Origin of the sequence: Mycolicibacterium rhodesiae (assembly GCF_002086695.1) — a bacterium.
GTDB lineage: Bacteria > Actinomycetota > Actinomycetes > Mycobacteriales > Mycobacteriaceae > Mycobacterium > Mycobacterium rhodesiae.
This window is the reverse complement of record NZ_MVIH01000019.1, coordinates 1-87,681: the sequence shown is the minus strand read 5'-3', so window position 1 is coordinate 87,681 and position 87,681 is coordinate 1. Positions and strand designations below refer to the sequence as shown.

At 66.9% G+C, this 87,681-nt stretch carries 80 protein-coding genes, 1 pseudogene and 1 riboswitch; of the genes and pseudogenes, 46 read left to right on the top strand and 35 right to left on the bottom strand.

Translation table 11 applies throughout. The features are described from left to right. Positions 1 to 89: 89 nt before the first annotated feature. Positions 90 to 905: a GntR family transcriptional regulator gene (locus BST42_RS25525; RefSeq protein ID WP_083122395.1), complete on the bottom strand. Its 816-nt coding sequence runs from the start codon at positions 903 to 905 to the stop codon at positions 90 to 92. A gap of 101 nt (positions 906 to 1,006) precedes the next feature. Here BST42_RS25525 and alr point away from each other — a divergent pair, with 101 nt between their 5' ends. From alr to BST42_RS25470, 11 genes are all read left to right on the top strand, one after another. Next, complete coding sequence (alr, locus tag BST42_RS25520; RefSeq protein ID WP_110918775.1) at positions 1,007 to 2,188, top strand: alanine racemase; 1,182 nt, start codon at positions 1,007 to 1,009, stop codon at positions 2,186 to 2,188. Then, positions 2,178 to 3,377: an alpha/beta fold hydrolase gene (locus tag BST42_RS25515; RefSeq protein WP_083122388.1), complete on the top strand. Its 1,200-nt coding sequence runs from the start codon at positions 2,178 to 2,180 to the stop codon at positions 3,375 to 3,377. Before alr ends, BST42_RS25515 begins: the two co-directional genes overlap by 11 nt. Beyond that, complete coding sequence (gene tsaE / locus BST42_RS25510; protein WP_083122384.1) at positions 3,370 to 3,843, top strand: tRNA (adenosine(37)-N6)-threonylcarbamoyltransferase complex ATPase subunit type 1 TsaE; 474 nt, start codon at positions 3,370 to 3,372, stop codon at positions 3,841 to 3,843. Before BST42_RS25515 ends, tsaE begins: the two co-directional genes overlap by 8 nt. Continuing rightward, positions 3,840 to 4,484, top strand: a complete 645-nt coding sequence (gene tsaB, locus BST42_RS25505; protein ID WP_083122430.1) for a tRNA (adenosine(37)-N6)-threonylcarbamoyltransferase complex dimerization subunit type 1 TsaB — start codon at positions 3,840 to 3,842, stop codon at positions 4,482 to 4,484. The genes tsaE and tsaB overlap by 4 nt, the downstream gene beginning before the upstream one ends. Beyond that, positions 4,481 to 4,942, top strand: coding sequence for a ribosomal protein S18-alanine N-acetyltransferase (gene rimI, locus BST42_RS25500; RefSeq protein WP_083122381.1), 462 nt, complete (start codon positions 4,481 to 4,483; stop codon positions 4,940 to 4,942). Before tsaB ends, rimI begins: the two co-directional genes overlap by 4 nt. A 28-nt stretch (positions 4,943 to 4,970) precedes the next feature. Further along, on the top strand, positions 4,971 to 5,993 hold the full coding sequence (gene tsaD, locus BST42_RS25495; RefSeq protein WP_083122377.1) for a tRNA (adenosine(37)-N6)-threonylcarbamoyltransferase complex transferase subunit TsaD: 1,023 nt from the start codon (positions 4,971 to 4,973) through the stop codon (positions 5,991 to 5,993). A gap of 16 nt (positions 5,994 to 6,009) precedes the next feature. Next, on the top strand, positions 6,010 to 7,029 hold the full coding sequence (locus BST42_RS25490; RefSeq protein WP_083122373.1) for an alpha/beta fold hydrolase: 1,020 nt from the start codon (positions 6,010 to 6,012) through the stop codon (positions 7,027 to 7,029). 184 nt (positions 7,030 to 7,213) lie between these two features. Continuing rightward, positions 7,214 to 7,516 (top strand): co-chaperone GroES, encoded by a 303-nt coding sequence (groES, locus tag BST42_RS25485; protein ID WP_036346100.1) that lies wholly within the window; start codon positions 7,214 to 7,216, stop codon positions 7,514 to 7,516. A gap of 84 nt (positions 7,517 to 7,600) precedes the next feature. Continuing rightward, on the top strand, positions 7,601 to 9,226 hold the full coding sequence (gene groL / locus BST42_RS25480; protein ID WP_083122369.1) for a chaperonin GroEL: 1,626 nt from the start codon (positions 7,601 to 7,603) through the stop codon (positions 9,224 to 9,226). 193 nt (positions 9,227 to 9,419) lie between these two features. Further along, positions 9,420 to 9,887 (top strand): cupin domain-containing protein, encoded by a 468-nt coding sequence (locus tag BST42_RS25475; protein ID WP_083122366.1) that lies wholly within the window; start codon positions 9,420 to 9,422, stop codon positions 9,885 to 9,887. A 260-nt stretch (positions 9,888 to 10,147) separates the two neighbouring features. Next, entirely contained in the window at positions 10,148 to 10,510 is a 363-nt protein-coding gene (locus tag BST42_RS25470) for an Rv1352/Rv1906c domain-containing protein (protein WP_083122363.1), read from the top strand. Here the strand turns inward: BST42_RS25470 and BST42_RS25465 are convergent. Next, positions 10,507 to 10,974, bottom strand: coding sequence for an OsmC family protein (locus tag BST42_RS25465; RefSeq protein ID WP_083122360.1), 468 nt, complete (start codon positions 10,972 to 10,974; stop codon positions 10,507 to 10,509). The two genes, BST42_RS25470 and BST42_RS25465, sit on opposite strands and share 4 nt — an antisense overlap. 45 nt (positions 10,975 to 11,019) lie before the next feature. Further along, entirely contained in the window at positions 11,020 to 11,538 is a 519-nt protein-coding gene (locus tag BST42_RS25460) for a hypothetical protein (RefSeq protein ID WP_083122356.1), read from the bottom strand. A gap of 230 nt (positions 11,539 to 11,768) precedes the next feature. Between BST42_RS25460 and BST42_RS25455 the strand changes: the two genes are divergently transcribed. From BST42_RS25455 to BST42_RS25430, 6 genes are all read left to right on the top strand, one after another. After that, positions 11,769 to 12,347: an HD domain-containing protein gene (locus tag BST42_RS25455; RefSeq protein WP_083122352.1), complete on the top strand. Its 579-nt coding sequence runs from the start codon at positions 11,769 to 11,771 to the stop codon at positions 12,345 to 12,347. 78 nt (positions 12,348 to 12,425) lie between these two features. Continuing rightward, positions 12,426 to 13,460, top strand: a complete 1,035-nt coding sequence (locus BST42_RS25450; RefSeq protein WP_083122349.1) for a zinc-binding dehydrogenase — start codon at positions 12,426 to 12,428, stop codon at positions 13,458 to 13,460. 130 nt (positions 13,461 to 13,590) lie between these two features. Next, a complete protein-coding gene (locus BST42_RS25445; protein ID WP_308207548.1) occupies positions 13,591 to 14,181 on the top strand; it encodes a VldE C-terminal domain-containing protein in 591 nt (196 codons plus the stop codon). A 33-nt stretch (positions 14,182 to 14,214) separates the two neighbouring features. After that, positions 14,215 to 15,111 (top strand): DUF4349 domain-containing protein, encoded by an 897-nt coding sequence (locus tag BST42_RS25440; protein ID WP_083122422.1) that lies wholly within the window; start codon positions 14,215 to 14,217, stop codon positions 15,109 to 15,111. Between the two features lies 1 nt (position 15,112). Beyond that, a complete protein-coding gene (locus tag BST42_RS25435; protein WP_110918772.1) occupies positions 15,113 to 16,750 on the top strand; it encodes a CocE/NonD family hydrolase in 1,638 nt (545 codons plus the stop codon). 61 nt (positions 16,751 to 16,811) lie between these two features. Continuing rightward, positions 16,812 to 17,561 (top strand): SDR family oxidoreductase, encoded by a 750-nt coding sequence (locus BST42_RS25430; protein ID WP_083122342.1) that lies wholly within the window; start codon positions 16,812 to 16,814, stop codon positions 17,559 to 17,561. Between the two features lie 52 nt (positions 17,562 to 17,613). On the opposite strand, the gene BST42_RS25425 is transcribed toward BST42_RS25430, so the two are convergent. Beyond that, positions 17,614 to 17,904 carry a WhiB family transcriptional regulator gene (locus BST42_RS25425; RefSeq protein WP_036340684.1) on the bottom strand — a complete coding sequence of 97 codons (291 nt, stop codon included), beginning with the start codon at positions 17,902 to 17,904 and terminating at the stop codon, positions 17,614 to 17,616. A 377-nt stretch (positions 17,905 to 18,281) separates the two neighbouring features. Between BST42_RS25425 and BST42_RS25420 the strand changes: the two genes are divergently transcribed. From BST42_RS25420 to BST42_RS25410, 3 genes are all read left to right on the top strand, one after another. Beyond that, on the top strand, positions 18,282 to 19,091 hold the full coding sequence (locus BST42_RS25420) for a tetratricopeptide repeat protein (RefSeq protein WP_083122338.1): 810 nt from the start codon (positions 18,282 to 18,284) through the stop codon (positions 19,089 to 19,091). Between the two features lie 87 nt (positions 19,092 to 19,178). Then, entirely contained in the window at positions 19,179 to 19,757 is a 579-nt protein-coding gene (locus BST42_RS25415) for a sigma-70 family RNA polymerase sigma factor (protein ID WP_083122335.1), read from the top strand. Beyond that, entirely contained in the window at positions 19,750 to 21,054 is a 1,305-nt protein-coding gene (locus BST42_RS25410) for an anti-sigma-D factor RsdA (protein WP_083122332.1), read from the top strand. Before BST42_RS25415 ends, BST42_RS25410 begins: the two co-directional genes overlap by 8 nt. A 16-nt stretch (positions 21,055 to 21,070) precedes the next feature. Here the strand turns inward: BST42_RS25410 and BST42_RS25405 are convergent, their stop codons facing one another. Continuing rightward, entirely contained in the window at positions 21,071 to 21,475 is a 405-nt protein-coding gene (locus BST42_RS25405) for a DUF5319 domain-containing protein (protein WP_036340680.1), read from the bottom strand. 99 nt (positions 21,476 to 21,574) lie between these two features. Between BST42_RS25405 and guaB the strand changes: the two genes are divergently transcribed. Both guaB and BST42_RS25395 read left to right on the top strand, forming a co-directional pair. Continuing rightward, the gene (gene guaB, locus BST42_RS25400; RefSeq protein ID WP_272818750.1) at positions 21,575 to 23,164 is read left to right on the top strand and encodes an IMP dehydrogenase; all 1,590 of its coding nucleotides are present in this window, start codon (positions 21,575 to 21,577) and stop codon (positions 23,162 to 23,164) included. Between the two features lie 19 nt (positions 23,165 to 23,183). Beyond that, positions 23,184 to 24,311: a GuaB3 family IMP dehydrogenase-related protein gene (locus BST42_RS25395; RefSeq protein ID WP_110918779.1), complete on the top strand. Its 1,128-nt coding sequence runs from the start codon at positions 23,184 to 23,186 to the stop codon at positions 24,309 to 24,311. A 75-nt stretch (positions 24,312 to 24,386) separates the two neighbouring features. Here BST42_RS25395 and BST42_RS25390 read toward each other — a convergent pair whose 3' ends face one another. Next, the gene (locus BST42_RS25390) at positions 24,387 to 25,253 is read right to left on the bottom strand and encodes a type IV toxin-antitoxin system AbiEi family antitoxin (RefSeq protein ID WP_435406067.1); all 867 of its coding nucleotides are present in this window, start codon (positions 25,251 to 25,253) and stop codon (positions 24,387 to 24,389) included. 194 nt (positions 25,254 to 25,447) lie between these two features. On the opposite strand from BST42_RS25390, the gene BST42_RS25385 reads away from it, so the two are divergent. Next, on the top strand, positions 25,448 to 27,184 hold the full coding sequence (locus tag BST42_RS25385) for a GMC family oxidoreductase (protein WP_083122324.1): 1,737 nt from the start codon (positions 25,448 to 25,450) through the stop codon (positions 27,182 to 27,184). A 4-nt stretch (positions 27,185 to 27,188) separates the two neighbouring features. Here BST42_RS25385 and BST42_RS25380 read toward each other — a convergent pair whose 3' ends face one another. From BST42_RS25380 to BST42_RS29725, 3 genes are read right to left on the bottom strand one after another with little or no spacing between them, the layout of a single operon-like run. After that, positions 27,189 to 29,543 (bottom strand): glycoside hydrolase family 65 protein, encoded by a 2,355-nt coding sequence (locus BST42_RS25380; RefSeq protein WP_083122321.1) that lies wholly within the window; start codon positions 29,541 to 29,543, stop codon positions 27,189 to 27,191. After that, on the bottom strand, positions 29,540 to 30,340 hold the full coding sequence (locus BST42_RS25375) for a beta-phosphoglucomutase family hydrolase (RefSeq protein WP_083122317.1): 801 nt from the start codon (positions 30,338 to 30,340) through the stop codon (positions 29,540 to 29,542). The genes BST42_RS25380 and BST42_RS25375 overlap by 4 nt, the downstream gene beginning before the upstream one ends. A 30-nt stretch (positions 30,341 to 30,370) precedes the next feature. After that, a complete protein-coding gene (locus BST42_RS29725; RefSeq protein ID WP_165760928.1) occupies positions 30,371 to 30,520 on the bottom strand; it encodes a hypothetical protein in 150 nt (49 codons plus the stop codon). A 63-nt stretch (positions 30,521 to 30,583) separates the two neighbouring features. On the opposite strand from BST42_RS29725, the gene guaA reads away from it, so the two are divergent. Next, positions 30,584 to 32,152: a glutamine-hydrolyzing GMP synthase gene (guaA, locus tag BST42_RS25370; RefSeq protein ID WP_083122314.1), complete on the top strand. Its 1,569-nt coding sequence runs from the start codon at positions 30,584 to 30,586 to the stop codon at positions 32,150 to 32,152. A 12-nt stretch (positions 32,153 to 32,164) separates the two neighbouring features. On the opposite strand, the gene BST42_RS25365 is transcribed toward guaA, so the two are convergent. Further along, a complete protein-coding gene (locus BST42_RS25365; protein ID WP_276010574.1) occupies positions 32,165 to 33,064 on the bottom strand; it encodes a fructose bisphosphate aldolase in 900 nt (299 codons plus the stop codon). A gap of 154 nt (positions 33,065 to 33,218) precedes the next feature. Between BST42_RS25365 and imuA' the strand changes: the two genes are divergently transcribed. Both imuA' and BST42_RS25355 read left to right on the top strand, forming a co-directional pair. Beyond that, positions 33,219 to 33,905, top strand: coding sequence for a DnaE2-dependent mutagenesis accessory factor ImuA' (gene imuA', locus BST42_RS25360; protein WP_083122310.1), 687 nt, complete (start codon positions 33,219 to 33,221; stop codon positions 33,903 to 33,905). A gap of 1 nt (position 33,906) precedes the next feature. Continuing rightward, complete coding sequence (locus BST42_RS25355; protein ID WP_083122306.1) at positions 33,907 to 35,484, top strand: DNA polymerase Y family protein; 1,578 nt, start codon at positions 33,907 to 33,909, stop codon at positions 35,482 to 35,484. Here BST42_RS25355 and BST42_RS25350 read toward each other — a convergent pair. The 5 genes from BST42_RS25350 to BST42_RS25330 are packed head-to-tail and all read right to left on the bottom strand — an operon-like array spanning position 35,475 to position 42,211. After that, positions 35,475 to 36,518: a nucleoside hydrolase gene (locus BST42_RS25350; protein WP_110918778.1), complete on the bottom strand. Its 1,044-nt coding sequence runs from the start codon at positions 36,516 to 36,518 to the stop codon at positions 35,475 to 35,477. The genes BST42_RS25355 and BST42_RS25350 overlap by 10 nt on opposite strands. Positions 36,519 to 36,573: 55 nt before the next feature. Then, positions 36,574 to 39,186, bottom strand: coding sequence for a LuxR family transcriptional regulator (locus BST42_RS25345; RefSeq protein WP_083122300.1), 2,613 nt, complete (start codon positions 39,184 to 39,186; stop codon positions 36,574 to 36,576). A 59-nt stretch (positions 39,187 to 39,245) separates the two neighbouring features. Beyond that, entirely contained in the window at positions 39,246 to 41,063 is a 1,818-nt protein-coding gene (locus BST42_RS25340) for an SDR family oxidoreductase (protein WP_083122297.1), read from the bottom strand. 31 nt (positions 41,064 to 41,094) lie between these two features. Beyond that, a complete protein-coding gene (locus BST42_RS25335; protein WP_083122294.1) occupies positions 41,095 to 41,502 on the bottom strand; it encodes an acyl-CoA thioesterase in 408 nt (135 codons plus the stop codon). A gap of 1 nt (position 41,503) precedes the next feature. Continuing rightward, positions 41,504 to 42,211, bottom strand: coding sequence for a histidine phosphatase family protein (locus tag BST42_RS25330; RefSeq protein ID WP_083122290.1), 708 nt, complete (start codon positions 42,209 to 42,211; stop codon positions 41,504 to 41,506). A gap of 93 nt (positions 42,212 to 42,304) precedes the next feature. Between BST42_RS25330 and BST42_RS25325 the strand changes: the two genes are divergently transcribed. Next, positions 42,305 to 43,174: a MaoC family dehydratase gene (locus tag BST42_RS25325; protein WP_083122287.1), complete on the top strand. Its 870-nt coding sequence runs from the start codon at positions 42,305 to 42,307 to the stop codon at positions 43,172 to 43,174. A gap of 24 nt (positions 43,175 to 43,198) precedes the next feature. On the opposite strand, the gene BST42_RS25320 is transcribed toward BST42_RS25325, so the two are convergent. The 6 genes from BST42_RS25320 to helR all read right to left on the bottom strand — a co-directional run bounded on the left by BST42_RS25320 (position 43,199) and on the right by helR (position 49,868). Then, positions 43,199 to 43,924: a VIT1/CCC1 transporter family protein gene (locus BST42_RS25320; RefSeq protein WP_083122283.1), complete on the bottom strand. Its 726-nt coding sequence runs from the start codon at positions 43,922 to 43,924 to the stop codon at positions 43,199 to 43,201. Next, entirely contained in the window at positions 43,921 to 44,613 is a 693-nt protein-coding gene (locus BST42_RS25315) for a DUF899 domain-containing protein (RefSeq protein ID WP_083122279.1), read from the bottom strand. The genes BST42_RS25320 and BST42_RS25315 overlap by 4 nt, the downstream gene beginning before the upstream one ends. Positions 44,614 to 44,682: 69 nt before the next feature. Then, the gene (locus BST42_RS25310) at positions 44,683 to 45,504 is read right to left on the bottom strand and encodes a hypothetical protein (RefSeq protein WP_083122275.1); all 822 of its coding nucleotides are present in this window, start codon (positions 45,502 to 45,504) and stop codon (positions 44,683 to 44,685) included. A 58-nt stretch (positions 45,505 to 45,562) separates the two neighbouring features. Next, on the bottom strand, positions 45,563 to 46,417 hold the full coding sequence (locus tag BST42_RS25305) for a hypothetical protein (protein WP_083122272.1): 855 nt from the start codon (positions 46,415 to 46,417) through the stop codon (positions 45,563 to 45,565). 234 nt (positions 46,418 to 46,651) lie between these two features. Continuing rightward, entirely contained in the window at positions 46,652 to 47,488 is an 837-nt protein-coding gene (locus BST42_RS25300) for a hypothetical protein (protein WP_083122269.1), read from the bottom strand. 178 nt (positions 47,489 to 47,666) lie between these two features. Further along, positions 47,667 to 49,868, bottom strand: coding sequence for an RNA polymerase recycling motor ATPase HelR (gene helR, locus BST42_RS25295; RefSeq protein ID WP_165760927.1), 2,202 nt, complete (start codon positions 49,866 to 49,868; stop codon positions 47,667 to 47,669). Positions 49,869 to 49,955: 87 nt separating this feature from the next. Between helR and BST42_RS25290 the strand changes: the two genes are divergently transcribed. Next, a complete protein-coding gene (locus BST42_RS25290; protein WP_083122262.1) occupies positions 49,956 to 53,249 on the top strand; it encodes an error-prone DNA polymerase in 3,294 nt (1,097 codons plus the stop codon). A 1-nt stretch (position 53,250) separates the two neighbouring features. On the opposite strand, the gene BST42_RS25285 is transcribed toward BST42_RS25290, so the two are convergent. Beyond that, positions 53,251 to 54,534, bottom strand: coding sequence for an HNH endonuclease signature motif containing protein (locus BST42_RS25285; RefSeq protein WP_083122259.1), 1,284 nt, complete (start codon positions 54,532 to 54,534; stop codon positions 53,251 to 53,253). Positions 54,535 to 54,637: 103 nt separating this feature from the next. Beyond that, positions 54,638 to 55,048, bottom strand: coding sequence for a TIGR03667 family PPOX class F420-dependent oxidoreductase (locus BST42_RS25280; protein ID WP_083122257.1), 411 nt, complete (start codon positions 55,046 to 55,048; stop codon positions 54,638 to 54,640). Between the two features lie 23 nt (positions 55,049 to 55,071). Here BST42_RS25280 and BST42_RS25275 point away from each other — a divergent pair, with 23 nt between their 5' ends. Then, the gene (locus tag BST42_RS25275; RefSeq protein WP_083122254.1) at positions 55,072 to 55,713 is read left to right on the top strand and encodes a nitroreductase family protein; all 642 of its coding nucleotides are present in this window, start codon (positions 55,072 to 55,074) and stop codon (positions 55,711 to 55,713) included. Between the two features lie 10 nt (positions 55,714 to 55,723). On the opposite strand, the gene BST42_RS25270 is transcribed toward BST42_RS25275, so the two are convergent. Continuing rightward, a complete protein-coding gene (locus BST42_RS25270) occupies positions 55,724 to 56,188 on the bottom strand; it encodes a tRNA (cytidine(34)-2'-O)-methyltransferase (RefSeq protein WP_083122412.1) in 465 nt (154 codons plus the stop codon). Positions 56,189 to 56,220: 32 nt separating this feature from the next. Between BST42_RS25270 and BST42_RS25265 the strand changes: the two genes are divergently transcribed. From BST42_RS25265 to BST42_RS25240, 6 genes are all read left to right on the top strand, one after another. After that, a complete protein-coding gene (locus tag BST42_RS25265) occupies positions 56,221 to 56,826 on the top strand; it encodes a class I SAM-dependent methyltransferase (protein WP_083122251.1) in 606 nt (201 codons plus the stop codon). A 210-nt stretch (positions 56,827 to 57,036) separates the two neighbouring features. After that, positions 57,037 to 59,616 (top strand): sensor histidine kinase, encoded by a 2,580-nt coding sequence (locus tag BST42_RS25260; RefSeq protein ID WP_083122247.1) that lies wholly within the window; start codon positions 57,037 to 57,039, stop codon positions 59,614 to 59,616. Beyond that, positions 59,613 to 60,026, top strand: coding sequence for a roadblock/LC7 domain-containing protein (locus BST42_RS25255; RefSeq protein WP_083122243.1), 414 nt, complete (start codon positions 59,613 to 59,615; stop codon positions 60,024 to 60,026). Before BST42_RS25260 ends, BST42_RS25255 begins: the two co-directional genes overlap by 4 nt. After that, on the top strand, positions 60,023 to 60,379 hold the full coding sequence (locus BST42_RS25250; protein WP_083122239.1) for a DUF742 domain-containing protein: 357 nt from the start codon (positions 60,023 to 60,025) through the stop codon (positions 60,377 to 60,379). Before BST42_RS25255 ends, BST42_RS25250 begins: the two co-directional genes overlap by 4 nt. Beyond that, complete coding sequence (locus BST42_RS25245; protein ID WP_083122236.1) at positions 60,360 to 60,935, top strand: GTP-binding protein; 576 nt, start codon at positions 60,360 to 60,362, stop codon at positions 60,933 to 60,935. Before BST42_RS25250 ends, BST42_RS25245 begins: the two co-directional genes overlap by 20 nt. Next, on the top strand, positions 60,935 to 61,495 hold the full coding sequence (locus BST42_RS25240) for a pentapeptide repeat-containing protein (protein WP_110918770.1): 561 nt from the start codon (positions 60,935 to 60,937) through the stop codon (positions 61,493 to 61,495). Before BST42_RS25245 ends, BST42_RS25240 begins: the two co-directional genes overlap by 1 nt. Positions 61,496 to 61,776: 281 nt before the next feature. Here the strand turns inward: BST42_RS25240 and BST42_RS25235 are convergent, their stop codons facing one another. Continuing rightward, positions 61,777 to 63,039 carry a PucR family transcriptional regulator gene (locus BST42_RS25235; RefSeq protein ID WP_083122230.1) on the bottom strand — a complete coding sequence of 421 codons (1,263 nt, stop codon included), beginning with the start codon at positions 63,037 to 63,039 and terminating at the stop codon, positions 61,777 to 61,779. A gap of 202 nt (positions 63,040 to 63,241) precedes the next feature. Here BST42_RS25235 and BST42_RS25230 point away from each other — a divergent pair, with 202 nt between their 5' ends. The 4 genes from BST42_RS25230 to BST42_RS25215 all read left to right on the top strand — a co-directional run bounded on the left by BST42_RS25230 (position 63,242) and on the right by BST42_RS25215 (position 69,109). Beyond that, entirely contained in the window at positions 63,242 to 65,395 is a 2,154-nt protein-coding gene (locus BST42_RS25230) for a DUF1214 domain-containing protein (protein WP_110918769.1), read from the top strand. A gap of 19 nt (positions 65,396 to 65,414) precedes the next feature. Then, positions 65,415 to 66,668, top strand: coding sequence for a cytochrome P450 (locus tag BST42_RS25225; protein WP_083122222.1), 1,254 nt, complete (start codon positions 65,415 to 65,417; stop codon positions 66,666 to 66,668). Between the two features lie 16 nt (positions 66,669 to 66,684). Beyond that, on the top strand, positions 66,685 to 67,683 hold the full coding sequence (locus BST42_RS25220; protein WP_308207544.1) for a PDR/VanB family oxidoreductase: 999 nt from the start codon (positions 66,685 to 66,687) through the stop codon (positions 67,681 to 67,683). A gap of 88 nt (positions 67,684 to 67,771) precedes the next feature. Further along, positions 67,772 to 69,109, top strand: a complete 1,338-nt coding sequence (locus tag BST42_RS25215) for a DUF1254 domain-containing protein (RefSeq protein ID WP_435406069.1) — start codon at positions 67,772 to 67,774, stop codon at positions 69,107 to 69,109. On the opposite strand, the gene BST42_RS25210 is transcribed toward BST42_RS25215, so the two are convergent. From BST42_RS25210 to BST42_RS25200, 3 genes are all read right to left on the bottom strand, one after another. Continuing rightward, a complete protein-coding gene (locus tag BST42_RS25210; protein ID WP_083122215.1) occupies positions 69,110 to 69,565 on the bottom strand; it encodes an MPT63 family protein in 456 nt (151 codons plus the stop codon). 92 nt (positions 69,566 to 69,657) lie between these two features. Further along, a complete protein-coding gene (locus tag BST42_RS25205; RefSeq protein WP_083122211.1) occupies positions 69,658 to 72,234 on the bottom strand; it encodes an FHA domain-containing protein in 2,577 nt (858 codons plus the stop codon). A gap of 37 nt (positions 72,235 to 72,271) precedes the next feature. Then, positions 72,272 to 73,471, bottom strand: a complete 1,200-nt coding sequence (locus BST42_RS25200; protein WP_083122208.1) for an NADH:flavin oxidoreductase — start codon at positions 73,469 to 73,471, stop codon at positions 72,272 to 72,274. A 70-nt stretch (positions 73,472 to 73,541) separates the two neighbouring features. Between BST42_RS25200 and BST42_RS25195 the strand changes: the two genes are divergently transcribed. From BST42_RS25195 to BST42_RS25180, 4 genes are all read left to right on the top strand, one after another. Continuing rightward, positions 73,542 to 74,390, top strand: coding sequence for a bifunctional methylenetetrahydrofolate dehydrogenase/methenyltetrahydrofolate cyclohydrolase (locus tag BST42_RS25195; RefSeq protein WP_083122403.1), 849 nt, complete (start codon positions 73,542 to 73,544; stop codon positions 74,388 to 74,390). A gap of 50 nt (positions 74,391 to 74,440) precedes the next feature. Then, positions 74,441 to 74,716 (top strand): DUF3017 domain-containing protein, encoded by a 276-nt coding sequence (locus BST42_RS25190; protein WP_435406068.1) that lies wholly within the window; start codon positions 74,441 to 74,443, stop codon positions 74,714 to 74,716. A gap of 137 nt (positions 74,717 to 74,853) precedes the next feature. Then, entirely contained in the window at positions 74,854 to 75,462 is a 609-nt protein-coding gene (locus BST42_RS25185) for a TetR/AcrR family transcriptional regulator (RefSeq protein ID WP_083122205.1), read from the top strand. Next, positions 75,459 to 76,970, top strand: coding sequence for an FAD-dependent monooxygenase (locus BST42_RS25180; protein ID WP_083122202.1), 1,512 nt, complete (start codon positions 75,459 to 75,461; stop codon positions 76,968 to 76,970). The genes BST42_RS25185 and BST42_RS25180 overlap by 4 nt, the downstream gene beginning before the upstream one ends. 4 nt (positions 76,971 to 76,974) lie before the next feature. Here the strand turns inward: BST42_RS25180 and BST42_RS25175 are convergent, their stop codons facing one another. From BST42_RS25175 to BST42_RS25155, 5 genes are read right to left on the bottom strand one after another with little or no spacing between them, the layout of a single operon-like run. Further along, positions 76,975 to 78,147, bottom strand: coding sequence for a GGDEF domain-containing protein (locus BST42_RS25175; protein ID WP_083122198.1), 1,173 nt, complete (start codon positions 78,145 to 78,147; stop codon positions 76,975 to 76,977). 11 nt (positions 78,148 to 78,158) lie between these two features. After that, on the bottom strand, positions 78,159 to 79,346 hold the full coding sequence (locus BST42_RS25170; protein WP_165760926.1) for a sensor domain-containing diguanylate cyclase: 1,188 nt from the start codon (positions 79,344 to 79,346) through the stop codon (positions 78,159 to 78,161). A 7-nt stretch (positions 79,347 to 79,353) separates the two neighbouring features. Continuing rightward, positions 79,354 to 80,088, bottom strand: a complete 735-nt coding sequence (locus BST42_RS25165) for a class I SAM-dependent methyltransferase (RefSeq protein ID WP_083122191.1) — start codon at positions 80,086 to 80,088, stop codon at positions 79,354 to 79,356. Further along, positions 80,085 to 81,224 carry a homoserine O-acetyltransferase MetX gene (gene metX, locus BST42_RS25160; RefSeq protein WP_083122188.1) on the bottom strand — a complete coding sequence of 380 codons (1,140 nt, stop codon included), beginning with the start codon at positions 81,222 to 81,224 and terminating at the stop codon, positions 80,085 to 80,087. Before metX ends, BST42_RS25165 begins: the two co-directional genes overlap by 4 nt. A gap of 11 nt (positions 81,225 to 81,235) precedes the next feature. Continuing rightward, positions 81,236 to 82,588, bottom strand: coding sequence for a bifunctional o-acetylhomoserine/o-acetylserine sulfhydrylase (locus tag BST42_RS25155; RefSeq protein WP_083122185.1), 1,353 nt, complete (start codon positions 82,586 to 82,588; stop codon positions 81,236 to 81,238). Between the two features lie 44 nt (positions 82,589 to 82,632). Then, a riboswitch (SAM riboswitch) is annotated at positions 82,633 to 82,752 on the bottom strand. Positions 82,753 to 82,931: 179 nt separating this feature from the next. On the opposite strand from BST42_RS25155, the gene BST42_RS25150 reads away from it, so the two are divergent. Continuing rightward, positions 82,932 to 85,157: an NADP-dependent isocitrate dehydrogenase gene (locus BST42_RS25150; protein WP_083122182.1), complete on the top strand. Its 2,226-nt coding sequence runs from the start codon at positions 82,932 to 82,934 to the stop codon at positions 85,155 to 85,157. On the opposite strand, the gene BST42_RS25145 is transcribed toward BST42_RS25150, so the two are convergent. Then, entirely contained in the window at positions 85,150 to 85,992 is an 843-nt protein-coding gene (locus BST42_RS25145; RefSeq protein ID WP_110918776.1) for an epoxide hydrolase EphH, read from the bottom strand. The genes BST42_RS25150 and BST42_RS25145 overlap by 8 nt on opposite strands. A 51-nt stretch (positions 85,993 to 86,043) precedes the next feature. Here BST42_RS25145 and BST42_RS25140 point away from each other — a divergent pair, with 51 nt between their 5' ends. Beyond that, positions 86,044 to 86,847 carry an exodeoxyribonuclease III gene (locus BST42_RS25140; RefSeq protein WP_083122179.1) on the top strand — a complete coding sequence of 268 codons (804 nt, stop codon included), beginning with the start codon at positions 86,044 to 86,046 and terminating at the stop codon, positions 86,845 to 86,847. 62 nt (positions 86,848 to 86,909) lie between these two features. Here the strand turns inward: BST42_RS25140 and BST42_RS25135 are convergent, their stop codons facing one another. Then, on the bottom strand, positions 86,910 to 87,140 hold the full coding sequence (locus tag BST42_RS25135; RefSeq protein WP_083122176.1) for a hypothetical protein: 231 nt from the start codon (positions 87,138 to 87,140) through the stop codon (positions 86,910 to 86,912). Between the two features lie 216 nt (positions 87,141 to 87,356). Here BST42_RS25135 and BST42_RS29950 point away from each other — a divergent pair. Next, positions 87,357 to 87,681: pseudogene (locus tag BST42_RS29950) on the top strand (hypothetical protein); the annotation flags it as partial.

The window sequence follows — 87,681 nt, the reverse complement described above, 5'->3', positions numbered from 1 at the left end:
TACAACGAGACGACCAGTTCGCAGACACCTACAGAACCTGGCTCAAAGCCGCTTGACACCAATAGGAGCATCAAAAATTCGCTGCGACGTCAGGACGCGGGCGAGGTCTCCACTTCGGCGTCGGGTCCGCGATCGACGCCGGACTTGACCCGGATCCGGGTGCGGTCGGACCGGAAATAGTCGTAAGAGAATTCGACCGGAACATCGTTGCGGTCATATGCGGTTCGCGTCACCAGAAGCAGTGGGTCGCCGATCGCCACGCCCAGCAGCCCGGCGGACGACTCGCTGGCCGGCACCGCCTCGATGTGCTCGTCCGCCGAACGCAGCGGGGTGTCGAACTCGTCGGCCATCAGTGCATACATCGAGCCGGTCAGATCGGCGGACAGCAGTCCGGGAAACCGGGCGGCAGGAAGGTAGGTCTCCTCAATCAACACCGGTGTGTTGTTGGCCGAGCGCATCCGGACGATCTTGTGCACCTGGGCGCCCCGCTTGAGTCGCAGGGCCTGGCGCACCACGGCGGTCGCCGGGCGGGTCACCGCGCCGATCACCCGTGCGCCTGCGGCCATATCCAGCCTGCGCAATTGCTCGGTGAACCCGGGCAGGCCGATGTGGTCGAACTCCAGCCGCGGCGTCTCGACGAAGTTGCCCCCGAAGCGTCCCCGGCTGCGTCGGATCAGTCCCTTGGCTTCGATGGCAGCCAGTGCCTGGCGCAGCGTCATCCGGCTCACGCCGAGAGCGCCGGCGATCTCGACCTCGGCAGGCAACTTGTCGCCGGGCGCCAGCGCGCCGGACACGATCAGTTTCTCCAGCCAGGTGGCGATCCGGGCGTGGGCCGGCTGCTCGGACGGCCCGCTCAGGTCGGGACGTCCGGCCAGGACGGCGTCGTCCATCGACAGCACCCGCATTGGGCCGACTCTACCGCTCGTACCGGCACGAAATGACAGGTCAGCGCCCTATGCGGGCTCCCGTGTCGGTTTCTGGGACAATTGGCGACGGTGAGGAGACCATGCACACGACTTCGTTGACCCCGTCGACGCACACCCAGGTTTGGCGCCCCGGCGCCGAGGCGATCGTCGATCTGGGGGCGATCGCCCACAATGTGCGCGTTCTGCGCGAGCATGCGGGCTCCGCCCAGGTGATGGCCGTCGTCAAAGCCGACGCCTATGGCCACGGTGCTGTTGCGGCCGGCCGTGCGGCGGTGGACGCTGGTGCCGCCGAGCTCGGAGTGGCCACGATCGACGAGGCGCTGACGCTGCGCCAGGGTGGCATTACGGCGCCGGTTCTGGCGTGGCTGCACCCGCCGGGCACCGACTTCGCCCCGGCGCTGACCGCCGACGTCGGAGTCGCGGTGTCGTCAATGCATCAGGTGGATGCGGTGCTCGACGCCGTGGAACGCACCGGGCGCACGGCAGAGGTCACCGTCAAGGTCGACACCGGACTGAACCGCAACGGGGTCAGCGCCGCCGACTATCCCGCGCTGCTGGCCGAACTTCAGCGCGCTGCGGCCGCCGACGCGATCCGGCTGCGGGGCATCATGTCCCATCTCGCCAACGGCGATGTCCCCGACGACCCGCTCAACGACCTTCAGGCACAGCGCTTTACCGAGATGATCGCCGAAGCGCGTTCGCGTGGAATCGAATTCGATGTGGCCCACTTATCCAACTCGCCGTCCGCGATGACCCGACCGGACCTGGGTTTCGACATGGTCCGGCCCGGGATCGCGGTGTACGGTCTGAGCCCCATCCCGGAGCGCGGCGACATGGGCCTGCGCCCGGCGATGACGCTTCGATGCACTGTTGCAATGGTCAAGCCGGTCAAAGCCGGCGACGGTGTGTCGTACGGCCACACCTGGATCGCGGAGCGGGACACGAATCTGGCGTTGCTGCCCATCGGTTACGCCGACGGGCTGTATCGCACACTCGGCGGCCGCATCGACATCCTGATCAACGGTCGGCTGCGCCGCAGCGTCGGGCGGGTCTGCATGGACCAGTTCGTCGTCGATCTCGGTCCCGGCGATCCCGGAGCCGTCGCCGGGGACGAGGCGATCCTGTTCGGACCGGGCACATCCGGTGAACAGACCGCCCAGGACTGGGCCGACCTGCTCGGCACCATCCACTACGAGGTGGTCACCAGCCCGCGCGGACGCGTGGTGCGCACGTACCGGGAGTCCGGCGTCGATGGGCAGTGACGAGGAGAAGAGTCCCAAGCCGCGCAGCATCGATCAGCGGCTGGCCCGGCGCGCCGAGAAGAGTGCCGAGCGGCTGGCGCGCAAGGCAGACCGTCCGGGGTTCGGTGTCGGCAAGCGCGCCGGTCTGCTGGCCGGCGTAGCCGGCCTTGGCGCCGTCGGCACGGTCGCCGGCGTTTCGGCAGCCCGTTCGTTCGGGCAGCGGTCCGTTGTCGAAGACGTTTATCAGCGCGAGGATTTCGGGCTGCTCGACGCCGACCGCGGTTGTGTGGTGACCACTCCGGACGGCATCCCGCTGGTGGTGCGCGAGGTCGGACCCACCGCCGCCCCCTTGACCGTGGTGTTCGCGCACGGATTCTGCTTGCAGATGGGATCGTTCCATTTCCAGCGCGCCGCACTGGCGTCCCGGTGGGGCGATCAGGTCCGGATGGTGTTCTACGACCAGCGCGGCCACGGCCAGTCCAGCGCGGCGCCGGTCGACACCTACACGGTGGATCAACTCGGCAAGGACCTGGAAACCATTCTCCAGGTGATGGTTCCGCGCGGCCCGGTGGTACTCGTCGGGCACTCGATGGGCGGCATGACCGTGCTGTCGCACGCCCGCCAGTTTCCCAAGCACTACGGCAGCCGCATCGTCGGTGCGGCGCTGATCTCGTCGGCCGCCGAGGGGCTGTCCCGCTCACCGCTTGGCGAGATTCTGCAGAACCCAGCGCTGGAGGCGGTGCGCTTCGCCGCCCGGTATGCGCCCAAACTGGTCCACCGCACCCGCGGTGCGGCGCGTTCGATGCTGCGCCCCATCCTGCGGTCCGCCTCGTACGGCGACGAGCATATGAGCCCGAGCGTTGTCGCATTCTCCGAGAAGATGATTCACGACACACCGATCGCGACTCTGGTGGAATTCCTGCACGCCCTGGAAGTCCACGACGAGACCGCCGCGCTGCCCGTGCTGGCCCGAATCCCGACGTTGATCGCCTGCGGAGACCACGACGTACTCACGCCGATGGTGCATTCCGAGGAAATGGCAGCGGTGCTGCCCAACAGTGAACTGCTGATCGTGGCCGGTGCCGGACACCTCGTGCAGCTTGAGCAGCCAGAGCTGATCAACGACGCGCTGGTGGCCCTGGTCGAGCGTGCGACCCCGTCGAAGCTGGTGGCGTTCGCCCGACGACTCAAGGACCGGAACCGTGGATAGCACCAAGGTGCAGGACGGCACCCGTGAGTTGCCTACCGTCGAGGACACCATCGCCCTCGGCGAACAGTTCGGCCGGCAGCTGCGGGCCGGGGACGTCGTGGTCCTGTCGGGGCCGCTGGGTGCGGGAAAGACCGCTTTCACCAAGGGAATTGCGCTGGGCATGGATGTGGAGGGCCCGGTGACCTCGCCGACATTCGTACTGGCCCGCGTGCATCGGGCACGTCGGCCGGGAACCCCTGAACTCGTGCATGTCGATGTCTATCGGCTCCTCGAACACACCGGTGCCGATCTGCTGGCCGAACTCGATTCGTTGGATCTCGACGCCGACCTCGACGACGCCGTCGTGGTGGTCGAATGGGGTGAGGGTCTGGCCGAACGACTCTCGGAGAATCATCTCGACGTCAGGCTCGAGCGCAGCGCCGAGAACGACATGCGCACCGCGACATGGCGGTGGAACCACCGATGATTCGCACCATCCTCGTCATCGACACCGCGACGCCGGCCGTCACCGCGGCGGTGGTGGTGCGCGACGGCTCCGGGAGCGCCACAGTGGCCGCGGAGCGGATCACCCTCGACGCGCGCGCCCACGCCGAGACGCTGACCCCGAACGTGGTCGCGGCGGTGTCGGACGCCGGACTGGTCATGTCCGATCTCGACGCCGTCGTGGTGGGTTGCGGCCCAGGCCCTTTCACCGGTCTGCGGGTCGGGATGGCGACCGCCGCCGCCTACGGGCATGCGCTGGATCGCCCGGTGTTCGGGGTGTGCAGCCTCGACGGCATCGGCACACAGACTGCCGGCGCGGTCCTGGTGGTCACCGATGCCCGCCGCCGGGAGGTGTACTGGGCCCAGTATCGCGACGGGGTCCGCATCGACGGTCCCGACGTCGCCGCGGCCGCTGATGTGCCGGTCGGTGACGCCGAACGTGTGGCCGGGTCGCCGGATCACGCCGAGCTCTTCGGGCTGCCGGTAATCGGGCCCGCGTACCCGACTGCAACGGGATTGGTTGCTGCCGTTGCAGATTGGGATGGCGTGCCGGAGGCGTTGATCCCGCTGTATCTGCGTCGCCCCGACGCGAAGACGCTCGCCGAACGCGGGGTTGCGCGATGAACGTCCAGTACGGCCCGCTGCAGAAGGCCGACGCCGCACGCTGTGCCGAGTTGGAGAACCTGCTCTTCGACGGTGACGATCCGTGGCCGGATTTCGCGTTCGTTCGTGAACTGGCCGCGCCGCACAACCGGTACGTCGCGGCCCGAGTGGACGACAAGCTGGTCGGATACGCCGGCATCTCCCGGCTGGGCCGGATTCCGCCGTTCGAGTACGAAATCCACACCGTCGGAGTCGATCCCGCCTACCAGGGTCAAGGGATCGGCCGTCAGATGATGGTAGAGCTACTCAGCGAGGTCGGCCCGGAATCGACGGTGTTCCTGGAGGTGCGCACCGACAACGAGCCGGCGATCGCGCTGTACACCAGCCTCGGCTTCACAAAGGTCGGAGTGCGCAAGCGCTACTACCGGGTCAGCGGTGCCGACGCCTACACCATGCGACGGGATCCGCATCATGACTAACCCCGAGTCGCTTCGCTCCTGCCCGCCGATGAAAATCTTGGCGATCGAAAGCTCCTGTGACGAAACAGGAGTCGGCATCGCCCGGCTCGACGACGACGGCACCGTCACGCTGCTGGCGGACGAGGTGGCCTCCAGTGTCGACGAGCACGCCCGGTTCGGCGGAGTCGTCCCCGAGATCGCGTCCCGGGCCCACCTCGAAGCACTCGGGCCCACCATGCGCCGGGCCATGCAGACCGCCGGCATCGACAAGCCCGACGTCGTCGCGGCCACCATCGGGCCCGGGCTGGCCGGTGCGCTGTTGGTCGGGGTGGCCGCCGCGAAGGCCTACGCCGCCGCGTGGGGTGTGCCGTTCTACGCCGTGAACCACCTCGGCGGCCATCTCGCCGCCGACGTCTACGACCACGGCCCGCTGCCGGAATGCGTTGGGCTGCTGGTATCCGGTGGGCACACCCATCTCCTGCACGTGCGCTCGCTCGGTGAGCCGATCGTCGAGCTGGGCAGCACCGTCGACGATGCGGCGGGGGAGGCCTACGACAAGGTTGCTCGGCTGCTCGGTCTGGGCTATCCGGGCGGGCGCCCGCTGGACGAGCTGGCGCGCACCGGGGATCGCACCGCCATCGTCTTCCCGCGCGGCATGACCGGTCCCCGTGACGAGCCGTTCGCGTTCTCGTTCTCCGGGCTCAAGACCGCCGTCGCCCGCTACGTCGAAAACAATCCCGGCGCGCCGACCGCCGACGTCGCCGCCGGATTCCAGGAAGCCGTCGCCGATGTGCTCACCGCCAAGGCGGTACGCGCCGCTACCCAGCTCGGCGTGTCGACACTGCTGATCGCCGGCGGAGTAGCAGCCAACTCGCGGCTACGCGAGCTGGCCGAAGAACGTTGTGCGGAAGCCGGTTTGACGCTTCGGGTGCCCCGACCGCGGTTGTGCACCGACAATGGGGCGATGATCGCCTCGTTTGCCGCCCACCTGATCGCCGCCGGTGCGGCGCCGTCGCCGCTGGATGCGCGCAGCGACCCCGGTCTGCCGGTGCTGAACGGCCAGGTGGCGTGAGCCGAGCCGGCCGCTGATGCACTACGACATTCGGCTGCGGCCGGGACAACCCGCCGCCCCGGAACCCGACGCGTTCACGATCCACCGCGCCGAGGTGCCGCCGAGTCCAGGCCGCGACGGGCTGTCGCTGGCCTACGTTCGTGAAGGTATCGGTGGTTATCCGCTGCTTCTCCTCCACGGCTACCCCGAGACCAAACGCATCTGGTGGCGCAACATCGCCGCGCTCGCCTCGGCCGGCTACGAGGTGATCGCGCCGGATCTGCGCGGGCACGGTGACTCCGACATCTCGCAAGACGACGTGTACGACATCGCGGCCTACAGCAGAGACGTCTACCTGCTGGTGCATGACGTCCTGGGTCACGAACGCTGCGGGGTGGTCGGCGGCGACGTCGGTGGGGTGGTCGCGGTTGATCTGCTGCACCGCTATCCCGGCTTCGTCGACAAGCTGGTGTTCTTCGACACCGTGCCGCCGTTGGTGTTCGACGACTATGTCGCGGCGGGCCTGGATCCGATGAGCATCCTGAGTGACGGCCCCACCGGCGACTACCGCCGGCGTCAGGGCGCCACCCCGGACGAACTGGCCGCCGAACTCGACACGGTGGACAAGCGCCGGCGCTACATCGGTGAGATGTACGGCCACCGGCTGTGGGCCTCGCCGGGCACGTTCAGCACGCACGACGTCGACTTCATGACCGAGCCGTTCAGCAGCGAGGATCGGCTGCGGGCCGGGTGGGCCGTCTACCAGCTGGCGCATGGCCGCGCGGTCAGCGAGCCGCCGATCATGGATCGCAAGGTCGACGTGCCGACGCTCATCCTCTACGGCATGGACGACCACGTCGTCGGCCCGGAGTTCGTGCACTTCTGCGAAGTCGCGTTCACCGACCGCACCGGACCCGTCGTGTTGCCGGGCGCCGGCCACTTCCTGCAGTGGGAGCGTGCCGATCTGTTCAACGCCCTGGTCATCGCATTTTTTGGCGACTTACGCGTCCGTCACGAGCTGGCTGACCGACCTGCGGCGTCCGCTCTGGGCGAATAGGCAGCATGCCACCCTTGAGTGCTAGCACTCGCATGTATAGAGTGCTAGGTGGCTTACGGACAACACCCCTGCGTCGGCACCCGCGACGACGACGCGAGGACACGGACGTATGCCGAACACCTCGTAATTCCGACTGGTCCGGGCGCACTCGCCCCGGCAACAAGTTAACTAAGTGGAGGACTCCATCGTGGCCGTGAACATCAAGCCACTCGAGGACAAGATCCTCGTACAGGCCAATGAGGCCGAGACGACCACCGCGTCGGGTCTGGTCATCCCGGACACCGCCAAGGAGAAGCCGCAAGAAGGCACTGTCGTTGCCGTCGGCCCCGGCCGCTGGGACGAGGACGGCGAGAAGCGGATTCCGCTGGACGTCGCCGAGGGCGACACTGTCATCTACAGCAAGTACGGCGGCACCGAGATCAAGTACAACGGCGAGGAGTACCTGATCCTGTCGGCCCGCGACGTACTGGCGGTCGTCAACAAGTAGCAACCGTGAACCGCCCCGGAGATCCCCGCGTCATGCGGGTGGTGTCCGGGGCGGAACGCGCTTAAGCGAAATCAGGACTGACATATGAGCAAGCAGATTGAGTTCAACGAGACTGCGCGCCGGGCCATGGAGGTCGGCGTGGACAAGCTCGCCGACGCCGTCAAGGTGACCCTGGGTCCGCGCGGTCGCCACGTCGTGCTCGCCAAGTCGTTCGGCGGCCCGACGGTCACCAACGACGGCGTGACCATCGCGCGGGAGATCGAGCTGGAAGATCCGTTCCAGAATCTCGGCGCGCAGCTGGTGAAGTCGGTGGCCACCAAGACCAACGACGTCGCCGGTGACGGCACCACCACGGCCACCGTGCTGGCGCAGGCCATCATCAAGAACGGCCTGCGCAACGTGGCGGCGGGTGCCAATCCGATGGCGCTGGGCTCGGGTATCGGCCGCGCGGCCGACGCCGTGTCCGAGGCGCTGCTGGCCGCGGCCAAGCCGGTGTCGGACAAGGTCTCCATCGGCCAGGTCGCCACCGTGTCCTCGCGCGACGAGGAAGTCGGGGAACTGGTCGGCGAGGCCATGACCAAGGTCGGCGCCGACGGTGTCGTCAGCGTCGAGGAGTCCTCGACGATGAACACCGAGCTGGAGATCACCGACGGTGTCGGCTTCGACAAGGGCTTCATCTCGGCCTATTTCGTCACCGATTTCGATTCGCAGGAAGCCGTTCTCGAGGACGCGCTGGTGCTTCTGCACCGCGACAAGATCAGCTCGCTGCCCGACCTGCTGCCGCTGCTGGAGAAGGTCGCGCAAGCCGGCAAGCCGCTGCTGATCGTCGCCGAGGACGTCGAGGGAGAGGCGTTGTCGACGTTGGTCGTCAACGCGATTCGCAAGACGCTCAAGGCCGTTGCGGTCAAGGCGCCGTTCTTCGGTGATCGCCGCAAGGCCTTCCTCGAGGACTTGGCGATCGTGACCGGTGGTCAGGTGGTGAACCCGGACGTCGGCCTGCTGTTGCGTGAGGCTGGCCTCGAGGTGCTCGGCTCCGCGCGCCGCGTGGTGGTCAGCAAGGACGACACCGTGATCGTCGACGGTGGCGGTTCCGCCGACGCGATCGCCGGCCGCGTCAAGCAGCTCAAGAGCGAGATCGAGGCGAGCGATTCCGACTGGGACCGCGAGAAGCTGCAGGAACGGCTGGCGAAGCTGGCCGGCGGCGTCGCGGTGATCAAGGTCGGTGCGGCTACCGAGACCGCGCTCAAGGAGCGCAAGCACCGGGTCGAGGATGCCGTGTCGGCGGCCAAGGCCGCGGTCGAGGAGGGCATCGTCGCCGGTGGTGGCAGTGCTCTGGTTCAGGCCAACAAGGCGCTCGATGCGCTGCGCGCCGAGGTGTCCGGGGACGAGGCGCTGGGCGTCGAGGTGTTCGCCTCGTCGCTGTCGGCTCCGCTGTTCTGGATCGCCACCAACGCCGGTCTCGACGGGGCCGTCGTGGTCAGCAAGGTCAGTGAACTGCCCGTCGGGCACGGCTTCAACGCGGCGACGCTGACCTATGGCGACCTGATCGCCGACGGTGTGATCGACCCGGTGAAGGTGACCCGCTCCGCGGTGCTCAATGCCGCGTCGGTGGCCCGCATGGTGCTCACCACCGAGACCGCGATTGTGGACAAGCCGGTCGAGGTCGACGAGCACGCCGGCCACGGTCATGGCCACGGGCACGCGCACTAATAGTTCGTAGGTACGAAACACCCCCGGTCCTGTTGGGCCGGGGGTGTTTTCGTTGTTTTGGCGGTCTGGCCGGATATGCCCCGCTCGGCACTGCGATAAGGTGCATACTCAGCAATAGCTGACGTCGACGTCGCCCGAATGACCGCTAGCGGCGTGCTTGGCTGCTTACGCCGATAATCCAAGGGGATGACGCATGAGCATGGCGTACCTGGCCCAACCGAACCAGCAGCAACAGCTGGAATGGCTCGATGGCGGCACACTGGCAATCCTGCTTGACGGCAAGGCCACTAATGGTCAGTTAATGGTTGGACGGTTCGACGTCAGCGAAGGTGAGGCACCCCCGTATCACCAGCACACGCGTGAGGACGAGGTATTCATGCTCATCAAGGGGACCGCGTTGCTCTGGTGTGACGACCAGGAGATGGAGCTCGCCGAGGGCGGAATCGTCTTCCTGCCCAAGAATATTCCACACGCGTACCGCATCACCTCCAAGAAGGCGGACCTGCTCATGATCAACACTCCCGCCGGAATCGAAGGTATGTTCCGCTACGCCGGTCGGGATAGGGCTACTCCGCGACCGGATGGTTTCGAAATATCACCCGCGCGGATGGCAGAGGGGGCCGACAAGTTCGGGCAGATCATTCTGGGCCCCCCGCGCTGATCGTGCTCCTACCTCCGACTCTTCGGGCAATACCGGGGCTGCAATTCGGCACCACCGAGAAGCATGCCGGCCACGGTCATCACGGGCGCGCGCACTAAGTAGTTCGCCTGGCAAGCGGGACACCACAAACGTCGCTGCTCGACGCCACGAGAGTGATCGGTCTCTATTCGACGGACAGCGGAATTGTTGAGATCGGTAGCGGCACCGAGCCCGTGCACTGATCGTGCGCTTCGCCGCAGATCTCAGTCGAAGGAGGAACGATGTGCCGAACGGTTCTGCCCTGGGCTTTGATGTTCGTTACTGCGGCCGCCATCGCGGGTGCCGCGCCGGCCAATGCTGATCCGTTGGACCCGATCCCGGGTGAGGGCTTCTTCCTCGTCGGTCCTGACATTGCACCTGGCGTCTACAACACCAGCGGGTCGGCGTCGTCCTGGGCGATCTACATCAACGACGTACCGACACAGGACTCGATGTGCGTGTGGTTCACCTACAGCACGCCGGACACCAACAAGGATCATGTCGTCGCGACGAATATGTCCATCGGTCCGATGAACGTGGCGATCAATACGACGGTGAAGGCCTTCGAGTCACACAACTGCGAGCCATGGACTCGGGTGACCTAGACCGCGAGCGAGGTCGCGATGTCGACTTCGGAGGTCAGCGTCTGATGCACCGGACAACGTTCGGCGATCATCAGTAGTCGTTCGCGCTGGGTGTCGTCGAGATCGCCGACCAAGGTGATGGTCCGATCGATGTGGCTGACCCAGCCCTTCGTGGTTTCGCATTTGGCGCAGTCCTCGGCGTGAATTCGCTTGTGCCGCAGGGATACCTCCACCCGATCGAGCGGCCAGCCCTTCTTGTTGGCGTACATCCGCACCGTCATCGACGTGCATGCCCCCAGGCCCGCCAACAACAAGTCGTAGGGCGTCGGTCCGGCATCGTCGCCGATCGGCAGCGGTTCGTCTGCGAACAGCTGATGCTCACCGGCGGTGATCTTCTGTGTGTAGGTGCCGGTGCCCGTTTCCGTCACCGTCACGGTGCCCTCGGATGAGGCCGCGTCGTCATTGGTGTTGTTCAGTGCCGTCATGCTTGCAATCGAACACCATCACCGCACGGGCGGTGCCGGGCAGACTCAACTGATCGAATTGCCCGGCGGTGTCGGCTGAATAGACACCAGGCGGAATGCGCCCGGCTGGGCGTCGTCAGGGGTGAAGCGGACCAGCAGCATGTTCGGCGGGAACTGCGTAGCAAGGTCATTCAGCGTCCTGGGCATGAACACTCGCGTCTTCGCGTTGGCGTACCAATTGGGATCGAACTGGTCGACGCTGAGCTGGCTGACGCTGTCGATGGTTTCGTCCCATTGTTGGACGGGCTTCGGTGCTGCATCGCCGAAGCCTGTCGACTTCAGATACGCATCACCTTGTCCGGCAAGCGTTATCGCCGCACCGCCACCGACCGGCGCGCCGGTGATGGTGCCGTTGACCACATCTGCGGTAACGGACGTCAGCCGCGCGGTGCACACGTTGTCGACGACGCCGGCCGGTACGCAGAATTCGGGCAACGGGTCAGCGTGCGCCGGAATGCCGGTCGTGGTCAGGGCGGCGAGAGCCACGCCGACGCCGGCGACGGCACGGTGGCAATTGGTCAGCATGGGCGCTCCTTTACGCGGCTGAACAGTATGTCGGCGGATGGCGAGCAACAGTTACGGCACGGCGGCCGCGGCGTGCTCTCGGCGGTCCGAACCGACCGCTGGTCGCTACCGCCGACCAGTAGGCCCGCAGAGGCGAACTTCGGCCCGGCCCGCAGTTCGTCCAGTGAGAATGGGATCGCCAGCCGTTCGCCTCTTCCGCGGTAGGCGGGCGGCGGGGACAATCGGGGGTCATGTTCCCCTCGACAACGGCGGCCACTGCCGCAGCTTCGGTGGCGACCCGCTTCTACACGCCTGCGTTGTTCAACCATTGCGCACGGTCATACCTGTGGGGCGTGAAATATGCCGTCGCGCATGACATCACCTTCGACGATGAGCTCTACTTCGTCTCGGCGATGCTGCACGACCTGGCCCTCACCGACCCCTTCGACAGTCACCGCGTGGCTTTCGAGGAGGCCGGCGGCGAGCTGGCGTGGCTCTTCGGGGCGGCGGCCGGCTGGCCGGCCGATCGGGCAGCCCGGGCCGAGGAGATCATCGTGTTGCACATGCGCGACGACGTCCCCGCAGCGGTCGATCCGGAGTCTCATCTCCTGCAGGTCGCGACCGCGTGGGATGTCGCGGGACGACGGCCCGAGGAGTTCGCGCCGGAGGCCCGAGCGGACGTTCTCGAGCAATACCCGCGGCTGGGCTTCGGCGAAGAGTTCCTGGCCTGTTTCGAAGATCAGGCCAGGCGCAAACCGGACGGGGCCGCAGCGGCGGCTGTCGCGAGTAATGGGGCGGCGCGGATCAGGGCGAATCCGCTCGATCACTAGACCTGCGGCACAACGGCTCGAGGTCATGACCGAGGACGCGCCGGGCGGGGGTGATCACCGGCGATCTACTGTCGAACCATGCGCGCAACCCTGATGTACGAGGCAGGCGACGTCCGCGTCGAGGATGTACCGGACCCTGTCCTGAAAGATCCCACCGACGCCATCGTGCGGGTCACCCGCTCGTGCATCTGCGGCAGCGACCTGTGGCCGTACCAATCCATGCCGCACAAGGACGGCGGCCGCCGGATGGGCCACGAATTCATCGGCATCGTCGAGGACGTCGGCGCAGACGTCGGGGGTCTCCAGCGCGGTGATCTGGTCGTCGCGCCGTTCGTCTGGGCGGACAACACCTGCGACTTCTGCCGCGAGGGCTTGCAGACGTCGTGTCGCCACGGCGGTGGCTGGGGCGCTCGCGGGGTCGACGCCGGGCAGGGCGAGGCGGTGCGCGTTCCGCAGGCGCAAGGCACGCTGGTGAAGCTTCCCGTCGCCGAAGACTCAGCCCTGATGCCGTCGCTGCTGACGCTGTCCGATGTGTTCTGCACCGGCCACCACGGCGTGGTCACCGCTCGTGTTCGGCCCGGATCATCGGTGACCGTGATCGGCGACGGTGCGGTCGGCCTCTGCGCGGTGCTGGCCGCCAAGCGCCTGGGCGCCGAGCAGATCATCCTCAACGGCCGTCACACCAACCGGACCGATCTCGGCCGCGAGTTCGGCGCCACCGATGTCGTGGCCGAACGCGGTGACGAAGCCGTGGACAAGATCCGGGAGCTGACCGGTGGCGACGGCACGCATGCCGTCATCGAATGCGTCGGCACCGAACAGTCGCTCGTCACCGCCCTCGGCGCCGTCCGGGCCGGTGGTGCGGTCAGCAGACTTGGTGTCTCCCAATACCGCAACGTCCCACTGGGATTCGACACCATGATGCGCAACATCACGCTCACCGGTGGGGCAGCGCCGGCGCGGGCCTACATCGAAGAACTCATGCCCGACATCCTCGAGGGCGTCATCGAACCCGGCCGGGTCTTCGACCGGACGATCGCCCTGGACGAGACGCCGGATGGGTACCGCGCGATGGCCGACCGCGAGGCGCTGAAGGTGTTGATCAAGCCCTGACGCAACGGCTGCGCGAAGGTTGCCCCATCGCGACGCCCGCCACAGTAAAGTGCTGCTCGTGGTCAACGTGTTCGCCGGCGCTCGCGGTCGCTGGCTGGCCGTGGCGGCCTCGGTGACCGTTGCCGGGGCCATGTTCTACGCCCAAAGCACCGAAACCAAGTGTTGTGTTGCGGCGCCGACGGTTTCGCCCGCCGCCCAGACGGCGGCCGCGGCCGACCTGCCGCACATCGCTGCGCCCACCGAAGCGGAGCTGCTGGCCGCCAGCGCACCCGTCGCCGGCGGCAATTTCCAGTTGGCGTTGCCGCGCGGTATCGCACCCGAGCAAGGTCTGCAGATCCATACGATCTGGGTTGCTCGCGCGATCAGCGTGATGTTCCTGGAGATCAAGACGATCGGAGGCTACCGGCAGGATCCCTTGAAGTGGCATCCCAACGGCTTGGCCATTGACGTCATGATCCCGAACTATCACACCCCGGAGGGCATCGAACTCGGCAACCAGATCGCCGGCTTCGCCCTGGCAAACGCCAAGCGCTGGGGTGTGCTGCACGTGATCTGGCGCCAGGGCTTCTACCCGGGGATCGGGGCGCCCAGCTGGACCGCCGACTACGGCAACGAAACCGCCAACCACTTCGATCACGTCCACATCGCCACCGACGGCGGCGGCTACCCGACCGGGCGCGAGACGTATTTCCTCGGGTCCATGCAATCAGAGCCGGCGTAACAGGTGCGTACCGCGAATGTTCGGGTGGCGGTGCTGGCCGTCGCGGGTATTACCGCGCTGAGCCCGCTGACGGCGTGCGCCGGGACCAGTTCTCGCCCGCCGACCGCGCCCGCGCCGTCGGTCAGTTCGGCCGAGGGCGCCGGCGCGCCGATGCCGCAGGACGCGCCGGGGCAACCCCCAATGGCCAAGCGGGATGTGGTCAAAACGGCGTCGATGTCGATCTCGGTGGCCCATCCGGCGGAGGCCGCAGACAAAGCGGCGGTCATCGTCGAGAACGCGAAGGGCCGCGTCGACAGCCGCTCCGAGGACGCGGGATCCGGTACCGGACGAGCTCGCTCCACGGTCGTCCTGCGGGTCCCGGCCGCCAAGCTCGACGAGACCCTGCGGGAACTCAAGACGCTGGGCACCGTCGAGCACGTCCAGGTCAGCGCCGACGACGTCACCGCTCAGCGCGTCGACCTTGATGCCCGGATCACGGCACTGCAGACATCGGTCGACCGGCTGCTCGGCATCATGCGCGACGCCAAGGACCCTGACGCACTGATCAAAGCCGAAAGCGCACTGTCGGAACGCCAGGCCGACCTCGACAGCCTGCGGGCCCAGCGACAGGCGCTCGGCGATCAGATCGACTACAGCACCGTCGACGTCACCTTCATCGCCCAGGAGATCGGCGGGCCTGCGCCCACCGAGTACCGGGGTTTCTTCGGTCAGGTCGAACGTGGTTGGGACACGATGGTTTCCGTCGCCGGCAACCTCGTGCTGCTGTTCGGTCTGCTGCTGCCCTGGCTGGCGGTGCTGGCGGTCGCCGGTGCGATTGTCTACCTCATCGTGCGCCTCACCAGGGCTCGCCCGGCGGCGCCGCAACCCGTGCAGCCCCCGCAACCTGCCACGGTCGGCGCTTCCGATGAGGACGAGGCCCCGCCCAGCTGACATGGCGCCCCGATACGACCGGCCCTGGCGACGGCCCGGCGCAGCGGCCTACGCCCGCCGCCGGATCCGGACCTTTCTGCATCCTCCGGTGACCGTCGTGCCTGCGCCTGACGACCTTCTGAAGGACCACGACGTGGCCGTCCGGATGCGCGACGGAATCACGTTGCGCGTCAACGTCTATCGTCCACCCGGGCAGGGCCCCTTCCCGGTCATCCTCTCGGTGCACCCCTACGGCAAGGATGCCCTGCCGCGCCGAACTCGGCGAGGATGGCGACTCAACTTCCAATTCCGGATCATGAATCAGCCGTCGCCCTTTCAGATCTCGAGCGAAACCGGTTGGGAGGCACCAGACCCGGTGGCATGGGTCGCGCGGGGCTACGTCGTGATCAACGCCGATGCGCGGGGTGCGGGCACTTCGGATGGGACCGGTACGCTGCTGTCCGACGACGAAGCCCGCGACACCTATGACCTGATCGAGTGGGCCGGAACGCAGCCCTGGTCCAACGGACGGGTCGGAATGCTCGGCGTGTCGTATCTGGCTCTCTCGCAATACAAATCAGCAGCACTGCATCCACCGCACCTCGCGGCGATCTGCCCCTGGGAGGGGTTCACCGACGCCTACCGTGACTTCATGACACCGGGCGGAGTGCCCGAGCGGGGTTTCTCGGTGATCTGGCAGACCCTGACGCGCCGGGTCGCCCGCCTGTCGGTCGATATCGGCGATCAGCGGCGCCGGCATCCGCTGCGCGACGCGTGGTGGCAGTCCATCACGCCCGACCTCGCGCGCATCGAGGTGCCGATCCTGGCCTGCGCCAGCTTCTCCGATCACAATCTGCACAGCCAGGGCTCCTGGCGGTTGATCGAACGGGCGGGCTCGGCCGAACGCAGCGCGTACACGCACCGCGGCGGCAAGTGGGCCGTCTTCTACAGCGATGAGGCTCAGCGTGCGCAGACGGCGTTCTTCGACCGCCACCTGCGCGGCCTCGACATACCCGCGCTGCCACGGGTGCGTCTGGAAATCCGCGAACGCCGCGACGCCGTGGTGGCGGTGCGCGCCGAGAACGAGTGGCCATTAGCCCGCACACGCTGGACCACACTGCATCTCGGTGACGATGGTGCGTTGCTCGAGTTGGCGCCGAAAGTCACGGGCGCCGCGACGTTTCGGTTGCGTCGACAAGCGATCGCGTTCTCGCACCGCTTCGACCGCGATGTCGAGCTCACCGGCCCGATGACCCTGCGGCTGCGGATCTCGCTGGACGGCGCCGACGACGCGCACCTGTTCGTCGGGGTCGAAAAGTGGAGCGACGGGCGGTACGTGCCGTTCGAGGGGTCCTACGGCTACGGCCGGGACCGGATCGCCGACGGTCGGCTGCGGCTGGCGCTGCGACATTCCCTGGACAAGCTCGAGCCGCTGCGACCGGGCGAGGTTGTCGACGCCGACATCCCGCTGAGCGCCTCGTCGACGTTGTTTCGGGCCGGCGACGAAATGCGGTTGCTGATCTCGGGACGCTATCTCGAACCGTTCAACCCTCTGTTCGGCCATCTTCCCGCGCGGTACACACCGAGCCGACGGGGGAGTGCGGTCGTGCACTGGGGACCGGGCGCCTCCGCGCTGACGATTCCTGTCATCCCCGGATGACATTGTTGTCGCCTCGGCGTTGCGACCTTTAGGAACCCACGACACCCCCAGGAGGTCTTCCATGCGTATCGCGGTAGCAGGCGCAACCGGCAACATCGGCGCTCGGACAGTCGCGGCCCTCGAGCGCGACGGGCACGACGTCGTCCGGATCAGCCGGTCCGACGCTGTCGACCTCATCACCGGGGACGGCTTGGATACGGCGCTCGCGGGCGTCGACGCGGTGGTCGACGCCATCAGCGCGCCGCCGATGGGCGTGGACGAGACCCGTGAGTACTTCGCAACGACGACGACAAACCTGCTCGCAGGTGAGCAACGCGCCGGCGTCCGCCATCACGTTCTGCTGTCGATCGTCGGTATTCACCGGCTCGACGCCGGAACCGCCCACCACGTGGGCAAAGTGGTGCAGGAAAGCCTCATCGAGGCAGGTCCTGTGCCGTGGACAATCGTCCCGGCCACGCAGTTCCACGACTTCGCGGCCATGGTCGCCGGCTGGGGCGAGCAGGACGGCGTCGCGCTCATCCCACCTTTGCTGGTGCAGCCGATCGCACCGGACGACATCGCCGACGTACTGGCCGAGATCGCGGTCGGCGCGCCGCAGGGCAGATACGTCGATGTGGCCGGCCCCGACACCCAGGACCTGGTCGACATGGCGCGTCGGACGCACGCCGTGCAAGGCAAGTCGGTGAAGTTGGTGCCGACGTGGGACGGACCGCAGGGAGTCGAGTTCGCGGGCAATGTCCTTCTGCCTGGCGACGGTGCGCGGATCGCTCCCACGACGTTCGAACAGTGGCTGGCAGCCGGCGCTCAGTGAGAAAGAGGCCCACCCCGTACGGGTTGGGCCTCTTCACATGTTTGCTACGAAGTCAGGCGGTCCGGCGAATTCCGCGCTTGAGCAACAATTCGCGTTCCGCTTCGCTCAATCCGCCCCAGATGCCATACGGCTCGGCGACGGCCAAAGCATGTGACCGGCATTGGGCAATCACCGGGCAACTCCGGCACATTTCCTTGGCGCGCATCTCGCGCTGGGCGCGGGCGCGGCCGCGCTCGCCGTCGGGGTGGAAGAACATCGACGAATCGACACCTCGGCAGACGCCTTGCATCTGCCAATCCCAGATGTCTGCGTTCGGGCCAGGTAGCTGCTGCGGCTGTGGCATTGGAAAACCCCTCTCTCCGCACATCTTTCAATGTGCGTGAGTTGTGGAACCGATCTGAGCACTGTCGCCGGTGACTACTCGTGCTCACAAATTAGGGTCGCTTCGCAAAGCGCGTCAATAGCCGTGCCATGTGCGCAATCACATAATCGCAGCTCGAGAATTTACATCACGTTCATCATTGCGACCCACCGCCGCCGGGTGGCGTGCTAACCACGGCAGGTCGATCGTGATGGTTTCGTGATTTGCGCAGTACGGCGCCCTCCGCGTCGGCACCTGAATTCCGGGTGCTCAATAGGTAGTAAACACGGCCGTAACACAACGACCATGAACTGTTAACTGAGATCTTTCCGTGCTCGGTTGATAGCGTGCCGGGTCAGATGGACGCCTCCGTACTGACCGCCGCCGCCTTCGGCGACCACCCCGGCTGCTGGCCACTGCCCACCGCGCACACGCCGGAACAGCTCTGGCATCGGGCCGTCGCTGCCGCCGGCCAGGGCCGCTACAGCAGTGCCCGGGCGGACCTTGCCGTGCTGCGCCGCCGCGAACCCGCCGGAGCGTTCCTCGCCCTGTCGTTGAGTACCGAGGCATCGTTGCTGCGTCAGCTCGGGGGGCACCGGTCCGCGGCCGGCTGGGATGGCCGCGCGCTGGCACTGGCGCAGACGTGCGGTGATCATCCGCTGAGCGTGCAGGCCCATGCTGACGCGGTCGTCGGGTTGGCCGCCGATGCTCTCGGAGTTGGTCGGCTCGCGGCCTCGGCGCGACTACTCCAGCGGGCCGGCGAGCTGACGCACGGGTCCGGTGTGCCGCGGCTGGCCATCCGCCTGGAGTGGGTGCGCGCCGAACTGGCGATGGCCGGTGGACGTGGCGAGGAGGCCGTGACGCACGCGCGACGCGGGATCGAGATTGCCGAGCAGGCGTCGCCCGCCTTGCGACGGCACCGGGTCAAAAGCGACGTCGTGCTCGCCGCGGCGCTCTGTTGTGCCGGGGCGCTCGAGCCCGCTCGTGCGGTGGCCGATGCCGCGTTGCGCGACACCGAGGCCTACGGTCTGGTTCCGCTGCGCTGGGCGCTGGCGTGTCTGCTGATCGATATCGGTAGTGCATCGCTTACGTCACAGCAGGTCTCGGCCATCCGAGACGACTGTGCTGGCCTTATCACGCGGCGCGGCGGCCGATGGAGCCCCGGCTAACGCCCGATCGACCGACCGGGCCGATATTGTCTAGCTGAATGGCTGCCGGGAAGCGTCCCGTACGTAACGTTGGAGATATCGCCGTCGATGACAATTCCAGGAGAACGTCTCGACGCCGCCGTTGCTGAGGCAGTGGCCGGCAGCCGGGATGCCCTCCGGGAAGTTGTGGAGACCATCCGCCCCATCGTGGTCCGTTATGTCCGGGCTCGCCTCGGGGCCACGGAGCGGGTCGGTCTCTCCGCCGACGACGTCGCTCAGGAGGTTTGCTTGGCCGCCATCCAGGCGCTGCCGCGCTACCAGGATCAGGGTCGCCCCTTCCTGGCCTTCGTGTACGGCATCGCTGCCCACAAGGTCGCCGACGCGCATCGCGCCGCGGCCCGCAACCGTTCCGATCCCACGGATGTGGTGCCGGAGCGGCTCTCGCTCGACGCTGGGCCCGAGCAGATGGCGATGCAGTCGGACTCCGCCGCGCGGATGACCAAGTTGCTGGAGATCCTGCCCGAGAAGCAGCGCGAGATCCTCATGCTGCGCATCGTGGTGGGGTTGTCCGCCGAAGAGACGGCCGACGCCGTCGGCAGCACCCCCGGAGCGGTGCGGGTCGCCCAGCACCGCGCGCTGGCCAAGCTCAAGACCGAGATCACGGCAGCGGGTAACGGCTATGCCTGACTTCGGACGCAATTCCCGCAAGGACGATCCGTCGCTCGACGCGATCCTTGCCAGCGAGCGCTTCATCGAGGCCCTGGCCACCGGGCACCCGGTGGCGCCCCAGGATCGGGCCGACGCCGAGCTGGCCGACCTGCTGGGCGGGTGGCGCGACGAGATGCGCTGGCCGCCGGCAACCGGGTTGATCACCGAGCGTGACGCCGTCACCGCCCTGCGCGCCGGGCTGGCGGAAAAGCAGAGCAGCGGACGCAGCCGGCGCGGTTTGAGCATCGTCGGCGCCGCGGCTGCCGGTGTGCTGGCCCTTGGCGGTTTCGGCGCGGTCGTGGCCGGTGCCGGACCCGGTGACGCGCTGTACGGACTGCGCTCGTGGCTGTTCGGTGCCCCCACCCAGGTACGCGACGACCAGGTTGCCCTGGCGTCGGCCAAGGAGCAGCTCCAGCAGGTACAGCAGTTGGTCGCCCAGGGCGACTGGCAGCAGGCGCAGGCCAAGCTGGTCGAGGTCAACAGCCAGGTGAGCGCAGTGGCCGACCAGCCGGAGAAGCAGCAGGTCCTCGAGCAGTGGAACCAGTTGTCGGCGAAAGTCGTGCAGAAGGATCCGGAGGCCACCGTGCCACCCGGCATCACCTACACGGTTCCGCCGTCGGCCACTGAGCTCGTCCCGGCGGTGATCACCCCGACCGACGGGCCCGAGGTGCCGCCGACCAGCGTCCCGGGTCTGCCGTCGATCACGATCTCGACGACGCCCGACGGGACCGGCACCTTCGGCCCGTCGACGTCGCAGACGCCGACTTCGTCGGTGGACCAGACCGATCCGTCGACCACCACGACGGCCCCGTCGACGACGACCGTCGCACCGACCACGACGACGCAGCCGACGACCACGCAGCCGACGGCGACGACGGAGCCGACCACGCCGACGAGCGCGACGACGACCACGACCAAATTGCCAACGACGACCACAACCACCACCACGTTGGCCGGTACGACGTCCAGCCCCAGCTCGGCGGCCCAGTCGCCGGCTCCGGCGACGACGACCCCGTCGGCACCGCAGTCCCCGGCCGCGGCGGCGACGTCGTCGGCTGTCGTGGAGCAGTCCTCGGCGTCGGTGGCGCCGTCAGCAGCGGCGACCGCGACGGCGACTGCGACGGTGCCTCAGACGATTGCGTCGATACCGTCGACGGTCATCCAGACCCCGCGGATGCAGTCACCGGGTGGTGTGATGACCACCACGATGATGTTCCCGATGCCGCAGGCGCCCGCCCTACCGCAATTGCCGAAGCTGCCCAGCTTCGGCGGCTAGATCAGAGGTTTCGCGCTCAGCGGAAGCCGTCGTAGTCCGATGTCGCTTCGTTGAGTGAGGCGTCGGCATATCCGCGGCAGTAGTCCCACGTGACGTAAGCATCGGGCTCGGGATCGTATGCGGGCTCGTGCGGACGGACGGTCCCGTCGACCAACAACTGAAGTAGGTTGGCGCGCAACATATCCCAGTCGTGGTAGTGGTCTTGCTGACATTCGTCACAGCAGACGACCAGACCGCGGATGCCGCGGTGCGCCAGCAGGGCCTCGTAGACCGCCAGGTCTGCCAGATCGGCCTCGACCGCGGCGCGCTCCTGCGGGTCCAGGGGTTGGCCTGGCTCCAGCGCATCCAAAGCGGCCGACGGGTCGGCGGGGTCGTCGGCGAACGGATCTGGTGGCAGGCCTGGTGGGAGGTGGTCGCGCACGGCTCCACACTACGTAACGCGGCGGGTATCGCGCCAGGGAACGCGACCGTGAGCCGATAGGATGGTGTCCACATTCCGCCACTGATGGGGGCCTCACCGATGACCATTGCCGAAGGCAGCACCGGCCGCATCGACGGCTTGACCGCGCATCTGAATGCGCTGCTGGGGGAATCGGTTCCCACCGGCGGCGACGACCCCAACAAGATTGCGATGCTGGGGCTGACGTTCGACGATGTGCTGCTGCTGCCCGCCGCCTCCGACGTGGTGCCGGCCACCGCCGACACGTCGAGCCAGCTGACGAAGAAGATCCGGCTCAAGGTGCCGCTGGTCAGCTCCGCGATGGACACCGTGACCGAGGCCCGGATGGCGATCGCGATGGCCCGCCAGGGTGGCATGGGCGTGCTGCACCGCAATCTGTCCATCACCGAGCAGGCCGGACAGGTGGAGATGGTCAAGCGGTCCGAGGCCGGCATGGTGACCGACCCGGTGACCTGCTCGCCGGACAACACGCTGGCCGAAGTCGACGCGATGTGCGCCCGGTTCCGGATCTCGGGTCTGCCGGTCGTCGACTCGAAGGGCTCACTTGTCGGCATCATCACCAACCGCGACATGCGCTTCGAAGTCGACATGAACAAGCCGGTCGCCGAGGTGATGACCAAGGCCCCGCTGATCACCGCCCAGGAGGGCGTGACCGCCGACGCCGCACTGGGTTTGTTGCGGCGCAACAAGATTGAGAAGCTGCCGATCGTCGACGGGCACGGCCGGCTCACCGGGCTGATCACCGTCAAGGACTTCGTCAAGACCGAGCAGCACCCGCTGGCCACCAAGGACAGCGACGGTCGGCTGCTGGTCGGTGCGGCCGTCGGCGTCGGTGACGACGCGTGGGACCGGGCGATGGCCCTGGTCGACGCCGGGGTGGACGTGCTGATCGTCGACACCGCGCACGCCCACAACCGCCGGGTGCTCGACACCGTCGGCAAGCTCAAGGCCGAGGTGGGCCATCGGGTCGAGATCGTCGGCGGCAACGTCGCCACCCGCAGCGGTGCCGCGGCGCTGGTCGAGGCCGGCGCCGACGCGGTCAAGGTCGGTGTCGGCCCCGGATCGATCTGCACCACCCGGGTGGTGGCCGGCGTCGGAGCGCCACAAATCACGGCGATCCTTGAGGCCACCGCGGTGTGCAGGCCGGCCGGTGTGCCGGTGATCGCCGACGGTGGTCTGCAGTATTCGGGTGACATCGCCAAAGCGCTGGCCGCGGGCGCGTCGACGGCGATGCTCGGCTCCCTGCTGGCCGGCACCGCCGAGGCCCCCGGCGATCTGATCTTCGTCAACGGCAAGCAGTTCAAGAGCTACCGCGGCATGGGCTCGCTGGGCGCCATGCAGGGTCGGGGCGCTGCTGGATCGACCGGGCGGAGCTACTCCAAAGACCGCTACTTCCAGGACGACGTCTTGAGCGAGGACAAGCTGGTGCCCGAAGGCATCGAGGGCCGGGTGCCGTTCCGCGGTCCGCTGGCCACCGTCATCCACCAGCTCACCGGCGGCCTGCGCGCCGCGATGGGCTACACGGGCGCGTCCGGCATCGAGGGGCTGCAGCATGCGCAGTTCGTCCGGATCACCGCTGCGGGTCTCAAGGAGAGCCACCCGCACGACGTCACGATGACGGTCGAAGCCCCCAACTACTACGCCCGCTAGGGGTCAAGCTGTGCGCGACATGGTTGAAATCGGCATGGGCAGAACCGCCCGCCGCACCTACGAACTCGACGAGATCAACATCGTTCCGTCCCGGCGGACCCGGTCGTCGAAGGACGTCTCCACGGCGTGGCAGCTCGATGCCTACCGGTTCGAGATCCCCGTCGTGGCTCATCCGACCGACGCCCTGGTGTCGGTGGAATTCGCCATCGAACTCGGCCGCCTCGGTGGCCTCGGTGTGCTCAACGGTGAAGGACTGATCGGCCGCCACGCCGACGTCGAGTCCAAGATCAGAGAGGTCATCGAGGCTGCCGACAAGGAGCCCGAGCCGTCCGCGGCGATCCGCTTGCTCCAACAACTGCACGCCGCGCCGCTGGATCCCGAGCTGCTCGGTGCCGCGGTATCCCGCATCCGCGACGCAGGCGTCACCACCGCCGTCCGGGTGAGCCCGCAGAACGCGCAGGCGCTGACGCCCGCACTGGTGCAGGCCGGCATCGACCTCCTGGTCATCCAGGGGACGATCATTTCCGCCGAGCGGGTGGCCTCCGATGGTGAACCGCTGAACCTGAAGACCTTTATCTCCGAGCTCGACGTCCCCGTCGTCGCCGGCGGTGTCCTGGATCACCGCACCGCGCTGCACCTGATGCGCACCGGCGCGGCAGGCGTGATCGTCGGGTACGGCTCGACGTTCGGGGTGACCACCAGCGACGAGGTGCTGGGCATCAGCGTGCCGATGGCGACGGCCATCGCCGACGCGGCCGCGGCTCGGCGGGAGTACCTCGACGAGACCGGCGGCCGCTACGTCCACGTGCTGGCCGACGGTGACATCCACACCTCCGGCGACCTCGCCAAAGCCATCGCCTGCGGCGCCGACGCCGTCGTGCTCGGCACCCCGCTGGCCGAATCCGCCGAGGCACTGGGCGACGGCTGGTTCTGGCCGGTGGCCGCGGCGCACCCGTCGCTGCCGCGCGGCGCACTGCTGCAGATCGCTGCCGGGGACCGGCCGTCGCTGGACCGCGTGCTCAACGGGCCCTCCGACGACCCGTTCGGTTCGCTCAACCTGGTCGGCGGCCTGCGCCGGTCGATGGCCAAGGCCGGGTATTGCGATCTGAAGGAGTTCCAGAAGGTCGGCCTGACCGTCGGCCGCTGAGTTTCGTTCTTCCGCGAGCAGACACAAACTCGTACTTTCTCCCGGGTAATCGCCCGAGTTTGTGTCTGCTGGCGGTTACGCGCCGAGGTGGAATGCAATGCGATTGGCGAGCCGGGCAGGTCGCTTGCGAACGTCGTCACTGACGATCGGGATCATGACCCAACCGAGTTCCTGAATCCCAGCGAATCGCGCTCTGTCTCTGAGCATTTCATCACGCCCCGCATGCCATTCAACGCTGTCGTATTCGGCCGCTACCCGTGCATCCGGCCACGCGAAGTCGACCCGCCAGCGTTGGCTACCGCGGCCCTCGATCTCGTACTGCAGTGCCGGCGCAGGCAATCCGTGGTCAAGCATCACCAAGCGCGCTTCGCTTTCCATCGCCGACTCGGCTCGGCCGTCGGCGAGTTCAAGAAGCTCGCGTACCTGCACGATTCCGCGCCGGCCTCGTTGTTCATCTACGACGCGAGCCAGTTCGGTCGGGGTGCACCACGACGAATGCAAGGCTGCGTCAAGCGTCGCCAAAGCGCGCGGCCGTGACAGCTGCCTCGCGACCTCGACAGCTGTCCATGCCGGCGTGGTTGCCAGCCGGCCCGCGACCCGCCGGATGGGTGCTCCGGTGCGCTGATGCACCATGAGGCCGACGGTTGGACGCATCCTGGTGCCGTCGTCAAATATGTGCACCGCGGTCGTCGCTTCCGTATCGAAGCCGTACAGAGCGGCAGCGGTGCCCAGACATGCGACGGCCTCGTGCCTCATCAGGAGATCCAGGGCGGCGAGCCGGTCCCTGGTCGTCGGTTTGCGGGTCGCATAGACGCCTGACCACACGCGGATGAGCTTGCCCTGCTGTATCTGCGTGTCGAGTTGCTGCCTGCTCATCGCGCTAAGCAACTGCGCCGTGGTGGCAAGGCTGGCAGGTGCAAACATTTGACGCACGTCGGGCATGGTCGGCATCGTGGCGCGCGAAGCGCAGCTGAGGCAGTCACGCGTTCGTCAGCCTGGGGATAGCCACCCCTTTTGCGCGCGAGCAGACACAAACTCGGGCATCTCGCCTCGAAATCGCCCGAGTTTGTGTCTGTTCGCTGACTTAGGCGCACCTCGCTAGCTTGTTACCCGCCGGTAAGTTCATACTGGTTTGTATGGCGCCGGATTTCGACATTCTCATCATCGGCTCGGGTTTTGGCGGCAGCGTCAGCGCGCTGCGCCTCACCGAGAAGGGCTACAAGGTCGGCGTTCTGGAAGCGGGCCGCCGCTACGCCGACCACGAGTTCGCCAAGACCTCCTGGCGACTGCGGGAATTCCTGTGGGCGCCGCGGCTGGGCTGCTACGGCATCCAGCGCATCCACCTGTTGCGCAACGTGATGATCCTGGCCGGCGCGGGCGTCGGCGGCGGATCGCTGAACTACGCCAACACCTTGTACGTGCCGCCGGACCCGTTCTTCAACGACCCGCAGTGGAAGAACATCACCGACTGGCGCGCTGAGCTGATGCCGCACTACGACCAGGCGCAGCGGATGCTGGGCGTCGTCAAGAACCCGACCTTCACCGACGCCGACCGCATCATGAAGGAAGTGGCCGACGAGATGGGAGTCGGCGACACGTTCACGCCCACCCCGGTCGGGGTGTTCTTCGGGGTCGACGGTGAGAAGACCCCGGGCAAGACCGTGCCCGACCCGTACTTCGGTGGTGTCGGCCCGGCCCGCACCGGGTGTATCGAATGCGGCGAATGCATGACCGGCTGCCGCCACGGCGCCAAGAACACCCTGGTGAAGAATTACCTCGGTTTGGCGGAAAGGGCTGGCGCCCAAGTCTTCCCGATGACCACTGTCACCGGGTTCGCGCAGCGCCCCGACGGTGTCTGGGAGATCAACACCGTGCGCACCGGGCGGGTGGCCCGCAAGGACCGCCGGACGTTCACTGCCAACCAGGTCATCCTGGCTGCAGGCACCTGGGGCACCCAGAAATTGTTGTTCAAGATGCGCGACACCGGCGCGCTGCCCAAGCTCTCGGACAAGCTCGGGGTGCTGACCCGGACCAATTCCGAATCGATCGTCGGCGCAGGACGTCTGGAGGCCCGGCCCGATCTCGACCTCACCCACGGGGTGGCGATCACGTCGTCGATCCACCCCAGTCCGGACACCCACGTCGAGCCGTGCCGGTACGGCAAGGGCTCCAACGCGATGGGTCTGCTGCAGACGTTGATGACCGACGGTCCGGGACCCGAGGGCAGCGACGTGCCGCGCTGGAAGCAATTGCTCAACAACGCCGGCGAGGACCCGAAGGGCATGATCCGGATGCTCAGCCCGCGCCGCTGGAGCGAGCGCACCATGATCTCCTTGGTCATGCAGCACCTCGACAACTCGATCACCACCTACACCAAGCGCGGTGCGTTCGGCAGACGGCGGATGACCAGCAAGCAGGGTCACGGCGAGCCGAACCCGACCTGGATTCCGGTGGGCAACAAGGTGACCCGCCGTGTCGCGGAGAAGATCGACGGCGTGGCCGGCGGCACTTGGGGTGAGTTGTTCAACATCCCGCTGACCGCACACTTCCTCGGCGGTGCGGCAATCAGCGAGAGCCCCGAGAATGGTGTCATCGACCCCTATCAGCGGGTGTACAACTACCCGACACTGCATGTCATGGACGGCGCCTCGGTGTCGGCCAACCTCGGTGTCAACCCGTCGCTGTCCATCACTGCTCAGGCCGAGCGGGCAACGTCGTTGTGGCCCAACAAGGGTGAAGAGGACCTGCGCCCCGCGCAGGGACAGCCCTACCGGCGCCTCGCGCCGATCGCGCCCAAGAATCCGGTGGTGCCGACCCACGCCCCCGGCGGTCTGCGCAACCTGCCGATCGAGCCGATCAACACCGGGGCCTAGCGGCTCACTGCATGATGTGCCTGCGCGGCGCCCGGCCCGGCGGCTGCTCAGGAGTGGGAAGCAGAGCGCGCCGGGTCCGCAGCGGCACCGTGGTGGTGTTGCGGGTGGTCAACGTCAGTTCCTCGCCGGCGTGCCGGATGGTGAGCTGACCGTCGGGCCCGTCCCGCAGCGTGTAGGTGACTTCGCCGTGGCTGACGTCGGCGGTGAGCCGATACTTTCGCCAGTGCAACCCGAACTTCAGCCGGGAGATCTCCTCGGGCAGCGCGGGATCCAGCGACAGGATGTGTTCGTCATCGCGAAGTCCGCCGAATCCGGCGACCAGTGCCGTCCAGGTTCCGGCCAGTGAGGCCATGTGCAGACCGTCGCGGGTGTTGCGGTGCAGATCCCGAAGATCGATCAGGGCCGCTTCCTGGGTGTAGTCGTGGGCCAGTTCCAGGTGGCCGACATCGGCGCACATGACGGCCTGGGTGCAGGCCGACAGTGACGAGTCGCGCACGGTTCGCCGCTCGTAATAGTCGACGTTGCGGGCCTTTTGGGCATCGGTGAACGCATGGCTCTGCCACTGCATGGCCAGCACCAGGTCGGCCTGCTTGATCACCTGGGAGGGGTAGAGCCGCACATACGGTTGATGCAGCAGCAGCGGGTAGACGGTGTTGTCGGTGAAGTCCCATTCCCGCAGCCGGGTGAAACCTTCGCATTGCTGGTGTACGCCCAGGTCGTCGTCGTACGGGATGTGGGCACTGTCGGCGGCATTTCGCCACGCTGCCGTCTCCTCGGTGCTGACGCCCATTTCGTATGCGGTTTCGGCGTTGCGATTGCAGGCGTCGGCGGCTGTCCGAAGGTTATGTGCGGCCATGAGATTGGTGAACACGTTGTCGCGCACCACCGCGGTGTACTCATCGGGACCGGTGACGCCGTCGAGGTGCCAGACGCCGTCGCGGTCGTGATGTCCCAGCGACATCCACAACCGGGCGGTCTCGACGAGAACCGCCAGTCCGCAATCCTTTTCGAGTGAGTGATCCCCAGTGACCGTCCGATACCGTTCGAACGCCATGGCGATGTCTGCGTTGACGTGCCACGCCGCGGTGCCCGCCGGCCAGTAGGCCGAACACTCCTCGCCGCGGATCGTCCGCCACGGGAACGCCGCACCCTGGAGTTCGAGCTGCTCAGCACGTTTCTTGGCCAGGCCGAGGATCGAGGAACGCCAGCGCAACGCGTCGGCGGCGGCCTCGGGTTTGGTGTAGGTCAGCACAGGGAGCACGAAACCCTCTGTGTCCCAGAACGCGTGGCCGTCGTAGCCCGGTCCGGTCAGGCCCTTGCCGGGGATCGCCCGGCGCTCGGCGCGGGCGCTGGCCTGGATCACGTGGAACAGGCCGAACCGCACCGCCTGCTGAACATCCGGATCACCCTCGACTTCGACGTCGGCGCAGTCCCAGAACTCGTCGAGATAGTCCCGCTGCGTCTGCACCAGGCCCTCCCAGCCGGTGTAGCGCGCCCCGGCCAGTGCGCCGGCCACCTGGTCGCGCAGCGCGGGCCGAGATCGCAGGCTCGACCAGCCGTAGGCCAGGAACTTCACGATCCGCAGCTTCTGGCCAGGGCGAAGCCCGCAGATCACGGTGGTGCGTGCGATGTCCTGGTGCGCGATGGAGTCGATCTCCACCCGGCCGGGCACTTCGACCAGATGATCCATCGCGGCAGCCATCATCAACTTGCTGGCCTTGGTGCGGTGCACCAGCAGCGAACCCTCTTCGGTGACCTCGTGCTGAATCGCCTCCAACGGATGCTTCAACACCGCCGACACCCGCGGATCACCGGATTGTTCCGGTTGGTCCTCATTGGCCACCAGCTCGGATTGCACAGTGACACGGGTGAATTCGTCGACCGCCTCGACCACGTACTCGATCGCCGCCACCGAGCGCTGGACCAGGGACACCAGTCGCGTCGATACGATTCTGATCTGCTTGCCTGCCGGTGAACGCCAGAGCACGCGACGAGTCAGCGTTCCCGCACGCAGATCGAGGATTCGTTCATGCTCGTCGAGGTCGCCGTACCGCACGTCGAGAGGCTCGTCGTCGACCAGGAGTCGCAGGATCTTGCCGTTGGTGACGTCGACGATCGTCTGGCCGTCCTCGGGGTAGCCGAAGCCGGATTCGGCGTAGGGCAGCGGCCGGGTCTCGTAAAACGAGTTCAGATAGGTCCCCGGGATCCCGAACGGTTCACCCTCGTCGAGATTGCCGCGAAAGCCGATGTGTCCGTTCGACAATGCGAACAGTGACTCCGACTGGGCCAGTTGGTCGAGATCCAGATGGGTCTCCCGGACCTGCCAGGGCTCGATCGGGAATGCTTCGCCGCTGATCATTTCGGGTCGAGCAACTGTGCGAGGTCGGTGACGACGATGTCGGCTCCGTTGCGTCGCAACTCATCAGCCTGTCCCAGACGGTCCACGCCGACAACGAACCCGAAGTTGCCGGCCCGGCCGGCTGCGACGCCGGCCTGGGCGTCTTCGAATACCGCCGCGTTCGCCGGCTTGACGTCGAGGAGTTCGGCTCCGCGCAGGAACGAATCGGGTGCGGGCTTGCCGCGCAGGTTCTCGTCTCGGATCGTCACTCCATCGACCCGCTGCTGGACCAAGCGGTCCAGGCCGGTGATCTGGAGGACCTGTTCGGTGTTGGCGCTCGACGACACCACCGCCGCGGGAATTCCCGCCGCGTGCACGGCCTCGAGGTAGCGGCGCGAACCCTCGAACACCTCCACCCCCTGCTTCTGCAGGATCTGCTGGAACAGCGCGTTCTTGCGATTACCGAGTCCGTTGATCGTCTCGGCGGTGGACGGGTCGGACTCGTCGCCGTCGGGCAGATCGATGTTGCGACTCGCCAAGAACGAGCGCACCCCATCCTGGCGCTTCTTGCCGTCGATGTAGGTGCGGTAGTCCTGCACCGGGTCGAACGGCACGAACGCGGTGTGCGCACGTTGCGCCCGTCGCTCGAGGTAACTGTCGAACATCGACTTCCAGGCGCGGGTGTGCACCCGGGCTGTGTCGGTCAAGACGCCGTCGAGGTCGAACAAGCAAGCATGTACCTCGTCTGGCAGTCCCAGCACCCGCGGTCTCCTTTGTCGATCCCCCCGCTGTCCATTCCCGTTCTTACCCGAGAACATTCCTGGGCCAATCGCCACGGTTAGGTGGGGTCACGACGAGTACCAGCCGCCCGTCGACCTGGCGGTTGGCCAGAGTGACCCCTGACCTGGGGGAAGGGTGACATGCGCGCCGACCCTGGCGAGGTCGCCGCGTACCGACTCCGACGCAGCGCCGCCCAGCGCCGCCGGCAGGGCTTTCATCAGCGGAACGCTACCTGCGCCTGCCGACCGGGTCGGACGATCCGCGCGCACTAGACTCTATGCGTGACATCCCCCTCGCCTCGTCCTGTGTTGGTGATCGATTTCGGCGCCCAGTACGCCCAGCTGATCGCCCGTCGGGTCCGGGAAGCCCGGGTCTTCTCCGAAGTCATCCCGCACACCACGACCGTCGAGGAGATCAAGGCCAAGGATCCGCAGGCCATCGTGCTCTCCGGCGGACCGGCAAGCGTGTACGCCGACGGCGCCCCGCAACTCGATCCGGCTGTCTTCGACCTCGATGTGCCGGTATTCGGGATCTGCTACGGATTCCAGGCCATGGCCCAGGCGCTCGGCGGCACCGTCGCCCACACCGGCACCAGTGAGTACGGCCGCACCGAAATGGAAGTGCTTGGCGGGGAACTGCATTCAGGCCTACCCGGTTCGCAGCCGGTTTGGATGAGTCACGGCGACGCGGTCACCTCGGCGCCGGAGGGGTTCGAGGTGGTGGCCGTCAGCTCGGGTGCGCCGGTCGCGGCGTTCGAAGACCGGGCCCGTCGGCTGGCCGGGGTGCAGTACCACCCGGAGGTCATGCACACCCCCCACGGCCAGCAGGTGCTCAGCCGCTTCCTGCACGACTTCGCCGGCATCGGTGCGAGCTGGACCCCGGCCAACATCGCCGAGAGCCTGATCGAGCAGGTACGCGAGCAGATTGGCGACGGCAAGGCCATTTGCGGCCTGTCCGGCGGGGTGGATTCCGCGGTGGCCGCCGCACTGGTGCAGCGCGCCATCGGTGACCGGCTGACGTGCGTGTTCGTCGATCACGGACTGCTGCGTTCGGGCGAACGAGAGCAGGTGCAAAGGGATTTCGTGGCCGCCACCGGTGCACGGCTGGTGACCGTGGACGCCGAAGGTCGCTTCCTGCAGGCGTTGTCGGGTGTGCACGATCCGGAGGGCAAGCGCAAGATCATCGGCCGGGAGTTCATCCGCGCGTTCGAGGGTTCGGTGCGAGACCTGCTCGCCGAGAACGACTCCGACGGTCACCCGGTGGAATTCCTGGTGCAGGGCACGTTGTATCCCGACGTCGTCGAGTCCGGCGGTGGAACTGGGACGGCAAACATCAAGAGCCACCACAATGTTGGCGGTCTGCCTGCGGACCTGAAGTTCAAGCTCGTCGAGCCGTTGCGACTGCTGTTCAAGGACGAGGTGCGCGCGGTGGGCCGCGAGCTCGGCCTGCCGGAGGACATCGTCGGCCGCCAACCCTTCCCGGGTCCCGGGCTGGGTATCCGGATCGTCGGTGAGGTGACGGCGTCCCGGCTGGACACCCTGCGCCGGGCCGACCTGATCGCTCGCGAGGAACTGACGTCGGCCGGTCTGGACGGCCAGATCTGGCAGTGCCCGGTGGTGCTGCTGGCCGATGTCCACTCGGTCGGTGTGCAGGGCGACGGACGTACCTACGGTCATCCGATCGTGCTGCGGCCGGTGTCCAGCGAGGACGCGATGACCGCGGACTGGACCCGGGTGCCCTACGAGGTACTGGAGCGCATCTCGACGCGCATCACCAACGAGGTGCCTGAGGTGAACAGGGTGGTGCTCGATGTGACGAGCAAGCCGCCCGGCACCATCGAATGGGAGTAGCCTCCCCGAGCCCTAAGTCGCTGAGGCGGCAGCGATTTCGGCGATCGCCTCATCCAAGGTCTTGTCGAACTCGTCGTCGCTCTGCTGAGCGGTGAGCCCCTCGGTCAGCGCCCGGGAGAAGCTGGCGATGACACCGTGGTTGCGGGCCAGGCGCTCGCAGGCATCGGTTCGGTTGTAGCCGCCGGACAGTGCGACAACCCGCATCACCTTGGGGTGCTCGACCAGATCGTGGTAGAGGTCGTCGGTGTCGGGCAGGGTGAGCTTGAGCATCACCTGCTGGTCCTCACCGAGAGTGCCGAGGTGGCTGGTGATCGCGGACTTGAGCTGCTTTTCGGCCGCGGCCTTCTCCGGGCTGTGGATGTCGACCTCGGGTTCGATGATCGGCACGAGTCCGGCGTCGAGGATCTGGTGAGCGATCGCGAACTGCTGCTCGACCACCGCGTCCAGCCCGCCGCCGGGCAGCTTGATGACCGAACGCATCTTGGTGCCGAAGATGCCCTTCTCCCTCGCGCGGGCCAGCAGTGCATCCAGGCCATCGATGGGCTTCATCACCTGAGCACCGTCTTCCTCGGCGGCCAGACCCTTGTCGACCTTGAGGATCGGCACGACGTTTTTGACGTTCCACAGGTAGTCGGCCGTGGGGCGGCCGTCGATCTCGCGATCCATGGTCATCTCGAACAGGATGGCGGCGATGATCCGGTCACCGTTGAAGCTCGGACTGGTGATGATCCGGGTGCGCATCTCGTGCACCAGGTCGAACATCTGCTCGTCACCGGAGTAGGCATCCTCGGCGATACCGTAGAGCTTCAGCGCCTTGGGGGTGCTGCCGCCGCTCTGGTCGAGCGCGGCGATGAAGCCGGCTCCATTGGCCACCTTGTCAGCTTGTTCGCGGTTGATCGTCATGCCCTGCATCGTGCCAGGTGCGATTTCTCACCACGTCACCAACGTCGGCTTGGGTGTCCAGGGGGAGATTCCGCGCTTGACGCTGTCGGTGGGTGGGTGTTTACTCGGACTATCGAACATACATTCGAACACAGTGAATCGGGATCGCGGTTGGAGGTGGCCGATGGCGGCGGCGATTGCCCTGGAAAAGCGTCAGCTTGACCGTGCTGAGCAGCTAGAACAGCTGCGGCGCAAGATGGCGGCGGTATCCGGGAAGGTGGGCGTCACCCGGCCTGTTACGGATGTGGCGGATGAGGTCATTCCTGCCTCTGAAAGTTTGCTACCGGTCCCTGAATCGCTGGCCGAACAGCTGCCGGCGGGGTTGCCGCGCGGCGCTGTCGCAGTGGCGTCGGGAGCGCTCTCGCTTCCGGTGAGTATGGCGGCGGCGGTCACGGCAGGCGGGGGACATGTGGCCGTCGTCGGACTGCCGGATTTCGGTCTGCTGGCCGCGGTGGAGATGGGTGCGGACCTGAGCCGGCTGGCGATGATCCCGGACCCCGGCACCGACCCTGTCGAGGTGGCCGCGGTGTTGATGGACGGGATGGATCTGGTGGTGCTCGGGCTGGCCGGCCGGACGGTGCCCGCCACCCGGGCGCGGGCGGTGGTGGCGCGGGCTCGGCAGAAGGGCTGCACCCTGCTGGTGGCCCGGGGCGACTGGCAAGGCGCGACGATGCGTCTTGACGCGCGGGTGCGCGGTTATGAGATCACTGCGGGTCGTGACGATGCCCCGGTGTCGGGCTGTGGCCGTATCAGTCGGATCCGGCTGTCGGTCAGGGCGCACGGCCGCGCCGCCAGGTCCAGGGTGAGCTGACATGACCGGCCGGGTGCTGGCGATCTGGTGCATGGATTGGCCGGCGGTCGCGGCGGCCGCGGCAGCCGGACTGCCGGCGACGGCCCCGGTCGCGGTCACCCTGGCCAACCGGGTCATCGCCTGCTCCGCCGCCGCCCGCGCCGCCGGGGTGCGGCGCACGCTGCGCCGGCGTGAGGCGCAAGCCCGTTGCCCGCAGCTGCACGTGGTCACCGCCGACCCGGCCCGCGACGCCCGCTACTTCGAAGGGGTGACGGCTGCGGTCGACGAGGTGGTACCCCGCGCCGAGGTGCTGCGGCCGGGACTGCTGGTGTTGGGAGTTCGCGGCGCTGCCCGCTACTTCGGCTCCGAACCCGCCGCCGCTGAGCGTTTGGTGGACGCCGTCGCCGCGGCCGGTGCCGAATGTCAGGTGGGGATCGCCGATCAGCTGCCGACGGCGGTCTTCGCCGCCCGCGCCGGCCGGGTGCTCGAGCCCGGTGGGGATGCCAGATTCCTGTCGGCGCTGTCCATCCGCCAGCTGTCCGGGGAACCCAGCCTGTCTGGTCCTGGCCGGGAGGAACTGGCCGACCTGTTGTGGCGCATGGGTATTCGCAACCTAGGCCAGTTCGCGGCATTGTCGCGCAGCGATGTCGCTTCCCGGTTCGGGGCCGATGCGGTGGCCGCGCACCGCTTCGCCCGCGGGGAACCGGTACGCGGACCGTCGGGCCGTGAGCCGGCTGCCGACCTGGATGCGGTACTGAACTGCGACCCGCCGGTCGACCGGGTCGACGCAGCGGCATTTGCCGGCCGGACGCTGGCCGGCGAACTGCATCGCAGCCTGGAGGCGGCCGGCGTGGGATGCACCAGGCTCGCCATCCATGCCGTCACGGCGAATGGCGGTGAGCTGACCCGGGTGTGGCGCTGTGCCGAACCGCTGACCGAGGATGCCACCGCCGATCGGGTGCGCTGGCAGCTCGACGGCTGGCTCAACCAACGCCAACCCGAGGATCGCCCGAACTCGCCGGTGACGATGCTTCGCCTGCATCCGGTGGAAGTTGTTTCCGCAGAAGCGCTTCAGCTACCCCTATGGGGCGGCGTTGGAGAAGAGGACCGGTTGCGGGCACGACGTGCGCTGGTTCGGGTACAGGGCTTACTGGGGCAGGAAGCCGTCCAGCTGCCGGTGTTGTCCGGTGGCCGTGGTCCCGCCGAGCGCATCACATTGACCCCGCTCGGCGACGAGCTGGTGCCCAGGGCCGACCCCGATCGGCCGTGGCCTGGCAGGCTCCCTGAGCCCGCACCGGTGGTGATCCTGGACGACCCGGTGGAATTGCTTGACGCTCAGGGCAATCCGGTCCGAGTCACCGGTCGTGGGATGTTCACTGCGGAGCCTGCCCGATTGGACGGTGCGGGCCATCACTATCAGGGGGCGCTGAGTTGGTGGGCCGGGCCGTGGTCGGTGGACGAGCGGTGGTGGGATCACAGCCAACAGTCCAGGGCCGGCCGCACGGCGCGCGCTCAGGTGCTGGTGGACGGCCAACCCGGTGCCGCGCTGCTGCTGTGTTATCGGCAGCGCCGGTGGTATGTGGAAGGCGTCTACGAATGAGCCAGCCGCCGCGCGAACGGACCCACCCGGTCGACGAATCGGTCGAAGAACGCCTCCGGATCGACCCCGACGCCGACGTGCGCGTTGGGTTCCCTGCCCCACCGCCTGCTCCAGTCGGCGATCGTCATGCCGCGGGTCAGCGTTCCGGTGAGCTCGACGTCGACCGTCGTCGCCCGCGTCTGGATCAGCCCGGGATCGAGTGCCACCGCCGCCGCCAGTGGGTCGTGCAGATGCGCCAGATAGCCCTCGCCCTGGTCGAAGTGGAACTCGAAATAGAACCGCATCGCATCCTCGAGCGCGCGGATAACGTGGTTGTCGGCCGTCGACCGGGTGCCCCGGGCGTCGAGCACGCTCATCGCGGTGCTGGCGGTGTCCGCCGCGGCGGCCAGGCGGCTCAGGATCTTCGGTGTCAGCGCGATGTTCTCGGTCAGGTTCAGCCCGCACACGATCGGAAGCTGATGCGGGGCAATCGTATCGGCGTCCGCGGCCCGCCCCCAGGCATCGAACACCTCGGCCGCGGCCTCCGGGTCGACGCTGATGTTCCACTCGGCAACCGGAGTGGTGTTGCCGCGGTAGTCGAACGACCCGCCCATGATCACCAGCCGGCGCAACAGCGACGGCAGGTTCGGTTCGTCACGCACCGCCAGTGCGAGGTTGGTCATCGGTCCGGTGACCAGGCCGATGAGCTCGCCGGGCAGGGCGTGGGCGGCGCGCACCCAGGCTGCGGCCGAGTCATAGCTGGTGAGTTCGCGTTGGTGCAGCGGCAATTCGGCATACCCCAACCCGGCCGGGCCATGGGTGTCCTCTGCGGTGCGCATCGCGGCGCTCAGCGGTTGGTCGGCGCCCCGGGACACCGGGATCGCAGGTGCTCCGCACAGCTCGAGCAACCCGAGGTTGTTGCGGCACACCTGATTCACGTCGACATTGCCACCGGTGGAGGCGATGCCGACGAGGTTCGCGTCGGCGCTTGCCAGCAGGTACACCAAGGCCATCGCATCGTCGACGCCGGTGTCGACATCGGCGAAAACGGGCAGGGCCGTAGGCTGGTCATCCCCGACGCTCACCGCGGTAACGATACCTGCCCGGGCATCAACTCTGCGGATCGCGCGTACCGCCCGGGCGGATGATGGCGGCGAGCCCATCGCGATCGGACACACCGAGTTTCAGGCATGCCCGGTACACGTGTCCCTCTACGGTGCGCACCGACACTGACAGCTGCTGGGCGATCTCGCGGTTCGACAGCCCAGCCGCCACCAGCTCGGCGACCTCGAGTTCGCGCGCGGTCACCGGCAGTGGCCGCGCCGCCGCCCGAATCGCGGGGGAGGAGGCGCCACCGCACAACGAAACCAAACGCATTGCCCGCGTTACCGATTCGATCTCCCTACGGCGGTCTTGGCGCTGCTGGTGGCTCGCGGCCGCCTGCGCGGCGGCGTCGGCGGCCGACAGCAACAGCCCCGCGCGCTCGAACTCGACGCTGACCGCGTCCAGCGCGTCGCCGTCGGAGTCCGCCACCGCCGCGGCGTGGCGGGCGTACAGCTGCGGCAGCGGACCATCGACGTTCGCCACCAGCGACTGCAGCCGTCTCGCCAGCCTGCGGTCGCCGAAGCGGGCCGCGTCGTGCAATGCCTCGGCCTCGACCGCCAGCTGCCCGCTGCGGTGCGCGGCGTCGGCGGCTGCGCGGGACAGTTCGACGGCGCGGCGCCCCCCGCCGCGAGCCGCGGCGATCCACGCCTTGGTGACCAACACTTGAGGGTCGAACAGTGCGACCGAGGGGCCGACGTGCTCGGCGGCCTCGGCGAGCACCCGCTCGGCGTCATCGGCTCTACCCAGTCCGGCATAGGCGCGGGCCAGCAACAGCCGGCCGGGCAGCCGCCACGGCAGCGAGTTCTCCGCGTTGAATGCCGCCAGCGCCTGCTCGAGTGTGGGAATCGCGTCCGCGAACCGGCCCCGGTAGGTCGCCACCAGACCGGACATCGTCTTGGCGATCGCCCACCCGAGAAACTCTCCTGACGATGAGAACTCGGCGTAGTTCGCGGCCTGCGTCTCGGCTTTGTCGAACTCACCGGTGTGCACCAGCGCCAGCACCTCGCCGTATCGGGCGAGCATGCGGATCAGACCGTCGGTCGACTTCTGGGTGTCGAAGCAGCGCGCCACTATCGCGGTGAACTCATCGCCGCGCCCGGCCAACGGCATCGCCATCCCGGCCGCGAAGGCGGCGGTCTCCACCGCTTGTTCGGGAGCCGCGGGATCGGACAACACCGCCTCGGCTTTGGCCAGACCTTCGGGGAGCTTGTTCTCGAAGATCGTGAACGCGGCGTCGGCCGCGTCGACCATCGGCCGCAGGATGGGATTGGTGACCCGGCTGCGCAGCAGCTCCATCACCTCGTAGGCACGCGCGACCTCACCGAGTGACCAGAACACGATGGAGGCCCGCGGGACACCCCACAGCAGCAGCTGACCCTCGTCGAGATCGTCGGGGTCGAACCGGGCCAGGATCTGGTCGGCCTCGGCGGGCCGGCCCTGCCACATCAACGCCCGTGACAGCAGGTGCGCGGGTCGCATACCGACTTCGCGTTCGAATGCGGTGCGCGCCAGGCGTTCTCCCAGCGGCGCGTTGGCCAGCGACACCGCGTCCTTGGCCGCGGCGACCAACAGCCCGGTGTCGGCGGTCTGGTCGCTGTCCAGATACAGCTCCGCGAGCCTGATCCGCCCGGCCACCGATGTGGGCTTGCGCCGGTTCAGCACGGTGACGATCTGGCCGCGCAGCATCCGGGCCGATGCCGTTCCGATCTGTCGCCGTATGACGTCCCCGTACAGCGGATGGCTGATGCGTGCGGCGAGCGTGGGGCCGTCTCGGTCGATCCGGATCAGCTCCGCCTTTTCGGCTGCATCGATTGCCTTCTCACCGGCGAGTTCGACCAGCGCGTCGAGGTCCAGCGGCTCGCAGAGCGACAGCAGCCGCAACGCGGTCACCGCATCGGGGTCGGCGTGGTCGAAGCGGCTTTCCAGCAGGGTCGCGAGACCGGACGACACCGTCGTCGCCCCGCGCAACTGCCAGACGCCTTTGACCTCGCTCAGGGTGCCGGCCTCCAGCGCCGCCTCCACCATGTGCCGCAGGAACAGCGGGTTGCCGCCCGACTGTGACCAGATCACGTTGGCGCTGAGCTCCTCCAGGGTGCCGCCGAGCACCGATTCGACCAGGGCGATGCATTCCTCCCTGGTGAACGGCTCAAGGTCGACGCGGTGCAGGTAGCCGTCCTTCCACAGCGTCATCACCGAATCGGGGACGGGTTCTCCGCTGCGCACTGTCGCGACGATCGACCCGGTGCGCTCGACGGCGATCTGGTGCAGCAGCGTGGCCGACAGCTGGTCGAGCAGGTGCGCGTCGTCCACTCCGATCACCGCGGGACCGTCGGCAAGCAGCGACTGGCGTGCCGAGACCAGCAGCTCGATCGGATCTCGCGCCTCGGTGGGTGTGACCCATTGCGCGAACGCTCCCAGCGGGATGCTGCTCGACGATGTGGTGCAGGCGGCCCATCGGGCGCGGCCTGGCAACGAGGAGGTGACCGACCGGGCCAGCGTGGTCTTGCCGACCCCGGCCGGACCGATGATCACGACGCCGGAAGCTTCGCTGTCGGCCAGCGCTGAACTGATGACCTCGTGCTTGGCCGGCCGCTCGAGTAGCTGCCAGCCCGTCCGCATGCGGTCAGCCTAAGTGCCCACCGGGCCCGCCGTTGGATGTCGCCACGAACTCGCCGAGTTCACCAATGCACGCCGGGTACCAGGCGCACGACGTGTTTGACCCGGCGCGGCGCGCGTAGCCGGATCGCCGGAAGTCGTGGACCGGGGGAGGACGGACGTCGGCTCTCCCCGCGGGCGGCGGGGGAGTCCGGGTAGCCCAGATAGAGCTGGTGCAGCACCCGACGGGCCAGCTTCGGGGTGAAGTACTGACCGGCCTCGGCCAGCGTCCCGAGCGGGGTGTCGATCCGGACCGGTTTGTCCACCAGTGCTCGCACCACCATCGCAGCCGCGTGCTCGGCGCTGATCGGCGGTACTGGGTTCAGCCGGCCCGACGGCGCGATCATCGGCGTCTTCACCAGCGGCATGTGGATCGTGGTGAAGGTGATGTTGTCCGACAACGTCTCCGAGGCCACCACGTCGGTGAATGCGTCGAGGGCCGCCTTGGTCGGCAGGTACGAGCTGTACTTGGGGTTGCGTGCCTGCACACCGGCGCTGGACACGTTGACCACGTGGCCGAACCGGCGTGCCCGCCAGTGCGGGAGCAGCGCCAACACCATGCGCACCGCGCCGAAGTAGTTGACCGCCATCACCCGTTCGTAGTCATGCAGCCGGTCGGTCGAGGCGCTCACCGAGCGGCGAATCGAGCGGCCCGCGTTGTTCACCAGATAGTCGACATGGCCGAAACGGCCGAGTATCTCCCCGATCGTCGTGTCGACGGATTCGGTGTCGGTGACGTCGCAGCTGAAGGCGAACGCCCGGCCGCTGTCGGCGGTGATGTCGTCGACCAACTCTTGGAGCGCTTCACCGTTGCGCGCCAACGCGAACACGGTGGCGCCGCGTGCTGCCACCGCCACCGCCGAGGCCCGGCCGATGCCACTGGACGCACCGGTGATGATCACGTGCCTGCCGGCCAGCGGTCCCCCCGAATCGGAACCGGTACGCTCCGGGTCGAGGTGCGCAGCCCAGTACCGCCACAACACCGGGGCGTATTCCGAGAATGTCGGCGGCTCGATCCCGCTGGAGAGCAATGCCTTTCGGGTCGCATCGGAACCGAACACGGCCGTGGTCTGTAGGGTGTCGATGGCCTCTGGCGGCACGCCGAGTTGTGTTACGGCCATGTCCCGCAACACTTTTGCCCGTCCATGGACCGCGAGCAGCGGTTCGGTCATCTGGCGGGGCAGTCCGCCGCGCAGTGGCGGCAGTCCGGCGCAGCGGGCCACACTCCGATAGATCTGGCGCAGGCTGACCGACTCCTGTGCGGTCAGGTGGAACGTCTGCCCGTCGCGGCCGTCGGCATGGACGAGTTCCACCATCGCGGCGGCGACGTAGTCGGCCGGCACGATGTTGATCCGACCCAGGTTCGGCAGCAGTATCGGCGTGAACGGCGGCAGGGCTGCCAGCCGGGCCAGCAGCCCGAAGAGGTGGTACGGGCCGGTGATCCGGTCGATTTCGCCGGTGCGCGAGTCGCCGACGACCACCCCCGCCCGGTAGATGCGGAACCGCGTCTCCGAGGATCGCACCAGCTGCTCGGCCTCGAACGCAGCCCGGTGGCGGCGGGTGGGCAGCTGTTGTCCGACGTCGAGATCGTCCTCGGTGAATTCGCCTCTGAAATCGCCGGCCACCGCGACCGAGGACAGCTGGTGCAATGTCGCACCGAGCTCCCGAGCGAGCGCCACGGCCGACTCGGTGTCGGCCGTCCGGCAGTTGATGACATGGTCGGCTCGCTCCGGCCGGTCCTCTGCCGCCGTCCACACCTCGGCGTCGTCGTATTTATCAAGCAGACGGGCTACGACCTGCCGCCCGATGAACCCGGTACCGCCGGTAACGACATAGCGCATGGGTCATCATCGGTCGCTGATCATGCCGCGGTCAAGACGCCGACGACATTCGATCCCGGAACCAGTCCGGCCACGGCCGCTTCTCGAACGTCACCGCGTCGACGCAGACGTGGATCATCGTCGCCTCGGCGATCAGGTCCTCGCCGCGGCGGATGGCGAAGCGGCTGCTCAGCGAGGTCCGGCCGAGGGGTTCGAAGCCCACGCCGACCACCAGCTCATCGTCGAACCGGGCGGGCTGCCGAAACTGCAGTTCCGCCGCGGCCACCACGAAGTCGATGCCCCCGTCGAGCAACACCTGGTAGTCGCCGAAGATGTCACGGACGGCCTCGTTGATGGCCATGTCGAACCAGGTCAGATAGTGGCCGTTGAAAACCCGGCCCTGCATGTCGCACTCGACGTACCGCACGCGCAGCGGCATGCCGAACCGGTCCGGCGTCATCTCAGAACGAGGTGATGCCGTCCCAGTCCACCAGCGTCCAGCCGATCACCGGATTGCCGGTCACCACCACCCGGCCGGTGTTGGGCAGCGGATGATCCGTTGCCAGGCTGTCCTTGGCGTTACGCGCATTCATCAACGTCCACAACATGATTGACGCAGCACTGGAGAACGCGACGGGCTTGTTGTTGCCGCTTTCGTAGATGCGCTGCACCGCGCCGGTGAACTTGCCGTTGAACTCGGCGCCGCTGACCGAGCCGGGGATGCTGAAGTCGGTGTCCCCGCGCAGCCAGTCGGCGGGGGCGACCATGTACGTCGCGGCGGCGATCTTCACGCTGCGGCCGTCGAACCAGCCTGCCGAGATTTCGTTGAGGCCCGGCAGCACGGTGACCTGCTTGCCGAGGGCCTTGGCCATCGGCGCGGCGGTCTGCTGGGTGCGCACCATGTCCGAGGCGTAGACGCCGTCGTATCCATTGCTCTTCAACCGGTTGGCCGTCGCGGTGGCCTGCTGCTCGCCGGTCTCGGTCAGCGACGGCCCGGGCACCGACGTGTCGATCACCCCGGCCGCGTTGGCTTCCGACTCGCCGTGACGGATGAACGTCAGAGTGATCGTGCGATCGTGCGGGGTGTCGGAGCTGCAGCTGGCGAGGAGCACGGCCGCCAAGAAGGCGGCGATCAGGGATACGAGGGTCCGGGCGCGCAGAAGATGCATCCTCCTAGCGTGCCTTGTCCACCGCTGTGATGGGCGTGATTCTGCCAGTGCGACTATGGAGTTTCTCCATCCACGACCTCAGGAGTGCGCGCAATGGCCATCGACCCCACGGCAATCGGAGCGGTCACCGACCCCCAGCCCTACCAGTGGACCGATCGCGACACGATGCTCTACGCCCTCGGTGTCGGTGCGGGTACCGACGACTTGGCCTTCACCACCGACAACAGCCACGACATCACGCAGCAGGTCTTGCCGACGTTCGCGGTCATCTGCTGCCCGGCGTTCGGCGCCGCCACCAAGGTCGGGTCGTTCAACTGGGGCATGCTGCTGCACGGCTCGCAGGAGATCCGCTTGCACGCACCGCTGCCCGCATCCGGTCAGCTGTCGGTGGTCTCCGAGGTGGCCGACATTCAGGACAAGGGCGAGGGCAAGAACGCCATCATCGTGATGCGGGGCAAGGGCACCGATCCGGCCACCGGTGAGCTGGTCGCGGAGACCTTGTCGACCGCGGTCATCCGCGGCGAGGGCGGCTTCGGCGGGCAGCCGGGGCAACGTCCGCAAGCCCCCGAATACCCCGACCGCGAACCGGATGCCCGCATCGGCATGCCGACCCGGGGCGATCAGGCGTTGATCTACCGGCTCTCCGGCGACCGCAATCCGCTGCACAGCGACCCCTGGTTCGCCCGCGAGATGGCCGGCTTCGACAGGCCGATCCTGCACGGGCTGTGCACTTATGGGTTCGCAGGCCGGGCGCTGCTCGCCGAGCTCGCAGGCAATGACGCGGCGAAGCTCACCGCGGTCAGCGCACGGTTCACCTCGCCGGTCTTCCCGGGTGAGACGTTGACGACCTCGATCTGGCGCACCGAGGCCGGCCGGGCGGTGTATCGCACCGAGGCCAGCGGGCCGGATGGTTCCAACGCGCGGGTCGTGCTCGACGACGGCTCAGCCGAGTACCGCGACTGATCGCGGCGGCCGTCGCGCCGACGGTCAACCGACGGCGCCGCCGACGAGGTGGCCTATCCCGAACGTGATGGCCATCGCCAGCGCGCCTCCGATGACCACCCGGTAGATCGCCCGCCGCGGATCGGCCCCGCCGAGGCGGGCGCTGACCCAGCCGGTGACCGCCAGCGCGATCAGCACCGCCACGAAGGTGATCGGCACGCGAATCGACGCAGGCGGCAACAGGATTGCCAGCAGTGGCAGCACCGCGCCGACCGTGAACGACACTGCCGAGGAGAAGGCGGCCTGCCACGGGTTGGTCAGTTCATCGGGGTCGATACGCAGTTCGATGTCGACGTGGGCGGCGAACGCGTCGTGATCGGTGAGCTCCTCGGCCACCGTGCGCGCGGTGGCGGGGGACAGGCCCTTGGCTTCGTAGAGAGCGGCGAGTTCGTCGAGCTCTTCCGCAGGCTCGGTGTCGAGCTCGCGGCGTTCCTTCGTCAGCATCGCCTCCTCGGAATCGCGCTGGGTGCTGACCGACACGTACTCACCGACCGCCATCGACAGCGCACCGGCGGCAAGGGCCGCGATGCCTGCGGTGAAGATCGGCCCGCGCTCGGCGGTCGCGGCGGCGACGCCCACGACGATGCCGGCCGTGGACACGATGCCGTCATTGGCGCCGAGCACTCCGGCGCGCAGCCAGTTCAGTCGGCTGCCGAACTTGCCGTGGTGCGGCTCGGAGGGGTGGGTCGGTTGATCCGGAGGCGTTGTCACGTGTGCAGCGTAGGACTTTCGCCGTAGGCGCGCGCGATGTCCTCCGAGCCGGCCCAACCGGAATACGTCGGGCGCTGCGGCCAGCCGGCTGGGGAGTCCTGCCACTCCTCCTGGCGTCCCCAGGGCAGCAGGTCGATGAGCGCGAACGAGTGACTGAGCTGCTCGGTGCCCCGGCCGTTGGTGTGCCAGGTGCGGTACACCGTATTGCCCTCGCGCAGAAAGACATTGACTCCGAATCCCGCGCCGGGGGCGGCGTCGACGTCGGCGCCGAACGCACTGCCCGCCGACGAGTACCAGTCCATCTTGTTGCCCACTTTGGCCTTGTAAGCCAAGGCTTCGCTGATCGGCCCATTGGTGACGATGACGAAGCGGGCGTCGTAGGTGTCCAGGAATTCCAGGCGAGTGAACTGGGAGGTGAACCCGGTGCAGCCCGGGCACTGCCAGTCGGCACCGTCGTTCCACATGTGGTTGTAGACGATCAGTTGCGAACGTCCGTCGAAAACCTCGGCCAGCGTGACGGGGCCGCGTGGTCCGGTGAGGACGTAGTCCGGCATCTCGACCATCGGTAAACGCCGGCGTTGCGCCGCGATCGCGTCGAGTTCGCGGGTGGCGGCCTTCTCGCGTGTGCGCAGTTCGTCGAGCGCGGCGCGCCAGGTCTGCTGATCGACCACCGGGGGCAGGGCGGACATGGGGGCTCCTTTGTGTCGGGTTCCGTCACAAGGATGGACTCGCCCCGCCCCCGAAAGTCATCGGTTGTGTCAGCCCCGCCTGCTGTGGGCGCCGCTCTTCGTGTCGCTGGCCTTGGCGGCGGCGGCTGTACGGCCGCTGCCTGCCGAGGCTTTCGGCTTCGGCCGAGCCGAGGACGCCGTGCCCGACGGGGCGGCGGCCTTCGGTGTGCCTGTCGTCGCGGTGACCGTCGGGCTAAGCGTCGCGGCCGGCTTCTTGAACGGCAGTACGACCGCCGGTGGCGCCGTGTAGAGGGCAGTCGCCAGCACATTTCGGATGATGAACCCGACCGCGATCGGACCCTTCAAGCTGAGGAGACCGTATTCGCTGTTCAGGGCTTCATTCAGGAACACTGCGGGCGCTTCGAGTAGACCGAGCAGCGGGTTGCCACTCGCGGTGATCGACTCGATCGCGTCCTTGGCGGCGATGAACGGTGTCTGGATCTGCTTGGCGATGGCCGGCGGTACATCCTTGCCGATGGCGGCCGCGACGTCGGCGACATTGTTGATGTGGGCGATGATCGCGGCGGGGACGTTCGCGCCCTGTCCGGTGACGAGTTGTACGGCGTAGATCAACGGATTGATCACGAGTTGCGCGGCGACGGGCGCGATGAAGATCGGGTTCGGCAACGGGTAGGTGCTGTTGGCCCCGACGGCCAACTGGCCCAGCAGGTACGTACTGATGATGGTGTCGTTGATGAGTTGCGACCAGGCGTCAGTGAGCTGAACCGATGCACTGGAGACACGAATCGGTACGGGCGTCTGGTGTGGCGTAACGATGACGGGCGACAGAATCAGCGTGCCGGCAGTCACGGCGGAAACGGTGAGTAGCTTTCGGCGAGCGGCGTTGTCCATCAAAGGGCTCCTTTCTTCATGGCTTCGCAGGCGTAGTGAAAACAGTTGGCGCCTAGAGCTATCCGCGCTTGCTGTGCCCGCGGCCGGCGCCGCTGCCGTTGGTGTCGGTCTTGGTCGAAGCCGACGGTTTGCGCTTGCCGCTGGCTGCCTGCGACGGCGCTTTGGGCTTCGACCGTGCCGACGATGCGGTGCCAGAAGGGGCGGTTACCTTCGCGACGGCAGCAGTGCTCGCGGCCGCCTTCGGCTCTACCGCAGCAGAGGCCGGCTTCTTGAACGGCAGGACGACAGAGGGCAGCGGGGTGTAGATGGCGGTTGTCAGTAGGTTCCGGAAGATCAGGGGAAGTCCGATCGGCCCGGTGAAACCCAGAAGGCCGTACTGGCTGTTGAGGACGATGTTCAAAAAGACTGCGGGAGCTTGGAACAACGCCCCCACGGGGTTTGCGCTGCCGGTGATGTACTGGAGCGTTTGCGCGGCTGCGGAAAACGGTGTTCTCAGCTGTTCGAGGACTACGCCAGGGATGGCGCTGACGGCCAATTGGGCGACCTTGCCGACCTCGGTCAGATGAGCGCCGATCCACGCCGGGATCTGGCCGCCTTGCCCGGTGAGTAGAAGGCCGGCGTAGGCCAGCTGGTTCAGCGCCAGCTGGGTGACCACGGGCGCGAGCGGAATGGTCGGGGATGGCAACGGGTAGCTGTTGTTTACGCCGAGCGCCAGAACCACCAGATCGGTCACATTCGATGCGGTGTCGGAGAACAACTGCGACCAGGCGTCGGTGAGCTGAACCGACAGCGTCGAAACGCGAACCGGCGCGTGCTCGCTGGGTGGTGCGACGGTAACGGGTGTCAACGCCAGCGCGCCGGCAGTGGTCAATGTTGCGGCCGCGAGCGTACAGCGACGGATGGCGATGTCCATCGGCGAGTTCTCCCTTGTAGAGCGGTGCCGGCGAGGCCTCGCCGGCTTCTCTTCCCGGGCCTGGGAATCCGCTGTGAGTAGCTTCCCAGTCGCTCCCGGTCGCCGCACCATTATTTGCGGATCTTCTGCGTCCCCGATTATGAATTCATTTGCTGTAACACGCGCCCGGGGTAAACAGATGCGCACGCGGTGGCTTTTCGCGCTGAGCTGGACCGCGTGCGAACCCGGGACCGCCTAACGCTTGCCGTGCCCGACTCCGGCCGGCTTGGCGGCCGCCTTGGCCGGTGTCGCTTTGCGCTTGCTGCCGGCTGACGGAGACTTGCTCTTCGATCGGGCTGAGGAGGCGGTATCCGCCTTGTCGGATACCGCGGCCGCCGCGACGGGCTTCGGCGTCGCCGCGGCGGCGGGCTTCTTGAACGGCAACGTGATCGTCGGCAGCGGTGTCTCGAGCGCCGTGGCCACGAAGTTTCGGACGATGATCGGTACCGCGATCGGACCGGCGAGACCGAGCAGGCCGTATTGGCTGTTGAGGGCGACGTCAAGGAACACTGCGGGCGCCTCCAACAGCGCAAGGAGCACGTTGCCGCTGGTGGTCAGGGAATCGACAGCCAGCTCCAACGCTTTGATCGGTGTCCGAAGCTGATCGCCGACGATCCCCGGCAGGTCGTTGCCGAGGGCCTGAGCGAGGTTGCCGAGCTTGTCGAGATGGGTGGCGATCTCAACCGGGATGTCGGCGCCGTTGCCGGTGAACAGTTGAACGGCGTAGATCAGCTGGTTGAGCACCAACTGGGTGGCGACCGGAGCGAGTGGAATCGTCGGATTCGGCAGTGTGGAGCCGCTGTTCAGGCCGAGGAACAACCCGGCGAGCTGGACCGTGTTGCTGACGGTATTGGTGAGTAGATCCGACCAGGCGTCGGTGAGCTGGACCGCCTGGCTGGAGACGGGGAGGGCCGAGACACCTGGGCTGTGCAGTTCGAACGGTGCGAGCGCGATGGGCGTCAAAGCCAGCGCCCCGACTGTGGTCAACGTGGCGACCGCGCGCAGCGAACGGTTCGGGGTGGCGAATTGCATCAGAGAGTGTCTCCCTCGATCGGGCGGCGCCGACGAGGCTCGCCGGCTTCAATTCCCGCGGCTGGGAATCCGCCGTGAATCAGCTTCCCAGCCGCGTAGGACTTCCGCACGATTATTTGCGGTAACCCGATGGAGTGGTCCCCGGAAACAATTGCCGTACCAGTGTCCCGGCGTACGTTTACGGTGCTTCGGCAAGTCCTGCCAAGGCCGGGGGCAGCGGGCCCGTATGCAACACACCCAGCCGCTGGGTGGCTCGGGTCAGCGCGACGTAGAGCTCGGCAGCGCCGCGCGGACCGTCGGCGAGGATGCGGTCAGGCTCGACGACCAGCACCGCGTCGAACTCGAGGCCCTTGGTCTCCGACGGCGCGACCGCACCCGGCATGCCCGGCGGCCCGATCACCACGCTGGTGCCCTCGCGACCGGCCTCGGCCGCGACGAATTCATCGATGGCGCCGGGCATCTCGTCCGCGGTGACACGTCGGGACCAGGGACGCACCCCGCACGCGCGAACCGATTCCGGGGGCTGGACGTCGGGCGCGAAATCGGCCAACACCGCGGCGGCGACGGCCATGATCTCGGCGGGGGTGCGGTAGTTGACCGACAGCGACCGGTATACCCACCGGCCGGGCACGTACGGTTCCAGCATCTCGGCCCATGACGTCGCTCCGGCCATCGATCGGCGCTGTGCGAGATCGCCGACCACGGTGAAGGACCGGCTCGGGCAACGTCGCATCAATACCCGCCAGTCCATCTCGGACAGCTCCTGGGCTTCGTCGACGACGACGTGTCGATAGGTCCAGTCCCGATCGGCGGCAGCACGTTCGGCGAGATCCCGGTAGTCGCGTTCGGTGAAGCGCTCGGCGAGTTCCTCGGCGTCGATCAAGTCCTGCGCGAGCAGATGGTCCTCGTCGTCCATCAGATCCTCGTGCGCGACCATATTCTCCAAAACGCCTCTGGCGTAGTCGGTTTCTTCCTTGAGCGCCTGTGCGGCGGCGTCGTCGGCGGCCTTGTCGCGGCCCAGCAGGTCGACCAATTCGTCGAGCAACGGCACGTCCGAGACCGTCCAGGCTGCACCGACTTCCCGCCACAGGGCCGGGTCGGCGCCGGCGACGCGTAACCGCTCGGGCGAGGCGTACAGCTCGGCCAGCAGATCTTGCGGCTCGAGGACCGGCCAGAGTTGGTCGAGCGCCGCGAGGAACTTTTCGTTGTCTTCGAGGTCGGCGAGCAGGTCCGCCCGCACCTTCTCCCAGGCGTCACGATTGTCGCGGGTCAGCCAGCCGCGGCCGATCCGGGCGATCCCGCGCTCGGTCAGTACATAGGTGACGATGTCTCGGAACACCGCACGTGCCGCGTTGTGCGGCAGTCCGCTTGCGCGTGCCTCGTCGATGGCCCACCCCGCGGTGTCGGCGGCGATCTGCATCGTGACATCGCCGAGCGGGATCTCCAATGGGTGCTCGGGCACACGTTGGCGGTCTGCGATCGCGGCCGCCAGCACATCGAGCATCGCGCGAGAACCCTTGATGCGGGCGACCTCTGGAGCGTCCTCGGCCGTGACGTCCAGTCCGGGAAGCAGGTCGCCGACCGTCATGAACACCACCTCCGACTCGCCAAGGGAAGGAAGCACCCGGCTGATGTGGTTCATGAACGCCTCGTTGGGGCCGACGACCAGGACCCCGTGCCGCTCGATCCGGGCCCGTTGGGTGTAGAGGAGGTACGCCACCCGATGCAGCGCCACCACCGTCTTGCCGGTGCCGGGGCCGCCCTCGATGACCAGGACGCCCGGATGGTCGAGCCGGATGATCTCGTCCTGTTCGGACTGGATCGTCGCCACGATGTCGCGCATACCTTCACCGCGGGGGGCGTTGACCGCCGCGAGCAGTGCAGCGTCACTGCTGAACGGGCTGTCGTCACCGGCGTTCGGGTCGGGGCGGCCGAACACCTCGTCGGTGAAATCGATCAGCCGCCGCCCCAGCGAGTGGAACTGGCGGCGCCGACGCATTCCCTCCGGGCTGGCGCCGGTGGCGGTGTAGAACGCGCGGGCGGCCGGTGCCCGCCAGTCGATCAGCAGCGGCTCGTGGTCGTTGTGCTCATCGAAGAGACCGAGACGGCCGACGTAGAGCCGTTCGCCGGACAGGGCGTCCAGCCGCCCGAAGCACAGTCCCTGATCGGCGACGTCCAGCCGGGCCGCGGATTGCGCCAGGGCGCGCACCTCGGCGTCACGGGCCACCAGGGTTCCGCCGTCCTGGACGTCGATCGGTCCGCCGAGTGCTGCGCGGTACTGGGCTTTGACGCGCCTGCGCTTGGCGTCGAGCCGGTCATAGAGATCGGCCAGATAATCGCGCTCGGACTCCAGCTCATGGTTGTGTGCCTGCGTCGTCATGCCCCTCATTTCTTTGGATCGACCTCCATCCTCGTCTACTTTTCCCAGCAACTCGGACATAGAACAGATGTTCGATAGGCTGGGGGGGTGCGCTGGTTCAATGGGCCACCCAGTTGGGGAGAGATGGAGCGGGTGCTCAACGGCAAGCCCCGCCGCCCCGGCCTGTCGCTGGGCGAACCGCACGCCGACGGCGGAGACAGTCCGGCGTGGTCACGTCGACGGGAACCCTACGAACCGATCGGCGATCGTCCACTGCGCTCGACGGTGCCCTACGCCGAACTGCATGCGCATTCGGCCTACAGCTTCCTCGACGGGGCCAGCACTCCCGAGGAACTTGTGGAGGAGGCGTCGCGGTTGGACTTGCGGGCCATCGCGCTGACCGACCACGACGGTCTCTACGGCGTGGTGCGTTTCGCCGAGGCCGCGAAGGAACTGGACATGCGCACCGTCTTCGGCGCCGAACTGTCGTTGAGCAATACCGCCCGCACCGAGGTGCCCGACCCGCCCGGCCCGCATCTTCTGGTGTTGGCCCGCGGACCGGAAGGCTACCGTCGACTGTCTCGCCAGTTGTCTGCCGCGCATCTGGCCGGCGGCGAGAAGGGCAAACCGCGCTACGACTACGACTCGCTCACCGAGGCGGCAGGCGGGCATTGGCACATTCTCACCGGCTGCCGTAAAGGTCATGTCCGGCAAGCGCTTTCCCAAGGTGGGCCGGAGGCCGCGGCCGCAGCGCTGGCCGACCTGGTGGATCGCTTCGGCCGGGACCGGGTCAGCATCGAGCTCAGCAGCCATGGCGATCCGTTCGACGACGAGCGCAATGCCGCGCTGGCCGCGCTGGCTCCCCGGTTCGGGGTTGGGGTCGTCGCCGCCACCGGGGCGCACTTCGCCGAACCGAGCCGCGGCAGGCTCGCCATGGCGATGGGGGCGATCCGGGCACGCCAGTCGCTGGACGAGGCCGCCGGCTGGCTGGCCCCGCTGGGCGGTGCGCATCTACGGTCCGGCGACGAGATGGCCCGGATTTTTGCCCAGTACCCCGAAGTCGTCAGCGCCGCAGCAGATCTCGGCGAACAGTGCGCTTTCGAACTGGCGTTGATCGCCCCGCAACTGCCCCCGTTCGACGTGCCCGAAGGGCACACCGAAGACAGCTGGTTGCGCGAGCTGGTGATGGTCGGCGCCGCGCGGCGCTACGGGCCGCGCGCCGGTGCTCCGGAGGCCTACGCCCAGCTCGAACGTGAACTCGGCATCATCGCCGAGTTGAAGTTCCCGGGCTACTTCCTGGTGGTACACGACATCACCCGGTTCTGCCGGGAGAATGACATCCTGTGTCAGGGAAGGGGATCGGCGGCGAACTCCGCGGTGTGTTACGCACTGGGAGTCACTGCCGTCGACCCGATCGCCAACGAACTGCTCTTCGAGCGGTTCCTGTCCCCGGCCCGCGACGGTCCACCTGACATCGACATCGACATCGAGTCGGATCTTCGGGAGAAGGCCATCCAGTACGTCTATGACCGCTATGGACGTGACTATGCCGCGCAGGTGGCCAATGTCATCACCTACCGGGGCAAGAGCGCGGTGCGCGACATGGCCCGGGCCCTCGGCTTTTCGCAGGGGCAGCAGGATGCCTGGAGTAAGCAGATCAGTCACTGGCACTCCGGGGCCGACTCGGCTGACCTCGAGGGGATCCCCGAGCCGGTGGTCGACCTGGCGGTCCAGATCAAGAACCTGCCCCGGCATATGGGCATCCACTCCGGCGGCATGGTGATCTGCGACCGCCCGATCGCCGACGTCTGCCCGGTGGAGTGGGCGCGCATGGAGAACCGCAGCGTGCTGCAGTGGGACAAGGACGACTGCGCCGCAATCGGATTGGTGAAGTTCGACATGTTGGGCCTTGGCATGCTCTCGGCGTTGCACTACTGCATCGATCTGGTGGCCGAGCACAAAGGCATCGAGGTCGACCTGGCCCGCCTGGATCTGTCCGAACCCGCGGTGTACGAGATGCTGCAGAAGGCGGACTCCGTCGGGGTGTTCCAGGTGGAGTCGCGCGCCCAGATGGCCACCCTTCCGCGGCTGAAGCCACGGGTGTTCTACGACCTGGTGGTGGAGGTGGCACTGATCCGTCCCGGACCCATCCAGGGCGGCTCGGTGCATCCCTACATCAAACGGCGCAACGGTCTTGAGGAAGTCACCTACGATCACCCGTCGATGGAACCTGCATTGCGAAAGACGTTGGGGGTGCCGCTGTTCCAGGAACAGCTCATGCAGCTGGCGGTGGATTGCGCGGGATTCTCGGCCGCCGAGGCCGACCAACTGCGCCGGGCCATGGGTTCCAAGCGTTCCACCGAGAAGATGCGACGGCTGCGAAAGAGGTTCTATGCCGGGATGGCGCAGCGCCACGGCATCACCGACGAGGTGGCCGACCGGATCTACGACAAGCTGGAAGCATTCGCCAATTTCGGTTTCCCGGAGAGTCATTCGCTGAGCTTCGCCTCGCTGGTGTACTACTCCTCGTGGTTCAAGCTGCACCACCCGGCGGCGTTCTGCGCCGCGCTGCTGCGTGCCCAGCCGATGGGTTTCTATTCGCCGCAGTCGCTGGTCGCCGACGCCCGCAGGCATGGGGTGACCGTGCACGGTCCCGACGTCAATGCCAGCTTGGCGCACCCCACCCTGGAGAACTCCGGGATGGAGGTGCGGCTGGGATTGGGCGCCGTGCGCCACATCGGTGACGAGCTGGCCCAGCGGATCGTCGAGGAGCGTGACGCCGGTGGCCCGTACGCTTCGCTGCTGGATTTGACTGGGCGGGTGCAGCTTTCGGTTCCGCAGACCGAGGCGCTGGCCACCGCGGGGGCGCTGGGCTGTTTCGCGATCACCCGTCGGGAGGGGTTGTGGGCGGCCGGCGCGGCGGCGTCCCAGCGCCCGGACCGGTTGCCCGGCGTCGGCTCCTCGTCGCACGTTCCGGCGTTGCCCGGCATGACCGAGGTGGAGTTGGCCGCTTCCGACGTGTGGGCCACCGGCATCTCGCCGGATAGCTATCCCACCCAGTTCCTGCGCGAGGACCTCGACGCGATGGGTGTGGTCACCGCCGACCGGCTGTTGGACGTGCCGGACGGCAGCCGGGTGCTGATCGCCGGTGCGGTGACGCATCGGCAACGGCCGGCGACCGCCCAGGGCGTGACGTTCATGAACATCGAGGACGAGACCGGCATGGTCAACGTGCTGTGCACGCCGGGGGTGTGGAACCGGCATCGCAAACTTGCCCAGACAGCTTCAGCGCTGCTGATCCGCGGGCAGGTGCAGAACGCCACCGGGGCAGTGACCGTGATGGCCGAGCGGATGGGCCGCATCACGCTGAAAGTGAGTTCGCGCTCGCGGGATTTCAGGTGACCTAGTCCTTTTCGTCGTCTTTCGGCAGGAAACGTTCTGGGTGGTGGTAGTCGTTGGTGCCGCCGCGCAGGGGTACATCGGGTGGTGGGGTCCAGTGGGTGTGGCCGTCTGGGAGTTGGTGGGTGGTCCAGCCGTCGTTTTCGACCAGGAGGTTGTCGCATTTGCAAGCCAGGGTGAGGTCGTCGATGTCGGTGTTGCCGCCGTTCTTCCAGTCTGTGGCGGCGTGGTGGACTTGGCTGGTGTAGCCGTTGGCGGTGCATCCGGGTGCGGTGCAGCCGCGGTATTTGGCCAGCAACATGATGCGCTGGTCGGCGGAGGCCAGGCGCTTGCTGCGACCCAGCCAGAGTGATTGTCCGGTGACGCCGTCGAAGACGGCGAGGTAGTGGTTGGCGGGGGTGGCCATCCGGATGAGGTCGGTGATCGGGATCAGGGTGCCACCGGCGGTGACGGCGTGGCCGGCGCCGGCCTGTAGGTCTTGCAGGGTGGTGGTGACGATCATCGTGACCGGGAGTCCGTTGTGCTGGCCGAGTTTCGGGTCACCGAGCCGGCCGCGTACCAGCTCGGCCAACGCGTCGTGTTGGCGTTGGGCGTGGCTACGGAGATCATCGGGTTGGGGGGCGGCGAACTTCGCCATCCAGGCATCCAGCATCGACCGTAGCTCCGGATCAGCCACCAACTTTCCGACGCTCATGCCGTCGGGGCGTTGGCCGCCGCACCATTGGAAGCCACGCTTGCGGGCGCGGTCTTCTTCGGAGTACTTGCCGTCGGGGTTGAGGTGGACGGCCAGCCGATCGGCGATCTTCTCCAGTTGGTCGGGGCGCATGGTCTGGGCGTGTTCGGCCAGGGTGCGTTCAGCCTTCTCGATCTCGACCGGCCCGACATGATCGGGCAGATCGCGGAAGAACTTCTGAATCACCCGCACATGCTCACCATCGAGAAGGCCGGCCTCCCAGGCCTTGCCTGTTGCCGGTAACAGCGGCGAGAGCACCTCACCGGTCAACGTGATCCGGGGTGTCAGCTGCTCCGCATCACGGACTCGGCGTTTGGCGGCCGCCCGGCTGATTCGCAAGACGTCCGCCACCACGATCGGGATCGGTGGGCAGCCCTCGTACCGTTCCAGGTGGGTGATCTGCTCGTGGGATATCGCGGCCTGGCGACGGACCGCACTTTCCAGCCGTTCCAGAGCGGTAAAGCGTTGCGGGGCGGGCAATTCCTCGATATCGGCGGCACCCAACAGTTCGACAGCAGCGTCGAGCGCATCCAACGCCGCAATGATCGAACTCATGTTCGATACATTACGCCGGCCCGCTGACAAAAGCCCGGCGCCAGGACTGGCCTGTGGATGAACGCGGAACTGTGGAAAGCGTTGCGCCGCTAGGCTTCCAGCATCACTCCGTCGGCGTCGTCCACACCTTGTCGATGCTGATCCGCAGCCGCAGGTTGTAGTCGCCCATCGTGTCGGTCAACCCGGCTTGATCCGACAGCGCACCGTATTTCGCCCAGAACGCCGCGTCGTCCCGCGGGTCGGCATCCTCACTGTCCACGGTGGCGGGACCACCCACGACGATGATGCCGCCGCCATCGCCGCTGGAGTCCAGATTCAGGCTGACCCGCGGGTGCGAGCCGATGTGGCGGACCTTGGCCGAGCCGGGCGCGGTGTAGACCAGGATGTCGGTGCCGTCGAAGTAAAACCACACCAACTTGGGCACCGGCTGACCGGATTTGGCGACTGTGGTCAACCAGCCGAAGTTGTCGCCGACAAGCCGATCGCGCACCTCTTGACTCAGTTCAGTTGCCATGACGCCGAATGTAGTCTCAGCGCATGACACTCGATCTGACCGTTGATGAACTTCTCACTTCCACCCGATCGGTGCGCAAGCGGCTCGACTTCGACCGGCCGGTGCCGCGCGAGGTGCTGATGGAGTGTCTGGATCTGGCCCTGCAGGCGCCGACGGGTTCCAATGCCCAAGGCTGGCAATTCTTGTTCGTCGAGGACCCCGCCAAGAAGAAGGCGCTGGCCGACATCTACCGGGCCACCGGCACGCCCTACCTCGACATGCCCGCCCCGGTTCGCGGCGATATGCGCGATGCGCAGATGGACTCGGTGCTCAGCTCGGCCAAGTACCTCAACGAGAACCTCGAGAAGGCTCCGGTGTTCCTGATCCCGTGCCTGGAGGGCCGCCCGGACGGTGCCCCCGCCGGCATGCAGGCGTCCTACTGGGGTTCCCTGATTCCCGCCGTCTGGAGTTTCATGCTGGCCCTGCGCTCGCGCGGCCTGGGCTCGGCGTACACGACGCTGCACCTGATCGGGGACGGCGAAAAGCAGGCCGCCGAGTTGCTCGGCATCCCGTTCGACCGGTACACCCAGGGCGGCCTCTGGCCGATCGCCTACACCAAGGGCACCGATTTCAAGCCCGCCAAGCGGTTGCCCGCCGAGCAGCTGACCCACTGGGACACCTGGTGACCCGGCGGGCTCAGACCCCACCCTCGAAGCCGTGCTGCCGCCACGCCTCATAGGCCACCACCGCGGCAGCGTTGGACAGATTCAGTGACCGCCGCCCCGGCAGCATCGGGATCCGCACCTGCTCGGTGATGTGCGGATCGGCCAGCGTGGCGGCGTCCAGACCTGTCGGTTCCGGACCGAACAGCATCACGTCGCCCGGCTGGTAGGCGATATCGAACGACGACCGGGTCGCATGCGCCGTGAACGCGAACACCCGCGCGCCGGCCAACGCCGCCCAGGCCTGCTCCAGGCCGGCGTGCACCGTCACCGACGCCAGGTCGTGGTAGTCCAGTCCGGCCCGGCGCAGCTTCGGTTCGGACAGGTCGAAGCCCAACGGTTCCACCAAATGCAATTCGCATCCGGTCGCCGCGACCATCCGGATGGCGTTACCGGTGTTCGGCGCGATCCGCGGCGAGTAGAACATCAGCCTGAACACAGCCACGCTCCGGACACGGGGATAATGGCGGCATGGTCGAGACCAGCCTCTGGATGCAAAAAGTCGCGGCCGATCCCGGGCATTCGCGGTGGTACATCGAGCGGTTCCGTGCGATGGCCCGCGCCGGCGATGACCTGGTCGGCGAGGCCCGCTTCGTGGACGCGATGGCGGCGCGCGGCTCCCACATTCTCGACGCGGGCTGCGGTCCCGGCCGGGTGGGCGGATACCTGGCGTCCGTCGGCCATCACGTGGTCGGTGTCGACGTCGATCCGACGCTGATCGAGGCGGCTGAGCAGGACCATCCCGGCCCGCGCTGGCTTGTCGGCGACCTCGCCGAACTCGACCTGCCGGCGCGCGGCATCGCCGAACCGTTCGACATCATCGTCTCGGCAGGCAACGTCATGACGTTCGTCGCGCCCAGCACCCGCGTGCAGGTGCTCTCCCGGCTGCGTGCCCACCTCAAAGCCGACGGACGCGCGGTGATCGGCTTCGGCGCCGGGCGCGAGTACGAGTACAGCGAGTTCCTCGACGACGCCGCTCACGCCGGCCTCATGCCCGATCTGCTGCTGTCCACCTGGGATGTGCGGCCCTTTTCCGATGACTCCGACTTTCTCGTCGCGCTGCTCAAACCAGCGTAGGTAATTCGAGTGAGTTGATGATCTCAGTTGTGCCGCAGCGCAATTTGCTCGACACCCCAATAGGCGAAATGGGCGGGCGTCACCGGTATCTCTCTGTTCAGTAACGACTCTGGAGATGCTGGGCAATCGCTGTCATACTCGACGAATTGCCAGGGGTTATGCGCAGCTCCGTTGTGGTCAACACGGGCAGCGATGACCAGGAAGTCTCCGATGAATCAGATTCAACAGCCGACAGCCGTGCCGCCGAAGCGGCCGTCGCGGTGGTCGCCGCGCAACTGGCCGGTGCGGGGCAAAGTGTTTGCGATCGTGGCCGTTCCGCTGGCGCTCGCGCTCGCCTTCGCCGGTGCCCGCATCTGGGATGGCGTCGAATCGGCGCGGGATCTGCAGGTCGCCGCCGATCGGGTCCAGATGATTCCGGTGATCGAAAGCTACGTCGGCGCTCTGCAAGGGGTGCTGCTGGCGTACTCGTCGGACGGGGACACCCAGTCCGCGACCAACACTTTCGACAAGAGCAAAGCGACCCTGCAGAACAAGCTCAATTCGACCGACGTCGCTCCCGACGTCCGCACCGGCGTCACCAACCTGCTCACCGGTGGTCAGCAACTGGTGGCGGCGGTGTCGGCGAACACGATGGGGCTGCGCGACCGGATCACCGCCTACGCGCCGATCCTGCTGACCGCCGAGGACGCGATCAACGGCTCGGTGCGCATCGACGACGAGAAACTGCGCGTCCAGACCCAGGGTCTGAGTCGCGCGATCGGTGCCCGCGGGCAGATGCTGATGCAAGAGCTGCTCGTCGAGCAGGGCGGCGACCTGCCCGAGCCCGAACTGCGCACATCGATGATCACGCTGGCCGGCACCGAGCCGTCGACATTGTTCGGCATGAGCCAGGTCCTCGGCGTCGGCTCGCCGGAGGCGAAGACGCTGCAGAGCGAGATGGTCCGGCGGATGGGCATCATGTCCAGCCCGGACGCCGCGCTGGCCGGCAATGCCGACCTCCGTCAATCGCTGCAGGCCACCGACGCCATCGCGGAGAAGGTCGTCACGAGCACCACCGACGAGGTCACCACCTCGGTACAGCGGCTGGCCGCCGACCGCCGCCACGCCGTCATCCGCGACGGATTGCTGGTGCTGGCGGCGTTCATCGCCGCGCTGGTCGTGGTGTTGCTGGTCGCCCGGTCCCTGGTCCGGCCGCTGCGCATCCTGCGCGACGGAGCCCTGCGCGTCGCGCACACCGATTTGGAGCAGGGTATCGCCCGCGTCCGGGCCGGCGACGAGCGCGAACCTCAGCCGTTGCCGGTCTACACCACCGAGGAGATCGGCCAGGTCGCCCACGCGGTTGACGAATTGCACACCCAGGCGCTGCTGCTGGCCGGCGACGAGGCGCGGTTGCGGTTGGTGATCAACGAGATGTTCGAGACCATGTCGCGGCGCAACCGATCGCTCGTCGATCAGCAGCTCTCGCTGATCGACCAGTTGGAGCGCAACGAGAAGGACCCTGAACGGCTCGACAACCTGTTCCGGCTCGATCATCTCGCGACCAGGATGCGCCGGATCGGCTCGAACCTGCTGGTGCTGGCAGGGGCGCAGGTGTCGCGCGATCACCGTGAGTCGTTGCCATTGGCGAGTGCGGTCAACGGCGCGGTCTCCGAGGTCGAGGACTACAAGCGGGTGCAGATCGGCGAGGTGTCTGACTCGGCTCTGATCGGGCGCGTCTCCGCCGACGCGGTACATATGCTCGCCGAGCTGATCGACAACGCGCTGCGGTACTCGCCACCGATCTCGCCGGTCCGGGTCACTGCGGTGCACGCAGGCAACGCCGGAGTGCTGATCGAGGTGCACGACGACGGTATCGGCATGACCGACAGCGACCTTCGGATCGCCAACATGCGCTTGCACGCCGGCGGTGAGGTCAGCCCGGACAACACCCGGCACATGGGGTTGTTCGTGGTCGGGCGGCTGGCGCACATGCACGGCATGGAGGTGCGACTGCGCAACGCCGTCGAGGGGGAGCCGTCGTCGGGAACGACGGCCGAGCTCTTCATCCCGGCCAAACTGCTGGAGCACGGCGAACCGGTCGGCACCGACGCACAGCGGTATGACGCCCCCTCCGAAAAGCCTGCCGGGCAAGACATTCACGACGAACCGGTACCGACGGCGGCAGAGCCGGCCGCGGTCGATCCGAGTGGGTTGCCGCGACGATCCCCGGGCTCCAGTGGAATCACCGGGGCGCCGACGCCAGAGCCGGAACCCGAACCCGAACCCGAGCCGCAGCGTTCGCTGTGGTTCGCCGGGGCGGCGCAGTCGGGCGCCGAGAACGCGCACGCATCGGACACCTCCGGGTTCTTTGCCGCCCGTGCGCGCGCCGAGGAGACGCGCGACGAGCACCTCGACATCAGCGATATGGACGTGCTGGCGGCTGGGCTGTCGGCCCCGGATTTCGAGGACACCGACACCGATTTCATCTACCAGAAGATGCTCAACGAGCTGATGGTCGACCCGCACACCATTGCCGTGCCTCAGGACTGGAAGTCGGTGTGGGACAACGGCTGGGAGACCGCAGCAGAGGTGGACAACGTACCCGTGCAGGATCACACCGAACATGGTCTGCCCGTGCGCGATCCCGGCGCCCGGTTGGTGCCCGGCGCTGCTGAGTCACCGGCCCCTGCGCTGCCACAGCGCGATCCCGACGCCGTCCGCTCCTCGTTCAGCAGCCACTTCGGCGGCGTGCGGGCTGCGCGCTCGGGCCTGCAGGCCAATTCCGCAGAGAACGGAAACGACCACACATGACCTTGCCGCAACGGCCGCAGAACAATTCACTGGACTGGCTGGTGTCCAACTTTGCCCGCGACGTACCCGGCGTCTCGCACGCGGTGCTCGTCTCGGTCGACGGCTTGCTCATCGCGGCGAGCGAGCAACTACCTCGTGATCGCGCCGAGCAGCTGGCCGCGGTGACCTCCGGGCTGGCCAGCCTGGCCGCGGGCGCCGCGCAGCTCTTCGAAGCCGGCCAGGTGCTGCAATCAGTCGTCGAGATGGCCGGCGGTTACCTGCTGGTGATGCGGGTCGGTGACGGATCGCACCTGGCCACGCTGGCCGCGCCGACCTGCGACATCGGCCAAATCGGTTACGAGATGGCGGTTTTGGTCGAACGCGTGGGCAACGTCGTCTCGTCGTCGCGGCGGAGCGCCCAACCGTCGTGACCGGTGACGCCGAGGCGAACCTGGTACGCCCCTACACGCTGACCGCGGGGCGCACCGACACCTCCGTCGAGCTTCCGGTCGAGGCGCCGATTCAAACGGTGCCGTCGTCCAAGCAGCATCACTGGCCGTCAGGCGATGTCCGCGGGCGCATCTGTGAGCTGTGCGTCAACAGCCCGTCGGTGGCCGAAATCTCGGCCCTACTGGATCTTCCGCTCGGCGTCGCGCGCGTCCTGGTCGGCGACCTCGTGACGGCGGGTTATCTTCGAGTGCAGACCACTTTGACCGATCGCTCGACATCGGACGAGCGCCGCGACCTGATAGGAAGGACCCTGCGTGGCCTACGAGCCCTCTGAGGGGCGGTCATCCGCCTCGACGAAGATCGTCGTCGCGGGTGGTTTCGGCGCAGGCAAGACCACCTTCGTGGGTGCGGTGTCGGAGATCATGCCGTTGCGCACCGAAGCGATGGTGACCGACGCGTCCACCGCGGTGGATGTGCTCGACGCAACACCGGGAAAGTCGACGACGACGGTGGCCATGGACTTCGGCCGCATCACCCTCGACCAGGATCTGGTGCTCTACCTGTTCGGCACGCCCGGCCAGCGCCGGTTCTGGTTCATGTGGGACGACCTGGTGCGCGGCGCGATCGGGGCGATCATCCTGGTCGATGTGCGCCGACTGCAGGACAGCTTCGCCGCCGTCGACTTCTTCGAGCATCGCAAGATGCCGTTCCTGATCGCGGTCAACGAATTCGACGGCGCGCCACAGTATCCCACCGACGAAGTACGGCGGGCGCTCACGCTGCCCGACACCACTCCGGTGCTCACCGTCGACGCGAGGGACCGCAAGTCGGCCACCGACGCGCTGATCGCGATCAGTGAGTACGCGCTGGCCAGCCTGGCGTCGGGATAGTGGAGGCACAGCAGCACTGGAAGGATCGCGAATTCGTCGGGCACGACTTTCGCGACGAGGACCTCTCCGGCTTGCAGACCGAACAGGTGGTGTTCACCGAATGTGACTTCGGTGGGGCCAACCTGTCGGAATCGGTGCACCAGGGATCAGCATTCCGGAACTGCAGGTTCCTGCGGACAACTCTGTGGCACAGCACGTTCCGAAACTGCAGCATGCTCGGATCGACATTCGAGAATTGTCGGCTGCGCCCGATCGTCTGCGAGGAAGTCGATTTCACCCTCGCCGTGCTCGGCGGCGCGGACCTGCGCGGAGTGGACCTGTCCGGGTGTCGGCTGCGGGAAGCGAGCCTGGTGCAGACCGATCTGCGAAAGGCTGTGTTGCGCGGCGCCGATCTGACCGGTGCGCGCACCAACGGACTGCGACTCGAGCAGGCCGATCTGCGGGGAGCGCGCATCGATCCCACGCTGTGGACCACCGCCGCATGCCGGGGCGCGCGCATCGACGTCGCCCAGGCGCTGGCGTTCTCATCTGCGCACGGTCTCGACGTCAGCGGCGGCTGAGGTTCGACCTCGACGACGTCGAGTCACACGGTTTTCATCCATTTCGCGGTTCGTACCCCGTTGCTAGTTCTCTTTCGACCCCCATGTCCTCATCCCACTCCAGCGCCGGGGTGCGTGAGGCCAATAGCGTTGCGGGACAATGCCTAACGGATACGAGACAACGTGGCATCCGGCCAGAAGCGAATTTCGACGATGTGACACGAACGGTGGGAAACACCCCACTCGTTCGGCTGAACAGCCCGCCCGTGGCCGCGAACAATTGCCGGCGAACATGCGGCGACTCAGCTTCGCCACCGCAGCGCTTCGAGCGCCAGGGCAATGTGGACGGTGGTTCCTTCCATAGGATGAGGTAAGAGCTCGCGGGCTTGTGCGAGTCTGCGCATCAGAGTGTTTCGGTGAGTGAAGAGTCGAGCGGCCGCTTGCGACGCATTGCATTGCTCGTCGATGTAGACCAGCACCGTCCGCTGAAGTTCGGGATCAGCATGCTCGAAATCGCCGAGCGTGTGCTTGATGAAACGATTGACCTGTTCGGGGTCGGCGCTGACCATCGCGATGAATTGAACATCGCTGAAAGTTGCTATTTGCTGGGCGAATCCGGCTCTGGTCATCAGACGCTGCGTGCTGACAGCATCGAGGTGACTACGCCGGAAGCCTTCCATTCCGGATGACGCCGAACCGACCGCAATTCGCACGCCGGGCATTCGGGGGAGTGCTGCGGCAACACGGGAGAAGTCGGGGTCACCGTCGCCCGGCAGCCAAACCCAACGTGTGTCGGCGCTGGCCAGCACCGAAACGGATCGCTTCCCTCGGACGGTCTGCAGCAAGAGCTCCACCGCCAGGTCCAAGTGGGAGAGGTTGGCATCCGCTTCGTTGCTCCAGACAATGGCCGCGATGTGGCTCTGCCCGAGCGGATACCCGAGCCGGGTCTCAGCACGATCCTGGCTCAGCGGCGCCCCGTCGAGGATCAGGGCGACGGTCTCCCGCCGTTCTGCATATGTTCCGCGGGCGAGGTTTTCGCGCTCGATTTCCATCTGGTGATGAACTGCCGTGATCGTGTCACCCAAGAACGCGGTGATCGACCGTTCCGAAACGTCGAACAGTTGTCGCATTTCATCGGCATCGGAGGTCAGCTGAAAGACGGTGTGCATCCAAAATCGCAAAGAGACGCTCTGTGCTCGTCGGTAGGTTTCCACGACGGCGGACTCGTCGAGGCCACGGCGAACGAAGTATCGAGCGATCGCCAGCGTCTCCGGGTCGGTATTGGCCGCTACCGGCTCGCCGGGGTGACTGATGTTGGCGGCAGCCCAATGCAGCTGGTTGGACCGGTTGCTGCGATTGATCGCCTCCGCTGCGAGTGGATCTTCCGCAAGCGAACCGCCCACATCCTGCAGAAAGCTCGATGTCAGAGAGTAACGATCGGCCTCGTCATACCAGGCCTGGCGAGTATGGACTACGCGTTTGGCGGCCTGGCGCATCAACTCACGCACCCGTTCGGACGGCAGTTCCCAACCCGCCGGCGAGCCGGTTGCGGGCAAGTGCAACATGCACAACAGTATTGCCGGTTCGAGGGCAGATTGTCCCTAGACCACCACGATTGGCCGCGAGACGCTTAGTTCGCATCGCCGGGGGCCAGCGCACATCAACGCGGTTTGACCACTTGCGCTCACCGGAAACCAAGCATCCAGCGTAGGAGGCCACGTGTCACATTTTGAAGGGCAAGCCCGCCGGCTTCGGAAGGCGGGTGTCGTGGCGACGACCGTCATGACGGGCGCGACGGCGGTGGCGTTGACTGTAGGGCAGGCAGCATCGTCCATGCCTCTGGTGTCAGGTTCCGTGCGTCTGATGTCGAGTGATTACTCGTCCACGACGAACGCGATCATCGCCGCGCAACAGCAGATCATCGCCTCGAATACGGCCTACCCGTTCATCAAGGCGACGGACTACAGCTCGCTGCCCTCCTACACACAGACGTTGGCTATATATCAGCTGTTTGGCGCGTTGAACGAGCGCAACGATGCCGATTCCTACAGCCTGAACGGCGCGTACCTGACGTACGGATGGGACGCGTCGGGCACTGATCCCTCGCAATTCCCCAACGACCCCAATGCCGACAACAAATACATCCTTGCGCCGCTGGCGGCAGGGAGCAGTTATGTGATGACCATCCATCCCGCGCCCGGCTCCACCGATGTCACGTTCGTCCCGATGAAGGGAAGCGTGATCTCGGGAGCGTTCAGTTCGAATGGCTACAGCTACAGCCTGCAGGATTTCACGCCCAATCCCGATGGCTCGTACACAATCACGCTGAGTTCCAGCGATCCAGGCACCGGCAACTGGGTGAACACCACCGATGCGGTGACCATCCTGTACCGCGACACCGTCGACGACTGGGGTCAGCTGCACGACACCGTCGATTTCCAGAAGCAAGGTTCGCCGTCGCGCTTCATACTTCCGGTGTTGTCGGACAGCCAGATTCAGACGGTGTTGACCTCGATCAGTGAGAACATCACACCGTTCAACTCCAGCGTCACCAACCTCGGGCTCCAGTCGGTCCTGGGATCGATTCCCGCGAACGTGTTCACCGCGATCAAGCCGACCACCTCCACTGTCGGCGGGCCGATCTTGCCGGGCCAGTTGTCCAGCTTCGGACGTTTCGATCTCGCACCCGATCAAGCGCTCGTCGTCAAGGTTCCGACGATCGGCGCCGGCTATACCGGTGCGCAATTGGCCAATGCCTGGCAGCTCGATCTGCCGTATGCGACGGCGCAGGGCAGTCTCAACAGCGCCCAGGTCTTTACAGCTGACGATGGATACACCTATTACGTTGTCAGCGCGCAGAATCCGGGCGTTGCCAACTGGCTCGATACGTCGGGCACTGTCGACGGCACCGTTACGCTGCGGTTCCAGAACTATGACGGCGCGACGACCGACCTGCCGGCGGTGACAACGCAAGTCGTAAGCGTTACCGATGTCAAGAACTACCTGCCTGCGGGCACCCCCGCCGTCAGTCTGGCGGAGTACAACGCCCAGCTCAAGCAGCGACAATTCGAGCTGAGCTACACCCATCACCAGTTCAACGATCCCTATGGGTGGGCAACGGCGAATCTTGAGCTCGATCAGATCAAGGCAGCGATCGGGGCTGACCAGTTCGCTCAGATATTCGGCAGTCAAGCCAATGTGCCGTCAGTGTTCGACCGGATGACCAACCCGGCGATGCGGCCTGACGTCGCGTCGCTGTTCCAGTCGGTATTGGCTGACCCGAGTCGCAGCCTGGCGGCCATCGTGGCCAACCTCCCGCTGGCGACTCAAGACATTCTCAACCCAATTGCCCTATCGGCGTTACGCGTTGACCTGCTCGTGGCCAAGACTGCTTTGGCGATCCAGAAAAACCTGGCTGCAGGTAACGTCCCCGGCGCGGTCACGGCGTTGGGCGCCGGCATCCAGGGGATCGAGCCAATCATCAAACAGACCTGGATCGACCCGGCCACCAGTATCACCGCCGGCTTGCTGAATGCACGTGACGATCTTTCCGTGGCCATCGCGAATGCGAGCAACTACTCGCCGCTGTCGATCGGGGACGTCACCTCCGCGGTGAAGGGGATCAGTCAAGTCAATCGCGAGGAGATCTCCATGGTGGTGGGCGGATTCACCAGTCTGCTGCGCCCGGGAACATCCTCGGCGCCGCCCTCATCGACGTCGGCGAGCGCAACCGCAGCAGCCACCGCGCGACCCACCAGCGCCGAATCGCATCCTGCATCTGCCGGTACAGCACGCGCTCACCGGGCGAATCAGGCCCGGGCCATTGCTCCCGGTGCGTCAGTCAACGCCAAGTCAAAGGCGAACGCCAAGAACTCGCCCGCCGGCGCCGAGCATCGCTCGGGCAGCGCCCGGCCCCGTTGACGTACCAACTGAGGGAACGATGAGTAGAGCAGATGCCACGTATGTAGACCTCGACAGCGTTGACCTCGCCGACCCCGCTGTCTGGGACAACGGCGTGCCGTACGAGCTCTTTACCAGGTTGCAGCGTGAGGCGCCGGCACATTTCAGCCCGCAGAACATTGCGCCCGGCGAGGGTGGCTTCTGGTCGATCACCCGGTACGACGATGTCCGTGCAGTGAGCCGTGACCACAGGACATTCTCCTCGGAGCTACGCGGAATCTTCACCTATGACGACATCGGTGCACCATTGGATGTCCAACGGCTGCAGTTGATTTCAATGGATCCACCTCGGCACGACCGGCTCAAGGCCTTGGTGATCAAGGCATTCACGCCTGAGCGGGTCGCCTTGCACGAGGACGCGATCAAGCGAATCATCGGGCATGTTCTCGACACCGTCGCTGACCGGGAGCGGTTCGACCTGGTCGCTGATGTCGCTCGGCCCATTCCGGCACGGGTGATCGGATCACTCCTCGGCACTCCGCCGGAAGACGACGAGATGCTGGTGCACTGGACAAACGTCTTCACGGCGTTCGAGGATCCGGAGATCCGCGAAGAATGGACCGACACCTGGGCCGTGGTCGAGGAGATCGTCAGCTATGTCGACGGCAAGATCACCGAACGCCGTGCAACTCCGGCTGACGACCTCCTCACCGCCTTAATGGATGCCGAGGTAGGTGGCGAAAAGCTCAACGAACTGGAACTCGCGACCTTTTTCATCCTGCTGATGTCAGCCGGAAACGACTCGACTCGGGCGACGTACAGCGCGACGATGCTTGAGATCTTGCGCAATCCCCAACTGCGAGAGCAGTTGCGGGAGAACCCAGGCCTGGTCGAGGCCGCTGTGGAGGAGGGGCTGCGCTGTTTTCCTGCGTTTGCGTTCATGGCTCGTGCGGCAACCAAAGACACTGAGCTGCATGGCAAGGCGATCAAGGAAGGCGATCGTGTGCTGCTGTGGTATGTCGCGTCGAACCGCGATGAGAGCAGGTTTCCGGACCCCCATCGGTTCGACCTCACTCGCGAAGCGCTGGCCGATACCCACCAGGCCTTCGGTGGCCGCGGGCGGCACTTCTGCCTGGGCGCCAATCTCGCGCGGCTTGAGCTCAAGCTGTGGATCCAGCAGACTCTGGAACGATTTCCCGATCTCGAGCTGGACGGCGAACCGACCCGGCTGCGGGCGCTGTTTCTCAACCAGTACAACTCGATTCCCGTGCGCCGCTCGGCGATGGGCCATTGAACGGCGAACGAGTGTCGTGAGTACCGGGGAGGCGGCTCCTCGCCGAATGGACCTCACTCGGGCCGAACTCGACGTTGTGGTCCGGCGCCGCGAATACGCCGCAGACGATGTCGTGACCTTGACATTGGCCGATCCTCGCGGCGCGGAACTGCCGGATTGGGCGCCCGGGGCGCACATCGACCTGCTCATGACGCCCTCGTTGATACGCCAATATTCGTTGTGTGGCGAGCCGGCGAACCGCACGGAGTGGCGAGTCGGTGTACTGCTCGACCCGAACAGCCGTGGCGGATCCCAGTTCGTCCACGACAGGCTGAGGGAAGGTGCTATGGTACGAGTTCGCCTTCCGCGCAATCACTTTCCGTTGGTGAGCTCGCCGCGCTACCTGTTCATCGCAGGCGGGATCGGCATCACGCCGATCCTGCCCATGATTACAGCGGCAGAAGCTGCCGGGTCGCAGTGGCAGTTGCTCTATGGTGGCCGGACGCGGTCATCGATGCCTTACCTCGATGTTCTCGAACGGCACGGCCGGCGGGTCACCATCTGCTGCCGAGATAAGCGCGAGGGACCTGACTTCCGGACCGCCCTCACGGCCGCCCTGTCAGAACCGGATGGCAACACCGGCGTCTACTGCTGCGGCCCCGAAGGCCTGCTGGAGGCGGTCGGGACGGCATGCGAGAGATGGCCCGACAACAGCCTGCACGTCGAGCGCTTCTCGGCAAGGTCGCGTGACGACACGGTGGAAGGCCTGACGTCGTTTGAACTGGAATGCCGCCGATCTGGCGTGACTTTCACTGTGGCACAGGACCAGTCGATCTATCAGGCGTGTGAGATCGCGGGCGTCGACGTACTCGGGTCGTGTATGGAGGGTGTGTGCGGGACCTGTGAATCCGACATCATCGAGGGTGAGCTCGACCACCGCGACTCCGTACTGAATGACGCCGAACAAGACGCCAACGAAACGATGATGATCTGCGTCTCCCGCGCCCGGTCGCAGAGGCTGGTACTGGACCTGTGAGGAGTGATCGGCCTTGGGGGGCACGCCCGCCTGCATACTGTGCACGACAGGATGACGTTGTGCGGTAGACATGTTGACTTGAAGGGGACTGCCAGTGACAGCGAATGTTTCGGGTTTGAGTGTGCGCGAGATCGCCAAAGAGGCCTACACATACGGCTTCCCCATGGTCGACAACTACCGAATCCAGCACTCCTACTTCATCGATAAGAACAACCCTCAGTACAAGGGCGACTGGAATCAAACCCACAGCATCGCCCGCGTCTTCACACCTGCCGACACCACCATCCAAACGCCTAACTCGGACACGCCGTACACAATGCTCGGCGCGGATCTGCGGGCTGAGCCCTTGGTGCTCACGGTGCCGCCGATCGAGGCAGGCCGCTATTACTCATTGCAGTTCGTCGACGGCTATACCTACGACTACGCCTACGTGGGCAGCCGCACGACCGGTAATGCCGGCGGCAAGTATCTGCTGGCGGGGCCCGGGTGGAATGGTGACAAGCCGCAGGGCATCGACGAGGTGATTCGCTCGGCCACCGACTTCTCGTTCGTCATCTACCGAACCCAGCTGTTCGCGCCCGCTGACATCGACAACGTCACGCGAATTCAGGCCGGCTACACCGCCGAACCGCTGTCGGCCTTCGAGGGAAAGAGCGCAGCCACGGCTACACCGACGGACTTCATCACCCCGCTGACCCCCGATGAGCAGAAGACCTCGCCGAAGTTCTTCCAGATCCTCAACTTCGTCCTCAAGTTCGCGCCCGTGCTGCCCGACGAGAAGGAGCTGCGGGACCGATTCGCGACCATTGGAATCGGCCCCGACGGCCACTTCGATCCAGACACCATGAGCAAGGAGACGCTGCACGCCGTAAAGGACGGCATGGCCGACGCCTGGGCAGAGCTGACGACGTTCCAAAAGGAGAAGCTGAACACGGGCCGCGTCACCTCCGGGCAGCTGTTCGGCACCCACGCAGAACTGAAGAACAACTACCTCTACCGCATGGCAGGGTCGGTATTGGGGATTTACGGCAACGTTGCGGCCGAGGCCATGTACCCGGTAATCGCGACGGACTCGAGCGGCGCGCCACTGACCGGAGCCGGCACGTACACACTGCGGTTCGGGCCCGGGCAGCTGCCGCCGGTGAACTCGTTCTGGTCGATCACGATGTACAAGATGCCCGAGAGTTTGTTGGTGGCCAACTCCATCGACCGGTATCTGATCAACTCGCCGATGCTGCCGAGCCTGGTTCCCGATCCGGACGGTGGATACACGATCCACATTCAGAATCGCTCGCCCGGCATCGGTTACGAGTCCAACTGGCTACCCGCACCGGAGGGACCATTCCAGATGATCCTGCGGCTGTACTGGCCCACGGAAGAAGCGCTCAACGGCACGTGGAATGGCCCCCAAGCGGTCAGGAGCTGACTACTTCCAGACCAGCAGGTCTTCGACCCCGTTGTTGTAGACCACCGAGGTCGGCGCGGGTCCGGTGACGTCGAAATACAGCTTGCCCCAGGACGTGTCGCCCTGCTGCAGGGTCGCGCCGCTGATGCCCTGCGGTGTGGCGGCCTGCCACAGCACCGGGTAGTTGGCCCCGTTGGCGCGTGCGTTGAAGTCCGGGATGATCGGCGTGACGGTGCCCCTGGCGGCGCGCACCTTGGCCGTCGCCTCCCACAGCGTGCCCGCGAGCGGGTAACCGGGGATGGTGTCGGTGCTGGGCTTCAGGCCGGAGACCTTCCAGATCGTGATCACCTGGTCGCCGTTGTCGACGAGGTGGTTCCAGCCGCCGAACTTGTCGACGCTCGGATCGGCCGCCGCGACGGGCGCCAGCACGACCGACAGGCTCACTGCTGCGGCCAGCGCCGCCGCTTTCATCCTCATGGCCGCAGACGCTATGGACGCCGGATGAACAGCAGTCAACCTAGATGCGAATTCCAGTTGCGCTGCATGTCAACGGAATCTGGCTTGAGAACCTATGCGCCCTTGAGCCGGATCTTCCAGCGCACCAGCGACAGGTACCCGATGCACAGCGCGCCGAGCATGCCCATGTTGAACCACCACGCTGACGCGGTGTGCTCCCAGTGCCGGTCCTTCGGCGTCAGCGGGCCCGGCACCAACTTGATCAGGTCGATGGTCGAGGCCGACGCCGCGAAACCCCAGCGCGCCGGGGTGAACCAGGACAGCTGATCGAGCACCAGGCGCCCGGTCACCGGGATCATGCCGCCGGAGAACACCAGCTGGCTCATGACGGCGACCACCAGCAGCGGCATGATCTGCTCGTTGGACTTGGCCAACGCCGAGAGCGCCAGACCCACCATCGCCGCGGTCACCGTCGTCGCCGCCATCACCACGAACAGCTCCAGCGTGGGGCTCAGGAACGTCAGCGAGCCCTGGGTGGGCCCGCCCTTGCCCGCAATCGTGATCGCGGTGACGATCGTCGACTGCACGATCGCGAACACCGCGTAGATGCAGACCTTCGCCAGCAGGTATGCCGTCGTCGACAGCCCGACGGCTTGTTCTCTTCGGAAGATCGGCCGTTCACCGATCAGATCGCGCACGGTCAGCGCGGTACCCATGAAGATCGCGCCGACGTTGAGCAACACCAGGATCTGGCCGGGCTCGTTGGGCGCATCACCCATCGGGTTGGGTACGCCGAAGCCCACGGTGCCGGGCACCGACAGCGACAGCACACCCATGATGAACGGCAGCAGCGCCAGGAACGCGAAATAGCCACGGTCAGAGATGATCAGCCGCATCTGGCGCCGCGCGATCGTGGAGAACTGGCGCAACAGGCTGGTGTGCGTCGGCTCGCCCATGTTCGACGGCGTCTCCACCGGCGGTGGTGGGGGAGCGGGCCCGGTCTGCTGCAGGTAGCGCTGGTACGCGCCGTCGGGATCACCGGCGACCGAGCTGAAGATGTCGGCCCAGTTGGTGGTGCCCATCGCGGGCCCGATCTGGCTGGGCGGACCGCAGAACGCCGTCTTGCCGCCGGGCGCCAGCAGCAGCACCTGGTCGCACACGTCGAGATAGGTCAGCGAGTGCGTGACCACCAGCACCACGCGGCCGGCGTCGGCCAGCTGTCGCAGCATCGTCATGACCTGGCGGTCCAGCGCCGGGTCCAGGCCGGACGTCGGCTCGTCGAGGATCAGCAGCGACGGGCCGGTCAGCAGCTCGAGGGCCACCGACGCGCGCTTGCGCTGACCGCCGGAGAGCTTGTCCACCCGGGTGTTCTGGTGCTGGGTCATCTCCAGCTCGGCGAGCACCTGGGCCACCACCTGCTGCCGGTCTTCCTTGGTGGTGTCCGGCGGCAGTCGCAGCTCCGCGGCGTACATCAGTGCCTGGTTCACGGTCAGCTGGCCGTGCACCACGTCGTCCTGCGGCACCATGCCGATCCGGGAGCGCAGCGAGGCGTACTCGGCATGGATGTTGTGACCCTCGAAAGTGACTGTGCCACTTGTCGGATGGGTGTAGCCGGCGACCAGTCGGGCGAACGTCGACTTGCCTGCGCCGGACGGGCCGATCACCGCGGTCAGCGTGCCGGGGCGCGCGGTCAGCGAGATGTTGTCCAGCAGCGTCTTGTTGTGCTCGATCGTCCACGTCACCGCGCGTACGTCCAGGCCACCGGTGGCGGTGGCCGCCGACGTCTCGGTGCGCCGGACCAGGGTGCCCCCGGCGAAGACGAGGTCGATGTTGCCGATCGTGACGGTGTCGCCCTCGTTCAGCATCGCGGTGTCGACCCGGCTGCCGTTGACGAACGTGCCGTTGATGCTGCGGTTGTCGACGATCTCCATGCCGCCCGGCGTCGGGATCAGCGTGGCGTGGTGGCGCGAGGCCAGCACATCGGGGATGACGATGTCGTTGTCGGTCGCGCGGCCGATCTTGATCGCGCCCGGTGGCACGTCGCCGGGCGCGCCCGGGCGCAGGATCTTCAGCATCGACGTCGCGAGATTCGACGACGACTGTGCGGGCTTGCCGACGGCCGGACGCATCTGGGTGGGCGCCGCCGCCTGCTGATGGCCCACCGGCCCCGTCGCGGCAGGCGGGTGGTAGGTCGGCTGGGCCCGCGAGCCACTGGTGGGATACACCGGCGGCTGGTGGGTGGGCTGGGCTTGTGACGGCGGGGGCTGCCACTGCCCGGCGGTCGGCGCTCCCCGGCTCGGGTTGGCCGGCCACGAGGGCGACGACGGCGGAGCCGACACCCGCACCGACGAGGTCTGCGGTGGGCGTCCCACCGAGCCCTGATGCCGGCCCAGGCCGAAGCTCATCGGGGGCCCGTCGGGATTGCCGACGTTGATGGTCAGGCCGTCACTGATGTCGACGGACGGTACCCGGCGGCCATTGACGAACATGCCGTTCAGTGAGCCGTTGTCGATGGCCATCCATCGGCCGTGGTCGAAACGGAGCACCAGATGGGCGCGGGAGATCAAGGGGTGGGCGATTCGCACGTCGGCACGGAGGTCGCGGCCTACCACGACGTCGTGCCCTGCGGCGAAAGTACGCTCCGACCCGTCGTACCGAACTGTCAGATCGGGCGCGGCTGGTCGAGTCATCGAGAGCAACTCTATCGGTAACGGCCCCGTCGGCCCGTCAGGCAGGACCGCCCGTCACCACGCACAGGGTCCGCGAGTAGATGGTCGGCATGCATTTGTTGCAGTGCGTGCACAGCGACTTCACCGAGTGGGCGTCGCCGTCGGCCTGAATGCGATTAAGCAGGTCGGGCTCGGCCAGCAGCGCGCGGCCCATCGCCACGAACTCGAATCCCTCGGCCATCGCGCGGTCCATGCTTTCGCGGTTGGTGATGCCGCCGAGCAGGATCAGCGGCATGGTCAGCTCTTTGCGGAACTGTTCGGCGTCGCGCAGCAGGTAGGTCTCCCGGTAGGGGTATTCCCGCATGAACTTCTTGCCGGTCATCCGCATGCCCCAGTTCAGCGGCCATTTCTGCGCCGCGGCGAACTCTTTGACCGGGGCATCGCCGCGGAACAGGTACATCGGGTTGAGCAGTGAGCTGCCCGCGGTGAGTTCGATGGCGTCCAGGCCGCCGTCTTCCTCCAGCCACTTGGCGGTCTGCAGCGACTCCTCGATCTGGATCGAGCCGCGCACTCCGTCGGCCATGTTGAGCTTGGCGGTCACCGCGATCGGGGCCGGACCCAGGCGTTCGACCTCGCGGCGTACCGCCATCACGATGCCGCGGGCCACCTTGGCCCGGTTCTCCAGCGATCCGCCGAACTCGTCGGTGCGTCGGTTGATCATCGGGGAGAGGAACGAGCTGGCCAGATAGTTGTGGCCGAGGTGGATCTCGACGGCGTCGAATCCGGAGTCGATGGCGAATCGGGCCGCCGAAGCGTGCGCTGCGATGACGTTGTTGATGTCGTCGCGGGTGGCGTGCTTGGCGAACTTCATCGACAGCGGGTTGAAGAACCGAACCGGCGCCAATGCGGTCGCCTTGTTGGAGCGGGCGTTCGCGACCGGGCCCGCGTGACCGATCTGCGCGCTAATCGCCGCACCCTCGGCGTGCACGGCGTCGGCGAGCCGGCGCAGGCCGGGCACCGCTTCCGGACGCATCCAGATCTGCCCGCCGTTGGTGCGCCCGCCCTGGCTCACCGCGGTGTAGGCGACGGTCGTCATCCCGATGCCGCCCGCGGCGATCGCCCGGTGGAACGCGATCAGGTCATCGGAGACCACGTCGTCGGGGGTTCGCGCCTCGAAGGTGGCCGACTTGATGGTGCGGTTGCGCAGGGTGATGGGACCGAGTTTGGCCGGGCTGAACACATCGGGCGCACTGTTCATAACCGCAGCTGACCACGCCGAACTCGATGCTGTCAACGACAGCTCCCGGTGCGGTGGAACAATGTGGCGCGTGGTCGCTATCACCCTGGACGGCAAGCTCACCCGCGACGAGATTTTCGTCGATCTGAAGGATCGGGTGGCGGCGCTGACCGCGGCCGGACGCACTCCGGGACTGGGCACCGTCCTGGTCGGCGACGACCCCGGTTCGCACGCTTACGTGAAGGGCAAGCACTCGGACTGCGCAAAGGTGGGGATCACCTCGATCCGGCGCGATCTGCCCGCCGACGTGAGCCAGGCGCAACTCGATGACACCCTCGACGAACTCAACGCCAACCCCGAGTGCACCGGATACATCGTGCAGCTGCCGTTGCCGCGTCATCTCGACGAGAACGCCGCGCTCGAACGCGTCGACCCGGACAAGGACGCCGACGGCCTGCACCCGACCAACCTGGGCCGCCTGGTTCTCGGCAAGGCCGCGCCGCTGCCCTGCACGCCGCGCGGCATCGTGCACCTGCTGCGCCGCTTCGATGTGCCGATCGCCGGCGCGCACGTGGTGGTCATCGGCCGTGGTGTGACGGTTGGTCGCCCGCTCGGCCTGCTGCTCACCCGTCGCAGTGAGAACGCGACAGTGACGTTGTGCCACACCGGAACTCGTGATCTTCCTGAGCTGACCCGGCAGGCCGACATCATCGTCGCCGCCGTCGGTGTGCCGCACATGCTCAAAGCCGACATGGTGAAGCCCGGCGCGGCCGTCGTCGACGTAGGTGTGAGCCGGGTGGAGGGCAAGCTCACCGGCGACGTGCATCCCGATGTCTGGGAAGTCGCCGGCCAGGTGTCGCCCAACCCCGGCGGAGTTGGCCCGCTGACCAGGGCCTTCCTGCTGACCAACGTCGTCGAACTGGCCGAAGCAGCCCAGTGACGGCTCGCGCGAAGCGCCGACTGCCGACCGGCGCGGAGGCGGTCGACTTCATCAGGCGGGTGGTGCGCTCGCAGTGGCCGATCCTCGGTGTCGGGCTGATCTTCGTGGTCGCCTTCGTCTTGGTGGCGGCCGGGTTCTGGCGCCGAGGCTCACTGCTGATCGGCATCGCGGTAGGGGTGGCCGCCGCACTGCGGTTGGTGCTCACCGAGGACCGCGCGGGTCTGCTGGTCGTGCGCTCCCGCGGTGTCGACTTCGCGACGATGACCACGGTCTGCGTGATCATGGTCTACGTCGCCTCGACGATCGACCCGCTGGGCACTAGCTAGTCGTCCTGCGCCCAAACTGCAGAAGTTGAACACATCGCCCGGCAAGGGGCGCGAACAAGTGCACTTTCGGCGCAATCGATAGTTTTGCACACTGGGCAATCTTGCACAGTGTGCAACTTTGTGGGTACCGTAGCGGCATGGACGGATTGCGCGAACGCAAAAAGGCCGACACCCGCAGGGCGCTCAGCGACGCCGCCCTGCATCTGGTCTTCGAGCGCGGGCTGGACAACGTCACCCGCGAGGCCATCGCCGAGCGCGCCGGGGTGTCCCTGCGCACGTTCAACAACTACTTCGCAGGCAAGTACGAGGCGATCGCCTACCGCCAGATCGAGCGAATGCGCCGCAGTCTCACGGCTTTTCGCTCGTGGCCGGCGGGTGAGCCACTCTGGACGGCGATCACCGAATCGGTGCTCGAGCCGCTGCTCGCCGAGATGGGCGAGGATTACGCCCCGACGCGCGCGCAATTGGACCAGCTCGTCGAGCTGAACATGGCCATCGAGGTGCGCAATGCGTTGGCCAACAATCTGATGTCCGAATGGATCGAGGCGATCGCCGAGCGCACCGGGACCGACCCGGCGCGCGACATGTATCCGCGCCTGGTCGCCGCCAGCATCCGTGCCGTCGCCGAAGCGGCCATGGACACCTACATCACCGCCGACCCGCCCGTTCCGATCGTCGGCCTGATGCGCCGCGCCTTCGCCGATGTCGTTGCAGGACTTCCCGAACCGAAGAGGAAATCGTCATGATCGAGAACCACGAAGTCGTCATCTCCGGCGCCGGGCCCAATGGCCTGATGCTGGCCTGCGAACTGGCCCTGGCCGGGATCACCCCGGTCGTCCTCGACGCCCTGCCCGCTGCCGGCGACGAGCCCAAGGCCAACGGCCTTGTCGGGCAAGTGGTTCGGATGCTCGATATGCGAGGCCTGTATTCGGCGTTCACCGGGGAGGACAGGCCGCAGGCCTTGCCGGGATGGATGTTCTCCGGGATGCAACTGGCCTATCCCGACCCGTCCACCAGCCCGATGTACGCGATGATGATGCCGCAGCCCCGGCTGGTCCGACTGCTCGAGAAGCGTGCCCGCGACCTCGGTGTCGATCTGCGGTGGGGTCACGAATTGACGGCGCTCCAGCCGGGTGAGGACGGTGTCGCGCTGAGCGTCGCCACCGCCGACGGCATCTACGAGCTGACCGCCGGCTACCTCGTGGGCGCTGACGGTGGGCGAAGTCTGGTGCGAAAGAGCGTCGGCATCGACTTCCCGGGCACCACGTCGGAGACGGTGGCGCGGCTGGCCCAGGTGGAGGTGCCCGACGAGCTTCGCGCCCCCGACGGTGGCTTGAACATCCCCGGTGTCGGCCATATCGCGTTCGGGCACAACAGGTTCGACAGAGGAATGGTGCTGGCCGGCAGCCTTCAGCCGGGTGTGCTGCTGGTGGGTACCCGCGAGGAGGGGCGCGCCGACGAGGACGGTCCGCTGACACTGGCCGAACTGCGCGCCAGCCTTCAGCGGATCTTGGGCGTCGACGTGCCGCTGGAGGAGCCCCGCGGCCCGGGGCCGCACGCGAAGCGCCGGATCGACGGCCAGAACACCAGGCAGGCCGAGCATTACCGGGCCGGCCGTGTCCTGCTGCTCGGCGACGCCGCCCACGTGCACTCGGCGATGGGTGGCCCCGGGCTGAACCTCGGCCTGCAGGACGCGGTGAACCTCGGCTGGAAAATGGCTGCCGAGGTCAACGGCTGGGCGCCACCCGGACTGCTCGACAGCTATGAGACCGAGCGCCATCCGGTTGGCCGCCGCGTCATGATGCATTCGATGGCCCAGAGCGCGCTGATGGCATCGGGTCCCGAAGTGGCCGAACTGCGTGCGCTTTTCACCGAGCTGATCGCGATCCCTGAGGTCACCCAACACCTGGGGCGGCTGCTCGCCGGCTCGGATGTGCGGTACGACGTCGGTGACGACCACCCGCTGTCCGGCTACCTCGTGCCGGACCTGACCCTCGACGACGGGCGGCCGGTGGCAGGCCTGCTGCACAACGCCCGGCCGGTGTTGCTCGATCTGTGCGGAGGTGCCGCCGCGGCGCAGGCGGCCGACTGGACGGACCGCGTGGACATCGTGCAGGGACAACTGGCCGAGGGCCCCGCCGCCCTTCTCATCCGCCCCGACGGTTACGTGGCTTGGGCCGCAGACGATTTCGAGGAGTCCGATGCCCAGAACCTGAAGGCGGCGCTGTCCCGCTGGTTCGGACACCCCGAGTGAGCCGTCAACGCTGATCCCGGCGGTCCGCTTTGTCGGCATACATCGACTGATCGGCGTGCGCCATGAGGTCGGAGACGCTCTGGTCGGCTCCCGTGTCCGCGGTGTGGCCGACGCTCACGCTGACCTCACACGGGCACCCGTCGCCGGCGCCGAGATCCCGGATGCGTCGGCGAACGTGTTCGGCTGCCGCTCGGACCGAGTGGGGGTCGGAATCGACCAGCCCGACGCAGAATTCGTCACCACCGATGCGGGCGACGAAGTCGTTGGCTCCGACGAGCTTGCGCAGCACCTCGGCGATAGCCACCAGCACGTGATCGCCGGCCATGTGACCGTGTTCGTCGTTGATGGCTTTGAAGTTGTTGACGTCCAACATCAACAGGTTCACGTGCCCGCTACCGAGCCGAGACCGGGACAGTTCTTCCTCCAGGCGTTCCAGAAGCCCGCGTCGGTTCAGCAGCGAAGTCAGGGGATCGGTACTGGCCAGCACCGCGAGCTGGCGCTGCAACGATGTCAGTTCGGTGATGTCGTGGGACGTGCTCAGGACGGTCCGCAGTTCACCGTCGCCGCGGTATTCGGGCACCACTCGGGTCAGGAAATGGCGGAATCCGTGCGAGGTGGGCAGTTCATGCACCTCCTCGGCCGGCGCCCCGCTGGCCAGGACGCGATCGACAAGGGACTCCCACTGGGCCACCAACTCTGGCGGCAGCCCGATCTCCCGCTTGCTCTTGCCAATGAACGCCTGCGGGGACAGGCCGGTCATCTGCTCGATGGCGGGATTGATGTAGAGGTGGCGGTGATTGCGGTCAAGCCGCGCGACGATGTCGGGCAGGGTCTCCACGATCGAGTGGAAGCCGTCGTTGTACCGCTGCCGCGCCGTCGTCCGGCGAACGATGCCCACACAACTCGACGCGTGGTCGTCGATCGCCTGTACGACGCACGTCCACTCCGGTGCGTCGTCGACGTGAAGGACCGACGGCGAACCGTCGCGGTCGGGCCATCCCTGAGCCAGCCGGGCTCGCAGTGCCTCCTCGCCCGGCCAGCCATCGCCGAGAATCGCCACCGCCTCGAACACCGGCGTCCGGTCGACGATCACGACCTCTGCACCGTCGCGCCGGCACAGGAAAGCCGCAACATCGCCCGCGGCAAGCCAATTGAGCCACTGCTCCCCGGTGCTCATGTCTACGGACCTTAGCGGCCTTCGCTGCCCGTCTCATCCGCGCTGCCGAACTTCACCTGATACATCAGCTTGTCGACCCGTGCCAGCAGGTCGAGCGCGGTGGTGTCCTGCTGATCAGCGACGGCGACACCGACGCTCACGCTCACCCCGATCGGCTCGGCGCCGTCCAACATGATGTTGCTGACGCACTCGTCGATCCGCTGGGCGACCTTGCGCGCAGCGGCCTCGCCGGTGTCGACGAGCGCGACGCAAAACTCGTCACCGCCCAGGCGAGCCGCGATGTGATGAGAATCATTTTCGGACAACAGGATTCGACCCACCGCCTCGAGCACTTGATCCCCGCCGGCGTGGCCGAACCGGTCATTGATGCGCTTGAAGTTGTTCAGATCGAGCACCAACAGACTGAGCTCACCGCGCTCGCGTCGCACGCGCGCCAGCTCGGTGTCCAGTCGCGCGACGAAGCTGCGACGGTTGAGCAGCGAGGTCAACGGGTCGGTTCCGGCGAGTTGTTCCAACTGGTGCTGAAGCCGCTTGAGTTCGGTGATGTCGCGGACCACCGACAAGACGGTCTGGACCCGGCCCTCGTGGTCGAACTCCGGTGTCGCGCGACCCAGATAGTGGCGCAGCCCGCTCGGCCCGGGATAGTCGAATTCCAGTTCCACGGGTTCGCCGGTGTCGAAGACCTGCTGATAGGTCGACTGGAAGGCGCCTGCGAGTTCGTCGGATGTGCCGACCTCGTATTGCGTCCTGCCCAGCCGGGTCTCATGCGGGATCCCGGTCAGCCTGGCCATCGGCGGGTTGGCGTAGCGGTAGCGGTACTCGCGGTCGAAGCGGGTGACCACATCGGGCAGGTTCTCCACGATCGAGAAGAACGCGTCGTTCGGTTCCTGCCACGCCGCAGGCAGGCTCAGGATCGCCAGATGGTCGTCGGCGTCACCGTCAAGCGGCTGCAACGCGCACTGCCAGGGCGGGTCGTGTGCCGCCGCGATCGTGAACGGAGCGTCAGCGCCGGACGTCGGCCACTGATCGGTGAGCCGTTCCAGCAACGAACGTTCGTCGAGCCGGCCGGCGAGGGCCTGCATGACACCGACGAACTCTGGTGTGCGGGAGACGATTGCGACTCCGTCGTCGGCCCTGCGACAGTGGAAGGCCGGAACCGCGGCGGCGGCCAGAGCAGCCAGCCAACGATTCGCCGACATCATGCACTCAGTTCGCCAGCGTAGCCCGAATGCCCACGGTGATGTAGGGCAGCGCCAGACCCGTCGAGTTCGCCAGTGCCGGATGTGTGTTCAGCAAGTTGCGCACCTCGTCGAGGGTCTGGGTGCGCACCTGGGCCGGCGAGGTGATGCAGTAGCTGCGCGACGCCACCAGATCGATAAGTGCTTGCGGCGTCAGGTAACTCGTCCACTCAACCCGGTGATGTTCGACGTCGGCGAACGGCTCGGGCAGCGTGGTGGAGTCGTTGAACTGAGCATTCTCGTGCCCGATGATGCGCCCGAGGTCCTTGACCCAGCCCAGGCGTTCGTCCCGGGCGTTCCACACCAATCCCAGCCGCCCACCCGGTCGCAGCACCCGGGCAACTTCGGCGACGGCTCGTTCCGGATCGAACCAGTGCCAGGCTTGCGCGACCAGAACAGCGTCAACGCTGTTGTCGGCCAACGGAATCTGCTCGGCGGTACCGAGCAGCGCCGGGGTGTCGGGCAGTGCCGAGCTGAGCAACTCCAGCATCTCTGCCAACGGATCGACGGCCACCACGTCCAGGCCGCGCTCGACCAGCCGGGTGGTCAGCTTGCCGGTACCGGCACCCAGATCCAGTACGTCGCGAGCGCCGGGCGGCAGCAGCCAGTCGATGGCCTCCGGCGGATACGACGGGCGGCCCCGCTCGTAGGCCGCGGCCTCGGACCCGAAGGACAGCGAGCGTTCCTGCCGTGACTCCGTCACGGCGTGCGGATACTTCTGCCGTCGGCCAGATCGAGCGTCCGGCGGATCAGGTCGCCCACCGCGTCGGTCTCGACGAGGAAGCCGTCGTGCCCGTAGATCGAATCGACGACGTTGAGCCCGGAACAGTTCGGCAGCAGCGCGGCCAGCTCCTGCTGCAGCCGCAGCGGGTACAGCCGGTCGGAGGTGATGCCGCCGACCACCGTCGGCACCGGGCACGACGCCAATGCCGCCGCGATGCCGCCGCGCCCCCGCCCGACGTCGTGGTTGGACAACGTCTCGGTCAGCGTCACGTAGCTGCCTGCGTCGAACCGGTCGACCAGCTTGGCGCCCTGATACTCCAGGTAGCTCTGCACGGCGTACCGGCCGCCGGCCAGCGTGTCCTCGTCGTCCTGGGCGGCATTGCCGAACCGGTTGTCCAGCTCCACCTCACCGCGGTAGGTGAGGTGGGCGAACCGGCGGGCCAGCTGCAGCCCGACGTCGGGGCGGCGGCCGGTGCCGTGATAATCGCCGCCCTGCCAGTTCGGATCGGCCTTGATCGCCGCGATCTGGGTGCTCTGCGTGCCGATCTGGTCGGCGGTCGCGCGGGCTCCGACGGCCAGCACCAGCGCCGCCCGCACCCGGTCGGGATAGCCGACCATCCATTCCAGTGCCCTGGCACCGCCCATCGAGCCGCCCACCAGCGCCGCGACGTCGGTGATGCCGAGCGCTTCCAGCGCGGCCACGTCGGCGTTGACCTGGTCACGCACCGTGATGATCGGGAATCGCGAACCCCAGGGTTTCCCGTCGCGGGCCAGCGAACTCGGCCCGGTCGAGCCGCGGCAGCCGCCCAGAACATTGGTGGCGATCGCGCACCAGCGGGTGGTGTCGATCGGGGCGCCGGGGCCCGCGACACCGTCCCACCAGCCGGGGGTGGGGTGCCCGGGGCCGGCAGACCCGGTCAGATGCGAATCCCCGGTCAGCGCGTGCAGCGCGACGACGACGTTGTCACGGTCTGCGGAGAGCTCGCCCCAGCGCTGCACGGCGATCGACACGTGTTCGAGCACCTCGCCGCTTTCCAGCGTCAGCGGGCCGATGTCGACGACGCCGATTTCACCTTCGGCGGGCAGGGTCATTACGCGTTCATCGCTGATGGTCATGTCAGGCTCACTCAAAGGGCCGCCACGGCCCGCGGCTTCGAGGCATCCGCCGACACGGACTTGGCGGCGGCGAAGCCGCGCTCCAGGTCGGCCAGGATGTCGTCGATGCCCTCGAGGCCGACGGCAAGTCGGACCAGACCCGGAGTGACGCCGGTGGCCAACTGCTCCTCGGCGGACAGCTGCTGGTGAGTGGTCGATGCCGGGTGGATCACCAGCGAACGCACATCGCCGATGTTGGCGACGTGACTGTGTAGCGTGAGTGCGTTGACGAACGCCTTACCGGCCTCGACGCCGCCGGCCAGCTCGAAGGCCAGCACCGCGCCGGTTCCCTTGGGCGCCAACTTCTTTGCCCTCTCGTACCACGGTGAGGTCGGCAGGCCGGCGTAGTTGACCGACACCACGTCGGAATGCCCGGCCAGGTATTCGGCCACCTTCAGCGCGTTGGACACATGGCGTTCGATCCGCAGGCTGAGCGTCTCCAGGCCTTGAGCGATCAGGAAGGCATTGAACGGCGAGGCCGCCGAGCCGAGGTCGCGCAGCAGCTGAACACGCGCCTTGAGTGCATAGGCCGGCGGGCCGAGCTCGGCGAACACCACGCCGTGATAGCTGGGGTCCGGTGTTGTAAAACCAGGGAAGCGTCCGCTTGCGGTCCAGTCGAACGTGCCGCCGTCGACGATCACCCCGGCGATCGCGGTGCCGTGGCCCCCCAGGTACTTGGTCGCCGAGTGCACCACGATGTCGGCGCCGTGGGCGATCGGCTGGATCAGGTACGGCGTCGCAATGGTGTTGTCGACGATCAGCGGAACGCCGTTGTCGTGGGCCACCTTCGAGACCGCCGGAATGTCCAGGATGTCGATTTGCGGGTTGGAGATCGTCTCGCCGAAGAAGGCCTTGGTGTTCGGCCGGACCGCCGCCTGCCACGACTCCGGGTCGTCGGGGTTCTCGACGAACGTCGTCTCGATGCCCAGCTTCGGCAGCGTGTAGTGCAGCAGGTTGTAGGTGCCGCCGTACAGCCGGGGAGAAGACACGATGTGATCGCCGGCCTCGGCGATGTTCAGGATCGCGAAGGTCTCCGCGGCCTGACCGGAGGCCAGGAACAGCGCGGCCACGCCACCTTCGAGGGCGGCGATCCGCTGCTCGACGGTGTCCTGGGTCGGATTCATGATCCGGGTGTAGATGTTGCCCGGCTCGGCCAGCCCGAACAGCGCGGCGGCGTGGTCGGTGTTGTCGAAGGTGTACGACGTGGTGGCGTAGATCGGCAGTGCCCGGGCGTGCGTCGCGGCATCCGGGGTTTGGCCGGCGTGGATCTGCTTGGTCTCGAAGGACCAGTTCGCGGTCGGATCCGCGGTATCTGACGTGCTCATATGAAAAACGAACCTCCATCTGTTCTGGGGGCCCGTTCTGAGCGGACCCGCGCTTGCCGTGCAGCTAGTTGCAGCTGCTCAACCTGGTCTTCACCCGGAGCACCCCACCGCGGTTGGAGGGTTGCCGGCCAGCGAGCCGGGGCTTGACGCTGGCGCTCATGACCGCTTCAGAGCATAGCGGACCTTCGTAACGGGAGGCCAGCGGGATATCCGGCGTCATGCGGGTACGACTGTGACGCAGACCTCTCAACAGATACGACGACGGCGATCACGTAGGTTCAAAAGCGACGCGATACTGATAGCCGCCAAAGCACCTGACTGACCGCCCGGGAGACAACAGCACATGAGCGCCGAGAACCCGACCATCATCTACACGCTCACCGATGAGGCGCCGCTGCTGGCGACGTATGCGTTCCTGCCGGTGTTGCGCACGTTCGTCGAGGCGGCCGGCATCGACGTCAAGACCAGCGACATCTCGGTGGCCGCGCGCATCCTCGCCGAGTTCAGCGACCGGCTCACCGACGAGCAGAAGGTGCCGGACAACCTGGCCGAACTCGGCGCGCTGACCCAGGACCCGAGCGCCAACATCATCAAGCTGCCCAACATCAGCGCCTCGGTACCGCAGCTGGTCGCGGCCATCAAAGAGCTCAAGTCCAAGGGTTACGACCTGCCGGACTTTCCTGGCGATCCGAAGACCGACGAGGAAAAGGAGATCCGTCAGCGCTACGGCAAGATCCTCGGCAGCGCGGTGAATCCGGTTCTGCGCGAAGGCAACTCAGACCGTCGCGCTCCCAAGGCGGTCAAGGAGTACGCCAAGAAGCACCCACACAGCATGGGGCAGTGGTCGCAGGCGTCGCGCACCCACGTGGCGACCATGAAGACCGGTGACTTCTACCACGGCGAGAAGTCGATGACGCTGGATAAGGACCGCACCGTGAAGATGGTGCTGACGCCCAAGACCGGTGACCCGATCGTGCTCAAGCCCGAGGTCAAGCTCGACAACGGCGACGTCATCGACAGCATGTTCATGAGCAAGAAGGCGCTGATCGACTTCTACGAGAAGGAGATCGAGGACGCCTACAAGACGGGCGTGATGTTCTCGCTGCACGTCAAGGCCACCATGATGAAGGTGTCGCACCCGATCGTGTTCGGCCACGCGGTGAAGGTCTTCTACAAGGACGCCTTCGCCAAGCACGGAAAGCTGTTCGACGAGCTCGGCGTCAACGTCAACAACGGCCTGTCCGACCTCTACGACAAGATCGAATCGCTGCCGGCCTCGCAGCGTGAAGAGATCATCGAAGACCTGCACAAGTGCCACGAGCACCGGCCGGAACTGGCGATGGTGGACTCGGCCAAGGGCATCTCGAACTTCCACTCGCCGTCCGACGTGATCGTCGACGCCTCGATGCCCGCGATGATCCGGCTCGGCGGCAAGATGTACGGCGCCGACGGCCGCACCAAGGACACCAAGGCCGTCAACCCGGAGTCGACGTTCTCCCGGATGTACCAGGAGATGATCAACTTCTGTAAGACCCACGGTCAGTTCGATCCGACCACGATGGGCACCGTTCCCAACGTCGGCCTGATGGCGCAGAAGGCCGAGGAGTACGGCAGCCACGACAAGACCTTCGAGATCCCGGTCGACGGCGTAGCCGACATCGTCGACGTCGACACCGGCGAGGTGCTGCTGTCGTGGGACGTCGAGGAGGGCGACATCTGGCGCATGCCGATCGTCAAGGACGCCCCGATCCGCGACTGGGTCAAGCTGGCGGTCAACCGGGCACGGCTGTCCGGCATGACGACGGTGTTCTGGCTCGACGACGAGCGTCCGCACGAGAACGAGTTGCGCAAGAAGGTGAAGGCCTACCTCGCCGAAGAGGACACCGAGGGCCTCGACATCACGATCCTGCCGCAGGTGTGGGCCATGCGGTACACCCTCGAGCGGGTGATCCGCGGGCAGGACACCATTGCCGCTACCGGCAACATCCTGCGCGACTACCTCACCGACCTGTTCCCGATCCTGGAGCTGGGCACCAGCGCCAAGATGCTGTCGATCGTGCCGCTGATGGCCGGCGGCGGCCTGTACGAGACCGGTGCCGGCGGGTCGGCGCCCAAGCACGTCCATCAGCTGGTGGAGGAGAACCACCTGCGCTGGGATTCCCTCGGTGAGTTCCTCGCGATCGGCGCCAGCCTCGAGGATCTGGGCAACAAGACCGACAACCCGAAAGCCAAGGTGCTGGCGACGACGCTGGACACCGCGGTCGGAGAGTTGTTGAACGCCAACAAGAATCCGTCGCGCAAGGCAGGCGAGCTGGATAACCGCGGTAGCCAGTTCTACCTCGCGCTGTATTGGGCTCAGGCACTTGCCGAGCAAACCGAGGACAAGGAACTGGCCGAGCATTTCGCGCCGCTCGCCAAGACCCTCGCCGAGAACGAGGACGCGATCATCGCCGAACTGGCCGAGGTGCAGGGCCAGGCCGTTGATATCGGTGGGTACTACTACCCGGACCGGGAGAAGACCACTGCGGTGATGCGGCCTTCCAAGACCTTCAACTCCGTGCTCAGCTAGCTCCGGCCTCCGGCTGCCGCACCGGTGGCACGTGGGCGTCGACCCATTCGGTGATCAGGTTCGTGACCCGATCCGGGGCCTCGAACATCGGGATGTGCCCGACACCGTCGAGATGGGTGACCTTGGTGATTTCCGGGATGTTCGTGTGGAAGTGCTTGGTGAACCGTGGATGCGGCAGCACCCGGTCACGTTCACACACCACGAGGTGCGTCGGGACCGACAACTCGGTCAGCTCCATCAGTCCCGGCATCAGCAACGCCTTGATCAGCAGCTGGTAGTAGGCCGGACAGTGCGTGACGTCGTCGAGGATCTCCTGCAGCTGCACCTCGGTCACACCCCGCGGGGTGGCGCTGATCGGCACCGTGGCGGCGGCTTTGACGCCAGGCAGGCGCAGCGCGCGCTCGCCCAGTAGCCGGGCGGTCAGCCACACCGGCAGGCCGGCGACGAACTTGCCGACGATCTCGTATTTCACCGGTGACCAGCGGTGCCAGCCGCCGGCCGGCGCGATTCCGGTCAGTGTCCTGGCCCGGCCGCGTCGCTCGAGCTCGAAGGCCACCCAGCCGCCCAGCGAGTTGCCGACGATATGGGCGGTGTCCCAGCCCATCTCGTCGAGCTGGCGCTCGACGTGGTCGGCCAGGGTCGAGGAGTCCAGGATCAACGACCGGCTGCGCGGGCCACCGTTGTGACCGGCCATCGACGGCGCGAACACCTCGAAGCGGCCGGTCTCGGCCAGCGCGGGCGCAACCTCGGACCAGACGTAGGAGGACATCATGAACGGGTGCAGGAGCAGGATCGGTTCGCCGGCACCTAGACGGATTGATTCGCGGGTCGCCACAACCAGACCGTAAAGGTGATACCGCCGGTACCGCAAGATAGGTTTTCTCCCGTGATCGTGACCACCATCAATGTCAACGGCGTCCGGGCCGCTGTCCGGCAGCGGTCCGCCGAGAACCTCGGTCTGCTGGCCTGGCTGTCGCAGACCGCGGCCGACGTCGTGTGCCTGCAGGAAACCCGCTCCGACGACGAGCAGATCGCCGAGGCGCTGGCCCCGGCGGTGGCCGACGGCTGGCATCTGGCCTCGGCCAGCCCGCATCTCAAGGGGCGCAGCGGGGTGGCGATCCTGTCCCGGACCCCGTTCGCGGCGGTCCGGATCGGCTTGGCGGCAACCGAATTCGAGCTACACGGCCGCTACGTCGAGGCAGATCTGGCCGGTGGTGAAACGGTCGCCAGTGTGTACGTCCACACCGGCGAAGCAGGCACCGACCGCCAGCTGGAGAAGGAACGGTTCATGGCTGCGCTGGCCAAGCGGATGACGGAGCTGACCGCCGATGGACGCGACGCGGTGATCTGCGGCGACTGGAACATCGCCCACACCGAAAACGACATCAAGGCCTGGAAGGCCAACGTCAAGAAGGCCGGCTTCCTGCCCAGCGAGCGGCAGTGGCTCACCGACCTGCTGGACTCCGGCTGGGTGGACGTCATGCGGCGGCTCAATCCCGATGTCGCCGGCCCGTACAGCTGGTGGTCGTGGCGCGGTAAGGCGTTCGACAACGACGCAGGCTGGCGCATCGACTACCACCTGGCCAGTGAGAACCTGGCGGCCCGCGCTGTGGCCGCCCGCGTCGAGAAGCCGGCCCTGTATGCGCTGCGCTGGTCCGACCACGCTCCGGTGACCGTCGAATTCGGCTGAGCCGACACGAATGGGCCGGTCGCCTCGGGGGGATGAGGCAACCGGCCCATGGTCTTGGTGGTCTAGTAGCTTCCGTTGATCCAGGCGCCCCACGGGACGTACGTCGTGGCCGGGGTGGCGTAGGTGGTCGGGGCGTAGAAGTTGCCGGTCGATGAGCTGTCGGTGTACGGCGAGTAGTCGTTCAAGGTAGTCGTCGCGCTGGCCGGTCCGGCGAACGCGAGGGCGGCACCACCGATGACGGCGGCGGCGAGGGCGGGGGCTGCGATCAAGGCCTTGAGGCGGTTCGTGGTCATGACTCAAATCATTCGCTGCCAGATCCAACTCGTCGATCGGCCGCTCAGCCGGTTTTCGTGTCCACCGATCGGGGGACAGCTGTGCACGGCCCTTTGCTCCAAACGCAGTCGCCGAGTCCCCTGACGTGTGCGACAAATCTCGCCCGGGCGGCGGCGGTCTATGGATACGCTGTCAGCCCGACGGGAGTCTGTCCTGTACAAGCCGGGGGGCGCACAGTGGCACAACGCAAACGACGATTGGGTGCGGCCGCCTTTGCGGTGGGGGTGTGGCTGGCCGGTCCGCAAGCCGTCGGCGTTGCCAATGCCGACGCGCCGGAGACGGATTCGTCATCGGTAGCTGCGAAGAACACCCAGCCGCGCCCGACTCGCACCGCGAGATCAGCTCGCCCGGCGCCGCCCGCTGGTGCGGTGTCGCGGGCCGGCGTGAAGTCCAAGGTGTCGACAGTGCCGCGATCGGTGCGGCCGGTGTCGGTGCCTTCTGGTGTGGTGCAGTCGGTTTCGGGGGTGGGGTTGGCGCGTCGTGTGCCGGTTGCGGGGGGTG

What these genes read in the sequence shown, in the direction of transcription:
- BST42_RS25260 (WP_083122247.1), top strand. Translation starts at nt 57,037, where the DNA reads ATGAATCAGATTCAACAGCCGACAGCCGTGCCGCCGAAGCGGCCGTCG.
- BST42_RS25420 (WP_083122338.1), top strand. Translation starts at nt 18,282, where the DNA reads ATGGACGCCTCCGTACTGACCGCCGCCGCCTTCGGCGACCACCCCGGC.
- BST42_RS25255 (WP_083122243.1), top strand. Translation starts at nt 59,613, where the DNA reads ATGACCTTGCCGCAACGGCCGCAGAACAATTCACTGGACTGGCTGGTG.
- BST42_RS25280 (WP_083122257.1), bottom strand. Translation starts at nt 55,048, where the DNA reads ATGGCAACTGAACTGAGTCAAGAGGTGCGCGATCGGCTTGTCGGCGAC.
- BST42_RS25200 (WP_083122208.1), bottom strand. Translation starts at nt 73,471, where the DNA reads ATGAACAGTGCGCCCGATGTGTTCAGCCCGGCCAAACTCGGTCCCATC.
- BST42_RS25515 (WP_083122388.1), top strand. Translation starts at nt 2,178, where the DNA reads ATGGGCAGTGACGAGGAGAAGAGTCCCAAGCCGCGCAGCATCGATCAG.
- BST42_RS25225 (WP_083122222.1), top strand. Translation starts at nt 65,415, where the DNA reads ATGAGTAGAGCAGATGCCACGTATGTAGACCTCGACAGCGTTGACCTC.
- BST42_RS25390 (WP_435406067.1), bottom strand. Translation starts at nt 25,253, where the DNA reads ATGCCCGACGTGCGTCAAATGTTTGCACCTGCCAGCCTTGCCACCACG.
- BST42_RS25460 (WP_083122356.1), bottom strand. Translation starts at nt 11,538, where the DNA reads ATGCTGACCAATTGCCACCGTGCCGTCGCCGGCGTCGGCGTGGCTCTC.
- BST42_RS25470 (WP_083122363.1), top strand. Translation starts at nt 10,148, where the DNA reads ATGTGCCGAACGGTTCTGCCCTGGGCTTTGATGTTCGTTACTGCGGCC.
- BST42_RS25185 (WP_083122205.1), top strand. Translation starts at nt 74,854, where the DNA reads ATGGACGGATTGCGCGAACGCAAAAAGGCCGACACCCGCAGGGCGCTC.
- rimI (WP_083122381.1), top strand. Translation starts at nt 4,481, where the DNA reads ATGAACGTCCAGTACGGCCCGCTGCAGAAGGCCGACGCCGCACGCTGT.
- BST42_RS25335 (WP_083122294.1), bottom strand. Translation starts at nt 41,502, where the DNA reads ATGACGCCGGACCGGTTCGGCATGCCGCTGCGCGTGCGGTACGTCGAG.
- helR (WP_165760927.1), bottom strand. Translation starts at nt 49,868, where the DNA reads ATGACGACGCAGGCACACAACCATGAGCTGGAGTCCGAGCGCGATTAT.
- BST42_RS25205 (WP_083122211.1), bottom strand. Translation starts at nt 72,234, where the DNA reads ATGACTCGACCAGCCGCGCCCGATCTGACAGTTCGGTACGACGGGTCG.
- BST42_RS25325 (WP_083122287.1), top strand. Translation starts at nt 42,305, where the DNA reads ATGGCCATCGACCCCACGGCAATCGGAGCGGTCACCGACCCCCAGCCC.
- groL (WP_083122369.1), top strand. Translation starts at nt 7,601, where the DNA reads ATGAGCAAGCAGATTGAGTTCAACGAGACTGCGCGCCGGGCCATGGAG.
- BST42_RS25380 (WP_083122321.1), bottom strand. Translation starts at nt 29,543, where the DNA reads ATGATCAGCGGCGAAGCATTCCCGATCGAGCCCTGGCAGGTCCGGGAG.
- BST42_RS25300 (WP_083122269.1), bottom strand. Translation starts at nt 47,488, where the DNA reads ATGCAATTCGCCACCCCGAACCGTTCGCTGCGCGCGGTCGCCACGTTG.
- BST42_RS25425 (WP_036340684.1), bottom strand. Translation starts at nt 17,904, where the DNA reads ATGCCACAGCCGCAGCAGCTACCTGGCCCGAACGCAGACATCTGGGAT.
- BST42_RS25170 (WP_165760926.1), bottom strand. Translation starts at nt 79,346, where the DNA reads ATGTCGGCGAATCGTTGGCTGGCTGCTCTGGCCGCCGCCGCGGTTCCG.
- alr (WP_110918775.1), top strand. Translation starts at nt 1,007, where the DNA reads ATGCACACGACTTCGTTGACCCCGTCGACGCACACCCAGGTTTGGCGC.
- BST42_RS25235 (WP_083122230.1), bottom strand. Translation starts at nt 63,039, where the DNA reads ATGTTGCACTTGCCCGCAACCGGCTCGCCGGCGGGTTGGGAACTGCCG.
- guaB (WP_272818750.1), top strand. Translation starts at nt 21,575, where the DNA reads ATGACCATTGCCGAAGGCAGCACCGGCCGCATCGACGGCTTGACCGCG.
- BST42_RS25315 (WP_083122279.1), bottom strand. Translation starts at nt 44,613, where the DNA reads ATGTCCGCCCTGCCCCCGGTGGTCGATCAGCAGACCTGGCGCGCCGCG.
- BST42_RS25410 (WP_083122332.1), top strand. Translation starts at nt 19,750, where the DNA reads ATGCCTGACTTCGGACGCAATTCCCGCAAGGACGATCCGTCGCTCGAC.
- BST42_RS25285 (WP_083122259.1), bottom strand. Translation starts at nt 54,534, where the DNA reads ATGAGTTCGATCATTGCGGCGTTGGATGCGCTCGACGCTGCTGTCGAA.
- BST42_RS25175 (WP_083122198.1), bottom strand. Translation starts at nt 78,147, where the DNA reads ATGAGCACCGGGGAGCAGTGGCTCAATTGGCTTGCCGCGGGCGATGTT.
- BST42_RS25340 (WP_083122297.1), bottom strand. Translation starts at nt 41,063, where the DNA reads ATGCGCTATGTCGTTACCGGCGGTACCGGGTTCATCGGGCGGCAGGTC.
- BST42_RS25150 (WP_083122182.1), top strand. Translation starts at nt 82,932, where the DNA reads ATGAGCGCCGAGAACCCGACCATCATCTACACGCTCACCGATGAGGCG.
- BST42_RS25345 (WP_083122300.1), bottom strand. Translation starts at nt 39,186, where the DNA reads ATGCGGACGGGCTGGCAGCTACTCGAGCGGCCGGCCAAGCACGAGGTC.
- BST42_RS25310 (WP_083122275.1), bottom strand. Translation starts at nt 45,504, where the DNA reads ATGGACAACGCCGCTCGCCGAAAGCTACTCACCGTTTCCGCCGTGACT.
- BST42_RS25180 (WP_083122202.1), top strand. Translation starts at nt 75,459, where the DNA reads ATGATCGAGAACCACGAAGTCGTCATCTCCGGCGCCGGGCCCAATGGC.
- metX (WP_083122188.1), bottom strand. Translation starts at nt 81,224, where the DNA reads ATGACCATCAGCGATGAACGCGTAATGACCCTGCCCGCCGAAGGTGAA.
- BST42_RS25330 (WP_083122290.1), bottom strand. Translation starts at nt 42,211, where the DNA reads ATGCATCTTCTGCGCGCCCGGACCCTCGTATCCCTGATCGCCGCCTTC.
- BST42_RS25475 (WP_083122366.1), top strand. Translation starts at nt 9,420, where the DNA reads ATGAGCATGGCGTACCTGGCCCAACCGAACCAGCAGCAACAGCTGGAA.
- BST42_RS25465 (WP_083122360.1), bottom strand. Translation starts at nt 10,974, where the DNA reads ATGACGGCACTGAACAACACCAATGACGACGCGGCCTCATCCGAGGGC.
- BST42_RS25435 (WP_110918772.1), top strand. Translation starts at nt 15,113, where the DNA reads ATGGCGCCCCGATACGACCGGCCCTGGCGACGGCCCGGCGCAGCGGCC.
- BST42_RS25415 (WP_083122335.1), top strand. Translation starts at nt 19,179, where the DNA reads ATGACAATTCCAGGAGAACGTCTCGACGCCGCCGTTGCTGAGGCAGTG.
- imuA' (WP_083122310.1), top strand. Translation starts at nt 33,219, where the DNA reads ATGGCGGCGGCGATTGCCCTGGAAAAGCGTCAGCTTGACCGTGCTGAG.
- BST42_RS25155 (WP_083122185.1), bottom strand. Translation starts at nt 82,588, where the DNA reads ATGAGCACGTCAGATACCGCGGATCCGACCGCGAACTGGTCCTTCGAG.
- BST42_RS25445 (WP_308207548.1), top strand. Translation starts at nt 13,591, where the DNA reads ATGTTCTACGCCCAAAGCACCGAAACCAAGTGTTGTGTTGCGGCGCCG.
- BST42_RS25210 (WP_083122215.1), bottom strand. Translation starts at nt 69,565, where the DNA reads ATGAGGATGAAAGCGGCGGCGCTGGCCGCAGCAGTGAGCCTGTCGGTC.
- BST42_RS29725 (WP_165760928.1), bottom strand. Translation starts at nt 30,520, where the DNA reads ATGAAAGCCCTGCCGGCGGCGCTGGGCGGCGCTGCGTCGGAGTCGGTA.
- BST42_RS25450 (WP_083122349.1), top strand. Translation starts at nt 12,426, where the DNA reads ATGCGCGCAACCCTGATGTACGAGGCAGGCGACGTCCGCGTCGAGGAT.
- tsaB (WP_083122430.1), top strand. Translation starts at nt 3,840, where the DNA reads ATGATTCGCACCATCCTCGTCATCGACACCGCGACGCCGGCCGTCACC.
- BST42_RS25385 (WP_083122324.1), top strand. Translation starts at nt 25,448, where the DNA reads ATGGCGCCGGATTTCGACATTCTCATCATCGGCTCGGGTTTTGGCGGC.
- BST42_RS25455 (WP_083122352.1), top strand. Translation starts at nt 11,769, where the DNA reads ATGTTCCCCTCGACAACGGCGGCCACTGCCGCAGCTTCGGTGGCGACC.
- BST42_RS25490 (WP_083122373.1), top strand. Translation starts at nt 6,010, where the DNA reads ATGCACTACGACATTCGGCTGCGGCCGGGACAACCCGCCGCCCCGGAA.
- tsaD (WP_083122377.1), top strand. Translation starts at nt 4,971, where the DNA reads ATGAAAATCTTGGCGATCGAAAGCTCCTGTGACGAAACAGGAGTCGGC.
- BST42_RS25275 (WP_083122254.1), top strand. Translation starts at nt 55,072, where the DNA reads ATGACACTCGATCTGACCGTTGATGAACTTCTCACTTCCACCCGATCG.
- BST42_RS25305 (WP_083122272.1), bottom strand. Translation starts at nt 46,417, where the DNA reads ATGGACATCGCCATCCGTCGCTGTACGCTCGCGGCCGCAACATTGACC.
- BST42_RS25395 (WP_110918779.1), top strand. Translation starts at nt 23,184, where the DNA reads ATGGTTGAAATCGGCATGGGCAGAACCGCCCGCCGCACCTACGAACTC.
- BST42_RS25365 (WP_276010574.1), bottom strand. Translation starts at nt 33,064, where the DNA reads ATGCAGGGCATGACGATCAACCGCGAACAAGCTGACAAGGTGGCCAAT.
- BST42_RS25525 (WP_083122395.1), bottom strand. Translation starts at nt 905, where the DNA reads ATGCGGGTGCTGTCGATGGACGACGCCGTCCTGGCCGGACGTCCCGAC.
- BST42_RS25355 (WP_083122306.1), top strand. Translation starts at nt 33,907, where the DNA reads ATGACCGGCCGGGTGCTGGCGATCTGGTGCATGGATTGGCCGGCGGTC.
- BST42_RS25265 (WP_083122251.1), top strand. Translation starts at nt 56,221, where the DNA reads ATGGTCGAGACCAGCCTCTGGATGCAAAAAGTCGCGGCCGATCCCGGG.
- BST42_RS25430 (WP_083122342.1), top strand. Translation starts at nt 16,812, where the DNA reads ATGCGTATCGCGGTAGCAGGCGCAACCGGCAACATCGGCGCTCGGACA.
- BST42_RS25135 (WP_083122176.1), bottom strand. Translation starts at nt 87,140, where the DNA reads ATGACCACGAACCGCCTCAAGGCCTTGATCGCAGCCCCCGCCCTCGCC.
- BST42_RS25375 (WP_083122317.1), bottom strand. Translation starts at nt 30,340, where the DNA reads ATGTTCTCGGGTAAGAACGGGAATGGACAGCGGGGGGATCGACAAAGG.